At 58.0% G+C, this 115,343-nt stretch carries 105 protein-coding genes and 1 tRNA gene (1 of these 106 running past the window's edge); 46 read left to right on the top strand and 60 right to left on the bottom strand.

Features of this window, described 5'->3' with window-relative positions:
• On the bottom strand, positions 1-171 hold the start of the coding sequence (locus F1529_RS03650) for a hypothetical protein (RefSeq protein ID WP_035245087.1). The gene continues 807 nt to the left of window position 1, outside the view; the window shows 171 of its 978 coding nt (coding positions 1-171); the start codon lies at positions 169-171; its stop codon lies off the left edge, out of view.
• A gap of 95 nt (positions 172-266) precedes the next feature.
• Between F1529_RS03650 and F1529_RS03645 the strand changes: the two genes are divergently transcribed.
• The gene (locus F1529_RS03645; RefSeq protein ID WP_230457697.1) at positions 267-1,391 is read left to right on the top strand and encodes a DUF6765 family protein; all 1,125 of its coding nucleotides are present in this window, start codon (positions 267-269) and stop codon (positions 1,389-1,391) included.
• 26 nt (positions 1,392-1,417) lie between these two features.
• The gene (locus tag F1529_RS03640) at positions 1,418-2,377 is read left to right on the top strand and encodes a DNA/RNA non-specific endonuclease (protein WP_196220364.1); all 960 of its coding nucleotides are present in this window, start codon (positions 1,418-1,420) and stop codon (positions 2,375-2,377) included.
• A 227-nt stretch (positions 2,378-2,604) separates the two neighbouring features.
• On the opposite strand, the gene F1529_RS03635 is transcribed toward F1529_RS03640, so the two are convergent.
• From F1529_RS03635 to F1529_RS03625, 3 genes are read right to left on the bottom strand one after another with little or no spacing between them, the layout of a single operon-like run.
• Positions 2,605-3,213, bottom strand: coding sequence for a hypothetical protein (locus F1529_RS03635; RefSeq protein WP_035245083.1), 609 nt, complete (start codon positions 3,211-3,213; stop codon positions 2,605-2,607).
• Positions 3,213-5,450, bottom strand: coding sequence for a ThiF family adenylyltransferase (locus F1529_RS03630; protein ID WP_084573382.1), 2,238 nt, complete (start codon positions 5,448-5,450; stop codon positions 3,213-3,215). Before F1529_RS03630 ends, F1529_RS03635 begins: the two co-directional genes overlap by 1 nt.
• A gap of 8 nt (positions 5,451-5,458) precedes the next feature.
• On the bottom strand, positions 5,459-6,514 hold the full coding sequence (locus F1529_RS03625) for a hypothetical protein (protein WP_035245079.1): 1,056 nt from the start codon (positions 6,512-6,514) through the stop codon (positions 5,459-5,461).
• Positions 6,515-6,777: 263 nt separating this feature from the next.
• Between F1529_RS03625 and F1529_RS03620 the strand changes: the two genes are divergently transcribed.
• From F1529_RS03620 to F1529_RS03580, 9 genes are all read left to right on the top strand, one after another.
• Positions 6,778-7,416 carry a ComF family protein gene (locus F1529_RS03620; RefSeq protein WP_230457696.1) on the top strand — a complete coding sequence of 213 codons (639 nt, stop codon included), beginning with the start codon at positions 6,778-6,780 and terminating at the stop codon, positions 7,414-7,416.
• Positions 7,417-7,529: 113 nt separating this feature from the next.
• Positions 7,530-8,063 (top strand): hypothetical protein, encoded by a 534-nt coding sequence (locus F1529_RS03615; RefSeq protein WP_007150087.1) that lies wholly within the window; start codon positions 7,530-7,532, stop codon positions 8,061-8,063.
• Positions 8,064-8,112: 49 nt separating this feature from the next.
• Complete coding sequence (locus tag F1529_RS03610) at positions 8,113-8,796, top strand: 2-phosphosulfolactate phosphatase (protein WP_007151499.1); 684 nt, start codon at positions 8,113-8,115, stop codon at positions 8,794-8,796.
• Positions 8,797-8,891: 95 nt separating this feature from the next.
• Positions 8,892-10,136, top strand: a complete 1,245-nt coding sequence (locus F1529_RS03605) for an acyl-CoA dehydrogenase family protein (RefSeq protein WP_155132217.1) — start codon at positions 8,892-8,894, stop codon at positions 10,134-10,136.
• 244 nt (positions 10,137-10,380) lie between these two features.
• Positions 10,381-11,202 carry a fatty acid desaturase gene (locus F1529_RS03600; protein ID WP_155132215.1) on the top strand — a complete coding sequence of 274 codons (822 nt, stop codon included), beginning with the start codon at positions 10,381-10,383 and terminating at the stop codon, positions 11,200-11,202.
• Positions 11,199-11,603: a hypothetical protein gene (locus tag F1529_RS03595; RefSeq protein ID WP_155132213.1), complete on the top strand. Its 405-nt coding sequence runs from the start codon at positions 11,199-11,201 to the stop codon at positions 11,601-11,603. The genes F1529_RS03600 and F1529_RS03595 overlap by 4 nt, the downstream gene beginning before the upstream one ends.
• 72 nt (positions 11,604-11,675) lie before the next feature.
• On the top strand, positions 11,676-12,389 hold the full coding sequence (locus F1529_RS03590) for a hypothetical protein (RefSeq protein WP_196220363.1): 714 nt from the start codon (positions 11,676-11,678) through the stop codon (positions 12,387-12,389).
• Positions 12,390-12,466: 77 nt separating this feature from the next.
• Positions 12,467-12,802 carry a 4a-hydroxytetrahydrobiopterin dehydratase gene (locus tag F1529_RS03585; protein ID WP_155132209.1) on the top strand — a complete coding sequence of 112 codons (336 nt, stop codon included), beginning with the start codon at positions 12,467-12,469 and terminating at the stop codon, positions 12,800-12,802.
• A gap of 104 nt (positions 12,803-12,906) precedes the next feature.
• Entirely contained in the window at positions 12,907-13,365 is a 459-nt protein-coding gene (locus tag F1529_RS03580; protein ID WP_007149773.1) for a YiiD C-terminal domain-containing protein, read from the top strand.
• Positions 13,366-13,613: 248 nt separating this feature from the next.
• Here the strand turns inward: F1529_RS03580 and F1529_RS03575 are convergent, their stop codons facing one another.
• The 12 genes from F1529_RS03575 to F1529_RS03520 form a co-directional block, all read right to left on the bottom strand.
• Positions 13,614-14,393, bottom strand: a complete 780-nt coding sequence (locus F1529_RS03575; protein WP_155132207.1) for a pilin — start codon at positions 14,391-14,393, stop codon at positions 13,614-13,616.
• A gap of 158 nt (positions 14,394-14,551) precedes the next feature.
• Positions 14,552-15,613, bottom strand: a complete 1,062-nt coding sequence (hemE, locus tag F1529_RS03570) for a uroporphyrinogen decarboxylase (protein ID WP_155132205.1) — start codon at positions 15,611-15,613, stop codon at positions 14,552-14,554.
• A 144-nt stretch (positions 15,614-15,757) separates the two neighbouring features.
• On the bottom strand, positions 15,758-17,179 hold the full coding sequence (locus F1529_RS03565; RefSeq protein ID WP_155132203.1) for an FAD-dependent oxidoreductase: 1,422 nt from the start codon (positions 17,177-17,179) through the stop codon (positions 15,758-15,760).
• A gap of 11 nt (positions 17,180-17,190) precedes the next feature.
• Positions 17,191-21,654 carry a glutamate synthase large subunit gene (gltB, locus tag F1529_RS03560; RefSeq protein ID WP_155132201.1) on the bottom strand — a complete coding sequence of 1,488 codons (4,464 nt, stop codon included), beginning with the start codon at positions 21,652-21,654 and terminating at the stop codon, positions 17,191-17,193.
• Positions 21,655-21,797: 143 nt separating this feature from the next.
• Entirely contained in the window at positions 21,798-23,351 is a 1,554-nt protein-coding gene (locus F1529_RS03555; protein ID WP_370456942.1) for an SPOR domain-containing protein, read from the bottom strand.
• A complete protein-coding gene (aroB, locus tag F1529_RS03550; protein ID WP_155132197.1) occupies positions 23,341-24,420 on the bottom strand; it encodes a 3-dehydroquinate synthase in 1,080 nt (359 codons plus the stop codon). Before aroB ends, F1529_RS03555 begins: the two co-directional genes overlap by 11 nt.
• Positions 24,421-24,481: 61 nt before the next feature.
• Positions 24,482-25,018 carry a shikimate kinase AroK gene (gene aroK, locus F1529_RS03545; RefSeq protein ID WP_007150995.1) on the bottom strand — a complete coding sequence of 179 codons (537 nt, stop codon included), beginning with the start codon at positions 25,016-25,018 and terminating at the stop codon, positions 24,482-24,484.
• On the bottom strand, positions 25,015-27,099 hold the full coding sequence (gene pilQ / locus F1529_RS03540; protein WP_155132195.1) for a type IV pilus secretin PilQ: 2,085 nt from the start codon (positions 27,097-27,099) through the stop codon (positions 25,015-25,017). Before pilQ ends, aroK begins: the two co-directional genes overlap by 4 nt.
• Positions 27,100-27,206: 107 nt before the next feature.
• The gene (locus F1529_RS03535) at positions 27,207-27,734 is read right to left on the bottom strand and encodes a pilus assembly protein PilP (protein WP_155132193.1); all 528 of its coding nucleotides are present in this window, start codon (positions 27,732-27,734) and stop codon (positions 27,207-27,209) included.
• A 14-nt stretch (positions 27,735-27,748) separates the two neighbouring features.
• Positions 27,749-28,426: a type 4a pilus biogenesis protein PilO gene (locus F1529_RS03530; protein ID WP_155132191.1), complete on the bottom strand. Its 678-nt coding sequence runs from the start codon at positions 28,424-28,426 to the stop codon at positions 27,749-27,751.
• On the bottom strand, positions 28,423-28,992 hold the full coding sequence (locus F1529_RS03525; RefSeq protein ID WP_155132189.1) for a PilN domain-containing protein: 570 nt from the start codon (positions 28,990-28,992) through the stop codon (positions 28,423-28,425). The genes F1529_RS03530 and F1529_RS03525 overlap by 4 nt, the downstream gene beginning before the upstream one ends.
• Positions 28,989-30,056, bottom strand: a complete 1,068-nt coding sequence (locus tag F1529_RS03520) for a pilus assembly protein PilM (RefSeq protein WP_007148723.1) — start codon at positions 30,054-30,056, stop codon at positions 28,989-28,991. Before F1529_RS03520 ends, F1529_RS03525 begins: the two co-directional genes overlap by 4 nt.
• Positions 30,057-30,255: 199 nt before the next feature.
• Here F1529_RS03520 and F1529_RS03515 point away from each other — a divergent pair, with 199 nt between their 5' ends.
• Entirely contained in the window at positions 30,256-32,823 is a 2,568-nt protein-coding gene (locus F1529_RS03515) for a penicillin-binding protein 1A (protein ID WP_155132187.1), read from the top strand.
• A gap of 111 nt (positions 32,824-32,934) precedes the next feature.
• Here F1529_RS03515 and F1529_RS03510 read toward each other — a convergent pair whose 3' ends face one another.
• Complete coding sequence (locus F1529_RS03510; RefSeq protein WP_007149844.1) at positions 32,935-34,209, bottom strand: malic enzyme-like NAD(P)-binding protein; 1,275 nt, start codon at positions 34,207-34,209, stop codon at positions 32,935-32,937.
• 107 nt (positions 34,210-34,316) lie between these two features.
• Positions 34,317-34,535 carry a 50S ribosomal protein L31 gene (gene rpmE / locus F1529_RS03505; protein ID WP_007149307.1) on the bottom strand — a complete coding sequence of 73 codons (219 nt, stop codon included), beginning with the start codon at positions 34,533-34,535 and terminating at the stop codon, positions 34,317-34,319.
• 137 nt (positions 34,536-34,672) lie between these two features.
• On the opposite strand from rpmE, the gene F1529_RS03500 reads away from it, so the two are divergent.
• From F1529_RS03500 to tatC, 13 genes are all read left to right on the top strand, one after another.
• The gene (locus tag F1529_RS03500) at positions 34,673-36,847 is read left to right on the top strand and encodes a primosomal protein N' (protein WP_370456941.1); all 2,175 of its coding nucleotides are present in this window, start codon (positions 34,673-34,675) and stop codon (positions 36,845-36,847) included.
• Positions 36,848-36,989: 142 nt separating this feature from the next.
• Positions 36,990-38,744 (top strand): arginine--tRNA ligase, encoded by a 1,755-nt coding sequence (argS, locus tag F1529_RS03495; protein WP_155132185.1) that lies wholly within the window; start codon positions 36,990-36,992, stop codon positions 38,742-38,744.
• Positions 38,744-39,379, top strand: coding sequence for an SPOR domain-containing protein (locus tag F1529_RS03490; protein ID WP_155132183.1), 636 nt, complete (start codon positions 38,744-38,746; stop codon positions 39,377-39,379). Before argS ends, F1529_RS03490 begins: the two co-directional genes overlap by 1 nt.
• A 143-nt stretch (positions 39,380-39,522) precedes the next feature.
• On the top strand, positions 39,523-40,065 hold the full coding sequence (hslV, locus tag F1529_RS03485; RefSeq protein WP_370456940.1) for an ATP-dependent protease subunit HslV: 543 nt from the start codon (positions 39,523-39,525) through the stop codon (positions 40,063-40,065).
• 2 nt (positions 40,066-40,067) lie between these two features.
• On the top strand, positions 40,068-41,411 hold the full coding sequence (gene hslU / locus F1529_RS03480; RefSeq protein ID WP_155132181.1) for an ATP-dependent protease ATPase subunit HslU: 1,344 nt from the start codon (positions 40,068-40,070) through the stop codon (positions 41,409-41,411).
• A gap of 110 nt (positions 41,412-41,521) precedes the next feature.
• Complete coding sequence (locus F1529_RS03475; RefSeq protein ID WP_155132179.1) at positions 41,522-42,217, top strand: hypothetical protein; 696 nt, start codon at positions 41,522-41,524, stop codon at positions 42,215-42,217.
• Position 42,218: 1 nt separating this feature from the next.
• A complete protein-coding gene (gene ubiE, locus F1529_RS03470; protein ID WP_007150919.1) occupies positions 42,219-42,971 on the top strand; it encodes a bifunctional demethylmenaquinone methyltransferase/2-methoxy-6-polyprenyl-1,4-benzoquinol methylase UbiE in 753 nt (250 codons plus the stop codon).
• Positions 42,968-43,663 (top strand): SCP2 domain-containing protein, encoded by a 696-nt coding sequence (locus F1529_RS03465; protein ID WP_007150828.1) that lies wholly within the window; start codon positions 42,968-42,970, stop codon positions 43,661-43,663. The genes ubiE and F1529_RS03465 overlap by 4 nt, the downstream gene beginning before the upstream one ends.
• On the top strand, positions 43,663-45,267 hold the full coding sequence (locus tag F1529_RS03460; RefSeq protein ID WP_155132177.1) for an AarF/UbiB family protein: 1,605 nt from the start codon (positions 43,663-43,665) through the stop codon (positions 45,265-45,267). Before F1529_RS03465 ends, F1529_RS03460 begins: the two co-directional genes overlap by 1 nt.
• Positions 45,268-45,360: 93 nt before the next feature.
• Positions 45,361-45,696: a phosphoribosyl-ATP diphosphatase gene (locus F1529_RS03455; RefSeq protein ID WP_007151285.1), complete on the top strand. Its 336-nt coding sequence runs from the start codon at positions 45,361-45,363 to the stop codon at positions 45,694-45,696.
• 30 nt (positions 45,697-45,726) lie between these two features.
• Positions 45,727-45,972 (top strand): Sec-independent protein translocase subunit TatA, encoded by a 246-nt coding sequence (gene tatA, locus F1529_RS03450; RefSeq protein ID WP_155132175.1) that lies wholly within the window; start codon positions 45,727-45,729, stop codon positions 45,970-45,972.
• 58 nt (positions 45,973-46,030) lie between these two features.
• Entirely contained in the window at positions 46,031-46,417 is a 387-nt protein-coding gene (gene tatB, locus F1529_RS03445) for a Sec-independent protein translocase protein TatB (RefSeq protein WP_155132173.1), read from the top strand.
• Positions 46,410-47,156 carry a twin-arginine translocase subunit TatC gene (gene tatC / locus F1529_RS03440; RefSeq protein ID WP_155132171.1) on the top strand — a complete coding sequence of 249 codons (747 nt, stop codon included), beginning with the start codon at positions 46,410-46,412 and terminating at the stop codon, positions 47,154-47,156. Before tatB ends, tatC begins: the two co-directional genes overlap by 8 nt.
• Positions 47,157-47,308: 152 nt before the next feature.
• Here the strand turns inward: tatC and F1529_RS03435 are convergent, their stop codons facing one another.
• From F1529_RS03435 to pip, 5 genes are all read right to left on the bottom strand, one after another.
• Positions 47,309-48,265, bottom strand: a complete 957-nt coding sequence (locus F1529_RS03435) for an alpha/beta hydrolase (RefSeq protein ID WP_230457695.1) — start codon at positions 48,263-48,265, stop codon at positions 47,309-47,311.
• Positions 48,244-50,067, bottom strand: a complete 1,824-nt coding sequence (locus F1529_RS03430) for a DUF4105 domain-containing protein (RefSeq protein ID WP_155132169.1) — start codon at positions 50,065-50,067, stop codon at positions 48,244-48,246. Before F1529_RS03430 ends, F1529_RS03435 begins: the two co-directional genes overlap by 22 nt.
• 105 nt (positions 50,068-50,172) lie before the next feature.
• Positions 50,173-50,655 carry a DUF3015 domain-containing protein gene (locus F1529_RS03425; protein WP_007149498.1) on the bottom strand — a complete coding sequence of 161 codons (483 nt, stop codon included), beginning with the start codon at positions 50,653-50,655 and terminating at the stop codon, positions 50,173-50,175.
• 171 nt (positions 50,656-50,826) lie between these two features.
• A complete protein-coding gene (dtd, locus tag F1529_RS03420; RefSeq protein ID WP_155132167.1) occupies positions 50,827-51,264 on the bottom strand; it encodes a D-aminoacyl-tRNA deacylase in 438 nt (145 codons plus the stop codon).
• Positions 51,261-52,184 (bottom strand): prolyl aminopeptidase, encoded by a 924-nt coding sequence (pip, locus tag F1529_RS03415; RefSeq protein ID WP_155132165.1) that lies wholly within the window; start codon positions 52,182-52,184, stop codon positions 51,261-51,263. The genes dtd and pip overlap by 4 nt, the downstream gene beginning before the upstream one ends.
• Here pip and F1529_RS03410 point away from each other — a divergent pair.
• On the top strand, positions 52,183-52,635 hold the full coding sequence (locus F1529_RS03410) for a nuclear transport factor 2 family protein (protein WP_155132163.1): 453 nt from the start codon (positions 52,183-52,185) through the stop codon (positions 52,633-52,635). The two genes, pip and F1529_RS03410, sit on opposite strands and share 2 nt — an antisense overlap.
• A 141-nt stretch (positions 52,636-52,776) precedes the next feature.
• Here the strand turns inward: F1529_RS03410 and glnG are convergent, their stop codons facing one another.
• From glnG to F1529_RS03380, 6 genes are all read right to left on the bottom strand, one after another.
• On the bottom strand, positions 52,777-54,207 hold the full coding sequence (gene glnG, locus F1529_RS03405) for a nitrogen regulation protein NR(I) (RefSeq protein WP_007150801.1): 1,431 nt from the start codon (positions 54,205-54,207) through the stop codon (positions 52,777-52,779).
• Between the two features lie 87 nt (positions 54,208-54,294).
• On the bottom strand, positions 54,295-55,401 hold the full coding sequence (glnL, locus tag F1529_RS03400) for a nitrogen regulation protein NR(II) (RefSeq protein WP_007150164.1): 1,107 nt from the start codon (positions 55,399-55,401) through the stop codon (positions 54,295-54,297).
• Between the two features lie 141 nt (positions 55,402-55,542).
• Complete coding sequence (locus tag F1529_RS03395) at positions 55,543-56,304, bottom strand: DUF4124 domain-containing protein (protein WP_230457694.1); 762 nt, start codon at positions 56,302-56,304, stop codon at positions 55,543-55,545.
• A 143-nt stretch (positions 56,305-56,447) separates the two neighbouring features.
• A complete protein-coding gene (gene glnA, locus F1529_RS03390; protein ID WP_007148645.1) occupies positions 56,448-57,854 on the bottom strand; it encodes a glutamate--ammonia ligase in 1,407 nt (468 codons plus the stop codon).
• Positions 57,855-58,083: 229 nt separating this feature from the next.
• The gene (locus tag F1529_RS03385) at positions 58,084-58,335 is read right to left on the bottom strand and encodes a sulfurtransferase TusA family protein (RefSeq protein WP_155132159.1); all 252 of its coding nucleotides are present in this window, start codon (positions 58,333-58,335) and stop codon (positions 58,084-58,086) included.
• A 152-nt stretch (positions 58,336-58,487) separates the two neighbouring features.
• Complete coding sequence (locus F1529_RS03380) at positions 58,488-59,573, bottom strand: tRNA (5-methylaminomethyl-2-thiouridylate)-methyltransferase (RefSeq protein WP_155132157.1); 1,086 nt, start codon at positions 59,571-59,573, stop codon at positions 58,488-58,490.
• A gap of 170 nt (positions 59,574-59,743) precedes the next feature.
• Between F1529_RS03380 and F1529_RS03375 the strand changes: the two genes are divergently transcribed.
• Positions 59,744-60,691 (top strand): metallophosphoesterase, encoded by a 948-nt coding sequence (locus F1529_RS03375; RefSeq protein ID WP_155132155.1) that lies wholly within the window; start codon positions 59,744-59,746, stop codon positions 60,689-60,691.
• Positions 60,692-60,739: 48 nt separating this feature from the next.
• Here F1529_RS03375 and F1529_RS03370 read toward each other — a convergent pair whose 3' ends face one another.
• Genes F1529_RS03370 through F1529_RS03360 form a run of 3 tightly spaced genes read right to left on the bottom strand, consistent with a single transcriptional unit; the run spans position 60,740 to position 63,875 of the window.
• On the bottom strand, positions 60,740-61,726 hold the full coding sequence (locus F1529_RS03370; protein WP_007148605.1) for an alpha-L-glutamate ligase-like protein: 987 nt from the start codon (positions 61,724-61,726) through the stop codon (positions 60,740-60,742).
• A complete protein-coding gene (locus F1529_RS03365; protein ID WP_007149821.1) occupies positions 61,726-63,261 on the bottom strand; it encodes an inactive transglutaminase family protein in 1,536 nt (511 codons plus the stop codon). Before F1529_RS03365 ends, F1529_RS03370 begins: the two co-directional genes overlap by 1 nt.
• A complete protein-coding gene (locus F1529_RS03360) occupies positions 63,261-63,875 on the bottom strand; it encodes a RimK/LysX family protein (protein ID WP_155132153.1) in 615 nt (204 codons plus the stop codon). The genes F1529_RS03365 and F1529_RS03360 overlap by 1 nt, the downstream gene beginning before the upstream one ends.
• Positions 63,876-64,143: 268 nt before the next feature.
• On the opposite strand from F1529_RS03360, the gene typA reads away from it, so the two are divergent.
• Positions 64,144-65,952, top strand: coding sequence for a translational GTPase TypA (gene typA, locus F1529_RS03355; RefSeq protein WP_370456939.1), 1,809 nt, complete (start codon positions 64,144-64,146; stop codon positions 65,950-65,952).
• A gap of 89 nt (positions 65,953-66,041) precedes the next feature.
• Here typA and F1529_RS03350 read toward each other — a convergent pair whose 3' ends face one another.
• Together F1529_RS03350 and F1529_RS03345 are read right to left on the bottom strand one after the other, a co-directional pair.
• Entirely contained in the window at positions 66,042-66,368 is a 327-nt protein-coding gene (locus tag F1529_RS03350; RefSeq protein ID WP_290516770.1) for a DUF2007 domain-containing protein, read from the bottom strand.
• A 25-nt stretch (positions 66,369-66,393) separates the two neighbouring features.
• A complete protein-coding gene (locus F1529_RS03345) occupies positions 66,394-66,726 on the bottom strand; it encodes a DUF4377 domain-containing protein (protein WP_230457693.1) in 333 nt (110 codons plus the stop codon).
• Between the two features lie 83 nt (positions 66,727-66,809).
• Here F1529_RS03345 and trmL point away from each other — a divergent pair, with 83 nt between their 5' ends.
• Positions 66,810-67,283, top strand: a complete 474-nt coding sequence (gene trmL / locus F1529_RS03340) for a tRNA (uridine(34)/cytosine(34)/5-carboxymethylaminomethyluridine(34)-2'-O)-methyltransferase TrmL (protein ID WP_155132151.1) — start codon at positions 66,810-66,812, stop codon at positions 67,281-67,283.
• Between the two features lie 147 nt (positions 67,284-67,430).
• On the opposite strand, the gene secB is transcribed toward trmL, so the two are convergent.
• Genes secB through F1529_RS03325 form a run of 3 tightly spaced genes read right to left on the bottom strand, consistent with a single transcriptional unit; the run spans position 67,431 to position 68,607 of the window.
• The gene (gene secB, locus F1529_RS03335; protein ID WP_007150551.1) at positions 67,431-67,904 is read right to left on the bottom strand and encodes a protein-export chaperone SecB; all 474 of its coding nucleotides are present in this window, start codon (positions 67,902-67,904) and stop codon (positions 67,431-67,433) included.
• Positions 67,905-67,916: 12 nt separating this feature from the next.
• The gene (grxC, locus tag F1529_RS03330; RefSeq protein ID WP_007150626.1) at positions 67,917-68,177 is read right to left on the bottom strand and encodes a glutaredoxin 3; all 261 of its coding nucleotides are present in this window, start codon (positions 68,175-68,177) and stop codon (positions 67,917-67,919) included.
• A gap of 13 nt (positions 68,178-68,190) precedes the next feature.
• Complete coding sequence (locus F1529_RS03325; RefSeq protein ID WP_007150962.1) at positions 68,191-68,607, bottom strand: rhodanese-like domain-containing protein; 417 nt, start codon at positions 68,605-68,607, stop codon at positions 68,191-68,193.
• Positions 68,608-68,742: 135 nt separating this feature from the next.
• On the opposite strand from F1529_RS03325, the gene F1529_RS03320 reads away from it, so the two are divergent.
• The 3 genes from F1529_RS03320 to F1529_RS03310 are packed head-to-tail and all read left to right on the top strand — an operon-like array spanning position 68,743 to position 72,055.
• Complete coding sequence (locus F1529_RS03320; RefSeq protein WP_155132149.1) at positions 68,743-69,909, top strand: murein hydrolase activator EnvC; 1,167 nt, start codon at positions 68,743-68,745, stop codon at positions 69,907-69,909.
• 50 nt (positions 69,910-69,959) lie between these two features.
• Positions 69,960-71,279: a S41 family peptidase gene (locus F1529_RS03315; RefSeq protein ID WP_155132147.1), complete on the top strand. Its 1,320-nt coding sequence runs from the start codon at positions 69,960-69,962 to the stop codon at positions 71,277-71,279.
• On the top strand, positions 71,279-72,055 hold the full coding sequence (locus F1529_RS03310) for a divergent polysaccharide deacetylase family protein (protein ID WP_155132145.1): 777 nt from the start codon (positions 71,279-71,281) through the stop codon (positions 72,053-72,055). The genes F1529_RS03315 and F1529_RS03310 overlap by 1 nt, the downstream gene beginning before the upstream one ends.
• Here F1529_RS03310 and F1529_RS03305 read toward each other — a convergent pair.
• The 5 genes from F1529_RS03305 to hisB form a co-directional block, all read right to left on the bottom strand.
• Positions 72,040-72,927: a bile acid:sodium symporter family protein gene (locus tag F1529_RS03305; RefSeq protein ID WP_155132143.1), complete on the bottom strand. Its 888-nt coding sequence runs from the start codon at positions 72,925-72,927 to the stop codon at positions 72,040-72,042. The two genes, F1529_RS03310 and F1529_RS03305, sit on opposite strands and share 16 nt — an antisense overlap.
• 140 nt (positions 72,928-73,067) lie before the next feature.
• Entirely contained in the window at positions 73,068-73,844 is a 777-nt protein-coding gene (hisF, locus tag F1529_RS03300; protein WP_007150815.1) for an imidazole glycerol phosphate synthase subunit HisF, read from the bottom strand.
• Between the two features lie 16 nt (positions 73,845-73,860).
• Positions 73,861-74,601 carry a 1-(5-phosphoribosyl)-5-[(5-phosphoribosylamino)methylideneamino]imidazole-4-carboxamide isomerase gene (hisA, locus tag F1529_RS03295; RefSeq protein WP_007148976.1) on the bottom strand — a complete coding sequence of 247 codons (741 nt, stop codon included), beginning with the start codon at positions 74,599-74,601 and terminating at the stop codon, positions 73,861-73,863.
• Between the two features lie 94 nt (positions 74,602-74,695).
• Positions 74,696-75,337: an imidazole glycerol phosphate synthase subunit HisH gene (gene hisH / locus F1529_RS03290; protein ID WP_007150969.1), complete on the bottom strand. Its 642-nt coding sequence runs from the start codon at positions 75,335-75,337 to the stop codon at positions 74,696-74,698.
• A 23-nt stretch (positions 75,338-75,360) separates the two neighbouring features.
• Positions 75,361-75,966 (bottom strand): imidazoleglycerol-phosphate dehydratase HisB, encoded by a 606-nt coding sequence (gene hisB, locus F1529_RS03285; protein WP_007148968.1) that lies wholly within the window; start codon positions 75,964-75,966, stop codon positions 75,361-75,363.
• A 69-nt stretch (positions 75,967-76,035) separates the two neighbouring features.
• Here hisB and F1529_RS03280 point away from each other — a divergent pair, with 69 nt between their 5' ends.
• The gene (locus F1529_RS03280) at positions 76,036-76,359 is read left to right on the top strand and encodes a GNAT family N-acetyltransferase (RefSeq protein WP_155132141.1); all 324 of its coding nucleotides are present in this window, start codon (positions 76,036-76,038) and stop codon (positions 76,357-76,359) included.
• On the opposite strand, the gene F1529_RS03275 is transcribed toward F1529_RS03280, so the two are convergent.
• A complete protein-coding gene (locus tag F1529_RS03275; protein ID WP_230457692.1) occupies positions 76,354-78,282 on the bottom strand; it encodes a sensor histidine kinase in 1,929 nt (642 codons plus the stop codon). The two genes, F1529_RS03280 and F1529_RS03275, sit on opposite strands and share 6 nt — an antisense overlap.
• Positions 78,283-78,392: 110 nt before the next feature.
• On the opposite strand from F1529_RS03275, the gene F1529_RS03270 reads away from it, so the two are divergent.
• The 5 genes from F1529_RS03270 (at position 78,393) to F1529_RS03250 (ending at position 83,157) form a co-directional block, all read left to right on the top strand.
• Positions 78,393-80,603 carry an AsmA family protein gene (locus F1529_RS03270; RefSeq protein WP_155132139.1) on the top strand — a complete coding sequence of 737 codons (2,211 nt, stop codon included), beginning with the start codon at positions 78,393-78,395 and terminating at the stop codon, positions 80,601-80,603.
• Between the two features lie 85 nt (positions 80,604-80,688).
• Positions 80,689-81,765: an A/G-specific adenine glycosylase gene (gene mutY / locus F1529_RS03265; protein WP_155132137.1), complete on the top strand. Its 1,077-nt coding sequence runs from the start codon at positions 80,689-80,691 to the stop codon at positions 81,763-81,765.
• 33 nt (positions 81,766-81,798) lie between these two features.
• Entirely contained in the window at positions 81,799-82,083 is a 285-nt protein-coding gene (locus tag F1529_RS03260) for an oxidative damage protection protein (RefSeq protein ID WP_007149934.1), read from the top strand.
• Positions 82,084-82,136: 53 nt separating this feature from the next.
• Positions 82,137-82,212 (top strand) — tRNA-Phe (locus F1529_RS03255).
• Positions 82,213-82,362: 150 nt separating this feature from the next.
• Positions 82,363-83,157, top strand: a complete 795-nt coding sequence (locus tag F1529_RS03250) for a M48 family metallopeptidase (protein ID WP_370456938.1) — start codon at positions 82,363-82,365, stop codon at positions 83,155-83,157.
• A 101-nt stretch (positions 83,158-83,258) separates the two neighbouring features.
• Here the strand turns inward: F1529_RS03250 and F1529_RS03245 are convergent, their stop codons facing one another.
• On the bottom strand, positions 83,259-84,788 hold the full coding sequence (locus F1529_RS03245) for an NAD(P)/FAD-dependent oxidoreductase (protein WP_155132135.1): 1,530 nt from the start codon (positions 84,786-84,788) through the stop codon (positions 83,259-83,261).
• Positions 84,789-84,894: 106 nt separating this feature from the next.
• On the opposite strand from F1529_RS03245, the gene F1529_RS03240 reads away from it, so the two are divergent.
• Positions 84,895-85,917, top strand: coding sequence for an AraC family transcriptional regulator (locus tag F1529_RS03240; RefSeq protein ID WP_155132133.1), 1,023 nt, complete (start codon positions 84,895-84,897; stop codon positions 85,915-85,917).
• A 121-nt stretch (positions 85,918-86,038) separates the two neighbouring features.
• On the opposite strand, the gene hldE is transcribed toward F1529_RS03240, so the two are convergent.
• On the bottom strand, positions 86,039-87,472 hold the full coding sequence (hldE, locus tag F1529_RS03235; protein WP_155132131.1) for a bifunctional D-glycero-beta-D-manno-heptose-7-phosphate kinase/D-glycero-beta-D-manno-heptose 1-phosphate adenylyltransferase HldE: 1,434 nt from the start codon (positions 87,470-87,472) through the stop codon (positions 86,039-86,041).
• Between the two features lie 189 nt (positions 87,473-87,661).
• Between hldE and F1529_RS03230 the strand changes: the two genes are divergently transcribed.
• Both F1529_RS03230 and lpxL read left to right on the top strand, forming a co-directional pair.
• Complete coding sequence (locus F1529_RS03230) at positions 87,662-88,828, top strand: hypothetical protein (protein ID WP_007151619.1); 1,167 nt, start codon at positions 87,662-87,664, stop codon at positions 88,826-88,828.
• A gap of 7 nt (positions 88,829-88,835) precedes the next feature.
• Positions 88,836-89,750 (top strand): LpxL/LpxP family Kdo(2)-lipid IV(A) lauroyl/palmitoleoyl acyltransferase, encoded by a 915-nt coding sequence (gene lpxL / locus F1529_RS03225; RefSeq protein ID WP_155132129.1) that lies wholly within the window; start codon positions 88,836-88,838, stop codon positions 89,748-89,750.
• A 58-nt stretch (positions 89,751-89,808) separates the two neighbouring features.
• Here the strand turns inward: lpxL and F1529_RS03220 are convergent, their stop codons facing one another.
• Both F1529_RS03220 and F1529_RS03215 read right to left on the bottom strand, forming a co-directional pair.
• On the bottom strand, positions 89,809-91,026 hold the full coding sequence (locus tag F1529_RS03220; protein WP_155132127.1) for an O-antigen ligase family protein: 1,218 nt from the start codon (positions 91,024-91,026) through the stop codon (positions 89,809-89,811).
• Positions 91,027-91,073: 47 nt separating this feature from the next.
• Positions 91,074-91,979, bottom strand: a complete 906-nt coding sequence (locus F1529_RS03215) for a glycosyltransferase (RefSeq protein WP_196220360.1) — start codon at positions 91,977-91,979, stop codon at positions 91,074-91,076.
• A 115-nt stretch (positions 91,980-92,094) separates the two neighbouring features.
• Between F1529_RS03215 and F1529_RS03210 the strand changes: the two genes are divergently transcribed.
• Positions 92,095-92,943, top strand: coding sequence for a lipopolysaccharide kinase InaA family protein (locus F1529_RS03210; protein WP_155132123.1), 849 nt, complete (start codon positions 92,095-92,097; stop codon positions 92,941-92,943).
• Here the strand turns inward: F1529_RS03210 and F1529_RS03205 are convergent.
• The 11 genes from F1529_RS03205 to F1529_RS03155 all read right to left on the bottom strand — a co-directional run bounded on the left by F1529_RS03205 (position 92,928) and on the right by F1529_RS03155 (position 107,305).
• On the bottom strand, positions 92,928-93,647 hold the full coding sequence (locus F1529_RS03205; protein WP_155132121.1) for a hypothetical protein: 720 nt from the start codon (positions 93,645-93,647) through the stop codon (positions 92,928-92,930). The two genes, F1529_RS03210 and F1529_RS03205, sit on opposite strands and share 16 nt — an antisense overlap.
• Entirely contained in the window at positions 93,644-94,783 is a 1,140-nt protein-coding gene (locus F1529_RS03200; RefSeq protein ID WP_155132120.1) for a polysaccharide synthesis/modification protein, read from the bottom strand. Before F1529_RS03200 ends, F1529_RS03205 begins: the two co-directional genes overlap by 4 nt.
• A gap of 2 nt (positions 94,784-94,785) precedes the next feature.
• The gene (locus tag F1529_RS03195; protein WP_230457854.1) at positions 94,786-96,711 is read right to left on the bottom strand and encodes a sulfatase-like hydrolase/transferase; all 1,926 of its coding nucleotides are present in this window, start codon (positions 96,709-96,711) and stop codon (positions 94,786-94,788) included.
• The gene (locus F1529_RS03190) at positions 96,711-97,499 is read right to left on the bottom strand and encodes a lipopolysaccharide kinase InaA family protein (protein ID WP_155132116.1); all 789 of its coding nucleotides are present in this window, start codon (positions 97,497-97,499) and stop codon (positions 96,711-96,713) included. The genes F1529_RS03195 and F1529_RS03190 overlap by 1 nt, the downstream gene beginning before the upstream one ends.
• Positions 97,490-98,308 carry a lipopolysaccharide core heptose(I) kinase RfaP gene (gene rfaP, locus F1529_RS03185; protein ID WP_155132114.1) on the bottom strand — a complete coding sequence of 273 codons (819 nt, stop codon included), beginning with the start codon at positions 98,306-98,308 and terminating at the stop codon, positions 97,490-97,492. The genes F1529_RS03190 and rfaP overlap by 10 nt, the downstream gene beginning before the upstream one ends.
• On the bottom strand, positions 98,305-99,432 hold the full coding sequence (locus tag F1529_RS03180; protein WP_155132112.1) for a glycosyltransferase family 4 protein: 1,128 nt from the start codon (positions 99,430-99,432) through the stop codon (positions 98,305-98,307). The genes rfaP and F1529_RS03180 overlap by 4 nt, the downstream gene beginning before the upstream one ends.
• Positions 99,429-100,454, bottom strand: a complete 1,026-nt coding sequence (gene waaC, locus F1529_RS03175; protein ID WP_155132110.1) for a lipopolysaccharide heptosyltransferase I — start codon at positions 100,452-100,454, stop codon at positions 99,429-99,431. Before waaC ends, F1529_RS03180 begins: the two co-directional genes overlap by 4 nt.
• Positions 100,455-100,474: 20 nt before the next feature.
• Complete coding sequence (waaF, locus tag F1529_RS03170) at positions 100,475-101,533, bottom strand: lipopolysaccharide heptosyltransferase II (protein WP_155132108.1); 1,059 nt, start codon at positions 101,531-101,533, stop codon at positions 100,475-100,477.
• Positions 101,534-101,541: 8 nt separating this feature from the next.
• A complete protein-coding gene (locus tag F1529_RS03165) occupies positions 101,542-102,468 on the bottom strand; it encodes a branched-chain amino acid transaminase (protein WP_039926435.1) in 927 nt (308 codons plus the stop codon).
• A gap of 42 nt (positions 102,469-102,510) precedes the next feature.
• Positions 102,511-105,375 (bottom strand): bifunctional [glutamate--ammonia ligase]-adenylyl-L-tyrosine phosphorylase/[glutamate--ammonia-ligase] adenylyltransferase, encoded by a 2,865-nt coding sequence (glnE, locus tag F1529_RS03160; protein WP_155132106.1) that lies wholly within the window; start codon positions 105,373-105,375, stop codon positions 102,511-102,513.
• Between the two features lie 118 nt (positions 105,376-105,493).
• Complete coding sequence (locus F1529_RS03155; RefSeq protein WP_290516667.1) at positions 105,494-107,305, bottom strand: GspE/PulE family protein; 1,812 nt, start codon at positions 107,303-107,305, stop codon at positions 105,494-105,496.
• A 312-nt stretch (positions 107,306-107,617) separates the two neighbouring features.
• On the opposite strand from F1529_RS03155, the gene F1529_RS03150 reads away from it, so the two are divergent.
• The 3 genes from F1529_RS03150 (at position 107,618) to argA (ending at position 111,055) form a co-directional block, all read left to right on the top strand.
• Complete coding sequence (locus F1529_RS03150) at positions 107,618-108,298, top strand: TIGR00153 family protein (protein ID WP_155132104.1); 681 nt, start codon at positions 107,618-107,620, stop codon at positions 108,296-108,298.
• A 10-nt stretch (positions 108,299-108,308) separates the two neighbouring features.
• Positions 108,309-109,577 (top strand): inorganic phosphate transporter, encoded by a 1,269-nt coding sequence (locus F1529_RS03145; protein ID WP_155132102.1) that lies wholly within the window; start codon positions 108,309-108,311, stop codon positions 109,575-109,577.
• Positions 109,578-109,726: 149 nt separating this feature from the next.
• A complete protein-coding gene (gene argA, locus F1529_RS03140) occupies positions 109,727-111,055 on the top strand; it encodes an amino-acid N-acetyltransferase (RefSeq protein ID WP_007149885.1) in 1,329 nt (442 codons plus the stop codon).
• 100 nt (positions 111,056-111,155) lie between these two features.
• Here argA and F1529_RS03135 read toward each other — a convergent pair whose 3' ends face one another.
• On the bottom strand, positions 111,156-111,626 hold the full coding sequence (locus tag F1529_RS03135) for a hypothetical protein (protein ID WP_155132100.1): 471 nt from the start codon (positions 111,624-111,626) through the stop codon (positions 111,156-111,158).
• A gap of 111 nt (positions 111,627-111,737) precedes the next feature.
• The gene (locus F1529_RS03130) at positions 111,738-112,427 is read right to left on the bottom strand and encodes a hypothetical protein (protein WP_155132098.1); all 690 of its coding nucleotides are present in this window, start codon (positions 112,425-112,427) and stop codon (positions 111,738-111,740) included.
• A 785-nt stretch (positions 112,428-113,212) separates the two neighbouring features.
• Between F1529_RS03130 and ilvD the strand changes: the two genes are divergently transcribed.
• Positions 113,213-115,060, top strand: coding sequence for a dihydroxy-acid dehydratase (ilvD, locus tag F1529_RS03125; RefSeq protein WP_155132096.1), 1,848 nt, complete (start codon positions 113,213-113,215; stop codon positions 115,058-115,060).
• The last annotated feature ends 283 nt before the right edge of the window (positions 115,061-115,343 follow it).

Genomic DNA, 115,343 nt, shown 5'->3' with positions numbered 1-115,343 from the left:
GTAAGCGACTTGAAGATCAATGATCTCTCTACGTAATTGAGTTAGGCTTTCAGAAGAAAACTCTCCTGATTCTGTGGTTGCATTGGCTATTGCCGTTGAGTCAGCTTTCTGCTGGACCGTCAGTCCGCAGCCGGTGATTGCCACCATCGCGAACAAAATAAGCCATTTCATAGACCGGTTCCCTTGCTCTGTCGCTCCTTAATGGATCCAGAGTATCCAAGATTGAAAAAAACATTGCAATGCAGTCATTTGCTTATGAGCAAGAGATGGATATATTCTGCTTGATCGAAGCTAAATCAAGCGGGAAGGATTCCAGGATGCAAATCGACGGCCACCACGCAATGACCTATGTCGCTGCACGCTGTGCAGGGTATACGCACCAAGATTCAGAAATTATCGCTTATTGCGCCCAGTATGTAGACGATGCCACTAATGACGGGTGTATCGAGTTTGATGTGGGGGCGATGTACTCAAGAGCGGCTTCCGCGCACAAAATGCTGGATTATCGGAATCTTGAAGAGCTTGCTAACCATAAGGTTTGGGTCCCGTTTCATTTTCTTCCTGGTAATGCTGGTAAGCCCGCCGAGTCTGATCACGAAGGAGACTCCTTTGTTCGAAAGCTTGTTTGTTACCCCAATTCGTTTGTGGCCCGGGATATGCTGAAGGCTTGCTACGAATCAGCAGGGAAGCCTTACTTTCTGCATCGTATCGGGATTTGCATGCATGTATTTGCTGACACTTGGGCCCATCAGGGCTTTGCGGGTGTGAATCACGCGATCAATGAGGTCGAGGAGTTGGAGAGTAATGAGCCTGAGGAAGATCAGAGCTTATTTGGCAAATTGGCAAACTTCTTCTTGTCTGAAGCCTTTCCTTTGGGGCATGGAGCGGCATTGAGCCACCCAGACAAGCCCTACTTGAAGTGGCGTTATAAGAACGGTCTAGGTGAGATTATAGATCGAGACAATCCAGCAATATTCCTGGAAGCAATTGACTATATGTGTAGAGCTCTACGGGCATTCAAGAATAATGACCGGGACTTAGACTTGGTGAATGTGTCGGGGCTTAGCGATACGGATTCAGCGGAGGTAAGACGCTTGATTCTTTCTTGCAGGGGAGGCGGTGATGCCCGTCACGAGCAATGGTTAGAGGCTATTGCGGAGGGTCGATTTTCATTTGGTCCTGCAGATTTAGGATATATACCTAAAGGGGTTGGGTCTTGGAAGCATGTGGCGATAGGCCAAGAAAAAGAAAAAGATGAAAAGGACGAGGTATTTGAGTATCGGCCAGAGTTCCTGATCTCAAACTGGAAATGCTTTCATGACGCGCTGCAGGCGGTCAGGTTCTCTATCGTGAAAGATGTCTTGCCACGATACGGGATTTGTGCTGCTTAAATAAGAATCTATTTAAGATGTTAGGGATGTTGCGTAAAGCGTTGTGTCTGATTCTGTTGCTGGCTTTCTCATCTGTGAGTGCGACAAAGAAGGAGCCTTATTGTGAGTGGGATGAAGAAATAAGTTCTAGATTTATTAAGAAGGCTGATAAACGGTTGCTTACAGAAAACAGAAAAGGGGCAAGAGAGATTGTCCGAGAATCCCTTCCTTTTGAATTGTCGACTCTTAATTTTGAATCCGATAACGAGCAGCTATTGGTTCAGCCAAACTACATAATTTGGTACGACAGTGATCTCCGTTCACCTTTGTGGGTGGCATATCACCTAAAGGGGAGCGATCTTCGTGATGGGGTTCCCCGTGAGGAGTCTTTTAGGTCGGACCCTAGATTAAAGTATTGGGAAAAATCTGACTGTGCTGATTATAAAGAGCCGATATTTGATCAGGGGCACATGGTTCCTTCGGCCGATATGAAGCGAAGCCGAGAAGCAATGGCTAGCACCTATTTGATGAGCAATATGACAGCGCAGCATTGCCACTTCAATCGTGGTCAGTGGCAGGTGCTTGAGGCTGTAGTGCGTAATTGGGCGGAAAGATACGGGGAGATATGGGTGATAAGCGGTGCAATTTATGATCGCTACGGGGAGGGTGAAAGAGATCCCGATCAAATTGCCTGGAGAATGAGCGGAGAAAGAGGGGTGCGTGTAGCAATACCGAGCCACCAATACAAAATTGTGATGCGTAAAGATGAAACGGGACTGTTGGGCGTCGCGTTCCTTATGCCTAATGAGGATAGGGTGGTCAGAACTGAAGACATGAGAGAGTACTTAGGTAATGCATCTGTGGATATTGAAGCAGTTGTTTCTAGATCAGGTTTTGATTTTGGTAAAGGGATAAAAATTAGGGAGGATGGTGAGGAATGGTTGCTGCCAATAAATTTGCCTTCGTCATTGGCGGGGCTATGTAAAGAAGGTTATTCGAAGTACTAGGATCGGCTTCACTAAACTGCTGACGCATTCATTAGATGAATGCTTGCTTCTGTATTGAGGCGTGAGCGCGACTCATATGGGGCAATCCGGCTGACGATTTTCTCTCAATAAAATAATGGCTTACAGAAGATTCTTCGTTGATTGGATTGTGGGTTGCTGGATTATGTGATGGCCTGGCTGATCGTTCCAGCCAGGACAGATTATGATTGTGCGCGATGTCATATTTCTCAGTTCAATGAAGCTGATACGACGTTTGTAGCCAATTTGTTTCCATTCTGCCTAGCGGAAAACATTACTATTGCTGATGTGAATAAATAATATTTCCACCCTCCGGGGAGCGAGGGGATAGCGTCGTAGTAAGCCGATATTAGGCTATATATGGTCAGGATTACCAAGCTGCTAAATGTATCTCTTAGCGATAGGTACCAAAAGTGCGGGGTTGTGACCTCTGCGCTATCCTTGTGCGCTTTGTACATTTTCAACCAAGTATAATGCTCTTCGTCAGGGGTTTCAGCATTGGCTATCTCAGGAATATTCTGAGTGACGAAGTGTCTGCCAAATCTATGGTCGCTATATAGAAGCTTCTTTATTCTCCATGACGGAAGTGCTTTTTTAAATCGAGTAAAAATAATTGAGTCTCGGATGTTGGATGGTAACAATGTCGTGATTATCACTGTTGCAATGAGCAAGACCGTTAACTTTGAAGCGCTTTCAATTTCATTTGAGAACGACGTTATCTCATCTATACCGTTAATGTTAAAGGAAGGAAGGAAAACTATTGCAAGTAGTGTTACGCAAGATGTTGGAAAGCTGATGGACTTTAGTGGGATTTTCATTAATTCCACTCCTCGGGAGTGATCATGGATAATGTCTTCTGATGATTTCTTCCATTAATTAGCATTATGTACGGCTGAGGCCTTTCAGAAATAAAGCGGCTAATGTTCGATAATGTGGCTTTGTCTTTAGGAGAGGCCTCGGGAGATGTTTCCGGGTGAGAGTGCCATGTTCCGACTGGAAACACTTGGTTGCCTGTTAGTTTGACTGTGTTCATTGTTTCTTCGTGATCATGTGCCGCAGGCAGGGTGGCGCTGGTGCGGCTTGGTTTTTTTTGGGCGCAATATGTAGCATCGATTACCGTGAGACGATTAAGGGTTGTGCTAAAGGAGCCCATTAAATACCCGGCGGCCTCGTTTGGGGTGTCGTGCTCTGTCCAGCGCTCTATTTTTTTGTGAGCTTCAGTTGAGATGGTGATGGTCCAGCCGTTTGTGTTCTGCTCTGTAAAGCCTGGGACTGGAATTTCATAGTGCCCTGCAGGCAAATAGTCGTCGTCTAAAGTGTTAATAAAAACCCCACTTTCTTTATCGCCTTCAAGCTTTCGGTTAATCAGGGTTTGGAAAAATGAGTTGTGTGACTGTATCGTGGAATAAGGCATTTCTAATGTGTTGCTACCGCAGCCAACTCCTAGAGAGGTTGCCCTAGAATTAGGCTGGTCTCTGCTTGAAAGCCACTCCGACACTTTTTCATTGTGAAGAGCTGAAAAGTAACTTGTCAGGGTTAGATCAAAAAGTGACTGATATTTGTTTCTGTATAAGAATATTCCAATCTTCCCTGCATGTGTGATGTAGCATTTGCAAACTGGAAGTGAGTTTATTCCAATATCAATTTCATCGGAAACTTTTGGAGATGCTGTGCAGTCGATGAGTAGATTCGCTCTTTGAACTTCTGGAGATAATAATTTTTCTCGATCGATTTCTTGGTGAATGGCTGTAATGCTATTACAGTAATAGTTGTCTTCGAGATGGCTTTTAAGTGCATGCGCTTTTGATTGTGAAATATTTAACTTTCCTAACGCATGTCGTGCTGTGTTGTGAGGTGAGAAAATGTCGTTGTCTATCAGTGTTATGTATTTTTCTCCCTGTTTGCAGAGCATGTCGGATAGTGATGACCCAATTGCACCACAGCCAGCTATGACGACATGGCTATTGCTAGCGCCTGTTGTGCCGGATATTTTGTTTAAAAGGGATCTTGATCCTATTCCTGTTACTGTGCAGGGATGTATTTTGATGGAGGATTGATTCTTAACTTCAAGCTCTATAAGAAGAGCTATGACTTCAATCGCTCCAGCTGGGCCTTCAGCTAAATCTGGGATATCTTCAATTAATCGAATTGGCCTTTTATGGGCTATTAGCACATTTAAATAGATTGAGCTGTACTTGTTATTTTTCTTGGGGAGTAGAGTTTGAGCGTATTGTTTTAGCTTGTGAGTAGAGTATTCGATGCCGCAGTATTTCAGGTATTGCTCAAAGTCCTCCCCAGATTTTATGTCTATCGGGTTGTGTGTATTTGGTTCAGAGTCTGAGGGTGCGCAGAGAAGAACTGTTGCTGTTTGGGCGGAGATTGTATTGTTGGACAGCGTTTTTTTGTATTTTTGTTTTTTCTTGGCGGTGAGATCGTGGCCTGGAAATATGCAGCCTTGAAGTTGGGTGTTTTCATATTGGAATAATGTGATATTTGATTTCGAATATAAAACCTGAGTCTCTTGTTTCATGGATGAAAAGACAAGGTTTTGCAATTCCCCGATGCGGCAGTAGCAATCTATATTTGATCCGCGTGGTGTTGGCTCCCATCCATCATGTTGTAATTCGCCATCTTGCGCATCATTCAGCCATTCGACCAAAGTATCAATGAGTCCTCTGGCTCCTTGATGTTCGTATAATGAGTTGTTGCCCCCATCTCTCCATAAACATATCGATGCGTAGCTGTTTTCAGGGGCAGGATTTAAGTGAGGGAGGTCTTTAGGAAACTCATCCCTAGTCGCCCAAATGCTAGGGCAATGGTTCGGTCGGGAGAATTTGCTGTATTCAAATGCAATTTCTTCTGGGCATACGATTCTCGGGTCTAGAGGGGCGCAAGATTCATCAATGAGTATTTCAAATGCGATAAAGAACGAGCTTCCGGACTGATGTGTGCTGATGTTTTGGGTGTTGGCGTGTGCCTGAATAAGTGAATAATCAACCCTTACTTGTTGTGGTGCTTCACTAAGGCTTACTTGGTCTGCGTTGAACCTTTTCATCGGAAAGATTAGCCTCCGTACTGAGTCGGCTTAGAGGCTGCGCCAACTGATAGGCTCTCGCTGGAATACTCGGTGTTACGTTGTTTTATCTTGATTCCTTTGTCGCTGAGTTCGAAGGTTACAGGCTTCGGTGTGTTCTGGGGGCTGTGAGTTTCCGGGTTAAAGAATCGCTTTTCGCCGCCAGTTTTTTGCTTTTCCAAAAGCCCGATATAACGCTCCTTTGCATGATAATGGGGAGGGTTGTCATCGTTTTTTTTGATTTGCTTACATGAAGCAACAACAAAACCGTTTCCTGAACAGTTGGATAGAGCCTCCCAGGCTTTGTCAGAATTCACGTACTGTTTGTTTTCGTTTTTATAGCTATAAGGCGTTCTGCTGCAATGATGGGGGGCTAGCAAAAGATTCCAAGATAATTCTTCTTTGCTGTATTCGTCATTTAATCGCTCCCAAACCTGGTACTCTGCATCTCCGGCCAACATGATGTGGAACTGCCGTTCGTTTGAAGAGTATTCCCAGCGTATGACAATGGAAGAGTTATTCCGCTTGCGCTCATCTTTCTCGGCATCATTACACTCTTCGTCTGTCGGTGCTAAAACTCTGCCCGCAAGATTGCTTGAAAGTTTGAGCTTATCCCCCTTTCGGACAATTATCAGGCGATTTCCATCCTTTCTCCTGTCTTCAGCTTTTACCTTTTTTCTGCGCTTTATTTCATCAATTAACGGCTTGGACTGAGCGGTGGTGTCTGTGAGTTTGTCTGTGTATGACGTGATCCAAATTTCTTTCACAAGAATGAGGTCTGATTCCTTAGACCAACTGGTCGGGCAGCCTGTGTGAAATAAGTCCTTGAACCCTGACACGTGGTCCTTGTCTGGGTGAGTGTTAATAAATACATCAAGCTGGCCATCTTCAAGGGCATCTCTAATGTCTTGGCCGATGTTATGTGCTTCATCATCGTTCTCATCCTGCGCGGATCCGCGATAATGAATGTCGGTGAGTACTGAATACCCTGCTTTAAGCAAAACGGTATCCGCGTTATTTACTGGATAGAACGTAATTGAGTGCATCTTCCCTTCCAATAGAATCCATTTGTATATGGGAGGCTTTGGGGGGCTGAGGAAAGAATTTCAAGTAGACAAAGAAAAATATTTCATATTCTTGTGTTTGTAGCCATCTATTCCTGTTGAGGGGCCCCAATCCCAGCTCCCGCTTTATAGCCCTCTTAGCTGAATGCGTTTCCATCATAAGTTGCTGTTTCCGCCATAAAGTGGCGTTTTTCGCCAACTTATGCCGAACCGCACATCTCTGCGGCCAATCAGAAAGCGGGGCCTTGTGCGTTGATTGCCTGCACTTGCTGGCCCGGCTGACTGTACCGCTTTGCCGTTGCGGGCTCCCCCACGGCAACGAACAGCCCGTCGAGGCGGATTCTGTGCCGCCATTGTGTGGGCGCTGTATTCGCCAGCCACCGCCGTTTTCCGCCAGCCAGGCGCCCCTGCAATACACCTTCCCGATAGACGCCCTCATCACACGCTACAAACACCGGGCTGACCTGACGGTAGAGCGGGCCCTGGCCCCACTATTGGCAGAGACGCCCCTGCCATGGGCGGATACCGATGCCGTGTGTCCGCTGCCGGTCCATTGGCGACGGCGATGGCGCCGCGGCTTCGATCAGGGGGATCACCTTGCCAGACTGATGGGGCAATACTGGCAACGCCCCGTGCTGCCAGCACTGGTACGTCAACGGGCCACTGCCAGCCAGCAAGGGCTGAGCCGCCGACAGCGGCAACGCAATCTGCGCCAGGCATTTCACTGTCAGCACCCTGTCACCGGACTGCGACTGATCCTGGTGGATGATGTCATGACCACCGGCAGCTCTGCCCGCGCAGCGGCACAATGCCTGCTTGATCACGGCGCCGAGGACGTACGGGTATGGACCCTGGCGCGCACACTGCCCCCGCCGTTGGCCTGACAGGCACCGCCCAACCCCTCCTTGCCAGGGAACGCGCTGCGTTTTTCAGCGGGCTCTCTAGGCCCCATAGCCACCTTTAGGCATAATAACGGCTTGTTCACGGAGGGAATCACATGACAAGAATAATAATCACCCTGGCCCTGCTGGCTCTGGGCTGTTCCAGTGTTCAGGCCGAAGACCGTTATAGCGGCGTTACCCTGATGCGCGGCACCGTGGTGTCCGTGGGCCGGGTAGACCCGACGGAAAATATCGGCACCGGTTTTTTTGTCGATGCCAATTACACCAGCGTGGCGTTGAATGCCGGCGTAGGCACCAAGAAATTTGGCGATTCGCCCATTCGCCGCGACTCCGGCGACGATGACCTCTCCGCTGCGGACGGCGAACGTGTTAACAATGCCTATGCCGGGGTCGGCTTTGGCCGCATTATTCAGGTTCAGTATGGTTACGGCTCAGAAGGCGACCTGCTGCGCTACCGCTCCGACTTCAACTACCGTTCGGTGATTGATTTCTTCACCGGCAAGCGCACCCCCAAGGACCGCCTGACTCTGGGTGACCGGCTCACGTTCACCATCGCCGTGGAGCAGTACCTGGACGACGAAGACGAGATTTTCGATAACGCAACCTGGGGCATTGGCCTGTTATTCTGATCCGTTTATGGATTAACGACTGACCAGGCCGGCCCCGGCAAGGAACACCATGGACATACACATTGCCCAGGGGCACAACCCGCCACACAACATTCATGGCATTACCGTGGTGATCGACGTGATTCGCGCGTTCACCACCAGCCATCACGCCTTTCGCAAAGGCCTTCGCTGTATCTGGCCGGTGGCCAGCGCCGAGCAAGCCTTTGCGCTGCGCGACGAACACCTGCCTGACGCCTTGCTGGCCGGGGAAGTAGAGGCACTGCCAATTCCCGGCTTTGATTTTGGCAATTCTCCCTGGGAAATCGATCAGGCCGAGCTGCAGGACAAAGAACTGATTCTGCGCACCACCAACGGCGTGGCCGCCACCCTGCGTGCCCGTGACAGCCGTGAGGTGCTGGTGGCCGGGCTGGTCAATGCGGAGGCCACCGCCAACTATTTGCGCAAACAGAACCCGCCCACCGTGGTGCTGGTCGCCTCTCACCCCACCGGCGATGAAGACGTGGCCTGCGCCGAGTATATCCGTCATCTGCTGGGCGGAGACGGCATCACCTATGAGGCGGCCCGCGACCGCACCCTGAATGCCAGGGCAGCGCAGAAATTTTTCGCCGGCACTCACCCCCGGCTACGTCCGCAGGATATCGAAGCCGCCGCCAGCAGCGCAGGCCCGGATGCCCTGACCATGCACGTGCGCTTCGACCCGCAACCCTGTATCACGGCTCAATCAGCACCCTGACATCCAGCGTCAATGATTCCGTTCTTTTTGATCAATGCGCCGCCACCATCGAGCTTGTTACTGTTGATTGAATTTTTACCCAACAGGACAGCCCGATGATCCAGTGGTCCGAACAACAGCAAATGATCCAGAAAATGGTACGCGACTTTGTGGAAAAGGAAGTCGTGCCGCAGCTGGACGATATCGAATATAACGGCGTTCCCCCCTACGACATCCTGCGCAAGATGATCAAAACCTTCGGCATGGATGTGATGGCCAAGCAATCATTCGACAAGCAGATTGCCCGTGAGAAAGCCATCGCTGCCGGCGACACCGTCGAAGAGAAAAAGAAGAAGGAAGACCCCTCCGCCATGGCCGGGGAAGAAGCCGCCATGCGCATGATCCCCATTATTGAACTGTGCAAACATGCCCAGGGCCTGGTCACCGCCATGGGCGTTTCCATGGGCCTGGGCGGTGGCGCCATCATGAGCAAGGGCACCACCGAGCAGAAAGAACGCTGGGCTCTGCCCCTGCTGACCCTGGAAAAAGTGGGCGCCTGGGCCATTTCCGAACCCAATGCGGGTTCCGATGCCTTTGGGCAGATGAAAACCCTGGCAAAGCGCGACGGCAACGGCGGCTACATCATCAACGGTAGCAAGACCTGGATCACCAACGGTCCCTACGCCGACACCATCATCCTGATCTGTAAACTGGATGAAGAAGGCGTGCCGGCGGATCAGCGCAAAATTGTCTCCTTTATTCTCGATAGCGGCATGGAAGGCCTGGAGCAGTCCAAACCCTTCAAGAAAATGGGCATTGGCTCTTCCCCCACCGGCGAGCTGTTCCTGTCCGATGTGAAAGCGGGCCCGGAACGCCTGCTGGGCGGCAGCGAAGACAGCTACGGCCGCAGCGGCGCCAAAGGCACCTTCATGCAGGAACGGGCCGGGGTAGCGGCCATGGCTCTGGGCATGGTGGAGCGCGCCCTGCAGCTGAGCACACAGTACGCCAGCGACCGGGTTCAGTTCGGCCGTGCTATCGGCCAGAACCAGCTGATCCAGCTGAAACTGGCCAAGATGGAAGTGGCACGCACCAACCTGCAAAACATGGTATTCCGCTATATCGAGATGACCGCCGAAGGCGCCCAGATGACGCTGGCCGAGGCGTCCGCCATGAAGCTCTACGCCGCCCAGGTGGCCATGGAAGTGGCCACTGAAGCGGTGCAGATCCACGGCGGCTACGGCTACATGCGCGAGTCCCGCGTGGAACAGTTGATGCGCGATGCCAAAATTCTGCAGATTTATGCCGGCACCGATGAAATGCAGATTATCGCCATTGCAAGGGACCTGCTGGGCCGCGTGTAGCCCGCCACCGGGCCTGTGGCTGGTGCCCGGCCAGCCACAGCTCCCACCCTATGTAAGCAATTGACTACCGCCAGTGTAAGCATATTGACCATTGCGCCTTGCGTGATGGTTTTTGTGGTCTTCATCACACAATCTCCCCTGACTACACTCATTCATTATTCGTAGTAAGGCCCGCCAAACCGCCTTTTTAGAGTAGTACGTATGTACCGCTTTTGAGATGCGCCGCCGGGCCCAGGGTGACCTCATGAAAGTACGCTATAGGGCAGACCGGCTCGCCGTTGCTCTGGTGTTAGCGGTATTCGGTATCCAGCTTGGCCTGTTCTTCTTCAGCCATGGGCTGGCCACCTGGCTGGGCATGCTGGCCCTGCTGCCGGTGCAGGTGTCCTGCGGCGCCATCTGCCACAACCACCACCACGTGAACACCTTCGTCAAACGCCCGCTCAACCGGCTGTTTGAAATGGTCCTGTACCTGCAGACCGGCACCAGCCCCTTGAGCTGGACGCTGCATCACAACATTGGCCATCACCAGCTCTATCTGGATCCGGACAACGACCCGTCCCCCTGGCAACAGGCTGACGGCAGCCTGATGCCGCGCTGGCGCTATGTGCTGATCAACACCCTGCGCATCTACCCGGAAATCCACCGCATCGGCCGCCAGCACCCGGCACTGTACCGTCGCTTTCTGCGCCTGCTGTTGCTCGCCAATATCCCGCTGGTCGCCGCCTTCATGCTGGACCCGCGCAACGCCTTTATCGTCTTCCTAATTCCCATGATCAGCATGCTGTTCATGTTGCTGGACAATACCTACGGACAACACGCCGGCACCGGCTATGAAGACCACTTCCACGCGTCGCGCAATGTGGAACTGAAACGCTATAACCTGCCGTCCTGGAACCTGGGCTACCACACAGCCCATCACATGCTGCCCGGCCTGCACTGGAGCGAACTGCCGGCCCTGCACGCAAAAATCCGCGACCGGATTCCGGATCACCTGATTACCGAAAACGTGCTATTGCAGTGGGAACCCGCCCGCCAGCAGCGCCAAGGAGAAGGACTTCCTTCATGATACGTGGCCTGATTCTCTGTCTGATCATGCTGTCTGCGGCTGCCGCCCGTGCCCAGGACTGCTATTACTACTGGGTACACCAGTGCATCGAAGTGGTCGACGCCAGTCAGCGTCAACTCAAGCAATTTGTGCTGATTTCCCCGGCGGTCAATTACCTGAGTGTGGACGAAGGCAGCCAGTGCAGTGCTGCCGTGAGCCGTCAGCAAGCCCCGCTCAACCCCCAACTGCTGGCTGCCTTCAATGACGCCGCCAGCAGGATTGAGGCCTGTGCAGCCCCGCTCACCGAGCTTTCCGCCCGCGCCTTCGACAAACCCCACAAGGCCACCTGGCACTACAACCGAAGCCGTAAAGTCAGCCCCCAGAAAGTGGTCATCACGGTGGAAAACGCGCCAATCCTCTAACAAGCGGTTAATCGCTGCACTATGCAACGGGTATGCTATGATCAATGTGCTTTTTTATATCCGGGGCGAATAATGAAAATAATCAAAACTGCCGCGTTGTCCTTGAGTTTGTTCCTTGTTGCCTGCCAGGGCCTGCAAGGGGAACGCCAGGGCGATTACTACTTTTCACCGGCCGGCGCCTACATCCTTGATCTTGGTATCAACACTTTCCGTGGCGAAGTGGTGCTGGATGAGCGCTGTGACCGCAACGGGGGCTCCACCACCTTCTGGGACGGCAGTGGCCGCCTGTTCCGGGTGGATTACCTGAACGTGGAAAATCACCCGATGATCGAAGCCCCCCGCTTCGCCTCGGACCTGACACTGCTCAATCTCAGCCTCAACAGTTACCTGCGTGAAGTGGTTGCCAAGGCCCCCATGATCACCAGCGCTGAAGCCTCCTACCGGGAATTCCTGGACGATGCGGACCCGAAGGCGTTGTTCGCCATCATTGGTATCAATGTGGATGCGGCCAAGGTGAAAGATGACGAGGCGGAAAGCGGCACCTACTACTACGGCTTCATGCTGTTCAAGCGGGGCGACCTGATCTATGTACTGCAGCATCGCCAGCCCGTGCTGATGCCGGAAAAGATGAAGGCCGTGCTGCTGAACCTGGCGGCCGGGATGGAAATCCCCGGCCGGGTTCGCGATGACACCGACATGGAAAAGTTGCGCCGCGCCCTGAAAAAGATGGCTCCCGGCGGCACGAATGGCGACCCGGTGCGTTTGTGCGAACCCGCACAGGGCTGAATTGATAATGGCTAATGGATCACTGACAATCGGGGTAACCGATTCTGTCATCCATTAGCCAGATTGGATTGATCGCCATGAGCACCCTGAAAACACAACAATGTGAGGCCTGCCGCGCCGACTCTCCCCTGGTCAGTGACCAGGACCGTAAAGAGCTACACCCGCAAGTACCCGACTGGATGCTGGTGGAAGAAGACGGCATCGAGAAACTGCAACGGCACTTCACCTTCAAGAATTTCGTCCAGGCGCTGGATTTCACCCATCGGGTGGGCGATCTGGCGGAACAGGAAGGTCACCACCCCGCCATTCTCACCGAATATGGCAAGGTCACCGTCACCTGGTGGACCCATAAAATCCGCGGACTTCACCGCAACGATTTTATCTGCGCCGCCAAGACAGACGCTCTCCTGTAAAACCTGGCAGCACCTGACCATTTGCATCAGCACTATGAACAAAACGGTTTGGGGGCAGCCATGGAGCCTTTGCTAGCATCACCTGTAACCAAGGAGATAACAGCATGGCCCTGAGCGAAGAACAGAAAACCCTTATCAAAACCGCCAGCGACAAAACCTTTCCCTTTGTGGAACGCTGCGAAGTGCAGACACTGGAAGTGGAGCGCGGTTACTGCAAGATGTTGATGCCACTCAAACCCAACCTTAACCATGTTGGCATCATGTACGCAGGGGCGCTCTACACCATTGCCGAATTGCCCGGCGGCACCATTTACCTGACCTCCTTCGACACCAAGCGCTTCTATCCCATCGTCAAGGACATGTCGATTCGCTTCCGTCGCCCAGCCACCACCGACGTCACCGTGGAAGTCACCCTGAGCGAAGAAGAAATCGCACGCATCGAGAGCACCACTGAAGAAGTGGGGAAATGTGATTTTGAATGGGACGTTGAAATCAAGGATGCCAATGGCGAAGTGGTTGCCATCACCCACAACGTCTACCAGCTAAGAAAGATCGGCAGCTAAGAGGAACCACAAGCTTCAAGCTGCAACGCGGGTTGGGGGCGCCACACGGTGGCCGCCTTGCCCGCGGAATTTAGTTGAAAGTGCAAAGTGAAAAGCTGAAAAGAGTAAACCCCGGGAACTTTTCCGCCTTACCCTATCCATTCTCGTAGCTCGTAGCTCGTAGCTCGTAGCTCGTAGCTCGTAGCTCGTAGCTCGTAGCTCGTAGCTCGTAGCTCGTAGCTCGTAGCTCGTAGCTCGTAGCTCGTAGCTCACTCAGCGTAGGTACAGAATCCCTGCGGCCCCAGGTTCACCGTGGTAGAGCACTCCCACTCAATACGCTGCATGCCCCCTTCCACCGGCCAGGTGGTTAGCTGATGGCCATCCAGACGGCCCGCCAGCTCCAGTTTCAACATGCCACCATCCAGTAGATACGCCCGCTTTATGCGTTTGCCGGTCACCTGCTCCTGGGCCACCCCCATATCCGTCAGACTGTCAGGCCAGGTGCCACCGGACAGATAATATTCTGTCATATGCATGCGCAAGGCATTGACCGTGCTGAATGTCTGGGCCAGCTCGGAACGGTCTCGGCTGCTGCTGAATAATTCCCAGGTTTTCGGGTCAATTCCCGGCGGCGGCGCATCTTCGGATTCACTGGGTGAGGCCGGCGTTTCAGGAATGGCGACACGCCGGGCAAGGGCATCGATATCCCCCTCATAGCGGGCACGCAGGGAGCAGCGACTGCCCGTCCAGCGCTGCCCCTGCAGTGACGGTGTTTCGGTTTGCAGCTGGCTGAGGTAGGCGTCCTGGAGCAACGATTCCGGCCGGTCCTGTTTCTTGTATGCCTGCTGGCGCTGCCGATACTCATCGGTGGCCGCAATCACACTGAGTAAGCTGACGTGAAGCTCTTCAGTCATCAACTGCAAGGCACGGTCGCAGACCTGCTGCTCGGTTTCGCCCTGCCCGGCCCGTTCCACCTTGGCCAGCGCCAGTGACATGGCCATAGCCGGCGCCCCCAGCGCCAGCAACATAGCCGTAATAACAATACGCATCCCTTCCCCCCTCACTTTCACGCTTCAACGCGATTGAGTGTTTTATCTGTTTGAACGCAAGGGACCACACCCAAATCCCCCAGCGCGGCCCCTGCGGCGTCAGACAAGACAACCCCAGGATTCGCGTTGTAGCGTGAAGCTTGTCGCTTGCAGCTCAATTATTTCTGGCTCAACTCCACCACCGCCTCAATAAAGACCCTGGCGTGCTCCGGATCCACCTGCGGTGTAATGCCATGCCCCAGATTAAAAATATGCCCGGGGTGATCACCAAAATCATTGAGGATACGTTTTACTTCGGCGCGAATCGCCTCAGGAGATGCGTACAGCACCGCCGGGTCCATGTTGCCCTGCAAGGCCACCTTGTCACCCACACGGCGGCGAGCCTCACCAATATTGATGGTCCAGTCCAGGCCCAGCGCATCGCAACCCGACTCCGCCATGGATTCCAGCCATAGCCCACCGTTCTTGGTGAAGAGAATGACCGGCACCTTGCGGCCCTCATGATCGCGGATCAGGCCATCAACAATCTGCTTCATGTATTTCAGGGAGAACTGCTGGTACGCCTCGGCAGACAGGGCTCCGCCCCAGGTATCAAAAATCTGCACGACCTGGGCACCATGGCGTATCTGCGCATTCAAATAGGACGTCACCGACTGTGCCAGCTTGTCCAGCAGGGCATGGGCCACTTCAGGCTGGCTGTAGACCATGGCCTTGAGGTGGCGGAAATCCTTGCTGGAGCCGCCCTCCACCATGTAGGTGGCCAGCGTCCAGGGGCTACCGGAAAAGCCGATCAGGGGAACGCGGCCGTTCAGGGCACCACGAATGGTGCTCACCGCCTTCATCACGTACCCCAGATCGGTTTCCGCATCGGGTATCGGCAAGGCGGCCACGTCCGCCTCAGTACGCACCACTTTCCTGAATTTCGGGCCTTCTCCGGTTTCGAAGTACAAACCCAGCCCCATGGCATCGGGGATGGTCAGGATGTCGGAGAACAGGATTGCCGCATCCAGCGGGTAACGCTCCAGCGGCTGCAACGTGACTTCGCAGGCCAGATCCGCATTCCTGCACAGGTCCATGAAGGACCCGGCATGTTCACGGGCAGCCCGGTATTCCGGCAGATAGCGACCCGCCTGGCGCATCATCCAGATGGGCGTGCGGTCTACCGACTCACGGTTCAAGGCACGGAGGAAGCGATCGTTTTGCAGGGGAGCGAAAGTCATGTGGGTTCCTTTGGAAGCACTTCACGCACCACGCTGCACGCAACGCGCGAAAATCAAAATCCTCAACATCATATAGAAAAAGGGCCTGCAAAAGCAGGCCCTTTTAGCGTGATGCGTGCAAGCATGGTGCCTGCAGCGTCTCACTTAAACATCCAGGTAATCAAGAATCCCTTTGGCCGCTTCACGGCCTTCCCAGATGGCGGTCACCACCAGGTCGGAACCACGCACCATGTCACCACCGGCAAAGATCTTTTCATTGCTGGTCTGGAACGGGAAAGCTTGCTCCTCGATCGCCATAACACGGCCGGAATCATCGGTGTTGATGCTCTTCGCATCAAACCAGTCCGCCGGGCTGGGGCGAAAACCGAACGCCACGATCACCGCATCCGCCGGCAGAATTTCTTCACTGCCCGGGATCGGCTCAGGGCGGCGGCGGCCATTGTTATCCGCTTCGCCCAGCTTGGTTTCCACTACCTTGACGCCAACAACCTTGCCATCTTCCCCCACCACTTCAATGGGCTGACGGTTAAACAGGAACTGCACGCCCTCTTCTCTGGCGTTGGTCACTTCCTTGCGTGAACCCGGCATGTTTTCTTCATCGCGACGGTAAGCACAGCTGACGCTTTCTGCCTGCTGACGAATAGAGGTGCGGTTACAGTCCATGGCGGTATCACCACCACCCAGCACCACCACACGCTTGCCCTGCATGTTGATAAAGTCGGCTTCGTCTTTTTCAAAGCCCAGGTTGCGGTTGGCGTTGGAGATCAGGAACGGCAGCGCTTCAAACACGCCCTCCAGCTCTTCACCCGGGAAGCCGCCTTTCATATAGGTATAAGTGCCCATACCCATGAAGACCGCATCGTATTCGTCGAGCAGCTCATCGATGGTGATGTCCTTGCCGACTTCCACGCCCAGGCGGAATTCTATGCCCATGCCTTCAAACACTTCACGGCGCTTGGCCATGACCGGTTTTTCCAACTTGAACTCGGGGATACCGAAGGTCAGCAGACCACCGATTTCCTCGTAACGATCGAATACCACCGGCTTCACACCGCTGCGTACCAGTACATCAGCGCAGCCAATGCCCGCAGGCCCCGCACCGATCACTGCCACTTTCTTGTCAGTCCAAACCACCTTCGACATATCCGGACGCCAGCCCATGGCCAGCGCCGTATCGGTGATGTACTTCTCGGTGGCACCAATGGTCACCGCACCAAAACCGTCGTTCAGGGTACAGGCCCCTTCACACAGACGATCCTGCGGGCATACCCGGCCACAGACTTCCGGCAGGGAGTTGGTCTGGTGACTCAGCTCCACCGCTTCCAACAGGTTGCCTTCGCTGATCAGCTTCAACCAGTTGGGGATGTAGTTATGGACCGGACACTTCCATTCACAGTACGGGTTACCGCAATGCAGGCAGCGGTGTGCCTGATGCTCCACTTCCCGGGTTTCAAACGGGTAGTAGATTTCCTCGTACTTGTGCTTGCGGTCTTCAATGTCCTTTTTCTTCGGATCGTGCCGGGGCACGTCGAGAAACTGGAAATTATTGCTCAAACGTTCAGCCATGGTATCCCCCGTTATGCCGGATTGGCGCGCGTGCTCTGCAGCAGGTTTTCCAGGCTTGCGGCCTTGGGCTTAACCAGCCAGAACTTGCGGCTCATGGCATCAAAGTTGTCCAGAATGTACTGGCCCCATTCGCTGCCGGTCTCTTCCACGTAATCTGCGATTACGCCGCGCAGGTGACTGCGGTGAGACTCGGTGGCTTCGGAACTGATGCGATGCAACTCGATCAGCTCCGGGTTGATGCGGTCGAAGAAATCATTGTCTTCGTCCAGGACGAACGCGAAACCGCCGGTCATGCCCGCACCGAAGTTATGCCCGGTGCGGCCCAGCACGGTGATGGAACCACCGGTCATGTATTCACAGCAGTGATCGCCGGCGCCTTCCACGATGGCATGGGCTCCGGAGTTACGCACCCCGAAACGCTCACCAGCGGTACCGGCGGCGTACAGCTTGCCGCCGGTGGCGCCGTAGAGGCAGGTATTACCGATGATGGCGGTTTCCTGACTCTTGAACGGGCTGCCATTGGGCGGGCGAATCACCAGCTTGCCGCCGGCCATGCCTTTGCCCACGTAATCGTTGGCGTCGCCTTCAATATACATGTGCAGACCGCCAGCGTTGAACACACCGAAGCTCTGCCCGGCAGTACCGGTAAAGCGAACCTTGATCGGCGCTGTCTCCATGCCCAGATTGCCGTGCTGCTTGGCAATCTCACCGGACACGCGCGCGCCCACGGAGCGGTCACAGTTGGTGATCTCGTAATGGAACGAGCCACCGGATTTGCTCTCGATGGCGGTGCCCATGTCGTCCACCATCTTCTGGCTCAGCACGGCCTTGTCGAACGGCTCGTTGCGGGTCACCTGACAATGGGTCGGCTTGTCCGCCGGCACCAGGTCATTGCGCAGAATCGGGGTCAGGTCCAGCTTGCCCTGGCGCGCGGTTTCACCTTCCAGCACCTTCAGCAGGTCGGTACGGCCGATCAGCTCGGGGATGCTCTTCACACCCAGCAGCGCCAGCAATTCACGCACTTCCTGAGCCACAAAGGTGAAGTAGTTGATCAGCAGTTCCGGCGCACCAATGAAGTGCTCCTTACGCAGATCTTCACGCTGGGTCGCCACACCGGTGGCGCAGTTGTTCAAATGACAGATACGCAGGTACTTACAGCCCAGCACGATCATCGGCACAGTACCGAAACCGAAGGACTCGGCACCCAGAATCGCCGCCTTGATCACATCCAGGCCGGTCTTCAGGCCACCGTCTGTCTGCAGGCGAATCTTGTCGCGCAGGTCGTTACCCCGCAGCGCCTGATGCGCTTCCGCCAGACCCAGCTCCCAGGGGGAACCGGCGTAGCGGATGGAGGTCAGCGGGCTCGCCGCGGTGCCACCGTCGTAACCGGAAATGGTGATCAGATCCGCGTAGGCTTTGGCCACACCGGACGCCACCGTACCGACACCGGGTTCGGACACCAGCTTCACAGACACCTGGGCATCCGGGTTGACCTGCTTGAGGTCGAAGATCAGCTGGGACAGATCCTCAATGGAGTAGATGTCATGGTGCGGCGGCGGTGAAATCAGGGTCACACCGGGCACAGAATGACGCAGGCGCGCAATCAGCGCATTCACCTTGCCACCGGGCAGCTGGCCACCTTCACCGGGCTTGGCGCCCTGGGCCACCTTGATCTGCAGCACTTCGGCGTTGACCAGGTAATGCGGGGTCACACCGAAACGGCCAGAGGCAATCTGCTTGATCTTGGACACACGCTCGGTGCCAAAACGGGCCGGGTCTTCCCCGCCCTCACCGGAATTGGAACGACCACCCAGACGGTTCATTGCCGTGGCAATGGCTTCATGGGCTTCCGGGCTCAACGCGCCCAGAGACATGCCGGCGGAGTCAAAGCGCAGCAGGATATTTTCCAGCGGCTCCACCTGATCCACGTCGATGGCATCCACGTCATCACGCAGGGCAAACAGGTCGCGCAACGTGGCCACCGGACGCTTGTTGACCAGTTCGGCGTACTCTTTGTACGCGTCGTAGTCGCTGTCCTGGGTGGCACGGTGCAGGGCGTAGATCACGTCCGGGTTGAAGGCGTGATATTCCTTGCCGTGGATGTATTTGAGGATGCCGCCGGCATCAATGGGCTTGCGTTGCTTCCAGGCATCCTTGGCCAGGTTTTGCTGGTCTTCCTGGAAATCCTCGAAGCCCGCACCCTGAATCCGGCTGGGCACGCCACGGAAACACAGTTCTACGACTTCACTGTTGATACCGATGGCTTCAAACAGCTGGGCACCCCGGTAAGAGGTAATAGTGGAGATCCCCATCTTGGAGAGAATCTTCATCAGGCCCTTGTTGATGCCTTTACGGAAGTTCTTCTGCAGCTCCACCGCATCGCCCAACAGCTCACCGGAACGCACCATGTCGGCGATCACGTCGTAGGCCAGGTACGGGTACACCGCGGTAGCACCGAAACCGAACAGCACGGCGAAGTGATGGGAATCACGCACCGTGGCGGTTTCCACAATGATATTGGCGTCGGAGCGCAGACCTTTTTCGGTCAGGGAATGGTGTACCGCGCCGGTGGCCATAGCAGCATGGATAGTCAGTTTATCCTGGGCGATACCATGGTCCGTCAGCACCAGAATCGCGCTGCCATCACGAACGGCCTTTGCCGCCTGCTCGCACAGATCCAGCACCGCCTGCTTGAGGCCGGTTTCGGCGTCATAGTGCAGGCTAAGCTTGGCCGTCTGGTAACCCGGACGCTCGATGTTGATCAGGTTGGTGAACTTGGAGTGCGACAATACAGGGGTAGACAGAATGGCCCGGTCGGCATGGTCAGCGGTCTCTTCGAACACATTGCGCTCGGCGCCTACACAGGTTTCCAGGCTCATCACGATCGCTTCACGCAGCGGATCGATGGGCGGATTGGTCACCTGGGCAAACTGCTGGCGGAAATAATCGAACAGGGAACGCTCGCGACGGGACAACACCGCCATGGGGGTATCGTCACCCATGGAGCCGGTGGCTTCCTGGCCGGATTCTGCCAACGGGCGCAGCACCTGATCGCGCTCTTCAAAGCTGATCTGGAAGAATTTCTGGTAGCTGAGCAGATCCTGCGGATCCACTTCATCGGTGCGGCCCACTTCGTGGTCGTAGTCCGCCTCGATACGCAGGGCATTGCTCTTCAGCCAGTCACGGTAAGGGTGACGGACTTTCAGGCGGTTATCGATGTCCTTGGTGTGCAGGACTTCACCGGTTTCGGTGTCGATGGCCAGAATCTGGCCCGGCCCGACACGGCCCTTGGCCACTACGTCTTCCGGCTTGTAGCTGTACACACCGATTTCCGAGGCCAGGGTAATAAAGCCGTTCTTGGTCACCACCCAGCGAGCCGGGCGCAGACCGTTGCGGTCGAGCATACAGACAGCATAACGGCCGTCCGTCATTACCAGACCGGCCGGCCCATCCCACGGCTCCATGTGCATGGAGTTATATTCGTAGAAGGCACGCAGATCGGCATCCATGGTTTCCACGTTCTGCCAGGCAGGCGGAATCATCATGCGCACGGCGCGGAACAGGTCCATGCCGCCAGCCAATAGAATTTCCAACATGTTATCCATGCTGGAAGAATCCGAACCGGTACGGTTAACCAGTGGGCTCAACTCTTCCAGGCCCGGAAGCAGCTCATTCTGGAACTTGTTTTCCCGCGCCAGTGCCCAGTTCCGGTTGCCCTGCACGGTGTTGATCTCACCGTTATGGGCCAGGTAACGGAACGGCTGGGCCAGCGGCCACTGGGGCAGCGTGTTGGTAGAAAAGCGCTGGTGGAAAACGACAATCGCCGTTTCCATGGCACTGTCGCCCAGGTCCGGGAAGAACACCGGCAGATCCACCGGCATCATCAGGCCTTTGTAAGACATCACCGAGGCGGACAGGGAGCAAATGTAGAAGTAGCCGTCATTCTCGATGGCTTTTTCCGCATGGCGACGGGCAAAGAACAACCGACGGTTCAGCTCCTGCTCGGAGTTGCCGTCTGCCGCCACCATCACCTGCCAGAACCCCGGCAGGGACGCACGCGCCAGATCACCCAGGCAGGACGGGTCGGTGGGCACTTCGCGCCAGCCGAGCACCGCAACACCCTGGGCCTCCAGGGCCGCATTGATAGCGCTTTTTTGTTGCTCGGACTGATCCGCGTCCGGGTGGGTAAATACCATCCCCACGCCGTAGTTATCCGGCAACGTAATGGATTGCTCTTCCGCGACCTTGCGGAAGAAAGAATCGGGTTTCTTAAGCAACAGACCGCAGCCATCACCGGTTTTTCCGTCGGCATTAATGCCGCCCCGGTGTGTCATGCACGTAAGTGCTTCAATAGCAGTTTGCAGAAGCTCGTGGCTGGCCTGGCCCTCCATATGGGCAATCAGACCAAAACCACAGTTGTCCCGGAATTCTCCGGGCTCAGTGAGCCCCCGCACCAGCGTTGAGTTCTGCTGCATGAAAACCTTTCCTCTTGAAATTCAGAGACTTACAGAAGGCAAATGGCGTCAAGAAAATGGTGACGGCAAAAAAGGGATATGCATTCTACACATTGCGCGCTTGGGCGACAAATTGAACAGTCACCCAAGGCGCTTTTTCATGCTTAAAGCTCGCCGCGAACATCGCCCATCTTGCGAGGAAAAGGCCCCGCTGAGCGCAACTTTGCCGGCAACGTCGACTTTGCATCAAGCGCTGCCTGACGGCTGTAATAGTCCCCGGCGAGCACCAGAAACACGGTTTTTCCATTCCGCTTGGCCGGATAATAGGCGCCTTTACGATCCAGCTGGTCCAGCACCGCACGGGCATTGGCCTCTTGGCTGGTGGCGGTAATCTGCAGAAACCAGCGACTGTCATCCAGCGCCGCGAGCCAGGCCGTCTGATTATACCCCGAGGTTTCGGTCGTCGGCTTTTCCTGCGCGGATGGCGAAGCTGCCTTGCCCTCCTCCGACTCTGGCTCTGACGGCGCAGAGTCGGCCGGCTTGTCGGGGGCCGGCGCTACCGCAACCTCCTGTTGCGCCTGGGCCGGTGACGACTGCATCACCGGGTCGGTCACCGGCGCCAGCTGTACATTGCTGTTCGGCGCAGCCTCAACCTTGCTTTCTTCGTCTTCCGGCTCCGCCCCGATATCCTCGAGACGCGCCACCGGCTCCATGGTCGGCTTCAGCGGTGTCACCCCGGGCTCCCGGGGCGCAACCTCTTGCTGTTTCGACGGCACCGACTCCGGCACGGGCAAAGCCAACTCGCGGGAATCCTGCGCCGCATCCTCATCATCACCGCCAGAAAGCACTGACCACAAGAGGATTACCACCAACAACAGACCCACAACAGCCGCTCCGTGACGCCAGGGCGCAGTGGTACGGGACGCTGGCGCCGTATCAGCCGGCGACACAGGCGCCTCGGCATCAACATGATCATCGTCATCTTCATCATCGCTGGAGCGCGCGGAAAAACCCGGCATGTCACTCATTTCGTCATCGGTCTCGCCCGCTTCAGCGGCGCTGTCCTGGCTGTGCGTGGCAGCCCCCACCGGCACCGCTGCAGCGGAGTCCCGGGTACCCTGCAACAGCCCCAGCAGGGCAGCCGGCAACCCCTCACTACGGTGCGCCAGCTGCTCTGATTCATCCTCATCCAGCTCCTCACCGGCAACAAACCAGGCAAAGTCCTGCACGTCATCGGCATTCAGTGTCGGCAGATCCAGCACGTCATCCACGGTAAAGTCCACGGACTTGAGCGCCTCAACGGTGCCCGGCAGCCCCCCGAACAGGTAGCACAACCGCGCGCCCAGCTTCTGCTTGAGGGCAGCCATGGTGGTCAGCGCATCCGCACGCACGTCTTCGCTGTTATCCACCACCACCACCAGGCGACCGTTGCTCAAGGTGTCACGGAGCACCTGAGGCAACTCGGCGCGGTCGATATCAAAATGACGCAACAACGCATCAACCACCACATTGGCATCATGGGGCTCACTGCCATCGATGCGAACCACTTCCATGTCGGCCAGCAGCGCCATCACTGCCTGCCCGAGCAGAGTAGACACACCGCTGCCCGTATCGCCCTCTATAGCCACTACCGAGCCCAGCCCGGCATGGGCGGTCATGGCATCCAGGAAATCCCCTCGCGAGGCCCCGCTATAGAAACGTTCGTCATCATGCTCCACAAAAAGCCTCCAGCGTTTTTTGCAATGCCGCTTCATCATAGTCGGCTGTTACCACAGCCTTACCCAGCGCGCGCAACAGCACAAGGCGCAACTGGCCGTTATGAACCTTCTTGTCCATGGCCATCAGATCGACAAACTGTTCCGGCGTCATCTCTGCCGGGACTGCCACCGGCAACCCCCAGGCAGACAATAGCGCCACCACGTCCGGCTCCAGCGTATCCGGCACCCAACCCAGCTCGGCCGACATCCGGATCGCCATCAGCATACCCACGGCTACCGCTTCGCCATGCAGCCACTGACTGTAACCAGTCGCCGTCTCGATCGCGTGCCCGAAGGTATGCCCCAGATTCAACAGGGCACGATTGCCCTGCTCGGTTTCATCGTCCGCCACCACCTGCGCCTTGTTTTCGCAGCTACGGAAGATGGCCTCGGAGATTACCGACTCTTCTCTGGACAACAGCTTGCTGTTATTGGTTTCCAGCCACTGGTAGAAATCCGGATCACGGATCAGGCCATATTTGACGACTTCCGCGTAACCGGCGGCCAGCTCCCGCTCCGGCAGAGTACTGAGAACGTCGGTATCGATCAGCACAAGTCTCGGCTGATGAAAGGCGCCAATCATGTTCTTGCCACGGGGGTGATTTACCGCCGTCTTGCCCCCCACGGACGAGTCCACCTGTGCCAGCAACGTGGTCGGCACCTGAATAAAATCCACACCACGCTGATAACAGGCCGCCGCAAAGCCCACCATGTCGCCGACCACACCGCCACCCAGCGCGATCAACGTGGTCGTGCGCGAATGACGCTTGGCCATCAAGGCATCAAAAAGCGTTTCCAGCGTTTCCAGGGTTTTGTATTTCTCCCCGTCGGGGAGAATCAATGTATCGCACTGGATCGCGGAGAATTGCGCTTCCAGCGACGCCAGATACAGCGGGGCGATCGTTTCATTGGTGATGATCATCACCTGATTGCCGCGCACCTGCTCGGCCAGAGGGAAAGACGACAGCAAGCCGGCCCCGATATGAATAGGGTAACTCCGCTCGGCCAGGGCCACCTGAAGTGTGCGCATTACAGCTCCCACAAAAACAATTCAGCAAAACAGGCCGACAGCAGCCCGACAATTGCCTGCATTATCCTTGTGGGTGAGAGTCCAAACAAGCGAGCACGTCATCGGCGACCTTTTTCAGGTTGCCGGATGCGGTCGAGACGACATGGTGAGCCACCTGCCGGTAGAGCGGATCGCGCTCAGCGAACAGGGTCTCAAGCCGCGCCCTGGGGTCTGCCGTTTGCAGCAGCGGGCGGCCTTTGTCATTGCGGGTGCGCGCCAGCTGAATGTCTACCGGCGTCCACAGGTAGACCACACAACCGCGCTCATGGAGAAAGGTGCGATTTTCCGGGGTCACCACAACCCCACCCCCGGTCGCCAGCACGATGCCGGACTCCCGGGTCAATTCGTCGATAACATCCTGCTCTCGTCGCCGGAATCCCGCCTCACCTTCCATATCGAAGATCCAGGGAATGTCCGCCCCGGTCTTCTCCTCAATCACACGATCTGAGTCGAAAAACGGGCGATCCAGCAGCTGGGCAAGATGCCGGCCCAGGGTGCTTTTACCTGCACCCATGGGCCCGACAAGAATCAAAGGAACAATAGAATTAGTCTTGATCACCGATTAGCCAAAGCATCCTTCATCAACCGTGGCGTAATAAAGATCAGCAGTTCCTGCTTGTTATCACGATTCACGGTCTTCCTGAACAGGTTACCAATCCACGGCAAGTCACCCAGGAAAGGTGTCTTGGTCACGGAATTGATCTTCTCCTGCTGGAAGATACCACCAAGCACCACCGTCTCGCCATCATTGACCAGCACGGAGGTTTCCACCCGGTTGGTGTTGATCGCCGCGGAACCGTCTGAACTGAAGGAGTCATTGTTCACTTTCAGCGTCATGATGATATTGCCATCTGGCGTGATATGCGGTGTTACCTCAAGGCGCAGCTCCGCTTCCACAAAGTCGATGGACGTAGCGCCCGAGGACGTGGCCACCTCAAAAGGCACCTGCTGACCGGATGCGATCACCGCAGGCTGCTGATCCGCTGTTAACACCTTGGGAGTAGCCACCAGCTCACCATGACCTTCCGCTTCCAGAGCGGAAAGCTCAAGCTCGATCAGGCCAGAGGCGAGAGAGGTAAAGCCGACAGCAAACCGGGACGCACTGGCAGAATCGACCCCCAGATCGACGATCAGATCATCATCGTTCTCGGTTTCTTCAAACGTAAAGTCATCAGGTCCAAATTCCACATCATCAGGATGTCCCGTACCAGGGGTAGGGTAGGCAATGGTTGCATCAATATTGGTCTGGTGCAGATTACGCAGAGACTGCAAACGACCGGACACACCATAGGTACGACCATCCTCAAGCATGCTCTCGGTATCAAAACCCAACCCACCCCAGCGGACCCCAAACTCATCCGTTACGTCGTTGGTTGCTACAACAACGCGGGCCTCAATAAGCACCTGCTGAACAGGAACATCCAGCTGATCAATCAGTTCACGAATTTCCTCCAGCTTTGCCTGGGTATCCTGAACAATCAGCGTATTGGTCCGCTGATCGACGACCACAGAGCCACGACTGGAAACCAGCGCCTCGCCTTTACCGCCAGCGTTGGCAATCAGCCCCTTCAGCTCCGAGGCGTTGGCATAATTGATACTGATATATTGGGTACGCAAGGGCGCCAATGCTTCAATTTTCTTCTGACTCTCCAGCTCCAGCTGCTCACGGGCCGCAATTTCATCCGCAGGCGCGACCAGCAAGACGTTACCCACCTGACGCTTATCCAGCCCCTTGGTTTTCAGGATCAATTCCAGCGCCTGATCCCAAGGCACATTCTGCAAACGCAGAGTGATGCGGCCATCAACCGTATCAGAAGCCACCAGGTTCAAGCCGGTAAAGTCGGCGATCAGTTGAAGCACCGAACGCACCTCAATATCCTGGAAATTCAGGGACAATTTTTCGCCGGTGTACTCAAAAGCGTCTTTTTTCTTTCTCGCCGCTTCTGCCTTGCTGACCGGCTTAACATTGATACTGAATTCGTTATCCGCCTGGTAGGCCAGATACTCCCACACCCCGGTCGGCTCAATAACCACCATGGTGCTACCCTCAGCTGACTGGGTCTCCACCATCTTGACCGGCGTCGCAAAATCGGTCACATCCAGTTTCCGCACCAGCTCATTGGGCACACCAGCCCCGACAAACCGGGCCACAATCTTGCCACCCTCTTCCTTCACATCAACCGGAATTGATGGCTCTGACAGCTTGATAATCACACGACCTTCGCCGCTATCACCACGTCGAAAATCAACACCGGTTACAGCCGCTTCGCCACTGTAATCATCCCCTTGGGTCGCCTGGTTTTGCTTATCCACCTGCTCATTACCCAACAGAACTACCAGATCATTCCCTTCAGCACGGGTAGAATAACCGGTCAACGACTCCAGATTAAAAATCAGTCGTGTGCGGTCTTTTGCTTCAACGATAGTCACGCTGCGGGCATTACCCGAACCGAGATTTTGCCGCTTGCCAGCGATATCCGTATCGGCGCCAACAAGGTCCAGAGCAATTCGAGCAGGCTGCTCAATACTGTATCCCTTTACTTCCGGCACCCCCCCTTCAAATCTCAGGCGCACCTCCATGCCGTCACCGGACAGGGAGTTCGCTTCGATCGACTTCAGCGTATCTGCGCCCGCAACCATAGAGAGAACCGACAGCACCCCTACAGAAAACAGCCCCGCCAGACGCCGGGAAGCGCTCTTTTTTATTGTCAATTTTGCACATTTCATAACTGGGTCCCCAGCGACTATTATTCGGAAATCGAGACGTTACTGGCGCGTTCCACCCAGCCATCTCGACCATCCGGTACGATTTCAATCAAACTTACCTTGGCTTCGCTAACCTGCTTGACCAAGCCAAAATTCTTCCCCATATGGCTACCCGGCTTAACCCGGGTAACAGCCCCCGAAGGGTCAGCAACAAGCGCCTGCAGCGGCTCGCCAGGCTTGCTAATGGTCCCAACCATTTTCAGCGTATCCAGCGAGAATCGCTCCAGGTATTCTTTCGGGCGCCCCATATCCGGCTCTACCTTTCGACCATCTGGCACGACCAGCAGCTCCTGATCCTGCGGCGGACTGAATGGAGAGCGAAGCTTGTGGGCCGCATACGAATAAGAAGCAATAGGCTTGAATTCAGGTGGCGGCTCAATCCGTCCCCGGGGCCTTGCCTTGATTTCCTGGAGACGTGCATCCAGTTCTGACAGATTCGCGCTGGAACCGCACCCGGCAAGCCCGAACAAGGCGACGCAAGCAACAGAAAGAAAGACTAATTTTTTCATTATCCCACGCCCCCTTATTTATTCTTGCCAGAAGAATTCGCGCCACCCGCAGCGCCATCCTTGCTGGAATAACGATAGGTCTTGGCCGTAATGTCCATTCTCAGCAGCCCCAGGGCAGCCATTTCTTTATTACTCTCCGATGGCCGCTTCACGGTAAAATCATGCAGCGTCACAATACGAGGCAGCGACGCCACACCGGACACGAATGAACCAAAACCATGGTAGTCACCTGTCACCTGAATATTGATTGGAAGTTCTGCGTAGAACTCCTTTTCAATTTCATTCCTCAGCTCGATGTTTTCAAACTCCAACCCACTCCCCAGACCCGTATGAGTAATATCCTCAAGCAAGCCGGGCACTTCGGTATCCTTGGGCAGCTGCTTGAGCAGGGCCCCAAAGGTCTGCTCCATTTCTGCCAACTGCTTACGAAACTGATCAAGGTTGTGGGCCTCAAACGCTTTCTTTTCATACCCTTGCAGCAAGGTCGCCTCTTCTCTTCTTTGCTGCTCAAGCGTCTGATTGGCATCACTGATCGACAGGAAATAACCAAGAACGACAACAACAACCAGCACAAGAATGGCCGCCCCAATTTTTATTGGCGTAGGCCAGCCCCCCACATTCTCAAAATCCAGGCTGTTGAGTTCATCCATCAACTCGCCCAGATCCAAATTTTTCAGCTCAGAGGCTTTCATTGTTTTTCTCCCTCTTTATTGCTGTTCAGAGAGGCCTGCTTGACGGTTAATGTGAAGCTGTTGGCCTGAGAGCCATCTTCAAGCGCCGTCACATTTTGCAGATTCGCACTCCGGAACCAGGATGAGTCACCCAGGTTGCGCATCAGACGGGAAATCCGATTATTGCTTTCGGCCACGCCATCAATGGTATAGAGGTCCCCAACCCGCTTGATTTCGTTGTAGAAAACACCATCCGGCAGCGTCTTCACCAATTCATCAAACACATACACGATGGTCGGCCGGTTGCCCTGCAGGTTCTGAATAACCTCCATTCGCGCCACCAACTCATCACGGCGAGATCTCAGGTCCTTAATCTCTTTGATCTTTTCATCCAGCTCAGCCGAACGAGTCTGGATATGGCTATTGCGGGCGCGCTGATCGGTAATTTGCTGATCCACATACCCTTTCCACATCCAGAAAATGCCCCCCCCCACAATCGCCGCGAGAACCAACATCATGACGAATTCCTGTTGGCGCTGTTTGCGGCGCTCTTCGCGCCAGGGCAACAGGTTAATTGTTGTTGTCATTGGTCAAAGCTCCTCAATGCCAGGCCGCAGGCAATCATCAATGCCGGGGCATCATTGGCAATGGCAGAGGCACTCACCTTGTTTGCCAGCGCCATGTCACTGAACGGATTGGCCACAGAACAGCCCGCCCCCACTTTTTCCTGAATCAAATCGCCCAGATCGGCGATCGAGGCAGAGCCCCCTGCCAGCAGGATGTAATCCACTTCATTGAACTGGGTGGAGCCATAGAAAAACTGCAGGGAGCGGTTCACCTGCTGGACAATGGCGTCCTTGAAAGGCTGAAGCACTTCGCTTTCGTAATCATCGGGCAGTTCGCCGGTTTTCTTGGCAAGGCCGGCCTCTTCCATGGAGATACCGTAGCGACGCTGGATTTCCTCGGTAAGCTGCTTGCCGCCGAAGAGCTGTTCGCGGGTATAGACACTGCGCCCCTGATGGAACACGTTCAACGTGGTCATGGTGGCGCCGATATCAAAGACCGCCACGGTTTCCAGCTCATCCGAGTTCGGCAAACCGGCCTGGATCAACTGGAAAGCCCGCTCCATGGCGTACGCTTCCACATCCACGGCTTTCGGTTGCAGGCCACCAATTTCCAGTGCATCGGTGCGCATCTCCACGTTTTCTGTACGCGAAGCCGCAACCAGCACTTCCACCCGCTCATCGTTATTTTCCACCGGCCCCACGACCTGAAAGTCCATGCGGACTTCATCCATAGGGTAAGGAATATATTGATCGGCCTCGGACTTGAGCTGCATTTCCAATGCATCCTCGTCCAGATCCGCATCCATTTCGATAAGCTTGGTGATCACCGCGGAACCGGACACCGCCACCGCCGCGGTTTTCACCCCGGGGCGCGCACGGCTGACCAGGCGGGCAATGGCATCACCCACACCTTCCACGTCGCTGATGTTTTTCTCGACAACCGCATTGGCCGGCAGGGGCTCAACCCCATAGCTCTCGACCTTGTAGCGGCCCCCTGATTTGGACAGTTCCAGCAGCTTGACCGCCGTGGAGCTGATGTCGATCCCCAGTAGTGTCTGGGCCTTTTTTCTGAGGAAAGGCAGCACTGTCGTCGTCCCGTCTGGTTATTATTGAAGTGTTTTTTCTTGCTAAAGATACACTTACACGTTTTTTATGTCGAATCACTTTAGGAGTTAGTAATAGCAGAACAGATATTAGATCACAACAAGCATTCCGCCATATAATGACCCACTTCACGGGCCGGCTAGGCCTTTCTACCGATCCCAGCCAGTAGTTGCCGAAAACATGCGTTTACCCTCCTGGATCCGATACCTGCTGTTACTCCTTATTGCCGGCGCCGGTGGCGGCCTGACAGCCCTCGCCGCCTGCTACCTCTATCTGGCGCCCCAGCTGCCCCCGGCAAGCCAGATTCGCGAGGTGGAATACCAGATCCCCCTGCGCATCTATAGTCGCGATATGAAGCTGATCGCAGAATACGGGGAAAAACGCCGCCAGCCAGTGACTTACGACGAACTGCCGCAACCATTGATCCAGGCGGTACTGGCCGCGGAAGACGAGCGCTTCTTCCGCCACAACGGCGTGGACCTGAAAGGCCTGCTGCGCGCCTTTGTGGAATTGGCCCGTTATCGGGAAATCCGCTCCGGGGGCTCCACCATCACCATGCAGGTGGCCCGAAACTTCTTTCTCGACCGGGAACAGCGTTTTCTGCGCAAATTCAACGAAATCGTGCTCGCCATCCAGATTGAGCGGGTCCTCAGCAAGGAAGAAATCCTTGAGCTTTATCTAAACAAGATCTATCTGGGGCACCGGGCCTACGGCGCCGAAGCCGCCTCCCAGGTGTATTACGGCAAGTCCGTGGGCGAACTCAGCCTGCCCCAATGGGCCATGATTGCCGGGCTACCGAAAGCCCCTTCCGCCTATAACCCGATCACCAATCCCCAGCGTGCCCAAGTGCGACGCAACTGGATTCTGCATCGCATGGAAGAGACCGGCGCCCTCACCGCCGAACAGCGCGAGCTGGCCCAGGCCGCCCCGGTCAGCGCCCGCTTCCATGCCGCCTCGCCGGAAGTGGACGCCGCCTATCTGGGCGAGATGGCCCGCTTGCAGGCCATGGAATTGGTGGACGCCAACATCTACACCGACGGCATCCGCATCATCACCACGGTAGACAGCAAGCGCCAGCAGGCTGCGGTCAACGCCCTGCGCAACGGCCTGCACAGTTATGACGAGCGCCACGGCTACCGCGGCCCGCTGGCACAGCTGGACATCAGCGACGCCCCGGCCCTGCCCTCGCCCTCCGACGCGGACAGCGAAAAGCCCCCGGAAGACAGCACCGACAAACCCGTCGTTGCCGAAGAGGCTGAACTGGAAAAGACCATCACCGGCCTTGACCCGGATGTCGCCGCCTGGGCAGAACGCATCAAGGACCAGCGCCGCATCGGCCCCCTGCAGCCGGCCATCGTTACCGCCGTGGGCGACAAGGACGCGGAAATCCTGTTCCGGGACGGCAAGCGCAGCCCGCTTGCCTGGAATGATATTCGCTGGGCCCGCCCCCAACTCAACAACAAATATGTAGGCAAGGAGCCCACCCGGGCCGGCGATGTCCTCAGCAAAGGGGACGTCATCTACGTCCGCCCCGCCGGTAGTGGCGACGAGCGCCACTGGCGCCTGGCCCAACTGCCCAAGGCCCAGTCTGCACTGATCTCACTGGACCCCTCCAACGGCGCCATCGTCGCCCTGCAAGGGGGCTACAGCTTCTCTACCTCCAACTTCAACCGGGCCGTACAGAGCGAGCGCCAGGCCGGCTCCGTGTTCAAGCCGTTCATCTACACCTCCGCCATGGAAAACGGTTTCACCCCGGCCTCCATCATCAACGACGCTCCAGTGGTCTTTGATGACGACAAGCTGGAAACCGCCTGGCGCCCCACCGGGGCCAGCGGCAAGTTTTATGGCCCCACCCGCATGCGCGAAGCCCTGTACCGCTCGCTGAACCTGGTCTCCATCCGCATCCTGCGCCAGATCGGCATCAGCCAGGCCATGGGCACCCTGAAGCGCTTCGGCCTGCCGGCGGACAAATTCCAGCGCGACCTGTCCCTGGCACTGGGGAGCGCCAGCGTGACCCCCATGGACATCGCCTCGGCCTACAGCATCTTTGCCAACGGCGGCTACCGGGTAGCCCCCTGGAGCATCGTGCAGATCGAAAAGGACAACGGGGACGTGCTCTGGAAAGCGCCGGAGGTGATTTTCTGCGAAAGCCCCTGCCGGCCACCGCAAACCGATAACGACGCCCAAACCGACATGGCCGAAGTCGACCCTGTCGACACAGCCGATAGCGATGAAAGCACCACCCAACCTCACCAACCACCGCCGGTCATGGCCCCGCGCGCAATCGACGCCCGCATTGCCTGGCTGATGAACTCCATACTGCAAGACGTGGTGCGCCGCGGCACCGGCCACCAGGCTAACGGCCTGGGCCGCCGGGACCTGGCCGGCAAGACCGGGACCACCAACGATCAGGTAGACGCCTGGTTCTCCGGCTACTCACCAGACCTGGTCGCCACCGTCTGGGTCGGCTTCGACAATCCCGCTTCACTGGGCTGGGGTGAGTATGGCGGCAAGGCAGCCCTACCCATCTGGATGGATTACATGGGTCCGGCACTGGAAGGCGTTCCCAACCGCCAGCTGGAACAACCCTCCGGCATCGCCACCGTGCGTATCGACCCGGACAGCGGCCTGCAGGCCCGGCCGGAGAACCCGGACTCCATTCGCGAGTACTTTATCCGCAGCCAGGTCCCCGACATGGAACCGGCAAGAGGGCCAGGCGGGCACAGCGCACCGGAGCAGATATTTTAAAGAGACGCAACATGCAACATGCAACACGGAAAGGCGTGAAGCGTGTTGCATGATGCTTGCAGCCATAAAAAAACCGCCTCTCGGCGGTTTTTTTATGGCTGGCGTTTCTTGTTACAACTCCGGGAAGATCTCGTCCAGCGAGTTCAACGGGTAGTGTGACGGGTAACCCTTACGGGCCACACCGCAATCCACCGCCGCCCGGGCCACAGCCGCAGACACCTTGCCCAGCAAACGCGGATCGTTCGGCTTGGGAATAATGTAGTCCGCACCAAAGGTCAGCGGCTCACCACCGTAGGCATCCAGCACCTCCTGCGGGGGCGCGGTGCGCACCAGCTCGGCGATGGCATGCACTGCGGCGATCTTCATTTCCTCGGTGATGGAGGTAGAACGCACATCCAGGGCCCCGCGGAACATGTACGGGAAACACAGCACATTATTCACCTGATTGGGGAAATCCGAACGACCGGTGGCCACAATCGCATCCGAACGCGCCGCCTTGGCCACCTCCGGGCGAATTTCCGGGTCCGGGTTGGCCAGCGCGAAAATGATCGGCTTGGGCGCCATTTTCTTGACCATTTCCGGGGTAAGCATGTCCGGGCCGGAAACACCGATGAACACATCTGCGTCTTCAACCGCATCGTCCAGGGTGCGCTTGTCAGTATCGTTGGCCAGCGCCGCCTTGTACTGGTTCAGGTCATCGCGACGGCTATGGATCACACCCTTGCGATCCAGCACCAGGATATTTTCCTTGCGCGCGCCCATTTCGATCAGCAGGCGAACGGACGCCACACCGGCCGCGCCAGCACCCACACAAACGACCTTGATGTCTTCGATACGCTTGCTCTGGATTTCCAGCGCGTTGATCAGACCGGCACATACCACAATGGCGGTACCGTGCTGGTCATCATGGAACACCGGCACATCACACTGCTCTTTGAGGATCCGCTCGATCTCGAAACATTCCGGCGCGCGGATATCTTCCAGATTGATACCCCCAAAGGTGCGATGGATACGCATCACCGTATCGATAAAGGCCTGGGAATCTTCCGCATCCACCTCGATATCGAACACATCGATACCGGCAAACAGCTTGAACAGAATCCCCTTGCCCTCCATCACCGGCTTGGACGCCAGCGCACCCAGGTTACCCAAGCCAAGAATCGCGGTGCCATCGCTGATCACTGCCACCAGATTGCCCTTGGAGGTAAAACGGTAGGCCAGCTCCGGCTCCCGGGCGATTTCCCGCACCGGTTCCGCCACACCAGGGCTATACGCCAGGCTCAGGTCTCGACTGGTCGCCGCCGGCTTGGTCACCTCGACGCTGATTTTCCCCGGCCGCGGTTTGGCGTGGTATTCCAGGGCCGCCGCTTTTAAATCCTCGGACATGCTGGTCTCCGCTTCCCTAGTTGGGATATACAGTGTGTACGCAAGTACTTAACGTAAAAAGCACCCGGTAGGGTGCTTTTTACAATAGGCGCTGTGAAGACGCCGTATCAGTCCTTCTTGCTGCGCATCATGCCAAAGCGCTGCTTGAACTTGTCGATCTGACCACCGCTGTCGGCCTGCTTCTGCTTGCCAGTATAGAAAGGATGGCAGGCGGAACAAACGTCCAAATCCATGGCTCCACCTTTGGTGGAACGGGACTCGATAACGTTGCCACAGCTACAGGAATAGGTCGCTGTCTGGTAATCGGGATGAATCTCTGCTTTCATTGCTAAGCTCCATTTTGTGTCGCTACCGGCCTCTACGACAGGCACCACACGGCTTGCGCCTGGGAAAAAGAAGGCGAATCATAACAGCTTGTCCCCATTCCGCAAGCGCAAAGCCGCCGCTGGCTCCAGGAAATTCCGTGTCACCGAAAAACACCCTGCAAATTGCCCTGCCCGTGCCCCTGCCCGGGTGTTTTGACTATGCACTGCACGGCACCGTTGTGCCGCCCCGGGGCAGCCGGGTCAAAGTCCCCTTCGGGCGACGCACCCTGATCGGCCTCGTGCACGGCCATGCCCCCAGCGACTACCCGAAACTCAAGGCCGTGCAGGCGGTACTCGACAACGAGCCGGTAATGCCCGACGAGCTCTACCAGCTCTGCGAGCGGGCGGCCCGCTATTACCACCATCCGCTGGGCGAAGTGCTCAATTACGCCCTGCCCACCCTGTTGCGGCAGGGCAATGACGCCCAGGCCAGCCTGGAAAAACGCTGGCAGATCACCGACCGCGGGCAACACGTCAACGATGACCAGGTCAGCCGCGCGCCGCGCCAGCGGGACGCCCTGCGCATTTTGCGTGAGCACCCTCAGGGGCTGAGCAGTGCCATGCTGGCGGCACTGGAGGTAAGCCCGTCCGCCCTGAGCAGCCTGCGCGACAAGGGCTGGGCCGAGCAAATTCAAGTGGACACCCGCCCGGAGGTCGCACGAGAAACCCTGGCGCAGGCACCACTGGCAGCCAACGCCGAGCAACGCGCCGCCATTCAGGCGATTCAGGATGCCGACGGCTTCACCCCTTTCCTGCTCGACGGCATCACCGGCAGTGGCAAAACGGAAGTCTACCTGCAAGCCATGGCGCCGCTGCTGGCCGCCGGCAAGCAAGTCATGGTGCTGGTGCCAGAAATCGGCCTAACCCCGCAGACAGTACAACGCTTCAAACAGCGTTTCGCCGTCCCGGTGGTCACCCTGCACTCCGGGCTCACCGACCGGGAACGGCTGGATAACTGGCTGGCGGCCCGGGAAGGCCAGGCGCGCATCATCATCGGTACCCGCTCCGCCATCTTTACCCCCATGCTCAATCCCGCCCTGATCATCGTGGACGAAGCCCATGACAGCTCCCTGAAACAGCAGGACGGCTTTCGCTACCACGCCCGGGACCTGGCCACCTGGCGCGCCCAGCAGCTAAACATCCCGGTCATTCTGGGCAGCGCCACCCCGGCCCTGGAAACCCTGCACCTGGCCCGGGAAGGCCGTTTCCAGTGGCTCAAACTATCCCAGCGGGCCACCGACCAGAGCCGCCCACCCATTGAGGTCGTCGATGCCCGGCTGGCCGCCCCGGGCAACCCACTACTGCCCCTGTCGCTGCAGGCACTGAAACAATGCGTGGAGGCCGGCAATCAGGGACTGGTGTTCATCAACCGCCGCGGCTACGCACCGATGATTCTCTGCCACGACTGCGGCTGGCAGGCGGAATGCAAACGCTGCGACAGCTTTCTTACCTGGCATCGCAGCGACCGCGCCCTGCGCTGTCATCACTGCGGCTACCAACAGCGCGTCCCCAGCCGCTGCCCGGACTGCGGCTCCAGCGCCATCCAGGAAGCCGGCAGCGGCACCGAAAAGCTCACCGAACTGCTGGAACAATCCCTGCCGGTGCCGGTGATTCGGATCGACCGGGATGCCACCCGCCGCAAAGGCGCCCTGGATGCACATCTGGCGCAGATCCAGAAAGGCGAACCCGCCGTCATGGTCGGCACCCAGATGCTGGCCAAGGGACACCACTTCCCCAAGCTGACACTGGTAGTGATTCTGGACATGGACGCGGGCTTTCTCAGCGCCGACTTCCGCGGCCCGGAACAAGCCGCCCAGCTACTATTGCAGGTAGCCGGACGCAGCGGCCGCGAAGGCCAGGGCCGGGTCATCCTGCAAAGCCGCCACCCGGACCACCACCTGTTGCAGCTGGCCGCCAGTGGCGACTACCCACAACTGGCCACCACCTTGCTGGAAGAAAGGCAGATGGCCGGCCTGCCCCCCCATGGCCACCTGGCCCTGTTCCGCTGCGAAGCCATGGCCATGGGCACCGCCATGAACTTCCTGCAGCAACTCAGCACCATTGCCGTGCCGCCCGACGTCCACATTCTCGGCCCAATCCCGGCCCCCATGGAAAAACGCGCCGGCCGCTTCCGCACCCAGCTGCTGCTGCAATGCGCCCAGCGAGCGCCCCTGCACCAGGCGCTGAACCTGATACTGGAGCAAGCCCGCAAACTGCCCGAAGGGCGCCAATGCCGCTGGCATCTGGATGTGGACCCCATTGATATGCTGTGACGACGCCACACGCAGCACGCGGCATGCAACACGCCGGAGCCCCGCATGATGCGTGTTGCGTGAAGCCTGCTGCGTATCTTCGCCTTTTCCCGTACAATCGCCGGCCAGTCAAACGGCCCAGAGCCCTCCACAAAAGAATGTCATGAAAGAACGCCTGATACCCCTTATTGAAAGCGCCCTGGATACCCTGATCGACGACGGCACCCTGCCCGCTGACGCCAAGCGTCCGGTGCAGATCGACCGCACCAAGGACAAGAGCCACGGCGACTTTGCCACCAACATCGCGCTGATGCTGGCCAAACCCGCCGGCATGAAGCCCCGCGATCTGGCAGAAAAGCTGATCGCCGCCCTGCCCGGCGACAGCGCCGTGGCCAAAGTGGACATTGCCGGGCCCGGCTTTATCAATTTCTTCCAGGCAGACGACTGGCTCACCGGCTTGCTGGAATCCGCCCTGACCGGCGATTTCCTCGGCATTGACCGGCCAGAGCAGCCCCAGACTGTGGTGGTGGACTACTCCTCGCCCAACCTGGCCAAAGAAATGCACGTGGGCCACCTGCGCTCCACCATCATCGGCGACGCCGTGGTGCGCACCCTGGAATTTCTCGGCCACACCGTGATTCGCCAGAACCACGTGGGCGACTGGGGCACCCAGTTCGGCATGCTGCTGGCGTACCTGGAAGAACAGAAAGCCGAAGAAGGCGAGCGCGAGTTAAGCCGAGAGCTTGCCAACCTGGAAACCTTTTACCGGGCCGCCAAACAACGCTTCGACGAATCCGACACCTTCGCCGACCGCGCCCGCGCCCTGGTGGTAAAACTGCAGTCCGGCGACGATTACTGCCTGAACCTGTGGGCAGAGTTCAACCAGGTATCCCTGAGCCACTGCCAGGCCATTTACGACCGCCTCGGCGTCAGCCTGACCCCTTCGGACGTGCGCGGCGAAAGCGCCTACAACGATGACCTGGCCCAGGTCGTCGCCGACCTGGGCAGCAAAGGCCTGCTCAGTGAAAGCCAGGGCGCCCAATGCGTCTTTATGGATGCCTTCAAAAACAAGGAAGGCGAACCTCTGCCCGTTATTGTGCGCAAAGCCGACGGCGGTTATCTCTACGCCACCAGCGACCTGGCGGCCCTGCGCTACCGCGCCGGCACCCTGCAAGCCGATCGCATGCTGTACTTTGTCGATCAGCGCCAGGCGCTGCATTTTCAGCAAATGTTCACCTTGGCAAAGCTGGCCGCCTTTGTCCCCGAACAGACCGAGCTGGCGCACATGGGCTTTGGCACCATGAACGGCCCGGATGGGCGTCCGTTCAAGACCCGCGACGGCGGCACCGTCAAACTGGTGGATCTGTTGGACGAAGCCGAGCAACGGGCCTTTGCGCTGGTGCAGGAAAAGAACCCGCAGCTGGATGAGGACGAACTACGCACCATCGCCCGCTCGGTGGGCATCGGCGCAGTGAAATACGCCGACCTGTCGAAGAACCGCAGCAGCGACTACATCTTCAACTTCGAACAGATGCTCAGCTTTGAAGGCAACACCGCGCCTTACCTGTTGTACGCCTACACCCGAGTGGCCAGCGTATTCCGCAAGGCCGAACGCGACATGGCCAGCGTGAGCGGTGACTTCCTGCTCAACGAAGACGCGGAACAGGCCCTCGCCGCACGGCTAGTGCAATTTGCTGAAGTCCTCCAGAACGTGGCAGACAAGGGCCAGCCGCACTTGCTCAGCACTTACCTGTACGATGTGGCCGGGCTGTTTTCCAGCTTCTACGAGCACTGCCCGATCCTCAGCAGTGAAGACGAAGGCATCCGTAACAGCCGCCTGAAGCTGGCCGCCCTCACCGCACGCACCCTCAAACACGGCATGGAACTGCTGGGCCTGAGCCCACTGGAGCGCATGTAATGGCGAAGAACACCCGGCGCGGCGCCAGCCGCGGCCCCGCCCGCAAGAAAAAACCCCAGCGCCAGGTACCCGGCTGGGTGTGGCTGTTTACCGGCCTCATGGTTGGCCTGTTCGGGGCCTTCCTGTTCCACCTGGGCAAGACCCAGATGGAACAGGGTGGCAGCACACCGGTGGCCAGCAACAACGACAAACCGGCTCAAGCAAAGCCCGAGCCCAAAACAGAACCCAAGAACGAACCCGGGGAGGATTCACCCCAGTTCGACTTCTACGCGGTGCTGCCCAAGATGGAAGTGATTGTGCCGCAGAACGAAACCGACAGCGGCACAGGCACCACCCGCAAACCAGACACCAACAAACCGGCCAGTACCCGCAAGCCGGAAACCAGCACCCGCAACAACGAGAAATACCTGCTGCAGGCCGGCAGCTTCCGCCGCAACGAAGATGCGGACCGCCGCCGGGCCGAGCTGATTCTGAAAGGCTTCGAGGCCAGCATTCAGTCAGTCAATCTGGACAGCGGCGACAGCTGGCACCGGGTCATGATCGGCCCCTACAACAACCTCAACGCCATGCACCGCGCCCAGGACCAACTGGCCGGCAACGGCATCGAGACCCTGCCGATCAAGATGAAAAAGTAGACGCCCGCACGCTTTCACGCCCCACGCCGGCACGCCTTCTTTGCGTGTCGCGTGGTCGCCTGCAGCATGTATGCAGTCTTGATCCTTGAAATCCCCCACCTGCGCCCACACTTCCTTTTCTACGCGTAAAAAGGAGAATTCCCGTGGAGCAGTATCGCGGCACTACCATTGTTTCTGTTCGTCGAGGCAACAACGTGGCCATCGGTGGCGATGGCCAGGTCAGCCTGGGCAACACTGTCATGAAGGGCAACGCCCGCAAGGTTCGTCGGCTTTTTCACGGCAAGGTGATTGCCGGTTTCGCCGGCGGCACCGCCGACGCCTTTACCCTGTTTGAACGTTTCGAAGCCCAGCTGGAAAAGCACCAGGGCCATTTGGTGCGCGCCGCCGTGGAGCTGGCCAAGGACTGGCGCACCGACCGTGCCCTGCGCCGCCTTGAAGCCCTGCTGGCGGTAGCCGACAAGGAAAGCTCGCTGATCATCACCGGCAACGGTGACGTGATCGAGCCGGAAAAAGATGGCCTGATCGCCATCGGCTCCGGCGGCCCCTTTGCTCAATCCGCGGCCACCGCCCTGCTGGATAATACCGACCTGCCGGCCCGCGATATCGTCGCCAAGGCGCTCACCATTGCCGGCGACATCTGTATTTACACCAATCACAACCACACCTTCGAAGAGCTGGACGGTTAATCATGGCTTCCCTGACACCCAAAGACATTGTTTCCGAACTCAATCGCCACATCGTCGGTCAGGACGCGGCCAAGAAAGCCGTTGCTCTGGCGCTGCGTACCCGCTGGCGCCGCATGCAGCTGCCCGCCGAAATGCGCGCGGAAGTGGCCCCCAAGAACATTCTGATGATTGGCCCCACCGGGGTGGGTAAAACCGAAATCGCCCGCCGCCTGGCCAAACTGGCCGACGCCCCCTTTATCAAGGTGGAAGCCACCAAATTCACCGAAGTGGGCTATGTGGGCCGCGATGTGGAATCCATCATCCGCGACCTGATGGAAATGGCCATCAAACTGCTGCGCGACAAGGAAATCGCCCGTGTGGGCAGCCAGGCCGATGATGCCGCCGAGGAACGCATCCTCGACGCCCTGCTTCCCGCCGCACGCGCAGAAGACGGCAGCACCAACGACAACACCGATAGCAAAACCCGCCAGATCTTTCGCAAGAAACTGCGCGAAGGGGAGCTGGACGACAAGGAAATCGACGTGGACGTGGCCAGCCAGCCCGCCGGCGTCGACATCATGGCGCCCCCCGGCATGGAAGAGATGACCAGCCAGCTACAGCAAATGTTTTCCAAGATGGGCGGCAACCAGCAACGCAAGAGCCAGAAGCTCAAGGTGCGCGAAGCCTATCGCCTGATCCGCGACGAAGAAGCCGCCCGTTTCGTCAATGAAGACGAGCTGAAAGTGCAGGCCATCGACGTGGTGGAAAACAACGGCATCGTCTTCATCGATGAAATCGACAAGGTCGCCAAGCGCGGCGAAGGCGGCGGTACCGACGTGTCTCGCGAAGGGGTACAGCGCGATCTGCTGCCGCTGATCGAGGGCTCCACCGTCTCCACCAAGTACGGCATGGTGAAAACCGATCACATCCTGTTTATCGCCTCCGGTGCCTTCCACCTGTCTCGCCCCAGCGACCTGATCCCCGAACTGCAGGGCCGCCTGCCGATTCGCGTGGAGCTCAGCCCGCTGAGCCCGGACGATTTCCAGCGCATTCTCACCGAGCCCAAATGCTCGCTCACCGAGCAATACAAGGCGCTGCTGGAAACCGAAGGCCTGAACCTGGAAATCACCGACGACTGCATCCGCCGCATTGCGGAAGTGGCCTGGCAGGTCAACGAGCGCACCGAAAACATCGGCGCCCGTCGCCTGCACACGGTGCTGGAAAAACTGCTGGAAGAAATCAGCTTCGACGCCGACTCCCTGGCCACCCAGTACCACGACAAGCCACTGGTGCTGGACGCCGAAGCCGTGGATCGCTACCTGGGCGAACTGGCCGACGACGAAGACCTGAGCCGGTATATTCTGTAAATAACCGCAGGCATGCCTCACGCTGCACGCACCACGCTTTTGCGTGCCAGCGTGATGCGTGGTGCCTGCCTGCCCCTCACTTTGCTATTATCCCCGCCGGAGGGAACACCATGACCGCCGGCGAACAACTGCAACAGTATCTCGAACGTTTTTTTGCGCTGCGCCAGCACGGCGACGATGCGGTCTTTGTGGCACGGCTACGCCGGCTGCAGGACTGGCAAGGCGAACGCCTCAGGCACACCCATGCCCACCTTCTCGATGACCCCGTCACCGCCGAGGGTATCCGCTTCCTGTTGGATGAAGTCTACGGTGGCCGCGAGCTGCTGCCGGTGGCGCGGGAAATCCGCCGCGCTCTGCCCAAGGCCATGAAACTGCTGCCCGACAAGGTCATGGCCACCTCTGCCGCCGCACTGGAAGCCGCCATCCTTACCCAGGAACTGGACGAAGCGGTCACTGACATCCTCGGCGATCAGCTTGATCAGCCCATCGATGAAGCCACCTATCTAGCGGGATTCCGCCAGCCGAGCCATCACGACGACCGCCAACGGCAGCTGCAACTGGTGGCCGAACTGGGCCATCGACTGGATCGCTATATCCGCTCGCGGATGCTCCACGCCACCTTCCGAATGGTTCGCAAACCGGCCCATGCGGCGGGCTTTGCGAACCTGTATGATTTCATGGATCGCAGTTTCCGGGTGATGAAACCCGTCCCCAGCGTTGGTTTGCTGCTGGAGCAGCTGGCCGCCCGGGAAGACGCCATCATGGAAAAGGTTTTCGCCTGTCACCCATCGCCTTTCGAGAATTGATATGTCCGACGACAGCAAGGTCACACACTTCGGTTACCAACAGGTGCCGTGGCAGGAAAAACAGCAAAAAGTGGCCGGCGTATTCCGCTCCGTGGCGGGCAAATACGATGTGATGAATGACCTGATTTCCATGGGCAGCCATCGCATTCTCAAGCGCATGACCATCGAGCTGGCCGGCATTCGACCGGGCCACAAGGTGCTCGACCTGGCAGGCGGCACCGGCGACCTGGCCATCAAATTTTCCCGGCTGGTGGGCGAAACCGGCCAGGTAGTGCTGGCCGACATCAACGACGCCATGCTCGACGTGGGGCGCGACCGCCTGTTCGATGCCGGCTGCAGCCACAACACCCAGGTCACCCAGGTGAACGGCGAGTGCCTGCCCTTTGAAGACAACAGCTTCCACTGCATCACCATTGCCTTCGGCCTGCGCAATATCACCGACAAGGACGCGGCCCTGCGCTCCATGCTGCGAGTGCTGAAACCCGGTGGCCGCCTGCTGGTGCTGGAGTTCTCCACGCCCACCAACAAGCATCTGGCCAAGGCCTACGACACCTATTCCTTTGCCGTCTGGCCCAAACTGGGCAAGCTCATCGTCAACGACGCCGACAGCTACCAGTACCTGGCGGAATCCATTCGCATGCACCCGGATCAGGACACCCTGCAAGGCATGATGGACAACGCCGGCTTTGCCCGCACCGAGTACTTCAACATGATCGGCGGCATCGTGGCCCTGCACAGAGGATTCAAGTTTTGAGCTTGAAAGACCAGTCACGCTCTCCCGGCCTGCTGTCCACCACCGCCCTGGCCACCGTGGAACGAGCCATCAACACCGCCCTGCGTTCCGATCCGGCCAGCGCCGATCGTCTGGCCGTACACGCCGGGCGGCTCATCGCCATTGAGGTGACATTGCCGCCCATGGCCATCTACGGGCTGATCGTGGAAGACGGTGTGGAGCTCTACCACCGCAGCGACGCCACCCCGGACGTGGCAGTGACAGGCAGCCCCATGGACCTGGCCTCCCTGCTGCTGAACTGGAAAACCCGCCCCGGGGTGATCGGTGGCCCCGTGGACATCACCGGCAACCGCGATTTTCTGCAAGAGTTACAGCAGATCGCCAACGACCTGCAGATCGACTGGGGCGCCATTCTGGAGCCTGTCACCGGTTCCGAGCTGGCCCAGCAATTGGATTACAGCGCTCGCCGCCTGTTCGGCTGGGCGAAGCAAGCCGCCACCCGCCTCACCGAACAACTGGGCGATTATGTGGGCAACGAATCCGGGCTGATTCCCAGCCGCCGTGACGTTTATGAATTCGGTCAGGACGTGGATGAACTGCGCATGGACGTGGATCGTCTGGATGCCCGCATTCAGCGGCTTAAAACCCGCGCGCCGTCCGCATCATCCTCTTCGCCCTCATCGCCACAGGATTCCGGGAGCGCACCACACTGATGCCACCGATTACCCGCATACTGGTGGTGATCCATGTGATCTGCCGCTACCGGCTGATATCCCTGCTGCCCAGCCACCCGGCGCGTGGCCTTTTGCTGATTCTGCAGTACCTGATGCCCGCCAGCTGGCTCGGCACCGGCGAGCTGAGCGAAGGCGAACGCCTGCAGAAAGCACTGGAACGGCTGGGCCCGATCTTCATCAAATTCGGCCAGCTACTGGCCACCCGACAAGACATGCTGCCCCCGGAGTGGACCGCCGCCCTCGCCCGCCTGCAGGACCAGGTCGCTCCTTTCGATGGCGAGCAGGCAAAAGCACTAGTGAAAGCCAGCCTGCCGCAGCCCTTTGACCAGGTGTTCCGCGACTTCGACAGCACCCCCATGGCCGCCGCCTCCGTGGCACAGGTCCATGCCGGCACCCTGCACAATGGCCAGCAAGTCGTGGCCAAGGTGCTGCGCCCCACCATTCGCCCGGTGGTGGAACGGGACCTGAAGGTGATGGCTTTCGGTGCCCGCTGGCTGGAACGCCTGTGGCGTGATGCCCGTTATTTCCGCCCGGCCCGGGTGGTACAGGACTACCGGGACATCATCCTCGGCGAACTGGATCTGGCCGCCGAAGCGCGCAACAGCGAAACCATGCGCCGGCATTTTCTGTTCAGTCCGCTGCTGCACATTCCTGCCATTCATCTTGAGCTGTCCAGCCCCACCGTGATCATCATGGATCGCATCCATGGTATTCCGGTGAACGATATCGAGCGCATCAAGGCCGCCGGCATCGACCCGAAAGTGCTGGCCGAGCGTGGCGTGGAAATTTTCTTCGCCCAGGTCTTCCGCTTCAACTTCTTCCATGCGGATATGCACCCGGGCAATATTTTCGTTAATCCTGAACACCCGGAGTCACCCCAGTACATGGCCGTGGACGCCGCCATCGCCGGGCGCCTGTCCAAGGACGATCTGAACATCCTCGGGCGCATGGTGCTGGCGGTCATGCGCGAAGACTACAGCGCCCTGGTGGATGCGGTGATCCGTGCCGGCTGGAACACCGCCCCCATCGATCGCCCCCGCTTTGAGCGGGCAGTGATCGACATTGTCGAACCGGTTCGCTCCGCGCAACTGGACCAGCTGGAGTTCGCCCCGCTGGTGATGAAGCTGTTTGATATGGCGCGCACCTACCATATCGAAATGCCGGTGCAGTACATCCTGCTGATGAAAACCCTGGTTCACATCGAAGGGCTGGGGCGCAGCATTTACCCGCAGCTGGATATCTGGAACACCGGGCGCCCCTTGCTGGAAGCCTGGATGCTGGCCGAATACGGGCCCAGCGCCACCCTGAAGAAACTGCAGAATCGCCTGCCGGAATGGACCGCCCAGCTTCCGGACATGCCCGACCTGCTCCGCGACGGGCTGGAAAGCCTGCGCGACCTGCCCTACCAGCAGGACCGCCTGGAAGCCCGTTTCGAACAACAACTGGTCCGCCATCGCCACAAGCTGTTTGCCGGCCTCGCCGGGCTCGGTTGCGCTGGCGCCGCCCTGTGGCTGGCCAACCCCTACAGCTGGGCACTGGCCGGAGCCGCGGTACTCCTGGGAAGCTGGAGCTGGCGCCGCTGACAGCGGGCACGGCAAAGAAAAAAGTGCCTATGGCCCCTTTCAGCACCCTGATAAACTGGGCTCCCTGCGGGCCCGGGCAATAAGGAATACACTATGTCAGAGATACTCAGCGAGCTGCACCAGGTACTCGAATCGCGCAAGGGCGCGGACCCGGACAGCTCCTATGTGGCCAGCCTCTACGCCAAGGGCCTGAACAAGATCCTGGAAAAAGTCGGCGAAGAAGCGGTGGAAACCATTCTTGCGGCCCGGGATGCCGAAGTCAGTGGCGACAACCAGGCGCTGATCAGCGAAACCGCGGATCTATGGTTCCACTCTTTGGTGATGTTGGCCAAACTGGGCGAACACCCGGACAAGGTTCTGGCAGAATTACAACGACGTTTTGGCCTGTCCGGCCATGATGAAAAAGCCGCACGTAGCGGTAAACACTAACGCGGCCCTTAATTTTTCGGAGAGAAAGCCATGTTTTCCGGCATCAGCATTTGGCAGTTACTGATTCTTCTGGCCATCGTGGTCCTGTTGTTCGGCACCAAGAAACTGCGCAACATGGGCGGCGATCTGGGCGGCGCGGTGAAAGGCTTCAAGAGCGCCATGAAAGATGGCGAAGACGAGCAGGACCAGAAACGTCTGGCCGACGACGAACAGCCTGATAACGAGCAACAAGCCGAGCAAAAAAGCGAACAGAACAAGGAAAAGGACAAGGCCTGATTCCTGCCGCCTTTTCGGCGACACAGTCCGGACCAAATCCTGCTAAACCGAGGTTGCGATGTTCGATATCGGCTTTGCCGAACTCACCCTGATCTTCATTATCGGCCTGGTGGTACTGGGGCCGGAGCGACTGCCCACCGTCGCCCGCACCCTCGGCCACTGGATCGGTCGTGCCCGCTCTACCTTCAACCACCTGAAGAACGAGCTGGAACGTGAAGCCGTGACCCAGGACATGCAGGAGCGCATGGAAAAGCAGATGCGCCAGATGGGGCTGGATGAAGACAGCATCCGCGAAGCCAAAGACAGCCTGCTGAGCCCGGAACAAATTGCCCGTTCACGGGCACCGCGCAGCGAACAGCCCCATAGCGACGCTCCGAACGCGGATGACGCCGACACCGGCCAGCGCACCAACGACCAGCCCCAGGACTCCACCCGCAATGACTGATGCCAGCAACGACGCCGGCCAGCCGCTGATTGCCCACCTGCTGGAACTACGCAATCGCCTGCTCAAGGCCATGGTCGTCATTTTTATCGTTTTCCTGTGTCTGTTCGCGTTTTCCCGCGAGCTCTATACCCTGGTGGCCAAGCCGCTGATGGACGCCATGCCTGCCGGCACCAACATGATTGCCACCGGCGTGGCCTCGCCCTTCCTGGCGCCGTTCAAGCTGACCCTGTACCTGAGCGTCTTCGCCGCCATGCCGTTTATTCTCCACCAGGCCTGGGCCTTTGTGGCTCCCGGTTTGTACAAGCATGAAAAGAAATTGGCGATACCGCTGCTGGCCAGTAGCGTCCTGCTGTTCTATGGCGGCGCCGCCTTTGCCTATTTCGTGGTATTCCCGTTGATGTTCCAGTTCTTCACCGCCATCGCCCCGGAAGGCGTGGCCGTGACCACGGACATCAGCAGCTACCTGGATTTTGTACTGGCGCTGTTCCTGGCCTTCGGGCTGGCGTTCGAGTTGCCCATTGCCATCGTGCTACTGGTGAGCACCGGGGCCACCACGGTGGAAAAATTGAGCAAGGCCCGCGCCTATGTGGTGGTGGGTTGCTTCGTGCTTGGTATGTTGCTGACACCACCAGACATCATCAGCCAGACGTTGCTGGCGATTCCCATGTGGTTTTTGTTCGAGATGGGCCTGCTCGCCGCCCGGATGGTAAAGAAACAGGCAGAGAATCCGCCCGCCTAGGTGATTGAAGCCGTCCCCTGAACAAGGGGGCGTCAGCCCAATGTCGGATTACGCCTTTAGGCTCTCTGTGCCGCTACATTCGTAGATCCGTAGGTCGAATTAGCCTAAAGGCGTAATCCGACATCCAAAGCTAACTCAACCTACAAAGCCCACTAGAATCGATAGCCATTGTCAGGCGTGGAGATGGGCGCAGGCGCAGGTAACGCTGGCGGCTCCTCACCCTCACCGGACGACTCGGGCACCTCTTCCGCTTTCGTCACCTCGGCAGCACAATCATTGTCCTGCATGAAATCCACCAGGCGCTGCTGCACCGCCGGGTCACGAGGGCTCTCTGTATGGCCTCCACGCAGCTTCTGGAAGGTTTTGGGTTGCGCCGCCGCGGCATACAGCCGCTCGCCGTGAGCGTAGGGAATCACCGGGTCATCTTCACTGTGCATCACCAGCAAGGGCGTCGGCGCGATGTCAGCCACTCGTTCCTCCGGGTCCAGCGCACGATCCGGCATGGTGGGCACCACCATCCAGCGCAACGGCCACAGCAGCCAGCTACGCTTCATCACGTCGCTGGTGATATCCCGGTAGCTGGCAAACGCCGCTTCCAGAATCACGCAATCAGCCGCCCCGGCATTGCCCTCTTCGCCCAATACGCTGGCGGCCATGGAAGCCCCCAGGCTCTGCCCAAACACCACCAGCGGCGCACCGTCCGTGCGCTGGGCATGGCGTAGCCAGTCCAGCCCGAGTTGCACATCATCGAAAACGTCCGGCAGCCGCGGCTTGCCTTCCGACAAGCCGTAGCCTCGATAATCCAGCAGGAAAACGTTATAGCCCCGCGCCGGCAACCATTGCACATTGGCCAGGTGGGTACTGATGTTCTGGGCATTGCCGTGCAGGAAATAGACCGTGCCACGGGCCGGCGCATCATCGGCCGCCGGTAGCCACCAACCATGGATACGCATGCCGCGCGGATGTATCAGTACAATATCTTCGTACTGCAGCCCCTGGTTTTCCGGGTTCTGCACCCACGGAGACATGGGGTAGAAAAACAGTTTGCTGCACCCTGCCAGCAGCAGGCTCAGCAGCAACGCTGCGCTTAATCGTAATACCATCGCCATTGGAGTTTGAACTCGTCATCGTAACCACCCCGCCGGTTCTCGCGCTCCAGCGAAGCGCGCAAGCCGTGCTGCCGGGTCATTGCCCACTGCACCGCAAACTGGGAGGAGGATCGATATTCATCGTTGGTGAAATAATGCCCCACACTGCCTAACTGCCACTGCCAGTCGCCACGGTGATACAGAATACCCGCGTCCAGACCGGCCCCCGGGGTCAGGAAGGTGCCGAACTCGCTATTATTCTCCATTCGCACGCTGGTTAACAGATACGGCTGCCAGTTCCCCCACAGCCAACTGCCGCCAGCACCGCCCTGTATGTAGCGCACCAGCCGGCGCCGACCCGCCCAGGCACGCTCCAGCCCGCCTTCCACATACCAACTCAGCGGCTTCATAAAGCGGTTTCGCGGTGCCAGCGAACGGATGCTCACCACATCCAGCTCTTCCAGCTTGACCTGCCCGGATTCGGTGCTGCGCAAGGTCAGGTCCAGCCCTTCAATCTGCGCCCCGCGCAGGAAACCGTACTGATTATCGAGCAAATCATGGTAGGTCAACCGGTAGGTCAACTCGCCGAAATCCTGCTCGCCTTCGCGCTGACCGCCACTGACCCCCAACATCTGGGTGCCATGCCCTTTTTCCGGCGGTTCCGGGTTCCTGGTTTCCGGTACTGGTGCTGCGGGCAGGCTGTTCATCAGCGTCAGTAGCGCAAAAGAGCGTTTTGCCACTTCCGGGGTTCGCTCTTCCTTGCGATGAGTCAGCCTGATGTAGCGATAAGCCACCGCCGCCATAATCGCCCGGGTTGCTTCCGGTTCAGCCTTAAAGGCAGGCGATTCAGCCAGGCCTGGATCCTCAGCCAGCGCCCTTGCCAGTTTTTGCTGGGCGCCATCCAGCTGTTTACGCAGATTATCCAGCTCCACGGATTTGGATGGCCGGTAATGGCGGCTGCTAATGATGTCGCGCTCATCCAGTGCCCGCACCGTATTTACCGGCACTTCGGCAAACCGCAATTCGCTGAGCAATTCGGATCCCGGCCGCGCCACTTCTACCAGCTCGAGCAGACGAAACGAGCAGTTCTCATCAAAAAAGTAGTAATCAAAATTGATGTCTTTCAGTTCCCACAAATGATCAATCAGCCAATCAAGTTCCGATTGATCCAGATCCAGGGTGTACTCCCACATGTCCCGGTTTTCCATGTGCGAATATTCCTGGATTTTCTGCACATAGGGCACAAGGGCAAAGCGACCCGGATAGCCCCCCGCCAGACCGCGATACATATAGAAGAAAGAATTATCGGCTTCGGTTGAAACCGCGCCAAAGTTTACCGCCCACGACAACCAGACGGCGCTGTCTTCGCCCTGATCCAACCTTAGCAAGGTATGTCCGAACATGGACGAAGGGCTGTTCAAATAGGCTGCGGGAAAAACCAGCACCGCGCGTTTGGCATGAATCGCGCCGCGCCATTCGTTGTAGTCATCGCAGTGTGAAAAGGGCGCCTCGTGCTGCCACCCCAGGTGCTCGGACAGAAAACGATAGCGCGCAGGAAAACGGCAACGCGCCGGCGAGTCCGCAGCACGAAGAGCCCGCTCGGTCGCCTCAAGCTCGGCTAACGGATCGGCCTTCCCGGAATCGGCGAGAAAAAAAGTGTCGTCATCCACATAACTCTGATGCTTGTCACGCAGGGTCGCACCGGGATTGATATGCAATAACGCCTGCCAGCGGGACGTTTCCGCCAGTTCGGACAGGGAAGGGGTTGCAGCAAACGCCGGCATAAACCAGCACAGCAGCACACAGAAAAGACCAGTGCGCATCCGGATTCATCCGTCTCAATTACAAGCCGACAAAAGTGTCAGAAAAGAGGGCCCCAAAAACAAAACCCCGCCAAAAGCGGGGCTCTGATGGATCTTTTGTGCTGATTAGGCCAGGTACTTGGACAGCGCCTGATCCTGTTTCATCACGTCAGTGATGCTCGCCATCACTTCAGCAGCAGTCACGTCCTGGTTCGGGAAAATCGCCGCGAAGTTTTCATGCATCAGCGCGTTGAAACGTGCGCGGTCTTCAGTCTGAATACCCATGGAAACAGACAGAGCAGTCAGGGCTTCACCGTCACCGGTAGCCATGTCCTGCGCCACTTCTTCCATTACGCCAGTCATACCCAGCAGGCTTTGCCCGCTGTAGGTCAAGGCGCCGCTGGTATCACAACCGTTGGTCCCTGTGGTCATGCCGAAGGTAGCGTTACCGGTAGTACCGTTAACCAACGTTGCCAGAAGGTGCATCGGCATGCCGGATTGACCTTCAAACAGCATGTTACCCCAACCACAGCCTGGACCACCTGGTGCCACAGCCATGGCAGATGTTGAAGCGCCCAACAGAGCGGCAGCGATAAGTGTCTTTTTCATCCTGAATTCCTCCAAGTTTTTATGAATCTTCCTTGGGGATGCAGCGATCATATTGATCGGCCACAACGACTGTCAGCAAATGCCGGCAATGCTCTCCCCGTCACCTTTTCAGGCAACTGAACTCATCATAAACAAGGAGAACGGCTTTGCAATAAGCTTATTCAGAATAAGTCACATCTCAAGCATAAAGGTAACCGGGCCATCATTGACCAAAGAAACACTCATATCAGCGGCAAAAATTCCGGTCGCGACGGGCACATCGTGGGTCCTCAGCTGCGTCACGCAGTACTCGTACAACCGCCGGCCCAGCACAGGATCAGCCGCATCACTAAAGCTCGGTCGGCGCCCCTTGCGGGTATCAGCAGCGAGCGTAAACTGGGAAATTGCTAACAGCTCTCCGCCCACGTCTCTCACATCCCGATTCATTTTCCCTTGCTCATCCGCAAAAACCCTATAGCCGACGATACGCTCCGCCATCCGCTCTACCAAGGCGTCGTCATCGTGCTTTTCTATGCCGATAAGCAATAACAAGCCACTGTTAATCTCCCCCACGGTTCTACCGCCCACATCAACACGGGCTTCGCCAACCCGCTGCATCAACACTTTCAACGCCTATCTCTCCCCTCAAGTCGAATCACCGCTTTAACCAGCGCCTCTGCAACCGCCGGATCCATGGAAGAATGACCGCCTTGCTCGACCCAGTTGAGCACACTGTTTGGCAACACCTGATGCAACGCCAGCGCCTGCTCCGGCGGGCAGACAAAATCCCGGCTGCCATGCACAATTTCCACCGGCACGACACTGCCGGCGCAAGCTTCAAGCAACGGTTGCTCCACAAAGCCATCAGCAAGAAAATAATGGGTTTCCTGGCGAGCCATGCATAACTCGTCATCACTGCCCGGCCCCGGTGGCTGGGTCGGCATCAGTGCCAGGGTGGATTCCCAATTACACCAGGCCCGGGCATAACGGCGAGCGTGCTCGCCTTGCAGCCCCTGATAGTAACGCTCCAGCAAGCTGCCACTGCCCGGCGGCGCTTGCTGCTGGAAGGCTTGCCAGGCCTGCGGGAACATCCTGGCTGCCCCGGCTTCGGTATAAAGCCAGTCGCGATCCTGGCGACGACACAGAAAAATACCACGCAGCACCATGCCGATAATGTGCTGTGGAAACGCCGCCAGATAAGCCAGCGCCAGAGTGGCGCCCCAGGAACCGCCAAAGACCATCCAGCGTTCGACGTGTAACGCCTGTCGAATCTGTTCGAGATCTGCCAGCAAATGGCTCAAGGTATTATCATCAATGGACGCCAGCGGCCGGCTTTGACCGGCTCCACGCTGATCAAACAGAATAATTCGAAACCGTTGCGGGTCGAAAAAACGCCGCAATGCTGGAGAGCAACCGCCACCGGGGCCACCATGCAACACCACCACGGGAATGCCCTGCGGATTACCACTCTCTTCCACATATAACTGATGCCCCTGCCCAACCGGGAGGTAACATTGCCGATACGGCTCAAGAAAAGGAAATAACGCCATGAGTCAGGTTCTGACAGGAAGAAGAATTTCAGCATACCTGTTGTTGATTATGCTGCAAGGGCTGCTGGCAGCTTGTGACAACACGCCCCCGGAGCAGGCCATCAAGGATGCTCTTGCTGAAATCGAAACTGCCATCGAAGACGGCGACACGGGCACAGTCATGGACAGGCTGAGCGACAATGTGGCCATTGAACGGCGCGGCAGAACCCTGCAACGCAAGGACATTCACCGCACCCTGGTGGGCATTTTCTTTCGCTACCCGAACCGCAACCTCACCTTTACACGCATCCAGATTGATCTGGACCCGGTGACACAAAAGCAGGCCCGGGTGCAATTTACCGCTCTGGCTTGGGGAGGAAAAAATGTGCTGCCGGATGATGCCGACAGCTACCAGATGGACAGCCACTGGATCCAGGACGGCGGCTGGAAGATTGAGAGTCTGATTAATTAATAGCTACGCGTTTCTGGTTAGTCTTTTCAGAAAGCAAAGAGGCCGCGCCCAGTATTGGGCGCGGCCTCTTGCGTTTCAGATCGAAACAATGCGCTTTCGCGCAGTTATTAATTATTCATTATTAACTATTAATTACTTCCATCAGTCGTCATCACTTCCAAGCTGGCTTTCCATATCCAGTTCCTTGATCTTGCGTGTCAGGGTGTTGCGCCCCCAGCCCAGCAATGCCGCCGCGTCACGCTTGCGCCCGCCGGTGTGCTGCAGAGCGACTTCAATCATGGTGCGCTCAAAGCCCGGCACCGCTTGTTCAAGGATACTGCGCTCGCCCTGAGACAGCGCCCGGTCAGCCCAGTTGCGCAGGGATTTGAGCCAGTCACCGCTGACATCCGTGCCTTTCGCGGCACCGGTTTCTTTCAGCTCCGGAGGCAGATCATCCACCAGCACTTCCCGGCCGGATGCCATCACAGTCAGCCAGCGACAGGTATTTTCCAACTGCCGTACATTGCCCGGCCAGGTTTGCGCAGACAGGTATTTCTCCGTGTCCTTGTGCAGGATTTTCGGCTCCACCCCCAGCTCACTGCCGGCACGCTGCAGAAAGTAATTGGCCAGGCGGGGAATATCTTCACGGCGCTCCGCCATGCGCGGAATATGGATACGAATAACGTTAAGGCGATGAAACAAATCCTCGCGAAAATCGCCTTCTTTCACCAGCTTTTCCAGATCCTGGTGGGTGGCAGCAATAATCCGCACGTCCACGTGGATCGGCGTGGTCCCGCCCACGCGATAGAATTCACTTTCCTGAAGTACCCGCAACAAACGGGTCTGGGCTTCCAGCGGCATGTCACCGATTTCATCGAGAAACAAGGTGCCGCCATTGGCCTGCTCAAAACGCCCCACACGCTGATTATTGGCGCCGGTGAAGGCCCCCTTTTCATGGCCGAACAGCTCTGATTCAATCAGGTCTTTGGGAATCGCCGCCATGTTCAGGGCGACGAAATTTTTCTCGCGCCGCATGGAATGGCGGTGCAAGGCGCGAGCCACCAGCTCCTTACCGGTCCCGGACTGACCATTGATCAGCACTGTCACATTGGAATGACTCAACCGGCCAATGGCACGAAACACCTCCTGCATGGCAGGAGCTTCACCGATAATCTCGGTGGGCGCTTCTTCAACCGGTTCAGGAAAGTCGCCACGGGACTCTTCCCGATGCTTGATGGCCCGGCGCACCAGCGCCACCGCCTCATCCACATCAAACGGTTTGGGCAGGTATTCAAACGCGCCCCCCTGGTAGGAGGCCACGGCGGAATCCAGATCGGAATGCGCCGTCATGATGATCACCGGTAGATCCGGATTCTTGCGCTGCAAAATTTTCAGCATCCGCAACCCATCCGTGCCGGGCATGCGCACGTCGCTGATCAGCACTTCCGGCTCCTGCCCGCCCTGCTCCAGGGTATTGAGCGCTTCATCCGCATCTTCAAAGCAGGTCACCGCGTAGCCTTCCTGGCCCAGCGCCTTTTCCAACACCCAGCGAATGGAGCGGTCATCATCCACAACCCAAATACTGACACTCATGACCTGCTACTCCTGTTGTTTCCATCGCCACCGCAATCAGCGGCCGGCTTGTATGGCGTCGCTCTGTTCAAAGCAGCGCAATTAACGCTATGTCGGTTTCTCTGTTTCATCCAGCTGCTCCATGGGCAGCAGGATGCTAAACACGGTTTCGCCCGGCTGGCTCTCGCACTCAATCAACCCCTGATGCTGGCTGATGATGGACTGCGCAATGGAAAGCCCCAGCCCGGTGCCGCTGGCACGGCCACTGACCATGGGATAGAACAGGGTTTCCTGCACATCCTCGGCAATGCCCGGGCCGTTATCGATAATGTCCATGCGCAGCACCAAACGGTGACGCTGGGCGCCAATGGTGAACTGGCGCAACACCCGGGTACGCATGGTGATGCGCGGTGCCGGCGTCTTCGATTCCAGCAACGCCTGGGTGGCGTTGCGGATAAGGTTCAGTAATACCTGAATCAGCTGGTCCCGGTCGGCGATCACATCCGGCAAGCTGATGTCGTAATCGCGCCAGATCGCCACGCCTTTGGGGTATTCCGCCAGCAGCAACTGGCGCACATGCTCCAGGCACTCGTGCACATTCACGGCACGGAACTCGGGCGGCTTGCGCGGGCCGAGCATGCGGTCCGCCACCGACCGCAGCCGGTCGGCTTCATCGATAATGACCTTGGTGTACTCGGTAAGCTCCGGGTCAGGCAGCGCCCGCTCCAGCAACTGGGCCGCACCGCGGATGCCACCCAGCGGATTCTTGATTTCATGGGCCACACCTCGCACCAGTGCCCGGGTAGCCTGGTGCGCATGAATCAGCGCTTCTTCACGACTGATCCGCAGCAAGCGATCCAGCGACTGCATTTCCATCAGCAGACACAACGGCTGACCCGGCTCGTTAATCGGGCTGACCGAATAATCCACCATGATTTCATGGCCCGGCGCCACCGACAGCCGCGCCTCACGCTGGGTGAAGGGGTGCTCATCATCAATGCACTGCTGAATGGCGAGGCGGGCTTCTTCATCATCGAAAAAGTAATCGGGCAGAGGCTGACCGACGGCACGGCTGGTACTGGTCGCCAGCAACATTTCCGCCGCCGGGTTCAGGTAGCGCACGCACAAGGCATCGTCCAGCATGATCACTGCGGTACGCAGGTGATCCAGTAGTCGTTTGTGCAACGTAATGTCACCCATCAGAAATTGGCCCATAACAGGGCATAAGCAATTATCAGGCCACCTGTAGATCAGCCCGACAAAGCGGGTATCAGCGGCCTGCAGCACAGGCGTAAAAGCCTGCTATTGATGAGTTTAAAGGGAAGGAGGGGCGGAATGCACCATTAAGGTGCATTGTTAGTTGCTACGGATGCTCCGATTCGGTTTTGCCGGCTGGGCAGCGGTGCCCCGATCTGCACCACCGCCCACGCTGGCAGCGCCCCCGGTTGAAGCACTGCCTCCCACATTGGCCGAACCACCACGGTCCGCTGCACCACCGACTTGCGCAGCACCACCGTTACTCCCGCCACCGGGGAAATTGCGGAAATCACTGACCGTGCTGCGGTGAATGTACACTTCCACCGGCTCGGAGGTGATGCGGGTTTCGCCCTCCTCGCTCACCACTTTCACGATCAGGTTATGCACCCCGCGTTCCGGCGCATCCAGCTGCAGGGCGGGCTGCTCCGCGCCATTATCCAGCAACACCAGGCTATCGCCGGCTTGCAGCCCGGGCTGCAGATTCACGGATACATACACGGCATCGGTCGGGTTACGCAGCGTCGAGCCGCTTTCCGGGGACGTAATGGTCAGCGATGTGTACTCCTCCACCGCGGGGTCCGCCGCCTCTTCCTCTGGCGCCGACACCGCCTCCGGCATTTCCACCTTCTTGATTGGCACTGTATTGGTGGTTTTCAGTTTCACTTCCTCGGAGCGGCTGTTCTCTCCGGGTTGATCCGTGAATACCACATTGCCCTTTTCATCGGTGGTCCGGTAAATCTTCGACGCCGGCGCATCAGCGGCGTCTACCCGGCTGGCACCCTCTTCCTCTTCCGCTGTGGCCGCCAGGCTCAGTCCAGACACCAACCCCAGGGCAACAAACGCAATCAGCGACTTTTTCATTGTTATCTCCATATGACTGTCCTTGATTCTGGCCTGACTCGCCCCTTCAGAAAAGGGGTAAGTGCACAAAATGGCCGCCTTTTCACAGGCAAAAAAAAGCCCCCGACAAGCGGGGGCCCTTTTCTGCTAGGTGCCGAAAGGCATTAGCAAGAGTAGTACATGTCGAACTCAACCGGGTGCGGGGTCATGTTCAAACGCTCAACCTCGGCACGCTTGAGTGCGATGTAGCCATCCAGCATATCCTTGGTGAACACGTCGCCTTCGGTCAGGAAGTCCATGTCTTCTTCCAGACAATCCAGCGCCATGGTCAGGGTGTGAGCCACGGTGGGGATGTCTTTGGCTTCTTCAGCCGGCAGATCGTACAGATCCTTGTCCATGGCATCGCCAGGGTGCATCTTGTTCTTGATGCCGTCCAGACCAGCCATCAGCAGGGATGCGAAACACAGGTACGGGTTCGCAGACGGATCAGGGAAGCGCGCTTCCACACGACGGGCCTTGGCGCTGTTCACAAACGGAATGCGGATGGACGCAGAACGGTTGCGAGCAGAGTAGGCCAGCATTACCGGCGCTTCAAAGCCGGGCACCAGACGCTTGTAGGCGTTGGTGGAAGCATTGGTGAATGCGTTCAGGGCGCGGGCGTGCTTGATGATACCACCGATGAAATACAGCGCTTCGTCAGACAGGCCAGCATAGCCGTCACCGGCAAACAGGTTTTTGCCGTCTTTGCCCAGGGACACGTGCACGTGCATACCGGAGCCGTTATCACCGATCAGCGGCTTGGGCATGAAAGTAGCGGTTTTGCCATAGGCATGTGCCACGTTGTGTACGCAGTACTTGAGGATCTGTACTTCGTCCGCCTTGGCGGTCAGGGTGTTGGCGCCAACGCCGATTTCACACTGGCCCGCAGTGCCCACTTCGTGGTGATGCACTTCGATTTTCAGCCCCATGGACTCCATGGCAGAACACATGGCGCCACGCAGATCGTGCAGGCTGTCTACCGGCGGAACCGGGAAGTAACCACCTTTCACGCCCGGACGGTGACCGATGTTGCCGCCTTCGAAGTCTTCGTGGGACACCCACGCAGCTTCTTCAGAGTGGATGTTGTACATGGAACCCTGCATGTCGGATTTCCACTGCACGGAATCAAATACGAAAAATTCAGGCTCAGGACCGAACAGAGCGGTGTCTGCGATGCCGGTAGACTTCAGGTATTCCTCGGCGCGACGAGCAACGGAACGCGGGTCGCGCTCGTAACCTTGCATGGTGGTCGGCTCAAGAATGTCGCAGCGCAGGTTCAGGGTAGCCACGTCGGTGAACGGGTCCATTACGGCGGACTCATCATCCGGCATCATTACCATGTCGGATTCGTTGATGCCCTTCCAACCAGCGATGGAGGAGCCATCAAACATTTTGCCGTCCTGGAAGAAATCTTCATCGATTTCGCCAACCGGAAGGGTGACGTGCTGCTCCTTGCCAGAGCTATCGGTGAAGCGCAGGTCCACCCATTTCACATCGTTTTCTTTGATCAGTTTGAGGGTCTTAACAGACATTATCGTGCGTCCTCCTAAGGAACAGCGGGTTTGTCTCTGACTCGTCGTGCCACTCTGGGTAAGCGCAACACAAAGAGCCGGTATTCTCGGCCACTGGGCCAGCTTTGCCAATAGGGAGGCAAATACCGTGCCAGCCCTTTTTTAGCGCATTCCCCGCCTAAATCGCAAAAACCAGGGAAGATGATTCATTTTGGTGCACAGCAACAGTGCACTCAATAAGTGCAAAGCACTAAAACAGTGCACCGTTATCTTCACCCACTCGCAGCACCACAAAAACCTCGTTGCCCTGCTCGCCCATTTCCAGCACCTCGTGGCCATTAATCCGGCACCAGGCCGGGATATCGCTTAACGCGCCGGGGTCGGTGCAGACCACTTTTAGCGTATCGCCGGTGGCCAGGGTTCTTACCTTGTTCTGGGTCTTGATCACCGGCATGGGGCACAGCAACCGACGCACATCCAGTTCAATCGGGGTGTCGCTCATCAAGGTATCCTTAGCTTCTAGCTTCTAGCTTCTAGCTTCTAGCTTCTAGCTTCTAGCTTCTAGCTTCTAGCTTCTAAAAGATGGGCCGCGCCGCAAATAAAGCACAACCTCGGCAGCACTTTTTTGTTTTTCTCGCAGCTACGTCGCTGTCTTCAGCCCACATTCCAGCTGGCCAGTACCGCATCCGGCTGCGCCGGCGCCACGGTAATCTCCCGTGCGACCCCGTCAGGGCTGCGCACTTCCAGGGTCACAGCCTCTTCAACCCGGCCCTTGGAGTAACGGGCCACAATGGCGGCAGCCTGTTCCAGCTCCGCATCGCTGCCGAACTGGCCATCCACCAGTGCCAGCGGGCCAGGGCAGCTCACCGTGGTGATGCTGGTAAACTGGTAGCGATAGCCTTCCAGAAAGCGGTTCTCACCTTCCTCGCGGCTGATGATCAGCTTGTAATGGGGCTGCGGACGCAAGTGGCGGCCCACTTTCAGCAGCATGATGTCATCCAGCTCGTAGCGACGCTCGTTGCGGGCCTTCCACAGGTCGGCCAGCTTGTTGGAATAGGATTCATCGGTCAGGAAACAGCAACCGCCGGCGGGCTGGGCAAAGTCATCCAGCCCGAACTTGGCAGCCAGCGCCATCTGCGGCTTGCGATTGCGCCCGGAAAAATCGTGCAGCTCATCGCGATTCACCCAGCCTTCTCGCTCGGGCAGGGTAGGCGGCAGGTTCTGGGCACACAGGGGGCGCAGCAGGCGATCATCCGCACCGGACTCCTGGCTGATGATCGGCATGGTTTCCTTGCGCTGGCTCTTCGGGCGCTGGCCAATTACCTCACCGGTAACAATAAAATCGAAGCCCCGGTCACCCGCCAGCTCACGGGCCTTGTTAATCATCAGCGTGGCCTGGTTGACCATGAAGATCTTGCAGTCCAGGCAGGGATTCAGGTTGGCGCCGTAGCCGTGCTTGGGGTTAAGCACCACATCCTTGTACTCCTCGGAGATATCAATGATGTGCATCTTGATACCCAGCTGCTCGGCGACCCACAAGGCGTTGTTGCGCTTTTCCTTGTCCTTGTCCTTTTTGCGGATGGCATGGGTATGCCCTTCCACGCAGAAGCCGGTGTAGAAGTTGACGCCTTCCACCTCGATGCCCTGCTCCTGCATGACTTTCACCGCCAGCATGGAGTCCAGTCCACCGGACACCAGAGCAATGGCGCGGCGCTTGATTGGTTGGCTTGCCTCTGTCATCGAAAAACCTGCGTTGCTGTGGGGACAGCTCAAAAATTGGGCGGCGCAGTATAGCAATCGCGGGCCAAGGGCGCATCCTCCCGATGGCTGCCACACCGACCGGTTGTCACTTCACCGTCATGCCGGTCCGCCACACTCGGCCACCCATGTAATTGAAATTGCTTTGCTTTATGCGCTCAAGACTTCGCTGGCTGCTGATGGCGTCACTGTTTTCCCTGATCGCTGCCGCGCTGGGCTGGTGGTGGCATACGCCCCACGGCCCCTGGCTGGTTCATCAGGAGCCCCTAGCCGGGCAGCGCATCTGCGCGGTGGGCGATGGCGGCTGGGGCAATGCCCCGTCCATGGCCGTGGGTCAGGCGCTGGTGCACCTGGAATGTGACCAGGTGCGCTACCTGGGGGATCTTGTCTATCCGGACGGCATCACCAGTGCCGACGATCCCTTGCTGGAAAGCCGCTTCCTCACCCCCATGAAACCGGCCATGGACGCGGGCATTCCCTTCTATCTGGTGCTGGGCAATCATGACTGGAAAGGCAGCGGCGAGGCCTGGCTGGAAGTGGCGCGGCGCTACCCACAAGTCCACTTTCCCCACTTCTACTATTTTGAACAATGGCCGGACGCTTGCGCCTTCAGCCTGGAAACCACCTGGTTCGAAAAATGGTATTACTTCCGCCGCCAGGGCAGCTGGCTGGAACAGGCCAAGGAAACGGCCCGCCAGCATGGCTGCCGCTTTAGCCTGGGTTTTGCCCACCACCCCATGTTCAGCACCGGCTCCCACGGTGATGCCGGCGAGATGATCAACCTCTCACTCAAGCCAAAGCTGCTCGGCCACCTGGACCTGCTGGTGGGCGGTCATGACCACGTGCTGTCCGATGAGGGGGAATACCAGGGCACCCGTCAGCTGATTTCCGGGGCCGCCAGCATCAATAACGACCTGGGGCCTCCCAGTGAACAGCAACGCTTCACCCGCGCCACCCACGGCCTGGCCACCATTGATCTGCAGGATGATAACGGGACGATGCAAGCGGAGTACCGCTTTTACAGTGTGCTGGGGAACCCACAGGATCCATTGATCACACTACTCTGGCAGGGCACCCAACAGGGGAAAGGGATTCGCTGAAAGCGGCTGACGAAGGCAGCAAGCGACAGGCTTGCCGCTTGCCGGCCTTTACTCTTCTTCCGCCGGCACCGGGCCGGCCACCGCAAATTGCTGTTTTGCGAAGGCCACGCGTTCGGCCACCGGACGGGTTTCGTCTTTCAGGGCCTCGAGCTGTTTCTCGATAATCTGACAACGGCGCAGCAAGCCGTCATCCATGGCGATCTGGATATTCAGGCCCGGACGGGCATTCAGCTCCAGCATCATCGGACCATGCTCGTGGTCCATCACCAGATCCACCCCCAGATAGCCCAACCCGGTCAGGTCGTAGCAACGGGCTGCCAGCTCCAGGCATTCCTGCCAGTCCGGCACGGTCAGCCCGGCCACCGGATTGGCGGTATCCGGGTGACGTTCGATTTTCAGGTTGTGCCAGGTGCCATCCAGAGTGACCCCGGACGCTAGATCCAGGCCCACGCCGATGGCGCCCTGGTGCAGGTTCGCCTTGCCCTGGGATTGCCGGGTGGGCAAACGCAACATGGCCGCCACCGGGTAACCCTTGAGCACGATGATGCGGATATCCGGCACCCCTTCGAAGCTGATCCGGTTGAACAGTTCGGTGGAACGCACCCGGTATTCGATCAGTGCCTGGTCGCGATGACCGCCGAGGGAATAGATACCGGAAATGATCCCGGAGATATGGTGTTCCAGCTCTTCGGTGGTAATGATGCGTCCGGAAGCGGAGCGGAAATAATCCTCGAAGCGATCGGCAATCACCATGATGCCGTCACCGCCGGCCCCTTGCGCGGGCTTGATTACGAAATCCCGGTGCTGCTCCACTACCCGGTGCAAGGTGCTGATGCCCTGCTCGGTGGCGATGGTGCCGTACATGTGCGGCACACGGATTCCCGCATCCAGCGCCATTTGCTTGGTCTGAATCTTGTCGTCCACCAGCGGGTACAGGCTGCGCTTGTTATAACGCAGGATGTAATCGCCATTGCGCTGATTAATGCCCATGACGCCACGGGCGCGCAGGGCCTTGCGGGTTTTCGACCAGAACATCAGCGTTTATCCCCGTCCACCATGGCACGGAACCGCAACAGCTCGGTGAGGCGATAACCCCGGTAGTGGCCCATCAGCACCATGATTGCGGCCAGGCACAGCAATACGCCCGGGAAGGTGAACACGAAATACACCAGCGGCTGCCACACCATCAGCAGGTGACAGAAGATGGCCGCAACCAGCGTGCCCAGCGCCACTTTCAGCGACTGGGTGCCGCCACGCTCCTCCCAGACGATGGAGGTCCGCTCGATCACCATGGTCAGGATCACCATGGGGAACAACGCCACCGACAGGCCCGAGCCCATGCCCAGCTTGTAGCCCAGCAGGCTGATCAAGGCCATGGCGATCACCACAAAGGTCAGCACCACGGAAAGCCGGGGTAATAACTGTAATTTCAGATGTTCGAGATAGGAGCGCACCGACAACCCGATGGCGGTAATGGAGGTAAACAGCAATACCCCCCAGACCACCTGCGTCTCACGGAATGCCAGGGCGATCAACACCGGGGTAAAGGTCCCCAGGGTTTCCATGCCGATCAGCGAACGAATAAACAACACCAACATGACTCCCACCGGGATCATCACCAGGATGCGGTACAGCTGCTGGGCAGGTAAGGGCAATTCGTAAAGGGAGAAATCGATAAAACTGCTTACGTCTTTCAAACGCAGGGACTGGGCCAGCTGCAACGCGCTCATTTCGTTCTCATGCACGCTGAAGCTCACGTCCGCAGACTTGCCGCCCTCGATATTCAGTAACGGCCCGGGGCCACTCCACCAGACCAGGCGATCCTCCGGCAGGCCCTGCTGGCCATTGAGCGGATTGAAGTACAGCCATTTTTTGCCGTTAAAGCTGCGCAGCCACAGCTCCGGCTGCTGCTCCTGGGTTTCCGCCAGGCGCAACGTATGCACTGGCTCGGCCGGGATATGCGCCACCGCCAACAGCAAGTCGATCACGCTGGCCCGATTCTCCGGACTCACATCGCTGCCCAGCAGCAGCTGGACATTATCGTTTTCCAGCTCGTTGACCCGCTTGATGGTCTCGCTGATAAAGGTTTCCACATCCGCCGAGTGCTGGCGAATCGGCTCCAGCAACGCGTCGGCTGCCAGCTTGTCCGGGCCATCCAGTGTCGGGGCCGGGCGGAATTGGGGGCCGGGATCATTTTCCGGGGCATCCGCATAACGCGGCGTGAGCATGAGGCGGTAATAGAGGTACTGGTTGCCTTCGGCGCGACGGGACGACCAGGTCACCTGCCGGTTGCCTTTCTCCACATTCACGTTCACGCCGTAATTGTTGGAGATAAAGCTTTCATTGAGGGTGGTATAGCCCACTCCCAGCGGCGGCACAAACATGCGCACCTTGACGGGTTTGTTGGCCTTGGCCGAAAAAGAGACCTGGGCATCAACGACCCACACCGGGTCCTTCTCGTCCTGGCTGAGCGGCACATTTTGTACCAACAGCTGGTAAGCGATACTGCCGCCCCCCAACAAAAGCAGGAAAACGGCAAGCAGCCGCGCTTGCAACTTCACAGAACCCATTATAGCGCCTCGGCAGCCTCCATCGTCTCGTCGTCGCTCTCGACAACCTTGTCTTCACTATTGTCTTCACTGGCCTGACAACCGGGTTCGCCCACCGCCATTGATAGCGACGGATCCACCAATGCGCCCAGGCCTTGCAGCGCTTCGGAACCCATCAGCAACGGATAACGAAACTCGCTGCGGTCTGTCAGGTTAACTTCAATCTGCTCCTGGCGGTTGCCCATACAAACCGTCAGGGTTACCACCGGACGACGGCTGTAGTCCCGCTCACCCGGCGACACACTTTCTGCCCGTCGCTTGATGCGCACATGCCCTGACAGTGGCAGCTCCACATCATCCCATTGTTCCGCGGTAATACCCCAATCTTCCCGGTCATCGCGGTCGATGGACAGGTCGAACTCGACCATTTCCACGCCATCCTGCTCAAAAGTACGAATGTAACGGGCGCTCAGGGAGGCAGAATCCGCCCCCGTATCCAGCTTGGCAGGTACCGTAATGCCCAACTCCTTGATGTGCACTTTCTCGTGCAAGCCATAAATCATCTTGCCGGATGAGTCGTCAGCCACCACCACCAAGGGCGCCAGCACCAACAGCAAAGCAAGGAATGTGCGCATTATAACAACCTGATTGTAAAAGCATTACAGCCTGATCTCGGGATTTCCGACCCAGCCTCTGACCGGTCCCCCGGAAAATGGTTGCGCCATTCTAGGCGATCATCGGGCCTCTCGCAGGCTCAACCGTGAAATTTTGAACTTGTTCACAATTGCCAATCTTACGATAAAGGCTGACCGGCGGGCTATCACCCACACGCTACGCTGCTATAATGCGCGCCCCTGCGAAACCGCTGGCACGGTTTCGCCCACCATATTTGGAGCATCACTAGTGATTGAACGTCTGCGCAATATCGCCATCATCGCCCACGTTGACCACGGCAAGACCACCCTGGTGGACAAGCTGCTGCAACAGTCTGGCACCCTGGGAGATCGCGCCGGCGACATCGAACGGGTCATGGACTCCAACGATCTGGAGAAAGAGCGGGGCATTACCATTCTGTCCAAGAACACCGCCATCCAGTGGAATGACTATCGCATCAACATCGTGGACACCCCCGGCCACGCCGACTTCGGCGGTGAAGTAGAGCGGGTCATGTCCATGGTGGATTCCGTGCTGCTGCTGGTAGACGCAGTGGACGGCCCCATGCCACAAACCCGCTTCGTGACCCAGAAAGCGTTCGCCGCCGGCCTCAAGCCGATTGTCGTGATCAACAAAATCGACCGTCCTGGCGCTCGCCCGGACTGGGTGATGGATCAGGTCTTCGACCTGTTCGACAACCTGGGCGCCACCGACGAGCAACTGGACTTCCCGGTAATCTATGCCTCTGCCCTGAACGGCATTGCCGGCCTGGACGCGGATGATCTGGCCGACGACATGACCCCGCTGCTGCAGGCCATCGTCGACAAAGTGGATTACCCGAACGTGGATGCTGACGGCCCTTTCCAGATGCAGATTTCCTCTCTGGACTACAACAGCTACCTGGGCATCGTCGGTATTGGCCGGGTCAAGCGCGGCAACATCAAGGCCAACAGCCCGGTGAAAGTGATCGGCGCCGACGGCAATGTCCGTAACGGCAAGATCCTCACCATCATGGGCTACCACGGCCTGGAGCGTGTCGATGCCACCACCGCGTCCGCCGGCGAGATTGTCTGCATCACCGGCCTAGATCCGCTGAACATTTCCGACACCCTGTGTGATCCGCTGAATGTGGAAGCGCTCACCCCGCTGAGCGTGGACGAACCCACCGTCAGCATGTTCTTCCACGTGAACACCTCACCGTTTGCCGGCCAGGACGGCAAGTTCGTTACCAGCCGCCAGATCCGTGAGCGCCTGGAAGCCGAACTCAAGCACAACGTGGCCCTGCGCGTGGAAGAAACCGGCAGCGCCGACCAGTTCCGCGTCTCCGGCCGTGGCGAGCTGCACCTGTCGGTACTGATCGAGAACATGCGTCGTGAAGGCTTCGAGCTGGCCGTAGGCCGCCCGCAGGTAATCATCCGTGAAGAAGACGGCGTGAAGCAGGAACCCTACGAAACCGTTGTGGCCGACGTGGAAGAACAGCATCAGGGCGCCATCATGGAGCACCTGGGTCTGCGCAAGGCCGAGATGACCAACATGGAACCGGACGGTAAAGGCCGGGTTCGCCTGGAATTTCTGGTACCCAGCCGTGGCCTGATCGGCTTCCGCAGCCAGTTCCTGACCCTGACTTCCGGCACCGGCATCCTCAACAGCACCTTCAGCCACTACGGCGAGCACAAGGCCGGCGACATGGCCAAGCGCATCAACGGTGTGCTGGTATCCATGGTGAAAGGCAAGGTGCTGGGCTTCGCCCTGTTCAACCTGCAGGAACGTGGCCGCATGCTGATCGACCCGAACGTGGATGTGTACGAAGGCCAGATCATCGGCATCCACAGCCGTGGCAACGACCTGGTGGTCAACCCCACCAAGGGCAAGCAGCTGACCAACATGCGCGCCTCCGGCACCGATGAGAACATCGTTCTCACCCCGCCGATCCGTTTCAGCCTGGAACAGGCGCTGGACTTCATCGAAGACGACGAGCTGGTGGAAGTGACCCCCAACTCCCTGCGTATTCGCAAGAAGCTGCTCACCGAAACCGAGCGCAAGCGCGCCGGGCGGTAATTAAGAGACGCAACACGCTGTACGCATCAAGCGCCACGCCTAAAAACGTGGCGCTTTTTGTGTCCGGTGGGTGCACCGCCAACGCGACTTTAACGCAATAGCATCAACACCAGCACCGCACCGATCACCAGCCCCACTATCAAACCCGCCATAAATCCCTGCCCGGCCAGCGGTGCTGCACCGGTAGTGGGCGCCCCCTCTCCCCGATCTGCCGGCTGGCTGGCCTCGAACTCAGCAATCACTTCCCGGGCCCGTGTTTCATCGTTGGCGGCCACCCATACTGTCGCCAGGCCCGCCGCCGGCAGCTCACCCATGCCGCCCTGCAACATATCGCCATGCACCTGGGCCATGATGCCCACCTGGTCCAGCAGGTTGGCCAGCATATGAGCTTCAATCATGTGCCGTGCCTGAAACACACACTTCACCAGCCCTCTCCTCTCGTTACGGGTTCACCGGAGTTTTCTCCACCACTTCCAGCAGTGTATAGCGCAAGCTGCTGCCATCCGCCGGTGGCGATTCCACGTTTTCGACCTTCACTCGCAAGGTGTACTGAAACCCCTCTTCGTAAGTAAAGCCCTCTACGTGGTTATAGAATAGCTCCCAATTGGCATCGGCCTCATGCTTGACCCGCAAACACTCCATCACGCCGACACCAATACATGCCGAGCCATAGGGCGCCACATACAGGAGCTGCCCCGGCTTGTCCTGCGGCGAAGGCTCATTGCAACCGGCCAGTAAAAACAACAACACCAAGGTCCCGCGTTTCCACATCATCATCCATGTCCTGTTATTCTTGTCGTAGCGCTTATCGTAGTTCTGATCAGTACCACGCCCACCCCGCCAAGGCAAAACCCGACATGCTGCATATCGCCCTGTTCGAGCCGGAAATCCCCCCCAACACCGGCAACATTATCCGCCTGGCCGCCAACACCGGCGCCCAGTTGCATCTGATTGAGCCATTGGGGTTTTCCCTGGAAGAGAAGAAACTGCGCCGCGCCGGCCTCGACTACAGCGAGTTCGCCGCATTACAGGTGCATCGGGATTTTGCCGCGTTTCAGGAAAGTGTCGCTGGCCAGCGGCTGTTCGCCATGACCACCAAGGGTAGCCGCCCCCATAGCGAAGCCTGTTTTCAGGACGGAGATGTTCTGTTATTCGGGCCGGAAACCCGCGGCCTGCCGGACCCCATTCTGGAAAGTCTGCCGCCAACACAGAGATTGCGCCTGCCCATGGTGGCGGATAGCCGCAGCCTTAATCTCAGCAATGCCGTTGCCGTAACGCTCTATGAAGCATGGCGACAGCTGGGATACGAAGGTGCAATTAATAATGAATAATTAATAACATCACGGGATAGATTTTGTCCGTATTGAAACGCAAGAGGCCGCGCCCATACATACTCTGGGCGCGGCCTCTTGCATTCCGGCATAACAAACGCTGCTCTCGCAGCTTTTAATTATCCGTTATTAACCATTAATTGCAGTTTACTGAACGGTCTCGCCCGCCGCCGCAGCATTTTCCTGTTGCTGCTGACGCTGCTGCTGATACAGCGCATCGAAGTTGATCGGCTGCAGCACCATCTGCGGGAATGACCCCTTGGCCACCAGGTCCGACACCACTTCACGCACATACGGGAACAGCAGATTCGGGCAATACGCGCCGAGCAATTGCGCCCGCTCTTCGCCTTCGATGCCTTTCACGGTAAAGATACCGGCCTGCTTCACTTCCACCAAATAGAACGTCTTTTCTTCGGCTTCGTCCTTGGCGGTCACCGTCACGGTGATTTCCACTTCGAACTCATCGCCTTCACCAACACGGCGGGCGCTGTTGTTCAGCTGCACGTTCACCTTGGGTTTCCATTCCTGCAGGAACACTTCCGGTGCACCCGGGCACTCGAAGGACGTGTCTTTCAGGTAAATACGCTGCAGTTGGAAAACCTGTTGCTGTTCATCAGCCATGTTCTTCTCCTGTTACTGGCCTGCTCCGAGCAGAGCATCGAGCTCCCCCGCTCGCTCCAGAGCAAAAAGTTCATCACAGCCACCGATGGCGTGATCATTAATGAAAATCTGCGGCACCGTGCGGGCACCGCCGCGCTGCATCATGACTGCACGCTGCTGGGGCTCGCGATCCACATCGGTATCCTCGAACGCCACATTCTTGCTGTTCAGCAGCTGCTTGGCACGCACGCAAAACGGGCACCAGGCAGTGGTATACAGTTCGACTTTGGCCATCTCTGCCTCCTGCTTACTCTTTGACCACCGGCAGGCTGGCTGATCGCCAGGCGTTCAGGCCACCCTGAATGCGATACAGATCAGAAAAGCCCTTGGTGCGCAGTTGCCGTCCCAGATGTGAGGCCTTTGCCCCCATATCACAAGTCAGGATGAGGGGTTTGTCCTTGTATTTTTCCAGCTCTGCAATACGATCAAGCGCCTGCCCGGCGGGAATATTGATGCTACCGGCAATATGCCCGGTGCGGAACTCATCGCTGTCGCGCAGATCCACGATCACCGCGTCTTTCTGGTTCACCATGTTGGTGGCCAACTGCGGCGTTAGAGACTGGCCGCCGCGGCGGGACTCAAGCACAAAAAACAGTGCCCACAACAGGAAAAAGGCGGACACCAGAATATAATGGTTGCTGGCGAATTCAATCAGATTGCCCATGGAAACCCCGGATCATTAGCGTTGGCTCTAATCGGCGCCAATGGTGCGGCGCCACTGTTTCCCCCGGGAAAGAAAGCCGAAGGAAAATCGGCGCCAAGTATACACATCCCCGGGCCGTTAAGGTAAAACCTCGCCATGACCCGACGATTACTGCTGCTTCTACTGCTCCCGGCCCTGCTCCCTGTTAGCGGGGTGGCGGACACCGCGCCCAGCAAGGCCCAGCTGGAGAAGCTCAAATCCCGCATCAGCGAATTGAGCGAGGCCCAGAGCCGCGAATTGCGCGAACGTGATTCCGTGCAGGCCAGCCTGCGCGAGGCGGAACTGCGCATCAGCCGGCTGACCCGGGAACAACGGAATCTGGAAAAAAAGGCAAGCACCGCCCGGCAACGCCTCGACGGCCTGGAGGCAGAACAGGCAGTGCTGGCCGCAGAAAAACGCACCCAGCTGGACTGGCTGGGCAAAACCGTGCGCGCCAGTTATCAGGCCGGCCGCCAGGAACGCATCAAACTGCTGCTCAACCAGGAACAGCCCGACCAGATCGCCCGCCTGCTGCGCTACCAGGAATATTACCAACGCGCCCGCAGCAACCGCCTCAAGGCCGTCAACGGCGAGCTTGATGAACTCAAGGCGATTGCCCTGCGGGTAGAGAAGGCCCGCCAGGTGCTGCTGGAAAAACGCACCGACGTGCAACGCCATGCGGACAAACTGCAAGACGCCCAGAAAGAGCGCCAGGCCACACTGGCATCACTGAACCGCTCACTGGATGATCGTGGCAGCAATCTTAACCAGCTCAAGGCAGATCAGCAGCGCCTGCAAAAGCTGCTGGCAGACATGCAGCGCAGCCTCAATGACATTCCTGCCGACCTGGGCGGCAAGCCCTTCGGCAATCTGGCCGGTAAACTCCCCTGGCCCGTGGAGGCACGCATTTCCACCGGCTATAACAGCCGCAGGGAAGGCGCGCTGCGCTGGCAAGGCGTCATTTTCAATGCTGCCCCGGGCACCCCGGTCCGAGCGATCCATGCCGGCCGCGTGGTGTTTGCCGACTGGCTGCGCGGTTATGGCCTGCTGACCATTGTTGATCACGGCAACGGCTACCTGACTCTTTACGGCTACAACCAGAGCCTGTTACGCGAGGTCGGCGAATGGGTGTCCGCCGGCGACAGCCTGGCCCTGGCCGGCAATTCCGGCGGCAACCGGACCAACGGTCTCTACTTCGAGATACGCCACCGGGGCAAGGCTGTGAACCCCACACGCTGGTGCAATCAGCGTGTTACACTGCCGCCATTGGCGCAAAATCGATGATGAACTTTGAAACGCGCACACCTTTTTTCTGTGCCCGCCGGGGATCCTGAATGCCAACAACCATCCTGCCCACGCTCCGTTCTGTCGCGCTCACCGGCCTGCTTGCCCTGAGCCCGCTCACCGCACTTCACGCTCAGGACCCTGCCCTTGATGAGCAGGCCCGCCAGCAAGGCGTCCCGGTGGACGAGCTGCGCGCCTTTGCCGAGGTCATGGAACGCATCCGTGCGGCCTACATTGAAGACGTGGATGACCGTGAACTGCTGGAAGCCGCCATCCGCGGCATGCTCCACGATCTGGACCCGCACTCCAACTACCTGACCCCGGACCAGTTTGACGACCTGCAGGTGACCACCACCGGCGAATTCGGCGGCCTGGGCATCGAAGTCACCATGGAAGACGGCTTTGTCAAAGTGGTCACCCCGGTGGATGACTCGCCGGCCAGCAACGCCGGCATTCTCGCGGGCGACCTGATCCTCAAGATCGACGACACCTTTGTGAAAGGGCTGACCCTGGGCGAAGCCGTAGAGCTGATGCGCGGGGAAATCGGCACCAAAATCGACTTGATGGTCCTTAGCGAAGGCGACGAAAAACCCCGCCAGGTAAGCCTCGAACGCGACCGCATCCAGACCCACAGCGTGAAATCAAAAATGCTGGAACCGGGCCTGGGCTACCTGCGCATTTCCCAGTTCCAGAACAACACCGGTGACGACGCCCGCAAAGCGCTGGACAAGCTCAACAAGGACACCGCTCTTAACGGCCTGATTCTCGATCTGCGTAATAACCCCGGCGGCGTGCTCAACGGCGCCGTGGAAGTCACCGACCTGTTCCTGGATGCCGGCCTGGTGGTGTACACCCAGGGCCGCGACAAGGCGAGCCGAAACGACTTTGATGCCAGCGCCGGCGATGCCCTGAACGGCAAACCGCTGGTGGTGCTGGTCAACGGCGGCAGCGCCTCCGCCTCGGAAATCGTGGCCGGCGCCCTGCAGGACCAGGAACGCGCCATCGTGGTGGGCAACCGCACCTTCGGCAAAGGCTCCGTACAAACGGTATTGCCATTGAGCAAGGACCGCGCCCTGAAACTCACCACCGCCCGTTATTACACCCCAAAGGGGCGCTCCATTCAGGCAGAAGGGATTGAACCCGACATTGCCGTGGATGTGGTCACCAAGATCGAAGTACGCGAAGACATGCACCTGCGTGAAGCAGACTTGCCTCGCCACCTGGACAATGAAAACGGCGACAGCGAGAAAGAGAAGAAACGCAGCTCCCTGGCCGAGGACGATTACCCGCTGGCGCAGGCGCTCTCCATTCTCAAAGGCGTCGTCCTCACTCAGCGCCCCGCCCACGCCTCACAGCCCGACCAGCCTTGATGACAGGCCGGTTACTGGCCCTGGGGTGGCTGCTCCCGGGGCTGCTGTTGAGCGCCAGCGCGCTGGCCGCACCACGCATTGCCATCATCATTGATGACCTGGGCTACAGCCGGCAACACGGCCAGGCCATTGTGGACCTGCCCGCGCCGGTCACCTGCGCGGTGATCCCCTTTTCCCCCCATGCCCGCCGACTGGCGGAGCGGGCCAGCCTGGCCGGCAAGGAAGTGCTGGTGCACATGCCCATGGCCGCGCAACGCCATCAGGTCCTTGATCAGGGCGGCCTGCGGGGCGGGATGGATCAGCCTCAACTGCTGGATGCGGTGCGCCAGGCCCTGAGCCAGATTCCCCAGGCCCGCGGCCTGAACAACCATATGGGCAGCGCGCTTACCGAACAGCAACAGCCCATGGGCTGGCTGATGACAGAGTTGAAGGCGCACCAGCTATTCTTTGTGGACAGCCGTACCAGCAGTCATTCCGTGGCACAGCAGGTGGCCCGGCAGGTGGGGCTATCCCACGCCGGGCGCGATGTCTTTCTGGATAATGAACGCAATCTGGTCAGCATCAATGAGCAGTTCAACCGGCTGATCCGGCTGGCCCGGCAACGCGGCCAGGCGATTGCCATCGGCCACCCGTATCCGGAAACCGTGCACTACCTGCAGCAGGTACTGCCCTTGATGCAAGACGCCGGCATTGAGGTAGTGTCGGTGTCCACGCTATTGAGCACCCCGGCAGTGACCACAGCCACCACCGGGAGCGAAGCTCACGCCGGGTCCTGATCCCGGTTTTTGCCGATACCGGTAAGTTTGGCGTAACCGATCATCAGGAAACCGAAAGCAAACATCAGTACACCGTAAACCGCAGACGGCACAGACATGGCCTCGGAATGCAGCAGGGTCAAGGTCACCATCAACCCCAGCGTACCGTTCTTGATTCCCAGCTCGATGGCCACAGTGAATGCCTGATCACGGCTCAAGCCGATCACCCGGCCACCCACCATGCCCAGAACAATACCGGCCAGATTGAGAATAATGGCGGACACACCAGCCTGCTTGAACAGCACCAGAGCTTCATCGCCCAGCTCCACCAGCAATAGCGCAATCACCGCCACCATCACCGCCAGCCCCAGCAGCCCCACGGCCTTTTCGCCCTTTTCCGCCCAGTTCTGGCGGAAGTGACGAATAGCCATGCCGATGGCCACCGGCAACAGGATAATCACGAACAGGGTAATGATGGTGCGCATCACGGGCAGTTCCAGCGCTTTGGCGGTGTCCTGAAAACGCTCCAGGGCCCAACCGGTAAACGCAGGCAGCGTGACAATGGTGATCAGGCTGGCGAGCACGGTCAGCACAATGGACAGGGCCACATCACCGCGCCCCAGATAGACAAACAGATTGGAGGTGGTGCCGCCCGGGCAGGCGGCAATCACGATAAGGCCCACCGCCAGCGCTGGCGACAGGTCCAGCGCCAGTGCCACGCCCAGGGCGATGAGCGGGAGCAGGAGTATCTGGCAGACCAGGCCATAGAAGGTGCCACGCGGGGCAACAACAACTTCGCGGAAATCTTTGGGGGTCAGGGTCATGCCCATTCCCACCATGATCAAAAACAACGATAACGGCAGCCCGATATCAATCAACGCACCTGAACCCATTACAACTCTCCCGTGATTTTTTTATGGTCTTTCAACAGGGGCAGCGCCCCCAAAACCTCGAGAGTAAAACAGGGTTCCATTTATAGCCAGTACGTAACGGCTAAAGTTGTGACAGGAGGTTAAAACCGAGAGAAGGCCGATCAGCCCAGGCGCATTTCCACGCCGGCCGACTGCATAAATTCCTTGGCCTGCTGCACCGAATATTCGCCAAAGTGGAAAATCGACGCCGCCAGCACCGCATCAGCGCCGCCCTGCTGCACACCGTCCACCAGATGTTGCAGATTGCCGACCCCGCCCGAGGCGATCACCGGCACCGGCACCGCATCGGAGATGGCACGGGTCAGCGCGATGTCAAAACCGTTCTTGGTGCCATCACGATCCATGCTGGTCAGCAGGATTTCACCGGCACCGTAGTCGGTCATTTTGCGCGCCCACTCCACCGCATCCAGGCCCGTGGGTTTGCGGCCACCGTGGGTGAAGATTTCCCAACGATTGGTGTCGCTTTCCGCGCTGACTTTTTTCGCGTCGATGGCCACCACAATACACTGGGAACCAAACCGCTCCGCCGCTTCACGGACAAACTCCGGGTTATGTACCGCCGCCGAGTTGATCGCCACCTTGTCCGCACCGGCATTCAGCAGGTTACGAATATCTTCCAGCGCACGCACGCCGCCACCCACGGTAAGCGGAATAAACACCTGGCTGGCGATCTGCTCCACTGTGTGCAGCGTGGTATCGCGCTCCTGATGGCTGGCGGTGATATCCAGAAAGGTAATTTCATCTGCACCGGCATCGTTATAGCGCTTGGCAATTTCCACCGGGTCACCGGCATCGCGGATATCCACGAACTGCACGCCTTTGACCACGCGGCCGGCATCCACATCCAGACACGGAATAATGCGTTTGGCTAAACCCATAATACGTCCCCGGCGCTCAGGCGCCGCTCAACTCATCAGACAGCGCCTGGCCTTCGGCAAAGTCCAGGGTGTTTTCGTAGATGGCACGGCCGGTAATGGCACCACTGATGCCCTGGTCAGCCACCGCACACAGGTTGCGCACGTCATCCAGATTGGTAATGCCGCCGGAGGCGATCACCGGAATCGACATGGACTGGGCCAGTCTCACGGTGGCATCCACATTCACGCCCTGCAGCATGCCGTCGCGGCTGATGTCGGTGTAAACAATGGCGGACACGCCGTCGTTCTCAAACTGTTTCGCCAGATCGATCACATCCACATCGGTCACGTTCGCCCAGCCATCGGTGGCCACTTTGCCGTCTTTGGCGTCCAGGCCCACGATGATGTGGCCGGGGAACTGCTCACACATGGCTTTGACGAATGCCGGCTCATTCACCGCCTTGGTGCCAATGATCACCCACTGCACCCCCGCATCCAGGTAGGCCTGAATAATTTCCGGGCTACGAATACCGCCACCAATCTGGATCGGCAGGTCCGGGTGGGCCTTGGCAATCGCCTTGACGATCTCGCCATTCACCGGCTCACCGGCAAAGGCCCCGTTCAGGTCGACCAGGTGCAAGCGGCGAGCGCCACGTTCCACCCAATGGCTGGCAACGGCAACCGGGTCGTCGGAGAACACGGTGTCGTCTTCCATACGGCCCTGCTTGAGGCGTACACATTTACCGTCTTTCAGGTCGATGGCGGGAATCAGTAACATCAGAATCTCTTTATCAAATTCATGGAAGCCCGCCTTCCCCGGCCGGGAGAAGGCGGGCCGTGCAAGCCTGTTGCGTGCCGCGTGTAGCGTCTGCTTATGGCTGCCAGCGCAGGAAATTTTCCAGCAGCGTCAGACCGGCGTCAGCACTTTTCTCCGGGTGGAACTGCACGGCAAACACATTGCCCTGGACTGCGGCAGCGGCAAAGCTCAGGCCGTAGTCGCAACGCCCGGCTACCGCTTCGTCAGGCAAGCCGGTGACACAGTAACTGTGCACGAAGTAAAAGCGGGCATGGTTATCGATCCCCGCCCACATGGGGTGCGCCATGCCCTGCTGCACCTGGTTCCAGCCCATGTGCGGCACTTTCAGGCGGGCGCCCGTATCGCTGAACTGCTCACCGAAAAAGGTGACCTGCCCATCGAAAATGCCCAGGCAATCCACCCCGTTATTTTCTTCACTGCGGGCCATCATCGCCTGCATGCCGACGCAGATCCCCAGCAATGGCTTGCCGGCTTTCGCCACATCCCGGATCGCCTGATCCAGGCCGGTGTCTTTCAGAACGGCGATGCAGTCACGAATGGCGCCCACACCAGGAAAGACCACCCGGTCCGCCGCCCGGACCTGATCCGGGTCGCCGGTGATGATGATGGTCTGGCCATTGGCGACCTTTTCCAGCGCCTTGCCTGCGGAGTGCAGGTTACCCATGCCGTAATCAATAACGGCAACGACTTCACTCATATTCGGGAGCCTGTGCTGTACGGTTACTCGCTTTCGCTGAGGGTACCTTTGGTGGACGGGGTAATGCCGTCCATACGCGGGTCCGGCTCCACCGCCATACGCAGCGCGCGGCCAAAGGCCTTGAACACGGTCTCAGCCTGATGGTGGGCGTTCTTGCCGCGCAGGTTATCGATATGCAGGGTAATCATGGCGTGATTCACGAAGCCCTGGAAAAACTCGTAGAACAGGTCCACGTCGAAGCCACCGATGCTGCCCCGGGTGAAGTCCACAAACATTTCCAGGCCCGGACGGCCGGACAGGTCCAGCACCACCCGTGACAGGGCTTCGTCCAGAGGCACGTAGGCGTGACCGTAACGGCGCACCCCTTTCTTGTCACCGATGGCCTTGGCGAAGGCCTGGCCCAGCGTGATGCCGATATCTTCCACCGTGTGGTGGGCATCGATGTGCAGGTCACCCTTGGCCTTGATGTCCAGATCGACCAAACCATGACGTGCCACCTGATCCAGCATGTGCTCAAGGAACGGCAACCCGGTATCCAGTTTGCACTGACCGGTGCCATCCAGATTGATGGTGGCTTGAATCTGGGTTTCCAGGGTGTTGCGCTCTACGGTAGCGCTTCGCTTGCTCATCTATACCTCCCAGGCATTGGACCGGCTATTATACGCACCCCAACAGAAGCTAACCAGCGGAGAGCGTCGATGCCCATCAGCGTAGAAGCCCATGCCCTTACGGAAACCCAGTGCGAAGCCTTTGCCAAGGTGCTGCGTGATGCCCCGCAATACCGCCAGAAGCTGGCCGATGCGGTGGCTGGCGGGCAAGGGCGGCTGTTCGCTGCCCACTTCAATGGGCAGCGCGTGGCTATCGCCCTGATAGAAGAAAACCAGCCGCAGCTGGCCTGGATGGTCGTGCATCCCGCCACTCAGGGGCGCGGCGTGGGCAAGGATTTTCTGCGCCTGATCGGTCAGCAGCTGGGAGAAACGCTCACCCTGCCCGAACACTGCCAGCAGCAGCCCGGCCTATAACTGAGCCAGTGGCAACCGGATATGCAGCGCAAACCCCCGCCCGGGTCCGGCGCTTTCCGCCCACAGAGAACCGCCCACCTGCTCAACCATCACCCGCGCCATGGCCAGGGACAGGCCAAAACCTTCTTCATGGTGACGTGATCCCATCACGAAGAATGGTTCGAGGATGTGCTCCAGCTGCTCCGCGGTAGCCCCCCTGCCTTCATCACGGATACAGAGTTCGGCATGGCCCGCCGGCACATCCACGGTGCTGCTGACTTCCACGCTATCGCCTTCGGCACTGAAGCGCAGCGCATTATCCAGCGCCATGGTCAGCACTTCACGCAACTCCCCTTCACAGGCTCGCACCTGCAAATTCGGTGAAATCCGGTTACGCACCGCCACACCGCAAGTCTCTATCCGCGCCGCCTGGTCACGCAAAATGGCGTCGAACATCCACATGGGCTGACAGCTGGCCTGCAACGGCGGCTGGTGGCGGTCGGAGAGATCAAAATACCGCAGTGAGGTGCTGACGATCCCCGTGAGGCGCCGCTGCCCCTTGCGCACCATGGCCCACACATCCACCTCTTTCTCACCCGGCCACTGCCCGGATTGCCCCAGTGAATCGGCCGCGCCAATCCAGTTGATCGGCGTATTCAGCTCATGGCTGATGTACTGCAGGAACATGGATTTGTCCTGGTTCATCTGTTCGATATCCGCCAGGTGTCGCTCCAGGTTCTGCTGCGCCTCCACCGACAACTGCTTGCGCTCACTTTCCAGAAACCGGATCCGGTCGCCCAGTGCCAGTGACAACATCACCACCACCCACAGGGCGCCGAAATGCGGCAGGTAAGGAACAATCACGCTATAGGGAATCAAGCCCAGATTGCCGATGGCATACAGGAACACTGTCAGCAGAAATACGGACCAGGCCAACACATACAACCGCGCCACCCGGAAGCCCTGGCGCCACACCACCCAGCCCAGCCAGCTGAACAGCACCACCGTCATCATCACCACCACCGTGGACAGGTGATAGGAATACGGCGGCGGAATCACCCACTGCAACAGGAACGCCAGCCCGATCAGGATCAGGTAATGCTTCAGCAATCGGTCATAGCGTGGAAACCGCTGGGCCAACTGCAGAAACTGCCGTGAATACAGCGCCAGCGAGAGCCCGCAGGTATAGGTGGTCAGCCAGAAATATTCATTGATCTTGGGGGTCTCCGGCCACAGATACTGCAATCCAAAGCCGCTGACGCAGATATTGAAAAACAGCACCCCGGTCAGAAACACCACAAAATGCAGGTGCACATTGTCACGTAGGGACAGAAACAACAGCAGGTTGTAAATCAACATGATGGTCAACGAACCGTAGAACAGCCCCTGCAGCAACTGCTCCAGATAGGTGTACTCCACCAGCCCCTTGGCACTGTAGAGCATGGGCATCATGTTCAATGCGCCCTTGCCGCGCACCTTCAGATAGTACTCACTCACCCCGTCTGGCAGCGATTCCAGATTGAACACAAAAGAGCGGTGATCCATGGGCCGCCGCCCAAAGGGGCGTGTATCCCCCACCGCGTATTCCCGGAACTCGCCACCCGGCTGCGGCACGAACAGGGTCAGCTCATCGAGAATCGGATAGCGCTCCACCAGGAACCAGCTACGCCCATCCATCTGGCTGGCATCCAGCTGAAAACGCAGCCAGATCGTGCTTTTGGTAAAACCGAAATTCAGGGTGTTGCTGTCACTTTGGCGAAAACGACTGGCAAACTGGTCGCGAATCTGACTCAAGGTCCAGTTGCCTTCCGGGTCCTCCAGCACATCCACCCGGGCCCCCAACTGAACGCTATCCCCCGCCGAAACCAGTGCAATGGGCTCGGCACGCACCATGCCCCCCACCAACAGCAGCGCCATCAAGACAACAACATGGAACTTTCGCAAACGCTCTTCCCCTAACGTCACAATAACAATCACGAATAATGCTACGGTATGGTCAGTGAATCCCCACTGCTATAATCACGGTCCAACGACCAACGCGCAAGGAGTGCTACATGGGACGCCTGTTAAAAATTTTGCTGATCACTTTGTTTGCCATCATTGTGCTATTAGCCATTGCTGTTTTTGTGATCACGCAGGTGATTGATCCCAACGAGTTCAAGCCGGAAATCGAGAAACAGGCACAGGAACAGGCCAACCTGACACTGGACATTCAGGGTGACCTGGCCTGGCAATTCTGGCCCTCGCTGGGCGTGAGTCTTGGCCGCACCGAAGCCCGCATTGCCGATGACGAAGAGCTGTTCGCCGCCCTCGACGAAGCCAGCGTCAGCGTTGCCGTATTACCGTTGCTGTACGGCCAGGTGGAAATGGACGGCATCACCCTGGCTGGCCTGAATGTAAACCTGGTGGACGGCCCGGACGGCGCCAACTGGGAGAAGATTGGCCCGCAGACGCCGGCAGAAGACACCGCCGCTGAAGAAGAACCGGCGGCCGAAGACGAGGGCAGCAGCAGCCTGGACATTCCGCTGACCATTCCCAAAGTCGTGGTCAGCGACGGCAAGGTTCGCTACCGCAGCACCGCCGATGGCACCGACATCGTCGTCGAGCACTTTAATCTGAATGCCCAGGACGTGAACCTGGATGAACCCTTCCCGCTGCAGATGTCCCTGCGCTATCAGGACCAGAGCGACATGCGCGTGGACATGAATCTGGACACGGTACTGGCCGCCGATATCGACAATAACCATTTCGTCCTCAACCCGATGACACTGGATGCCAATATCGCCGGCGCCACCACCATGCCGGTGGATGTGCATCTGGAACAGAATCTGGATGTAAACCTGAACGAGGACACCGTCTCCATCAAGGACCTGCTGCTGCAAGCCGCCGGCACCGAGACCAAAGGCAACGTGGACATTAGCGCCCTCACCGGCGACATGCAGCTCAGCGGCAAGCTGGCCACCGCGCCCTTCGATGCCAACAAGGTGCTGGAAGCGATTGGCGAAGCGCCCATCGAAACCACCGACAGCCAGGCACTGAGCAAGATTGCCCTGGACGCCACCCTGGGCGGCGAGCCCGGCAGCGTCATGGCCAGCCCGCTGACCCTGACCCTGGATGACAGCACCCTCAGCGGCAGCGCCGGCCTGGCCAGCCTGGAAAGTGGCAAGATCATCTTTGACCTGGTGCTCGACAAGATCACCCTGGACGGCTACATGCCTCCTGCCAGTGGCGATACCGAAACCGCCGCAGCCGGCGGCGGCAAAACCGGCGGAACCGCCAGCCTGTCCAGTGACGAGCTGATCCCGGTGGACACCCTGCGCCCACTGCTGGTGGACGGCGAACTGGCCATTGGCACCGTGAAATACGACAGCATTACCGCCAGCGACATGAAATTTGCCGTCAGCGCCAAAAACGGTGTCTTGCAGCTGACCCGCGCCAGCGGCAGCACCCTGGGCGGCAGCTTCAGCGCCAAAGCCAAACTGGATGCCTCCGGCAGCACCCCGAAAATCACCGCCAGCAACACCGTCTCCAGCGTCCAGATCCAACCGCTGGTACAAATGGCGCTGGAGGATGATCTGGCCAAAGGGGTGTTCGACATGAACGGCAGCTACAGTGCCAGCGGCAACAGCGAAAAAGCGCTGATGAACTCCGCCAAAGGCACCATCGATCTGTCCCTGGCCGACACCACCGTGCGCGGCCTGAATCTGTACAGCACCCTGGTTGGCGGCGTGAATGACATGCTCGGCCAGTTCCAGGGCCTGGCCACCGCCCTGATTCCCAGCCAGGAATCCGGCAAACTGCCCAGCGCCCTGTCCGAGGACACCAAGATTCTCGACCTGAAATCCAAGGCGCGGCTGGACAAGAACGTGGCGTATCTGGACAGCCTGTCTGCGGTACTGCAAAAAGGGGAAATCACCGGTAATGGCTGGATGAACATCCTCAACCAGGACTTCGACCTGAAGATCGGCATGCAATCGCCGGAACTGGGCACCTCCAAGTACCTGACCGGCACCACCTGGCCGCTGCGTTGCGAAGGCAACCTGGGTGGCAGCCCCGCCAAATGGTGTGGCCCGGACAAGGATGGCTTCAAGGACATCGGCAAACAGGTCGCCGCCAACGCCACCAAAGACAAGCTGAAAGAGAAATTCGGCATTGAAGGCGAAGGCGACACCACCGAAGAAGTGCTCAAGGATGCCGCCCAGAAGAAAGCCAAGGAAGAAGTGAACAAGCAGCTGCAGGACGGTCTCAAGAAGCTGTTTAATTAAGAGACGCTGCACGCTTCATGCAGCAAGCGACACGCAGGCGGAAATGAGCGTTTGCTCATTTCCGCCGTTTTTTGTCCGGAGTGTCATGCCCAGCACATCCCTCACCCCGCAAGACTTCAGCCAGGCTCTACTCGACTGGTACGACCAGCATGGCCGCCAGGATCTGCCCTGGCAGCACCCGCGCACGCCCTATCAGGTGTGGGTGTCGGAAATCATGCTGCAACAGACCCAGGTCAGCACGGTCATTCCCTACTTCGAGCGGTTTATGGCGCGCTTCCCGGATGTCAAAACACTGGCACTGGCGGAGCAGGATGAGGTACTACACCTGTGGACCGGGCTCGGTTACTACGCCCGCGCCCGCAACCTCCATAAATGCGCCCAACAACTGCTGGAGAACTATCAGGGCGAATTCCCGGACACCGTTGAGGAAGTGGCCACGCTACCCGGCATTGGCCCCTCCACCGCCGGCGCCATTCTTGCCCAGAGCCGCGGCGTGCGCGCACCGATTCTCGATGGCAATGTGAAACGGGTGCTCGCCCGGCTGCATGCAGTGCCCGGCTGGCCGGGCAAAAAACCGGTCGAAAGCCGACTCTGGGAGCTGTCTGAACACTACACGCCTCACGCACGGCTGGCGGACTACACCCAGGCGATCATGGACCTGGGCGCCACCCTGTGTCGCCGGGGCAACCCCGACTGCGCTAGCTGCCCGGTAAACCGCGGGTGCGAAGCCCACGCCAACGGTAACCCACAGGATTACCCCGGCAAGAAACCGAAAAAGACCCTGCCAGTACGCACCACCGTCATGCTTATCCTGCGCGACCGTAACGGCCGGGTCTGGCTGGAACAGCGGCCCCAGCAAGGCATCTGGGGCGGCTTGTGGTGCTTTCCACAAACCGACGATGAGTCACAGATGGACGACGCCCTGAAAGTCCGTGCGTTCGATGCCCGTGCTGATAGCCAGCCACTGGATCCGTTCCGGCACACCTTCAGCCACTATCATCTGGACATCGTCCCGCTGGAAGTGGCCGTGGACCCAGCCGGCACCCGTGACAGTGACGGTCGCTGGGTGGACCCGCAGTCTCCCGGCACGCTGGGCCTGGCCGCACCGGTGAAGAAACTGCTGGCGGGTCTCGACGCCCCACGCCAGTCACGCATGTTATAGTCCACCTCACATGTACCCGCCTACGGAGTTGCCATGAGCCGCACGGTAATGTGCCGCAAATACCAGACTGAACTGGACGGCCTCGACCGCCCCCCGTTCCCCGGCCCCAAGGGGCAGGATATCTTCGAGACAGTCTCGAAAAAGGCCTGGCAGGAATGGCTGCACGAACAGACCATGCTGATCAACGAAAAGCACCTGAACGTGATGGACCCACAGGCACGCGCCTTCCTGGACGAACAACGTGATCGTTTTCTGAACAACGAAAACTACGAAAAAGCAGAGGGATACGTGCCACCTGCTCACGATGCGAACAAATAAACGCCCACGGCTTGACGCCTCCGGCCCAAGCCGCTTTAATACGCGCCCTGATTGCCCGGATAGCTCAGTCGGTAGAGCAGGGGATTGAAAATCCCCGTGTCGGTGGTTCGATTCCGCCTCCGGGCACCATACAAGAAAGCCCCGCTCACAAGAGCGGGGCTTTTTTTATGGCCACTGGTTGCGCATTTCCCCCATCAAGCCGCGAACCGGCCTCTACCCTCGCCTGACCTTCTGCGCTAACGTGCACACATCTCTCGCACTCCAGGCAGGCCCTGTCACGTGTACCGCTTTATTGTATTTATTCTGTCACTGATGCTGTTCGCCGGTTGCGACCAGACGCCCACCGGGCGGGACCAGCTGGCCCTGATGCCGGACACCATGATGGCGGATTTTGGCCGGCAGACGTTTCTGCAAATGCAGCAGCAGACTCCGGTGAGCGACGACGAGGCCGCCAACCAGGAAGTACAGTGCGTCGCCACACAGATACTCGCCCATCTAGCCAACCGGTTTCCCGGCAACGCGCTACCCCAGCGCTGGGAAATCGTGGTCTTTGCCGACCCGAGCCCCAACGCCTTTGCCTTGCCTGGTGGCAAGATAGGCGTCAACGAAGGCCTGCTGGCGGTGGCCGCCAGCGATGACCAACTGGCCGCTGTGATTGGCCACGAGGTGGGCCATGTGCTGGCACGACACAGTAACGAGCGGCTGACCCAGCAGCTGGGAATCCGCACGGTGCTGTTTCTGGTCGGCATGTTCAGCGAAGGGGATGCAGATTCAGAGCGCATTATTCAGGCGCTGGGCATGGGCGCACAGCTGGGCATTGCCCTGCCCTTCAGCCGGGCCCATGAAGAAGAAGCGGATTTGATGGGACTGGAGCTGATGGCCAGCGCCGGTTTTGACCCGCGCGAAAGCGTGCAGCTTTGGAAGAACATGGCCGCCACCGGGAGCGGACAGCTCCCGGAGTTCCTGTCCACCCACCCCAATCCCGGCAGCCGGATCGGCGCACTGGAAGAAAAAATGCAGGTGGCGCTACCGCTGTACCAGAAAGCCACACCGGCGGAATGCGAACCACAGTAATTCAGAAGTGAGCCACGCGTTTCGAGTAGCGAAAACCTGACCTCATTATTTTCTGGTTTTGCCTGTCGAAACTCGCTTCTCGCAACTCGAGACGTTCTTTGTCAGCCAACAGCCGCCTCTTTCACGGGCACGCTCTCAACCGCCGTCTGCCAGTGATAATCCTTCATGCTCACCGTCCAGGTGCGCGCCATAAACTGGAAAGTGGCATGGGGCCACAGGGCGGTATTGCGGCCATCGGCCTGCTGGTACCAGCTCATGCAACCACCGTTCTGCCATACCGTGCCTTTCAGCTCTTCCTGCAGTTTGTCGTTATAGCGATCCTGCACGTCCTGCTTCACATCCAGCCAGGCATCACCGCGCTTATCCAGCTTGGTAATGGCATCCATGATGTAGCGCACCTGACTCTCGATCATGAAGATAATGGAGTTGTGGCCCAGGCCAGTGTTTGGCCCTACCAGCTGGAACATGTTCGGGTAACCGCTGACCGTGGTGCCCAGATAGGCTTCCGATCCTGCTTTCCAGTCGTCCTGCAATCGGTGCCCCGGTAACCCGGTAATGTCAAAATCCTTCATGTAAATACGCGGATCCACGATAAAACCGGTACCCAGTACCAGGCAGTCGGCCTGCTGCTCACTGCCATCGCTGAACACGATGCTGTTTTCACGAATTTCCTTCACGCCTTCGGTGACCAGCGACACATTGTCGCGGTTGAAGGTGGGGTAATAGTTGTTGGAAATCAGGATGCGTTTACAGCCCAGTGTGTAGCTTGGCACCAACTTGCGAGCCGTGGCCTTGTCTTTCACCTGGTAATGAATAAACGCTTTCAGGGCCGGCTCAGCCAGCTTGGCCAGGCGTGGATTGAAGATCGGCACCACCCGCGCTTCATTGCTCAGATACAGACGCAGACGGTGCAGCTTGCGCAGGGCCGGGAAGCGGCGGAACATCCACTTGCTCAGGCTGGAATAGGCGCGCTCATCGCGGGGAATGATCCAAGGCGGCGTGCGCTGCACCACCGTCAGCTGGCCCGCTTCTTTGGCCACGTGGGGCACATACTGAATGGCGCTGGCGCCGGTACCGATGGACACCACCTTCTTGCCGGCCATGTCATAGTCATGATCCCACTGGGCGGAGTGGATGATCTTGCCTTTGAAGTTTTCCATTCCCTTAAAATCAGGAAAAGACGGCACGTGCAAGGGGCCGCTGGCCAGCACCCAGTGCTGACAGACCACCTGAGACCCATCGGCCATATCCAGCGTCCACAGGGCCGCCTTGTCATCAAAATGGGCCCCGGTCACTTCGCTGTTGAAACGGGTGTACTGACGCAGGCCGTGCTTGTCGGTCACGCCCTGAATGTAATTGTGGATTTCCTGCTGGCCACTGTAGCGATGGCTCCAGTCCGGATTCCCCTCGAAAGAGAAGGAGTACATGTGCGACTGCACATCACAAGCCGCCCCGGGGTAGCTGTTGTGATACCAGGTGCCACCCATGCCGCTGCCTTTTTCCAGCAGCACAAAGTCATCAATCCCGGCTTCGCGCAGCTTGATGGCCATACAGATGCCACCGAAACCACCACCAACGATGGCCACTTTGACGCGACGGGTTTTCACATTGATACGGGCCTGACTTGTCATAGGTATTCTCCTTGGGATGCCGATGCATCTATCAATGCATGCACTCTAGCCTTGTCAGCGCCCTGTGAATACGTGTTAACCTGACTAAAAATTGATAATTCCGGCCATGTCTGAACGCTCGATTCTTGCACTGATCTACACCATCGACCTGCTCGAGACCGAGAAGGGAATCGACTGTGGCCCAGTGCTCGCCCGCCACGGGCTGGACCGGGGCAAGCTGGATCCCAACAGCGAAATCGGCCGGGACCGGGAGCTACTCATCTTTACCGAGCTGCTACCCCGCGTAAACGACCCCATGCTGGGCTTCGATATGGGCAGCCGTTTCGGCTTTGCCGGCTACGGGCAGCTGGCCATGCTGCTGATGACCAGTGAAACGGCGTTCCAGGGATTCCAGTTCGGGGTCAAGTACCAGGCCCTGACCTATTTGTACGGCGAAATCGCACTGGTGCCCGGCGAACAGACGACCGCCCTGGAGCTGTACCCGATCCCTTTACCACCTGAAGTGAGCCGTATTCTGATCGACCGGGACATGGTGGGCACCTTCAAGCTGATCAACGACATCCAGACCCAGCTCAATCTTGACCTGAAACCGGTGGAGGTGTGGATGCCCTACCCGCGCCCGGCCCATGCTGAGGCTTTTGAGGACTATTTCGGCTGCCCGATCCGTTACGACCAACCCCATTGCAAGGCGGTGATTCGCAACCAGGACATGGGCATCCGCATGCCCGGCTATAACAAGATGGCCCAGGACATGTATCGCGAGCAATGTGATGCCATGCTGGCCCGCCGCGAAGCGCCCACCGCAGACCTCGGCGGTCGCGTCGCGGCGTATCTGAATCTGTTTGTACGAAGCTTCCCCACCGCCGAACAAGTCGCCCAGGCCTTCGGTATTCCCGAACGCACTTTCCGACGTCAACTCAGCAAGGAAAATCGCCCTTTTCAGGGCATCATGGACCAGGTCCGGCAAGACAAGGCCCGGCGCTATCTGGAGGATTCAGAGCGCAGCGTGGCGGAAATTGCCGAATTACTCGGCTACAGCGAGTCCGCCGCCTTCGTTCGAGCTTTTGAAAGATGGACGGGCGTAACGCCTGCCCGCCATCGTAGAGACAGGAACGGAATGAATAGTTAATAATGAATAGCTGCGCGAGCAGTTTTTATCACTCTTTCAAGCGTATGAGGCCGCGCCCAGACCATGGGCGCGGCCTCAAACGTTTCAACGCGGCACAGCACTGATTTCGCGACGTTATTAACTATTCATTGTCTTTTCGGATTCGCTCAACGATCTTGGTGGTAGAAATGTCATCGATAAAATCGAGCACCTTCACCTCGCCGCCGTAGCCTTTCACAAACTCGTGGCCCACCACCTGATCCACGCTGTAATCACCGCCTTTCACCAGCACATCCGGCTTGATGGATTCCAGCAGCGGCTCCGGTGTATCCGTATCGAACGCCACCACCCAGTCCACCGCTTCCAGCGCGGCCAGCACCGCCATGCGACGCTCAAGCGGATTAATCGGTCGGCCCGGCCCTTTCAAGCGGCGAATCGATTCATCACCGTTGACCGCCAGCACCAGGCGATCCCCTTGCCGACGAGCCGTATCCAGATAGCCCACGTGGCCAGCATGAATGATGTCGAAGCAGCCATTGGTGAAGACAATTTTCTCACCCTGGGCACGGGCATCCTCGATGGCGATCAGCAACTGTGCTTCGGTCATCACACCACGGCCCAAGCCTCCTTCCTGGTGCACCGCACGGCGCAGTTCCGGCGCAGACACCACAGCGGTGCCCAGTTTGCCGACCACGATACCGGCGGCAATATTGGCCAGCGCCACCGCATCTTCCATAGCAGCACCGGCCGCCAACGACACCGCCAGCACGGAAATCACCGTATCGCCGGCGCCGGTCACATCAAATACTTCCCGGGCCCGGGCCGGCAGGTGCAGCTCCGGCATCCCGTCGCGGAGCAGGGTCATGCCCTTCTCGCTGCGCGTGACCAGCATGGCTTGCAGATCCAGATCACGGATCAGCTGCTGCCCCTTTTCAATCAGGTCCTGCTCATCCTTTACTGCCCCTACCACCGCTTCAAACTCACTCAGGTTCGGTGTCAGCAGGGTCGCCCCGCGATAGGGCTCAAAGTCGGTACCCTTGGGATCCACCAACACCGGCACACCCGCTTCGCGGGCCAGCGCGATCAGACCGGGACAGTCACGCAGGGCGCCTTTGGCATAATCCGACAACACCAGCGCACCGCAATGGGCTAACTGCTGCTTAACCTGCTCGGCAAAAGGCGCCGGGTCCTGGTTGTGGAACGCTTCTTCAAAATCCAGCCGCAGCAGTTGTTGCTGACGACTAATCACCCGCAATTTGGTAATCGTGGGCAGCCCGTCCACTTTCTGGAAATGGCAGCCCACTTCCGCCGCCGCCAGCCGCTCTTCCAGAATCGAGGCAGCTTCATCGCGGCCCGTCACCCCAACCAGCTCTGCACGGGCACCGAGGGCGGCCATGTTCAATGCCACGTTGGCGGCACCACCGGGGCGGTCTTCCAGCTCGGTAACGCGCACCACCGGCACCGGCGCTTCCGGCGAAATACGGCCGGTTGGGCCGTGCCAGTAACGATCAAGCATGACATCGCCAGCCACCAGAACGCGGGCCTGGGCAAAAGAGGGAATTTGCGGGTTTTGCATCAATGTCTCCAAAAGACAACAGAGCCGAATTGCCCGCAATTGTAGCATAGCGGTGGAGGCAAACAGGTTCTGACAGTACACTTCGCGGCACGCCGCTACCTGCTGACCGGGCACAACAATTACGCATCGCCACGCTGTCAGGGTATCATTCAGCAACTCTTGGCCAATTTCGGAGCAACAGGACACCCTATGCCGCCACTGCCCCCCAACATCATGCAAGGTCGCTGGTTACGCTGGTGGCTGACATTGTCATTTGCGGTGATGTTCAGCGGCGTATTCCTGTTCAACTCCCGCATCGGCCTGCTCAACGTGCTTGATGTGCTGTTCTTTCTGCCCGGGCTGACCCTGCTTACCCGCGCGGTGGTCAGTGGCGACCACCGGCTGATGACCTCGCCCTTTCTGGTTCCGCTCTATCTATTACTCGCCTGGGCCCTGCTCAGCCTGGCCTGGGCGGAGGAACCCAACTCCTCGCGGACGGTGCGCGGCGTGGTGCAAATCGTGGTCATGGTGGGCCTGTTCCGCTGGTTGCACCTCTATTTCCGTAACACCTTCAAGCAAGCCATGGCCAACGGTGCCCTGTGCGCCATGGTGGTGGCCACGGTGGTAATGGTCAGCTACTACACCACCCAGCCGTTCAGCAGCCCTCTCTTCAGTGAGCCTGCCAACCTGATTTTCCGCATGCCCTCCCTGGATCCCTCCCTGGCGCTGATGGCCATGGTGGCGCCGACCTTCATCCTGCTGGCACAGGGCATGGAAGAAGGCGCATCCGGCAAAGGCGGTCGCCGCCTGGTCGGCGCGGGTGTCGGCTTCGGCTTTTTATGCCTGACGTCTTTGCCGCTGGGATTGATGAGCCTCCTGTTTGCTGTCGCCTGGCTGATCAGCCGGGGCTCTCGCCGTTGGCTCAGCCTGATCCCGCTGGCCGCCGCCTTCTACCTGATGCTGCAGGGCAGCCACAGCGTGACGGTGAGTAATTATTTTGCTCATCCACTGATCGGCAATGGGCTGAACCACGAAACGCTGAATGGCGTGCTGGGGCGGAACGACAGCCATTTGCTGACGCTTGCCCATCCGCGCAATATCTTTTTGCTGCTGATCCACGGCCTGGGGCTGATCGGCCTGGTGCTGTTTGTCGCCAGCTGGGTGAGTCCGTTTACTGCGCTGCTGCAGCGCCAGATCAACTGGCATGACAATGCGGCCTACACCATTGCTGTGGTGCCCGGCCTGTGCATGACTTACGCGGCCGGCGCCTATTTACTGGTGCCGTTCCAGGCCAGCTGGCTCAGCCTGTGGCTGCCGTTAGCGCTCTTGCTGGCCCGCCTCAGTGAGCGCCCCGCCATCCGTCCGAACAGCCGCTGAGAGCCTCATGGGAAAACGCACCAACCGGCCCTCACGGCTCTCCGACCCTCGTCTTTACCCTAGCTGGCTGGGGGCAGGCGTTTTCTGGCTGATCGGGCAGCTGCCCTGGAATCTGCTGCTCGCCGCAGGACGAGGCCTTGGCCATCTCGCCTGGCATCTGGCAAAAAAACGCCGTCATGTTGTGCAAACCAACATCCGGCTTTGTTTTCCTGAATTACCCCCCCAAGAGCAGGAAGCATTGGCCCGCCGCTGCATGATCAGCACCGGTGAAGCCATTCTGGAAATGGCCGGCAGCTTCAGCAACCACCGTATCAAGCTGGGCGAACGACTGACCATCACAGGCATCGAGCACATCAGGAGTGCTCAAGCGGCGGGGCAAGGGGTGTTATTGCTGGGCATGCACTTTAACAGTGTGGATGTGGGCTCGCGCCTACTGAGCTACGCCCTGGATATTAATGCAGTCTACCGCCCCAACGACAACCCGGTGATTGACCGCCTGATTAACAAAGGCCGCCAAAAATACGTGGAAGGGATCGTCGATCGCATGGATATCCGCCAAATCGTGCGCCTGCTGAGAAACGGAAGAGTTGTCTGGTACGCCCCGGATCAGGACTATGGCACTGCCCATGCGGTCTATGTGCCCTTCTTCGGCGTTCCCGCCGCCACCATTACGGCCACCAGCCGCATCGCCCGCATGGGCAAGGCAGCGGTCATCCCCTGCGCTCACTATCGCTTACCCGGCGGTCGCTACGAAATCGAATTCGGCCCGGCGCTGGAAAACTTCCCCTGCGGGGACGATGAACAGGACACCGCTCGCATCAATAGCACCATTGAAGGCTACGTGCGCAAGTGCCCGGAGCAGTATCTATGGGTGCACAAGCGGTTTAAGCATCAGCCTGATGGTTGCCCCAAACGCTATTGACCTTCACTGTATCGAGTTAAAGAACAAATCGGCATTATTGCTTCCTGAATAAGAAGCTTTAGATGGAACCAGAATTTCCACGGGCACCAATAACTGCCTGACTCTCTTTACTTTTCATACCTGCGACCAGCAGATACCCTGCAGGCAACCAAAGGAAAAGCCAGTTGGAGTTTGGGTCCGACACAGGGTAGTAATATGCATCAACCAACGCGTAAACTAGCCCGAAGAACAGAATATTTCTCCACAGCGTTGACGCTTTGGAAACATCAATATTTCTCAGGATGAGTAACACAAGGGCGACCAGCGCCGACAACGCAAAAAAACCACCATTTCTGAATGCTTGGAAATAGATATTATGTGCCGTCATGTATGGACGACTGAGTCCCGGCGTATAAAATTCAAGATCACGCTGCAGCCCCAGTCCGAACCACCAGTGCCCAGACACATCGCTTAGCAGCTGACTCCAGATCGACACCCTCCCGGTAAGCAACGTATCTGCATGACGTAACGCAACCTCCTGACCAACTGCAACCCAGAACATCACCGCCAAAAACACAGCGCCCACGGAAGCCAGAAGGTAATACAGCCAAAACGCCCTTAGAGGGAATTTACCAAGCACCAACACGGCCACAACAGCAACAAAAGCAGTGCGCGCAAGCGCCAAGCCCATAGACGACAAAAACAACAAACAAGCACAAAGCAGGAGCGCACGACACCATCCATTCTTCATCGTTGAAGAAACAGAGAGAGCAGCCAAAAATGCAACCCCCATTGCAGCCCCCGTCACATTGGGGTTAACCCCAATCCCACCCACACCACCAACACCATGGGAGGTAAGTCGAAAATCTAGCACAAAGACAAAATGCAGCCATTGCAAAATAGCCGCAATAATCGCCCCCCCAATAATCGCCCAAATCATTAACTCCGACAGCCTTTCAAGGCTAACCCTTAGCAGAAAAGGCGCCAAAAAAACGCACGAAGTGAGGAAAAAATAGCGCAGATAACGGCCAACGAGGTTGAAGTACTCAGCATCGCCACTCCAGAGAACAGGAACAGCAAGAAAAAAAAGTAACAGCAGCACACCACAGAGGACAAAGGGGAGTCGCCCTCCTCCGCCTGACACCATCACAAGCAGAACAGGCAACGCCACTGCATAATAAAATATTTTATCCTGCGCCCCAACGCTAGCACTTACAAAAAAGGAGAACACCCATAAAACCATTCCCCAGAAAAGCATGCCAAGCCAAAAACCACGAAAAGATTGCACAGAAACCATCAATCAGCCATTTATCAGCAACAATCATCTACATTGAGAGGGGAAGACTAGAAAAACCATAACTTGATTAGCGCTTTCAGGAATTTGAACTGATAACGAACATCCAGAAACACGCCGCCCCCTCTTCGCCTTATATATTCCCGGTACACCCTGACAAGATCATCAGCTGAACCATTTTTTACCGCATAGCGCACCAAACCACGAGCTTTCCTGCGATAAATCTCCCCTCTGAACTCTTGCAAAACGGGGCAGACATAAGGGCTCTCGAACAGGACATCCATATTCGCGAACCCCTCTCTGAGCGCCGCAGCCCTTTCCTTGCTCACGACCCCCCTATAGCGATGATACCGAACCATTTTCACATCAATGATCATAGCCGGGCAGTGTGCCAAAGCGGCCAGAAAGAAAGGAATGTCTTCCTGAGTACGCAGCGTGGTGGGGAAACATAACTCCAGAAAGCGGGCCCGTCGGATCAAATATCCGCCCTGTTGCATCGCGAGATCACTACGGATGTAGTCTGCCACATGCGGGACCGTACCCTTATACTTTGCGATAACCGGCATGCCCTGCGAAAGCCCACTTTCGTCCACAATTTGATAATGACCAATTAACATATCCTTCCCTGGATTCTCAGCGATGTAGGTTGCAGCCTCTTCAAGCGAACCCCGCTCCAATTCATCATCCGCATCAAGGAAAACAAGAAAGTCACCCTTGGCAGCGGCCGCCCCTTTGTTGCGGGCAACGGCAGGACCTGAATTACTCTGGCTAATCACTGTTAACCATGGATAACGCTCTGCACACTCATTCAACAGCGCCAGACTGCTGTCCGTAGAACCATCATCCACCACAATAGCCTCAACCTTCGCATCGCCGATGGCTTTCTCGACAGAAGACAGAGTTTGCTGCAAATAAGAAGCAGCATTAAACGATGGTATAACGACACTAATCTGCACAAACATCTCCTGAAAAATCAACGGATAACAGACTTGCTGTAGCAGCTCACTTCCGCCAAATTCGGTATTCCGATACAATCAAAAATCTGTCAAACAATGAGCTAACTACATAAATATGTCTCAACCACATTTCACACTGGAGCATATCCCGAACCAGGACAACAGCCTGAAAGAGGCTTACACCCAGGCTCTTCAACAGTTTTTTTCTGGTGACTCTGCGTGGAAACAGGTTAAACAAAACTCACGCAACACCATTGCCTTCCACCCGGACATGAGCGTTTACTTCAAGAGTTTTAACCGCACTTCGGTTACAGAAAGGTTAAAAAGCACCTTTACTGGCGGCAGGGCCAAGCGAACCCTCGCGGGCACTCAGCTTCTCCAGGAGGCCGGCTGCATGGCCCCGAAAATTCTGGCAACCGGATACTATCCAGACAACGACTTCATTATCATGGAAGCCCTTGAAGGCGCCCCTCTTCTCAATGCGATCGAAAGCTACCTACGCGACACCCCTGACAGTCAGTGGCGAAAAGGCCTGTTCTGTGAACTCGGACTGACGATCGGAAAAATGCATGCCAACGGCATCATCCATGGAGATCTGCGGGGCAACAACGTGGTAATTGTACCCGATCATCAGCGCTACCGCCTCGCAATGATTGATAACGAAAGGACCCGCAAGGCCCTTCGCTTCAATCGCGAGCAGCAACGAAACCTGAAGCAGATCATGCTGTTCGGCCCGTACTACATCACACCAGCCGAAAGAGAGCTGTTTTTCGATTACTATTTTCAAGCATTCCCTCACCCCAAGCGGCATGCATCTCTGCTCAAAGAGCAAACCTTTGCAGAGGTCGAGAAGCACTTCCAACGCAAGGGGATCGTCCAGGGAACACCGCTGGAATCCGTCAATTACTGGCCGACCCTAGAAAAGCTGTCGCCTTTTGAGCTCAGTTCTCAATCACCACAGTAACGGCGGACAACAACTTTAACCCTGTCAGCGACCTTGCCAGCCAAACCAGCTTCACTGCAATAACTCTCCAGCCAGGCGTCACATTGGCGCTGATCCAGCCGTAACCCGCTGCGACGATTTCTGAACCAGGCTCTTTCCAGAGAGGTCATCGCCCGCTTTTGTCTCCATCCCGGAGCGCCCAAGGGTTTTTCACGGTCCAGCAACATCAGCTGGCCGTTTTCGACCATGAAATCCTTGGCCCTGAGCGGCTCATAGCCGCCCATCAGGTGAAGCCTTGCTGCCACTCGACCATAGCCTTGTGCCAATTCCAGCCGCGCCGACCTGCCCTCCATCAGGGCATCTTCAAGGCTGACACCCGCCACCGCCGCCGACAACATCACTCCGGATACCGGCACACCAAGAACATACCGGCTACCGTGGCCAAGAATGGGAATCACAGGGATACCTGCATCCTGCAATCGCAAAAGATTGCGTGCTTCCAGATCCACGGACGAACACCAACACCGAGCCACCAGCAAGCGGGGCAGCAGCACTTTCCAGCGCTCCTTGCGACTGATCTTGAGGAACACACTACGCTGCTGATATTGACCTCGATACACTTGGGACGTGGTCCCCTCACCAGAAACCAGTTCTGGCTCCGCATCAAACAATGCCTGAAGCTCTTCCAGGTCCGCAGAAGCCCCGCCCCGTATCACCCAGCTCAAAACCTGCCCCCACCCAAAATTTCATCCAGACGCAGCCGCATCCTTGCCGGATATTCCGGCGAATAGTCGGGCCATCGCCCGGGCACCAGGTACGCCTCGCCAAGCCATGCAACGAAATGCTGAATAAGAGCTCCATCAAAGGGGAGCGCAGCCGGATCATTGAGAAGCGCTTTTAGCGCCTCTTCACTGTCAGCATGGGAAACTAGCCCGTCAATGTTGTAGCAGGCATTACCCAGGGTAATCACCGGCCTGCCCAGCAGCAGACTCTCGATACCCACCGTGGAGTTGATGGTGATGACGGCCAGGGACTGCTCAATCAACTGCTGGGTGTCATTGGCGTTGGCATACAGGATTCGCTCGTGGCGCCCATGAAGCTGCGGATAGCTACGCTTGGAGGTGGGGTGCTCCTTGACGACAAAAACGGTGTCCGAGGGCAGACTGTCTACCGTCGCTTCGAGCACTTCATGCAGCCGCTCCATGGACTTGATCCATGGCGAATGAATCAAGATCTGGGTGTCGTCATAGACCTGGAAAGGCACAAATATGTAGCGCTCCGGCAAGGTAATCGGTGCCCCTACCGGGGTACGGGGCGGGCGCCTAACCAGGTTACTGTCCACTTTCATACCTTGTGGTTTGTAGGCCCGGTAGAAATCAGGATCACGTGGCATGCCATTGGCATAGTTGATCCCCCTACCGTCAAGCACCATGGTATTCGGCAAATACCCAAGCTCCAGGTAAGCCTGCTTGATACCCTGATTTTCCGCCCAGGAGATAACCGCCTTCTGTTTATAATGTTCACCATTGAGAACAAAAATGATATCAGGGCGGCGCTGATCGGCCTCACGGAAGATCCCCGCCATCAGGTGCGCGATGCGCAGAGCCAGACCAAACTGGAACCAGCGGCCATGCGCGCCATTGTTAAGCCGCCCCTTGTCCACCCGAAAACTCAGCCAAACCGGCAGTGACGCCCGGTTTCTCCAGACCCAACAGAGCGCGCGCAGGGTCTTTCCCCAACCGGGATGCTTGGCGTTGATCACAGCCCCATCCACCGGCATTTCTGCTTTCAACGCACGAAAATGCTTTTCCTGATTACGACTCATCGCAAGAAACAACACATAGGGCAATGTCTTGCTCATTATCAGCCTCCGGTTTTCGGCCGAGGAGAAAACGCGCTGCCGCTAATCAGCCCGCGTTCTTCCAATGCCGTATAGAGTAACGCTTCCTGGTAGCCCGCCTCGGCAGGCGCCAGCTTCTCAATAATTTGATCTTCTGCGTCCAGGCGATAGCGATAACCGTAGATCAGATCAACCATGACCTTACCGTCATCGTCCAACAGGCTTGCATTGGAGGGCGCATTACCTTTTCGAGTCTGCGAGTAAAGAAGCAGAGGGCGTTGATTAGCTCCATGCATCAGCGACCGTCCAAAAATCCTGGCCTCACAGGGAACCCCCAGCAGATCCAGTACCGTCGGCATAACGTCAAAGTGCGTGGACCTTGCAACCTCCCCCGCCGGCAAGTCCGGATGGCTCATCACCAGCGGGGTACGTACCTGCCCGTTGACACTCGAACTAGAGTGGGACACATAGCCAAATTCGCCAAAACTCTGGCCATGATCCCCGGTATAGATAATCAGGGTATTACTTAAATCACGACGCTTTCCCAAGGCGACGAGAAAGTCAGACAACACACTATCCGCTTCTTCAGCAGCATTGCGAAAACTGATTTCCCGCCCTTCGCCCTGGTGGCGACAGAAGCGTTCCTTGTTGACTACCTGGTAGGGCGAATGAGTCTGCTCATTTTTTAGATGCAGGAAGAACGGCCCCTCCTGCCCCAGCGCTTCATTAACGGTATCAACACTATCAAGTAAGGCGTAATCACCCCGCTCAGGATCCAGACCAAGCGAATCGCGGTCAAGGACTGCATCAAACCCGGCCTCATCCAGAATATCGCAAAGATTAAAAAAGCGGGTGCGGGATATCATCATATAAGCCGTGCGGTATCCCTTCTCTTTCAGCAAAGGCAGAAAAGGATAGTCGCCATTCACCGGATAGTTACCCTGATAGATGTGCTGTATCGCTCGATTTGTATTCGGACAGCAGGCGTAATGCATCCTTGAAACCAGCGCTTTCTTTGCAAACTGGCTCATGAATTCAAGGTTAGCCCCGTCAGCATTGAACGGCTGAATATAATCCCGTGCTAAGGACTCCATGGTGACAAGAATCACATTCGCATTCCGACACAGCCCGAAGCTTTCACTGGGCTGTGGAGCCTCCTGGGGCAGCGTCACGTGACGCTGGACATCGCCCTCTTTCAGGTGGACCCCGGAATTCGGACTTAACCGTGCACCACGAATAAAATCTCTCGCGGGAGACCGAACGGTAAAAAACGGGGCATCTGAAAACTGCGCCAGCAACTTCAGTACCGCCACCCCAAGCAGCAACATCATTGCCATCACCAAATGCCACCAGGGCCAGTCCACGCCGACTGTCGCTAGATAATCGAACAAAACGGCAACCCCTGCCAGTAGCCCCAGCCAGACAGGCGCCCCAATCAGCCGAAAACGGCTCTTGGTAATTCCCATGAGGAACAGGACCAGAACTGCCGCAAGCGCCACATCCCTGACACGACCACTGCCAGCCATCTGGGCATACAGCACCACCATAAAGGCAACGATGGCCAGTGGTGTCGCCAAAAACCAGGAACGCTTGACTATGGCCTCGATAATCTCCCGGGAATCTCCGGAAAAGCTTTCGGCCCCCTGAAGGAAGATCTTCACGTTACTAAAATTCACCTCGAAACCGAACAGGTGGATCAGCACCACATCCAGCCACATGATGAACAAGGACACCCCTGCCAGCGCGATCAAAAAGCCATACAGGAACGGCCATGGCTGAGCCAATGCCACTACAACAGCAGAAAGGCACAACACCCAGACATCATCCAGCCGGGGGCGAGCATCTACATAGTTGCGCAACGCATAGATCTTGCGCTGCATATAAATTATTGCCAGCGCCCCCCAGAAAAGCAGCGTCAGCGATATGCCGAGGTGCGGCCATTGGTACATCACAATTGCGACCCATATTTGTTGCGATGACGTTTGGCCAGCTTGTCATAAGCGGGCCCAAGATCGCGGCACACCTGGGTGACCGTCCGACCGCGCTGGCGAGCATAACTTTTCAGCATGGCTTCAACCACATACTCGCTGATCTTCAGCTCACGAGCATTAATCAAGAAGCGAGCCAAGTCACGACCAAAGCGCTTATTGCGGAACCAGAACGGTTTTTTTACTCCGTCCAGATCAATCAGCACCAGTTGCGAGTCCGTACGCCGCACCATCCAGTTAGCCCACTTGGTGTCACCATGGGCATAACCAGCCTGATGCAAACGCACCAGAACATCCCCAACCTCTGTAAAGACTTTCTCTGCGCCACCAATCTCATCTAGGCCGCGACTGACCGCCACGGATTTGAGGTCTTCCGCATCAAGCGCTTCACAGACAAAGAAGGAAGAAGAACAATCCCGGCGCCGCTCAGCCAGATAGGCCAGCGGCCGTGGAACACGCACCCCTATCCGCGACAAGGTCAGGGAAAGATAAAAAATTCGTTTTGCCCTAAACACACCAAACAACGCAATCACACGCCTGAGCAAGCCGGTGGCCATGTAGTGTTTGACAAAAATCGCGCTCGCCGCTGACTGCAGCAGGCGGGCCTCAACTTTCCCACCTCGCTTCAGCACCCGGTGATCGCCATCAAACCATTGCTGCACAGGCATTCCGTTTAGCAAAGGCGCAACCGACTCGACATCCTGGTACAGTAGCTGAAAGCTATCGCCTTCATGGACATTCACATCCACCGCGGAGCCTCCCTGCTCTTGTCTTTCCGGTACAGTTTCTCGGCCCGCTCACGCACAGCAAGCCATAAATGTCGATCCTCACTCAGGGTCTCGCGCCAGTGTTTTCCGCTGTATATCGCCATGGCCCGCAACAGATCACGGCTGGTCAGACCGATATCCATGGCAGAGTAAAACAAACCACTGACATCTTTCACCAACCAGCGCCGGGGCACGGCACTGCGGATCTGGGCACGATGGAGATCGATAAGGTACAAGGGAGCGTCACCATCCCCGGCTTCCCATCGAGCGCGATCCATCAAAAAATGACACAGGTAAAAGTCACGATGATTGATGCCCGATCTATGCATATCCCGGGCAACCCTGACCACATTCGCAAGCAGACTTCGTTTGAAGACCGAGCCGGGTGGCTCTTTCTCCCACACCAATCCGACATCTTCCAAACTCAGGGTATTGGATAGATCATCGGTAATTAGAAAGGAGTGAATACTGGCCGGGTTGGTGCCTTGCTCACCATAAGCCGCGATAGTCATGGTGTGCAGGCCGGCCTTGGTAACCGCCTCAATGGCCCGGACTTCTGCCAGCGCGCTGACAATGGGGAAACGTAACTGACCAAGATTCTTCAGTACTTCCCCCCAGCCTACACCCCGGTGATGCTTGAGGAAGTAGCTTTTTTCACCCAGCACGAAACGTAAGGTGCGCCGGCCTTCCCGGGCCCGAAACACCTTCCCCTGCAGCGCCTCGACGCACGCAAAGGGGTCCTGACCATGCCAGGCGGCTGCAAATTCGTCTCTGAGAAAAAGTTCGCTCATGAGTTAACCAACGCCTCGACTTCAGACAGAACCTGCTGATGCATGCCAAACAGATCCACACGATTTGCGTATTCTAATGCAGAGCGCCGATAAACCGACCGGTCCCCCGCAAGCATCTCCGCCAAAGCCTGATCCAGCGTCGCCTGCTGAAAAGGGGATGCCACGACCACCCCGGCACCAGACTCACGCACGTAGCTTGCGTAACCGCATGCCGCAGTGGTCAGAATCGGCAAACCGGCCACCAGAGACTCCACCAACACCATACCCGCCGCTTCATGAAAAGCGGGATGAATCAGAAGATCGGCGCCCTGCAGCAGGGCCGGCACATCGTCCCGCGCCCCGGCAAAAACCACCTTCTCCGACAGTTCCAGACGACTGATTTCGGCTTGCAGGGGAGCTCTGTCATCTTCACCGACAACCAGAATCTTCACCGCGCTCAGCGAGGGAGGAAGATGTGACATGGCCAACAATGCCCGTTCTAATCCCTTGCGCCGGAAATCTGAGCCAAGAAACAACAGTAAAAACTCATTATCTTCAACAGAAAATTCCTTGCGCACCACCGCTCTTAACGCATCCGCATTATCACCGGGGCGACGATCATTGCGCACCCCCGGAGGCAGCACCCGATAACGCGCCTGATCCAGGCCATATTCGCCCAGATAATCATCCCGCTGGCTGTCATTGAGAAAGAGAATCCGGGTATGGCTAGCGCCCGAAAACAGCTGTTGTTCAAGTTTGAGGTACGTTCGGTAGCGGGGAAGCAAACGCACTAAGGCATTTTTCTCCTTTACTCGCATGGCGAAACAGTCATCTGCAGCAAAATACAGATCGCCCCCCGGCAAACGATTGAACACCACAAGTACTCTGGCAGAAACCTGCTGCTTGAATTGCAGTGCTCTTTTACCAAACTCCACCATGGCAGCGTGATTGGTGCGCGGAGCCACTTTCTCGATTGTCACATCAAGCCAATCCGGTCGGTCACCATCCCACTCCGTAGTCAGCACTTTCACCTGATGCCCGGCCTGCTGGCACAGCTCCGCCACACGCAGAAAATCCCGCTGCAGCCCGCCATAGGGAAAGTAGCGGAACAACGCAAAAGCCACTGTATTTCCTTGCTGCGTCATATGCTTAACTCCCGTAACCGCTGCCAGACGAAATGAGGCTTTAAAGTACTGAAACAGGGCGGTTCCACCCCTTTACCCAGCTCTCCCCGATAGGTGCACTTCTCCTGCACGCAAGGCGCGCAGGGAAAATCCGCCGCCAGCGACGAAGCACGCAGGCCTTGCACCCCGGTCAGCATCGGGTCCGTAGGACCATAAAGCGCCACACCCGGCAAGCCGGCAGCGGCGGCCAGGTGTGCCAGCCCGGTATCCACGGCGATAAAGGCATCCCAGCTCAACAGTTTGTCGGTCAGCGCATCCAGCCCCATTTTGGGCAACACACAAACGCGCTCCAGCCCCGCGGCCAACCGCTCGGCGCGAGCCTTTTCTTCGTCATTACCCCAGGGCAGATGGACACGGTGGCCGTCGCCGCTGGCCAGCTCGAGAAGCTGGCGCCAGAAGGCTTCCGGATAATGTTTGGTGGGCCAGGTAGTGCCATGACAGAACACCAGCTCTGCCGACTCACTCAAGGGCGTTGGCACATGCTCACGGGGTAGGCCATAGTCTGGCGCAGCATCGGGAAGGGTGTAACCCAGAGCCTGGGAAAACAATTGGCGAACCCGCTTGATGGCGTGCTGACCACGGGCCACGGGGAGCGGATGATCCAGCACTCTGGCCGACAACCCTTCCCGCGCAGAGTACTTATCCAGGCCGAATTTGGGACCACGGGAAAGGCGCGTAATAAACGCGCTTTTCAGCAAGCCCTGGGCATCAATCACCGCATCATAGGAGGTTGCCTGCACGGCGGACTTGAAAGCCGCCCACTCCCCGGAGCGGCGCGCCTTGATGGGATGCTTACGCCAGCGCCGCAGGGCACAGGGAAAGACAGTGTGAACGGCAGGGTGGCGGCGGGCCAGATCGGCAAAACTGTCTTCCACCACCCAGTCCACCTGCAGATCAGGAATGGCAGCCCGGGCATCGGTGAGCGCCGGCAGGGTGTGGATCACATCCCCCATTGAGGAGGTCTTGATCAGAAGCACGCGCATGTCAGGACCCGTCGATTCGTTCAGGCATCCGCTGTTTCCAGTTGCCCCAGAGCCTCAATAACCTGCGAGGGTGGCAGCTGGCGCAAGCAGTTCAGGTGGCCCAGCGGGCATTCACGCTCGAAACAGGGGCTGCACTCCAGCCCCAATCGTACCACTGCCACCCGGTCGCCCAGGGGCGGCGTAAAGCCGGGGGACGTTGAGCCGTAGACGGCCACCAGTGGCCGCTTCAGTGCAGCCGCAATATGCATCAGGCCAGAATCATTGCTGACCACCGCCATGGTGGCCGAGAGCAGGTCCACGGCCTGCTCCAGGGACGTATTCCCCGCCAGCACCACCGCATGTTCATCGGCGCCGTTCGCCAGCGACCCGACGATAACATCGGCCACGGGCTGGTCTTTCCCGGAACCAAAGATCCATACCTGCCCGCCACGCTCGATCCAGTGCTGGGCCACCGCGGCATAGTGATGCTCTGGCCAGCGTTTGGCCGGCCCGAATTCAGCCCCGGGACACAGTCCCAGCACCGGGCGGTCCAAGTTCAGATTATGCGCTGCCATGGCCCCATTGCGCGAATCGTCACTGACCTGCAAGTGCGGGGCGGTAATGTCTTCCAGCCCCGGAACCGATGCCCCTTCCGGCAACGCCAGCGCCACAAAACGCTGCACCATCAAGGGGTAGCGCCCCTTGTCCAGCTTGCGCACATCGTTGAGCAGCCCATAGCGCATTTCGCCGCGCCAGCCGGTGCGCACCGGGACCTTCGCCGAAAACGGCACCAGCGCAGACTTGAGCGAATTGGGCAGCACATAACTTTGCTGATAGTGGCCGCGCAGGGATTTTCCCAGTGCGTGCCGCTCACCAAGACGCAAATCGCCATGATCAAACGGCAGCGCCAGGGCCTCACGCACTTCAGGCATGCGTGACAGCAGCGGCCGGCACCAGGTGGGCGCCAGCACATCGATAGCACAATCGGGGTATTGATGACGCAGTTCGGAAAACAGCGTTTGCGCCATCACCATGTCGCCGACCCAGGACGGGCCGACGACAAGGATGGCGGAGGGCGAGTCGGTCAAGGTAGCCGGCATCCGCCTGTTTAGCTCACGTAAGTGAGCCAGTCTCCATAGTCGTCATCCAGCTTGCCGCGCACCAGATCGAAATACACCGCCTGCAATTGCTCGGTGACCGGGCCACGCTTGCCGGCACCGATAATGCGGCCATCCAGTTCGCGAATCGGCATCACTTCAGCGGCGGTGCCGGTGAAGAAAGCTTCGTCGGCAATGTAGAGCTCGTCACGGGTGATACGTTTCTCACGCACCGGATAACCACGCTCTTCTGCCAGTTGCATGATGGTTTTGCGGGTAATGCCATCCAGGCAAGAGGTCAGTTCCGGGGTGTAAATGATACCGTCGCGAACCAAGAACACATTCTCACCGGAGCCTTCCGCCACATAACCCTCGTTATCCAGCAGCAAGGCTTCATCGGCGCCACCGGATAGCGCTTCGTTCAGCGCCAACATGGAGTTCATGTAGTTGCCGTTGGCTTTTGCCTTGCACATGGTGATGTTCACGTGGTGACGCGTGTAGCTTGAGGTACGCACCTTGATGCCCAGCTCCAGCGCCTCCGGCGACATGTAGGATGGCCATTCCCAGGCAGCCACCATCACGTGCACTTTCAGGTTGTGGGCACGCAGGCCCATGCCTTCACTGCCGTAAAACGCCATCGGGCGCAGGTAGGCATGGGGCAGATTATTTTCGCGAATCGCCGACAGATGCGCCTCGTTGATCTGCTCCTTGGTATAGGGCAGCTTCATGTTGAGGATATGCGCACTGTTGAAAAACCGGTCGGTGTGATCCTGCAGGCGAAACACTGCCGGCCCGCGATCCGTTTCGTAGGCCCGCACGCCTTCGAACACGCCCATGCCATAATGCAGAGTGTGCGTCAGTACGTGGACCTTGGCCTCCTGCCAGGGAACCAGCTCGCCATCCAACCAGATAAAACCGTCTCTTACAGCCATCGACATGGCAGTGATACTCCCAGAACTAAGGACCTTTGAGCGAACGCCCTACAGGTCGAACCAATGCTTCCAGATCGTTCGCACGCCTTCACGCAAATCGCGGAATTGGGTGTCGTCGACAATGGATTTCTCTTTGCGCAACGAGGCGCGATGAGCCGCGGACCGGTAAGCCAGGTAGGCTTCCCGCAGCAGGCCGGCATCCTGAGCCGACATAATGTCCAATGCGGCCAGTGTTTCCAGCAAGCGCACATTATCGGTGAAGCGGGTGAGTTCACCGTGGGAGGAGGCCCATCTCAGAACCCCGTATTGCACCATAAATTCGATATCAACGATACCTCCCGGATCCTGCTTGAGGTGAAAAGTGTCCGGGCTTTTGTCGGCCAGGTGATCCACCATCTTGGTGCGCATGGCCAGCACATCCTCGCGGAGTTTCTCCTGCGGACGCGAATCGCACAGCACCTGATGGCGAATATCGTTAAAGCGATTACGGGCACGGCTACAGCCAGCCACGACCCGGGCGCGAACCAGCGCCTGATGCTCCCAGGTCCAGGCATCGTTGCGCTGGTATTTTTCGAACGCATCCATGGAGCTCACCAACAGGCCGGCGCTACCGGACGGACGCAAACGCGTATCCACCTCATAGAGCTGGCCGCTCATGGTACGCGTGCCGATGATATGCACGATGCGCTGCCCCAGGCGGGCATAAAACTGCTCATTGGAAACAGACTTGTCCCCGTCGGTCATGCCGCCACTGGCTGCATCGTGCAGGAACACCAGATCCAGGTCTGAGTTGTGACCCAGCTCGATGCCCCCCAGCTTGCCGTAGCCCACCACCACAAAATCCGGGCTGCAAGGCTGGCCGTCATCCCGCGATGGACGCCCGTGGCGTTCCACCATGGGCTCCCAGGCCAGCATCACCACCTGATTAAGAATGCTCTCGGCCAGCCAGGTCAGGTAATCGCTCACCTTCATCAAGGGCAGCACTTCAGTCACTTCCGACGCGGCCACCCGCAGCAGGTGAGCCTGCTTGAAGTTGCGCAGCACTTCCATCTGCTGTTCCAGATCGTCCTCCGCAACCCGCAACAGCTGCTGACGCAGCTCGTCATCCAGCTCTGCCCGCTCCGGCGGCGAGTAAAGGGTGCGCACGTCGAGAAGTTCGTCGAGCAATACCGGGTGGCGGGTGAGCCGCTCGGCGATCCAGGGGCTGGCGCCAGACAACTTCACCAGCTGGGTCAACGCACTGGGGTTTTCCACCAGCAGCGCAATGTAGGCACTCCGGCGCAGCACCGCTTCCACGAAGGCGATCAAACGCGTGGCGGTGGTTTCGCCATGCCCCTGGTACCCCAGGGCCTCGAGCATCAGCGGCATCAACCGGTCCAATCGCTCACGGCTGATGGTCTGCATATTTTCCACCGCCCGGCTGTTGCGGAACACATCCAGCCGGGCATACACGGCCTGCGCATCCTGCACCCCAATGGCACCGAGCTGAGCCACGGCAGCATCGTCTTCCAGCTCGCCCAGCCACAGATCCAGCAGCTCCTGATCCGCCCCCTGGGCGGCATCGGTTTCCTGCTCCGGGTCGGCGATCACCTGACTGAAATGATGGCGCACACTTTCCCGATAACGGCGCAGCTTGCGCTCAAAGGCAGCCCGGGCGGAAAAGCCCATGGCAAAGGTAAGCCGCTGCCAGCCCAGCTCGTCATCCGGCAGGCGCTGGGTCTGTTTATCTGCCACCGCCTGCAGGCGGTGCTCCACATCCCGCAGGAACAGGTAGGCTTCGGTGAGTTCGTCGGCCACATCCTCGGGCAGCAGTTCCAGCTCCACCAGTTGCGGCAACACCTTGATCAGGTTCGGCTCACGCAGGGCCGGCAGCTGGCCTCCACGGATCAGCTGAAACGCCTGCACAATAAATTCCACTTCACGAATGCCACCGGCGCCCAGCTTCACATCCGCCTGCATGCCCTTGCGGTTCACTTCCCGCTCGATCAGGGACTTCATTTCCCGCAGGGACTGGAAGGCGCCGTAGTCGATATAACGGCGATAAACGAAGGGGTTCAAGCGCTTGATCAGGCGATCACCGGCCTGCAGATCGCCGGCCATGGGGCGCATCTTGATCAGCGCATAACGCTCCCATTCACGGCCCTGGGTCTCGTAGTAACCCTCCATGGCATCAAAGCCGATGGCCAGCACACCACTCTTGCCCCAGGGGCGCAGGCGCATGTCCACGCGGAAGACAAAACCGTCAGCGGTGGTCTGGTCCAGCGCCTTGATCAGTTGCTGGCCCAGGCGCACAAAGAACTGATGGTGGGTCAACGCACGGCGCTCGCCTTCGATTTCACCCTCATGCTCGTAGGCAAAAATCAGGTCGATATCGGAAGACAGATTCAGCTCGTGGGCACCCAGCTTGCCCATGGCCAGCACCACCAGCCTGACCGGGTTACCGTCCGGGTCCAGCGGTGCACCACTGCGCTCACAGGCCCAGCCGTACAGCACCGACAGCGCCTCGTCGATGAGGGTGTCCGCCAGCAACGACAGGTCCGCCACGGCACTGTGGTAATCACCAATCCGGGCCAGATCCCGCCAGACAATGCGCACCATATGACGATGGCGCAGGCGGCGCAGGGCCCGCTTGAGGTCGTCCTCGCTGTCGCATTGCGCCAGCAGAGTGCGGATTTCCTCTTTCAGGGACGTCGCCGCCAGCGCCTGGCTCAGGTCACTGGCCAGCAGCCACTCCCCCAGCCCCGGATCGCGCTGAAACTGGGCCGCCACGTAGTCAGAGCCCGCCCATACACGGGGCAAGTCGGCCAACAGAGCGTCGGGGATACGGTGGCCGGATTCAACAAAGTGCATCCAGTGCTGGCTGACCAGCACCGACAGTTCATCCGGCAGGGAGTGATATTGGGGTTCATTCATGGGCGGCTATTGTCGTACGGCGAAGGGAAAGCTACAAGCACAACGCCTGACGCCTGACGCCTGACGCCTGACGCCTGACAAGGATTCCGGTTTCCGGATTTAAACGCCAGGCTTTTGCTCACCCCATCAGGATATCCTGGGATGGAGTCACCCGCATCACCTCTTCAATGGTGGTCAAGCCTTTCGCCACTTTCATGGCACCGCTGATACGCAAGGGTTTCATGCCCGATTTCAGCGACGCCCGGGTGAGGGTTTCCAGGTCTGCGCCACGGGTGATGTGATTCTTCAGAGTGGTGCGCAGCGGCATGGTTTCATACACCCCCATACGGCCCCGGTAGCCGGTACCCCGGCATTCCAGGCAGCCCACCGGCTGATAGAGGGTCTCCGGCATTTTCATCTTGAAGGGGCGCACCAGCTCGTCCCAGGCTTGTGGGTCCGTTTCACTGGGCGCCTTGCAGTTCGGGCACAGGGTCCGCACCAGCCGCTGCGCCATCACCCCCAGCACCGTGGCACTGATCATGTAGGGCGGCACGCCCAGGTCAATCAGACGGGTCACCGAGGACGGCGCATCATTGGTGTGCAAGGTCGACAGCACCAGGTGGCCGGTAAGCGCCGCCTGAATGGCCATATCGGCGGTTTGCAGGTCGCGAATCTCACCGATCATGATGATATCCGGATCCTGACGCAGCATGGCCTTTACCCCCTGGGCAAAATCCACATCGATATTGGCCTGAATCTGCATTTGATTGAAGCTGGGCTCCACCATTTCGATGGGGTCCTCAATAGTGCAGACATTCACCTCGCTGGTGGCCAGCTGCTTGAGGGTGGAATACAGCGTGGTGGTTTTCCCCGACCCGGTAGGGCCCGTCACGAAGATGATGCCATGGGGGTGGCTGGTCATCTTGTTCCAGGTATCGTGATCCTCTTTGGTAAAGCCCAGCTGCTCGAAGCTGCGCACCAGCACATCCGGATCGAACACCCGCATCACCATCTTTTCCCCAAACGCGGTGGGCAGCGTGGAGATACGCAGTTCAATCTCATCCCCTTCCGGCGACTTGGTCTTCAGTCGCCCATCCTGGGGCTTGCGCTTTTCCGCCACGTTCAGGCGGCTAAGGATTTTCAAACGGCTGGTCACCGCCGCCATGATGGCCGCCGGCAACTCGTACACATCGTGCAAGACACCATCGATGCGGAAGCGCATCTTGCCGGTTTCCCGGCGTGGCTCCAGGTGGATATCACTGGCTCGCTGGGAGAACGCGTACTGCAGAATCCAGTCCACAATATTGACGATATGCTGGTCGTCAGCGTCGTGATGCCCCTTGCCCACTTCCAGCAATTGTTCGAAGTTGGTAATCCCCGACATTTCCTGCCCGGTATTACCGGCCGCACCGGCGATGGAGCGGCTCAGGTTATAGAACTCGATCCGGTAACGGCGCATCTGCTCCGGATTGACCAACACCACTTCCAGCTCACGATCGCGCAACACCTGCTGCAAATGCGGCTGCCAGTCACGTACGAACGGCTGATCGCAGGCCACCACCACCTTGTCACGATGCACTTCCACCGCCACGATGCCGTGGCGCTCGGCGAAAGCGTAGCTCATCACATTGGTGACCTGATCCACATGCACCTTGAGCGGATCAATGTTGTACACCGGCAAACCGCTCTTGGCCGACAGCCACTGGGTCAGAAAATCCACATCCAGCAGCTGATGGGTATCGGTCCGGTCCGTGAGGCGGTATTTGGCCAGCACCTGAATGGCGTGCCAGTTCAGCTCTTTCTTCTCGCGCGGCGTGGTAGAGATGACGTTGAAATCTTCCTGGCTGACGCGCCCCTCATCCAGCAATTCGCGCATCAACCAGCGCACATCAATCAGCAGCCCGTCCAGCTTGGCGGGATCAGCGGGGGCGTTAACGCTTACTTTCGTCACTCTCTCTACTCTCCCAAATTCTTCACAGCACGCGGCCACTGCCCGCACCACAACGCAGGAACATGCATACAGCCCCGGTGAACCGGAGTCATCTCATTATTCTGGCGTAGACCAAGGCGGCCTATCAGCCTCTTTACTGTAACCCTAACACTGAACCCCTGACAGCCCCGTCCGCTTTCTCTATACTCGCGACCCAATTCATGACGGAACTGTGACATCGTTGTCACCGTCCCGCCGCCGCTACCCGCCAGCAGCGAATAGCGGCATGATGGGAAGCTGTTTCCAACCCTAAAACTTGGACCCGAGGCGCCTATGTCCTTTGGAAGCTCCATTGCCGGCCTGTTCGGCCGCTCGCCAATCAAACCCCTGCAACAACACTACGACACCGTTCACGACTGTGCCCGCACGCTGGCGGACTTCTTCGCCGCCGTGACCGATAACGACTGGGACAAGGCCCGCGCAGCACGCAAGCGCATCGCGGAGCTGGAAAACCAGGCCGACGAGCTGAAAAAAGAGTTCCGGCTGAATCTGCCCAAAAGCCTGTTCCTGCCCATGCCCCGCACCGACCTTCTCGACCTGATCAGCGTGCAGGACAAGGTGGCCAACAAGGCCAAGGACATCTCCGGGCTGATGCTGGGCCGGCAGATGACGATTCCAGCGGTACTGGCGGATGCCATGCTGAGCTACGTACAAGGTGCCATCGACACCTCCGCCCAGGCCCAGAAAGCCATCAACGAACTGGATGAGCTCATCGAAACCGGCTTCAGTGGCCGTGAAGTCCAGATCGTGGAAGAGCTCATCGAAGAGCTGGACCGGCTGGAGCGCAACAACGACGAGCAGCAAATCACCATCCGTTCCACCCTGTTCAAGCTGGAAAGCGAACTGCCCCCGGTGGATGTCATTTTTCTCTACAAGATCATCGAATGGGTAGGCGATCTGGCTGATCGCGCCCAGAAAGTGGGCGGCCGCCTGCAGATGTTGGTCGCACGCTAGGAGAGTTCTTATGGAGTGGATGTTAGAGCATAGCTACCTGATGCTGCTGCTGGCTGGGGCCTTCGGTTTCCTGATGGCCTGGGGCGTAGGTGCCAACGATGTGGCCAACGCCATGGGCACCTCGGTGGGTTCCGGCGCCCTGACCGTGAAACAGGCGGTAATGATCGCCATTGTCTTTGAATTCTTTGGTGCCTACCTGGCCGGTGGCGAAGTGACCGCCACGGTCCGCAAGGGGATCGTGGATGCCGGCGTCTTTTCAGAATTCCCCCACTATCTGGTCTACGGGATGATGTCCGCGCTACTGGCCGCCGGCATCTGGCTGATTGTGGCCTCCTGGTTCGGCTGGCCGGTTTCCACCACCCACTCCATCGTCGGCGCCATTGTCGGCTTTGCCGCCGTGGGCGTGGGCGTGGATGCGGTTAACTGGAGCAAGGTGGGCAACATCGTCGCCAGCTGGGTCACTTCGCCCCTACTGGCCGGCTTTATCTCCTTCGCCCTGATCAAGAGCGTACAGAAACTGGTTCTCAGCCAGGACGACCCCTTCCAGCGAGCCAAGCGGGTTGTGCCCTTCTATATGTTCCTGGTGGGCTTCGCGATTAGCGCCGTCACCTTGCTGAAAGGCCTCAAGCATATCGGCCTGGACATCAGCTATGCCGCCAGCCTGGGCTGGTCTGCCGTTGGCGGGCTGATCGTCGCCCTGATCGGCGCCGCCTTCCTCAGCCGCATTCAACCGGACCCGGAAGCCGACAAGAATTTCCGCTTTCACTCCGTGGAGCGTATCTTTGCGGTACTGATGATTTTTACCGCCTGTGCCATGGCGTTTGCCCACGGCTCCAATGATGTGGCCAACGCGGTAGGGCCGCTGGCTGCCATCAACAGCGCCATCGTCAACGAAGGCATGATCGGCGGGGAAGCCGCCATGCCAGGCTGGATCCTGCTGGTCGGCGCCATGGGCATCGTCTTCGGGCTGGCCATTCTCGGCGCCCGGGTCATGGCCACGGTGGGCAAGAACATCACCGAGCTTACCCCCAGCCGGGGCTTTGCCGCCGAGCTCGGCGCTGCCGGCACCGTGATCCTGGCTTCCGGCACCGGCCTGCCCATCTCCACCACCCACACCCTGGTCGGGGCGGTACTGGGCGTAGGCATGGCCCGGGGCATTGGCTCTCTCAATTTGCGGGTGGTGAGCACCATCTTCACCTCCTGGGTCGTTACCCTGCCCGCCGGCGCCTTGCTATCGATCCTGTTCTTCTACTTCTTCAAGGGACTGTTTGGGGCATAGAGAGCCGCCGCACGCTTCACGCAACTGGCAACACGCTAACGCCGCCCTTCGGGGCGGCGTTTTTGTTTCGCCTCATGCGTCCGGCATCTGGCATCCGGCGCGATCTGCTGGCTATACTGGCCTGTCAGTCACTTAGAGCCGAGACGCCCGTGTCCACTAGCACAACCCCGAACACCGACAGCCAGGTTCACTGGTTCCGCAATTCGTCCCCGTATATCAATGCGCACCGGGGCCGAACCTTTGTGGTCATGCTGTCCGGGGAGCTGCTGGACGGCCCGCGCCTGCCTACCCTGATTCACGATCTGGCACTGCTGAATAGCCTGGGAATCAAACTGGTGCTCGTGCATGGCGCCAGGCCACAAATATCGGCCCGGCTGGCAGAATCCGATATTGAGTCTACCTTTGAGCAGCACATGCGCATCACCGACAGCGCCGCGCTGGATAGCGTCATGGCGGCGGTCGGCGCATTGCGCCTGAAGCTGGAAGGCCTGTTCTCCATGGGGCTGGCCAACTCGCCCATGCATAACGCCAGCATCCGTCTGGTCAGCGGCAACTTCGTAGTGGCCAAACCGGTAGGCGTACGCGGTGGCTTCGATTACCAACACACTGGTGAAGTGCGGCGCATCGACGTGGATGCCATTCGCCAGCAACTGGGCAACGGCAACGTGGTGCTCCTCTCGCCGGTTGGCGGCTCGCCCACCGGCGAACTGTTCAACGTCAACGCGGAAGAAGTGGCCTCCACTGCCGCCATCGCCCTGGGCGCCGACAAGCTCATCATCATGGGCGAGCACCTGCGCCTGGCCGATACGCAAGGCAACCTGGTGCGCGAACTCAGCCCCCAGCAAGCCGGCAAACTGCTGGCCGGCGATCAGTACGAAGATAACGGCGTGGACCGGCAACTCACCGCCGCCTGCCACGCCGCCAGCAATGGCGTGGCCCGGGCCCACCTGCTCGACGCCCAGGTGGACGGCGCACTGATCAAGGAACTCTTCACCCGCGACGGCTGTGGCACCCTGGTGACGAGGGAAAACTACGAAACCATCCGTGGCGCGCGCATTGAAGATGTGGGCGGTATTCTCGAATTGATCGAACCATTGGAAGAAGATGGCACCCTGGTGCGCCGGTCAAGAGAGCTACTGGAAAACGAAATCCAGCGCTTCGCCATCATCGAACGCGACGGCATGGTCATCGCCTGCGCCGCCCTCTACCCCTTCCCCGAGGACAAGACCGGCGAACTGGCCTGCGTCGCCGTTCACTCCAGCTACCGCAAAGGCGAACGGGGCGCCCAGGTACTCGCCTACCTGGAACGGCGGGCACGGGAACAGGGCCTGCACAGCTTGTTCGTGCTCACCACGCTCACCGCGCACTGGTTTCAGCAACAGGGGTTTGAAGCGGCGGGAGTCGATGCACTGCCCGGCGCCCGGCAGTCGCTGTATAACTGGCAGCGGAATTCGAAGGTGTTTGTGAAGGGGCTTTGAAGGTTTTCGCCTGTTTTCTAGCGCCGAGCGCAGCTGCAGCCATAAGTGGCGGCCTGTTTTTTTAGGCCGTTCCTTATGGCTGTCAGACTGGCGCGATTTGTTAGGCGCTGCACATCAGGCAATAATCCCAGCTGTCGCCCCGCTTAAACCGCAAAGGATTTGCCTTGCATGAAGAGCCGTGCGAAAACTCCAAAATGACTTCATCTTTATCTTCTATCCTGCCCAGCTTGTATTGGCACGTGATGTCTTGTTCGTATTCGTGATTTTTATATGCCTCTAATTCTGAGCCCCCAAATGTAACAGTGGGACACGATTCAGACTCCGAAGCAGTGACTGTAAGGTAGCCAGGATATTCATGCGTAAACGGAACCAAAGGAACGACAGGTCCAGCCACGAAGAAGCGAGATTCCGCTACACTTCCAGCAGACAATACAGAAAGACCACAGTCGTAGCTCGCACGCCCGTCCTGGATCTCCCATCCCTCACCGTCTATCGCCACGTAGCTACGATCTCGAATCGCAGACGAGCAGCCTATACAAAAGATGACGATTATTATCAGAGCGTACTTCATGTTTTCGCCTAACGTTCGGCACACCGGACCAGCTGCGGCGTGCCAATATGTGGTAAAAGCACAGCGACCGCATATTGGTGCATCGCAGCTGGGGCCGTGTGCTGCCGCTTGTTAGCTTTCATCGGACGGTGGATGCAAAGAAGTCGGAAATTGCGCCTTCTCCTCTATAGTAAGCCGAATTATCTCATCAATTCTTCGGTGATGTGCCAGAAGTAACCTGAGAGCTATCTCTGGATTTCCAGTATGCTGTATGAGTGCTGCAACACTCTTGAAGCCAAGATGTTTGGCATGCTCGTTACTGAGCCTCATCATCTCTTTATGCTGTTCGGCAGTGAGCTTTAGATGCTCAAGCTCTTTCTTCTTCCTGTGCGCGTTAAGCTCTCGGAGGGCCTTCGCTGCTGCGGCATATGACTTCACTGCAACCGCCCCCGCTGCGGATAATGCAGAAATTGACTTTGCCAGCTGTATAGCGACATCAGCATTTATCGCCAGCTCTATCCAACCCGGCGAAGCGTATTGGATGGATCTCAATCTCGGGCGGTCTCGCCACCTAACTTGACCTTCAAGCACCGTATAGATGTTTAGATAGCTGTAACCGCCCCGCCAAGGATAGCCCCTAAGTGCAATTTCAATGCGCTCCTCACTCAGAGGGCTAACCTCCGCATCGAAGCAGTAAATGAACGCATAACACTGCTCAAACTCCCGGGATATTACCGAGAGATCCTTCAGCTCCCAACGCCCATCCATTAGGACCTTGTAGCTTCCCGGAGACTCAAACCACTCTTCTTCTTGTTTGTTCATCTCGATTTCTATCCATGAAAGTTAACAGGTATTAGGAAGCCGGCTCGAATATCCAATGAACGTGCCGGCTTGATATCACAGTTATAAATTCTGTATATCGAAAAAAAGACCTTGTTTCTGAGCATGTTACACAGCCCAGACTGGTCGCATTATTCAATATGTTGACTTCTTCCTTTGCCCGGACCAATACCACTATCCAAACGCCAGATATTTCCTCTCCGCTTTAACGCTTCCACTCTTCCTCACAAACACCTCATAAAGGCTCGGCGGATCCAAGGGAAAGCCAGAATGCTAATGTTGTGGCCGCAAGCCGGGAGCCTCTCCTATGCGGATTTCTCTCAGGCCTTCGCGTTTAACGGGAAAATTCACTTTATCTCAGCAACTTATAAAACGCTGTAAGCCATATCCTACATATTCAACTGGCGCGCGGGTGAACAACGGCTTTGCCGCCCTTTGCTGTCACAAACACTTTCGCCTGCCCTGGAGATCGCCCACGAAGAAACCGTGGAAGCGAGTAACGAGTTTCAAGTCACGAAAACCGGAAAGACGAGCCCACTGAGGGTTTTGCCTTTCGAAACTCGCTTCTCGCAACTCGAAACGCCATTTTCGCGCCCCACCGAGCGAAGCGAAGGAACGCCGGCAAGGCGGCCCCGAAGGGGTGAGCAGAGCGAATAACTGGCGCTCCTACAGCTTGGCTCGAAGGCCGACCGAATCCCTACAGCCCGGGCCCTCTCTGGGTTACAATGCCGGGCTTATGTCCCGCTATTGACCATTACGAGGTTCCCATGCCGCAGTATCGCTCCCGTACCACCACCCATGGCCGCAATATGGCTGGCGCCCGTGCCCTGTGGCGCGCCACGGGCATGAAGGACGGGGACTTCGGTAAACCGATTATTGCTATCGCCAACTCCTTTACCCAGTTCGTGCCCGGGCACGTGCACCTGAAGGACATGGGCCAGCTGGTGGCCGGTGAAGTGGAGAAGGCCGGGGGCATCGCCAAGGAATTCAACACCATTGCGGTGGATGACGGCATCGCCATGGGCCACGACGGGATGCTCTATTCCCTGCCCAGCCGCGACATCATTGCCGACTCCGTGGAATACATGGTCAACGCCCACTGCGCCGACGCCATTGTCTGCATCTCCAACTGCGACAAGATCACCCCCGGCATGCTGATGGCCTCCATGCGCCTGAATATTCCAGTGATCTTCGTGTCCGGCGGCCCCATGGAAGCGGGCAAGACCAAACTGGCCGAGGGCAAGCTGGATCTGGTGGACGCCATGGTGATGGCCGCCGATGACAGCGTGGACGAAGAAACCCTGAACGAAGTCGAGCGCTCCGCCTGCCCCACCTGCGGCTCCTGCTCCGGCATGTTCACCGCCAACTCCATGAACTGCCTGACCGAAGCGCTGGGCCTGTCCCTGCCCGGTAACGGTTCTCTGCTGGCCACCCATGCCGACCGTCGCGAGCTGTTCCTGGAAGCCGGTCGTCGCATCGTGGATATCACCCGGCGCTATTACGAGCAGGACGAAGACGCTTTGCTGCCACGCAATATCGCCTCGGTGAAAGCGTTCGAAAACGCCATGAGCCTGGACATCGCCATGGGCGGTTCCACCAACACCGTACTGCACTTGCTGGCAGCGGCGCTGGAGGGCGAAGTGGATTTCACCATGGAAGACATCGACCGACTCAGCCGCAAGGTGCCGTGCCTGTCGAAAGTGGCCCCGGCCACCCAGAAATACCACATGGAAGATGTGCACCGCGCCGGTGGCGTCATGGGCATTCTCGGCGAACTGGACCGGGCCGGCCTGCTCAACCGGGATATCCCCATGGTGCATTCAGCGTCCGTGGCCGAAGCCCTGGAGCATTACGACATCATTCGCACCCAGGATGAAGGCGTGAAAAAGATGTTCACCGCCGGCCCGGCAGGCATCCCCACCCAGACCGCCTTCAGCCAGGACACCCGTTGGGACAGCCTGGACGACGACCGCGAAAACGGCTGCATCCGCAACTACGAAAACGCCTACAGCAAGGACGGCGGCCTGGCCGTGCTGTACGGCAACATCGCCGAGCGCGGCTGCATCGTGAAAACCGCCGGGGTGGACGATTCCATCCTCAAGTTCACCGGCCGCGCCCGGGTCTTCGAATCCCAGGACTCTGCGGTACGCGCCATCCTTGGTGATCAGATCGTTGCCGGCGACGTGGTGGTGATTCGCTACGAAGGCCCCAAAGGCGGCCCGGGCATGCAGGAAATGCTCTACCCCACCAGCTACCTGAAATCCAAAGGGCTGGGCAAGGAATGCGCATTGCTGACTGATGGCCGTTTCTCCGGCGGCACCTCCGGCCTGTCCATCGGCCACGCCTCTCCGGAAGCGGCAGAAGGCGGCGCCATTGCCCTGGTGAATGAAGGCGACACCATCGATATCGATATCCCCAACCGCACCATCCGTCTGGATATCAGCGATGAAGAGCTGGCACATCGCCGCACCCACATGGAAAACCGTGGCAAGCTGGCCTTCAAGCCCAAGGAAATCCGTCCACGCCGGGTCTCCACCGCCCTGAAAGCCTACGCAGCCCTCACCACCAGCGCCGACCGTGGCGCGGTACGTGACCTGAGCCAGATCGGCGAGTAAGGCGCGAAGCAAATAAAGAGGCGGCCCCATTCAAATGAGGCCGCCTTTTTTGTGCCTCGCAATCGCAACCCGATGACTCAGAACTTACCGTAGGAGCGTCGCTGGCGGCGCGATCAACGTTGTGTCGAGTTGCGAGAAGCGGGTTTCGTAGAGCAAAAACGTATTCCGCGCGGAACGGTTTTCGTGACTCGAAACTCCTGACTCGCTTCTGAGGCAGGTCTATCGCGCCGCCAGCGACGCTCCTACGCGGCAGCCCTTGGCTTGCTGACACGCAAGGATTGCT

Source organism: Alcanivorax sp. VBW004, assembly GCF_009718865.1.
Classification (GTDB): Bacteria; Pseudomonadota; Gammaproteobacteria; order Pseudomonadales; family Alcanivoracaceae; genus Alcanivorax.
Note: the sequence above shows the minus strand (reverse complement) of the source record. Positions and strands in the feature narration are given on the sequence as shown.

What these genes read in the sequence shown, in the direction of transcription:
- F1529_RS03525 (WP_155132189.1), bottom strand. Translation starts at nt 28,992, where the DNA reads ATGACAACAACAATTAACCTGTTGCCCTGGCGCGAAGAGCGCCGCAAA.
- F1529_RS03510 (WP_007149844.1), bottom strand. Translation starts at nt 34,209, where the DNA reads ATGTCCGAGGATTTAAAAGCGGCGGCCCTGGAATACCACGCCAAACCG.
- F1529_RS03575 (WP_155132207.1), bottom strand. Translation starts at nt 14,393, where the DNA reads ATGCGTATTGTTATTACGGCTATGTTGCTGGCGCTGGGGGCGCCGGCT.
- F1529_RS03425 (WP_007149498.1), bottom strand. Translation starts at nt 50,655, where the DNA reads ATGAAAAAGACACTTATCGCTGCCGCTCTGTTGGGCGCTTCAACATCT.
- F1529_RS03515 (WP_155132187.1), top strand. Translation starts at nt 30,256, where the DNA reads ATGCGTTTACCCTCCTGGATCCGATACCTGCTGTTACTCCTTATTGCC.
- F1529_RS03385 (WP_155132159.1), bottom strand. Translation starts at nt 58,335, where the DNA reads ATGAGCGACACCCCGATTGAACTGGATGTGCGTCGGTTGCTGTGCCCC.
- F1529_RS03150 (WP_155132104.1), top strand. Translation starts at nt 107,618, where the DNA reads ATGTCCTTTGGAAGCTCCATTGCCGGCCTGTTCGGCCGCTCGCCAATC.
- F1529_RS03210 (WP_155132123.1), top strand. Translation starts at nt 92,095, where the DNA reads ATGTCTCAACCACATTTCACACTGGAGCATATCCCGAACCAGGACAAC.
- hldE (WP_155132131.1), bottom strand. Translation starts at nt 87,472, where the DNA reads ATGCAAAACCCGCAAATTCCCTCTTTTGCCCAGGCCCGCGTTCTGGTG.
- F1529_RS03580 (WP_007149773.1), top strand. Translation starts at nt 12,907, where the DNA reads ATGGCCCTGAGCGAAGAACAGAAAACCCTTATCAAAACCGCCAGCGAC.
- F1529_RS03595 (WP_155132213.1), top strand. Translation starts at nt 11,199, where the DNA reads ATGATACGTGGCCTGATTCTCTGTCTGATCATGCTGTCTGCGGCTGCC.
- F1529_RS03380 (WP_155132157.1), bottom strand. Translation starts at nt 59,573, where the DNA reads ATGACAGAGGCAAGCCAACCAATCAAGCGCCGCGCCATTGCTCTGGTG.
- F1529_RS03590 (WP_196220363.1), top strand. Translation starts at nt 11,676, where the DNA reads ATGAAAATAATCAAAACTGCCGCGTTGTCCTTGAGTTTGTTCCTTGTT.
- glnG (WP_007150801.1), bottom strand. Translation starts at nt 54,207, where the DNA reads ATGAGTGTCAGTATTTGGGTTGTGGATGATGACCGCTCCATTCGCTGG.
- waaC (WP_155132110.1), bottom strand. Translation starts at nt 100,454, where the DNA reads ATGCGCGTGCTTCTGATCAAGACCTCCTCAATGGGGGATGTGATCCAC.
- F1529_RS03530 (WP_155132191.1), bottom strand. Translation starts at nt 28,426, where the DNA reads ATGAAAGCCTCTGAGCTGAAAAATTTGGATCTGGGCGAGTTGATGGAT.
- F1529_RS03305 (WP_155132143.1), bottom strand. Translation starts at nt 72,927, where the DNA reads ATGGGTTCAGGTGCGTTGATTGATATCGGGCTGCCGTTATCGTTGTTT.
- F1529_RS03435 (WP_230457695.1), bottom strand. Translation starts at nt 48,265, where the DNA reads ATGGCGATGGTATTACGATTAAGCGCAGCGTTGCTGCTGAGCCTGCTG.
- F1529_RS03315 (WP_155132147.1), top strand. Translation starts at nt 69,960, where the DNA reads ATGCCAACAACCATCCTGCCCACGCTCCGTTCTGTCGCGCTCACCGGC.
- F1529_RS03615 (WP_007150087.1), top strand. Translation starts at nt 7,530, where the DNA reads ATGACAAGAATAATAATCACCCTGGCCCTGCTGGCTCTGGGCTGTTCC.
- hslU (WP_155132181.1), top strand. Translation starts at nt 40,068, where the DNA reads ATGGCTTCCCTGACACCCAAAGACATTGTTTCCGAACTCAATCGCCAC.
- F1529_RS03345 (WP_230457693.1), bottom strand. Translation starts at nt 66,726, where the DNA reads ATGATGTGGAAACGCGGGACCTTGGTGTTGTTGTTTTTACTGGCCGGT.
- F1529_RS03430 (WP_155132169.1), bottom strand. Translation starts at nt 50,067, where the DNA reads ATGCGCACTGGTCTTTTCTGTGTGCTGCTGTGCTGGTTTATGCCGGCG.
- F1529_RS03475 (WP_155132179.1), top strand. Translation starts at nt 41,522, where the DNA reads ATGACCGCCGGCGAACAACTGCAACAGTATCTCGAACGTTTTTTTGCG.
- hisA (WP_007148976.1), bottom strand. Translation starts at nt 74,601, where the DNA reads ATGTTACTGATTCCCGCCATCGACCTGAAAGACGGTAAATGTGTACGC.
- waaF (WP_155132108.1), bottom strand. Translation starts at nt 101,533, where the DNA reads ATGCCGGCTACCTTGACCGACTCGCCCTCCGCCATCCTTGTCGTCGGC.
- F1529_RS03360 (WP_155132153.1), bottom strand. Translation starts at nt 63,875, where the DNA reads ATGCGCACATTCCTTGCTTTGCTGTTGGTGCTGGCGCCCTTGGTGGTG.
- F1529_RS03230 (WP_007151619.1), top strand. Translation starts at nt 87,662, where the DNA reads ATGCCGCCACTGCCCCCCAACATCATGCAAGGTCGCTGGTTACGCTGG.
- ubiE (WP_007150919.1), top strand. Translation starts at nt 42,219, where the DNA reads ATGTCCGACGACAGCAAGGTCACACACTTCGGTTACCAACAGGTGCCG.
- hisF (WP_007150815.1), bottom strand. Translation starts at nt 73,844, where the DNA reads ATGGGTTTAGCCAAACGCATTATTCCGTGTCTGGATGTGGATGCCGGC.
- F1529_RS03640 (WP_196220364.1), top strand. Translation starts at nt 1,418, where the DNA reads ATGTTGCGTAAAGCGTTGTGTCTGATTCTGTTGCTGGCTTTCTCATCT.
- F1529_RS03195 (WP_230457854.1), bottom strand. Translation starts at nt 96,711, where the DNA reads ATGTACCAATGGCCGCACCTCGGCATATCGCTGACGCTGCTTTTCTGG.
- F1529_RS03630 (WP_084573382.1), bottom strand. Translation starts at nt 5,450, where the DNA reads ATGAAAAGGTTCAACGCAGACCAAGTAAGCCTTAGTGAAGCACCACAA.
- F1529_RS03220 (WP_155132127.1), bottom strand. Translation starts at nt 91,026, where the DNA reads ATGGTTTCTGTGCAATCTTTTCGTGGTTTTTGGCTTGGCATGCTTTTC.
- trmL (WP_155132151.1), top strand. Translation starts at nt 66,810, where the DNA reads ATGCTGCATATCGCCCTGTTCGAGCCGGAAATCCCCCCCAACACCGGC.
- F1529_RS03130 (WP_155132098.1), bottom strand. Translation starts at nt 112,427, where the DNA reads ATGAACAAACAAGAAGAAGAGTGGTTTGAGTCTCCGGGAAGCTACAAG.
- F1529_RS03375 (WP_155132155.1), top strand. Translation starts at nt 59,744, where the DNA reads ATGCGCTCAAGACTTCGCTGGCTGCTGATGGCGTCACTGTTTTCCCTG.
- aroB (WP_155132197.1), bottom strand. Translation starts at nt 24,420, where the DNA reads ATGCGCACACTTCAGGTGGCCCTGGCCGAGCGGAGTTACCCTATTCAT.
- argS (WP_155132185.1), top strand. Translation starts at nt 36,990, where the DNA reads ATGAAAGAACGCCTGATACCCCTTATTGAAAGCGCCCTGGATACCCTG.
- lpxL (WP_155132129.1), top strand. Translation starts at nt 88,836, where the DNA reads ATGGGAAAACGCACCAACCGGCCCTCACGGCTCTCCGACCCTCGTCTT.
- hisH (WP_007150969.1), bottom strand. Translation starts at nt 75,337, where the DNA reads ATGAGTGAAGTCGTTGCCGTTATTGATTACGGCATGGGTAACCTGCAC.
- tatC (WP_155132171.1), top strand. Translation starts at nt 46,410, where the DNA reads ATGACTGATGCCAGCAACGACGCCGGCCAGCCGCTGATTGCCCACCTG.
- secB (WP_007150551.1), bottom strand. Translation starts at nt 67,904, where the DNA reads ATGGCTGATGAACAGCAACAGGTTTTCCAACTGCAGCGTATTTACCTG.
- F1529_RS03180 (WP_155132112.1), bottom strand. Translation starts at nt 99,432, where the DNA reads ATGACGCAGCAAGGAAATACAGTGGCTTTTGCGTTGTTCCGCTACTTT.
- F1529_RS03145 (WP_155132102.1), top strand. Translation starts at nt 108,309, where the DNA reads ATGGAGTGGATGTTAGAGCATAGCTACCTGATGCTGCTGCTGGCTGGG.
- F1529_RS03200 (WP_155132120.1), bottom strand. Translation starts at nt 94,783, where the DNA reads ATGAGCAAGACATTGCCCTATGTGTTGTTTCTTGCGATGAGTCGTAAT.
- hemE (WP_155132205.1), bottom strand. Translation starts at nt 15,613, where the DNA reads ATGACTTTCGCTCCCCTGCAAAACGATCGCTTCCTCCGTGCCTTGAAC.
- F1529_RS03625 (WP_035245079.1), bottom strand. Translation starts at nt 6,514, where the DNA reads ATGCACTCAATTACGTTCTATCCAGTAAATAACGCGGATACCGTTTTG.
- F1529_RS03635 (WP_035245083.1), bottom strand. Translation starts at nt 3,213, where the DNA reads ATGAAAATCCCACTAAAGTCCATCAGCTTTCCAACATCTTGCGTAACA.
- F1529_RS03245 (WP_155132135.1), bottom strand. Translation starts at nt 84,788, where the DNA reads ATGACAAGTCAGGCCCGTATCAATGTGAAAACCCGTCGCGTCAAAGTG.
- glnE (WP_155132106.1), bottom strand. Translation starts at nt 105,375, where the DNA reads ATGAATGAACCCCAATATCACTCCCTGCCGGATGAACTGTCGGTGCTG.
- F1529_RS03270 (WP_155132139.1), top strand. Translation starts at nt 78,393, where the DNA reads ATGGGACGCCTGTTAAAAATTTTGCTGATCACTTTGTTTGCCATCATT.
- glnA (WP_007148645.1), bottom strand. Translation starts at nt 57,854, where the DNA reads ATGTCTGTTAAGACCCTCAAACTGATCAAAGAAAACGATGTGAAATGG.
- grxC (WP_007150626.1), bottom strand. Translation starts at nt 68,177, where the DNA reads ATGGCCAAAGTCGAACTGTATACCACTGCCTGGTGCCCGTTTTGCGTG.
- gltB (WP_155132201.1), bottom strand. Translation starts at nt 21,654, where the DNA reads ATGCAGCAGAACTCAACGCTGGTGCGGGGGCTCACTGAGCCCGGAGAA.
- F1529_RS03600 (WP_155132215.1), top strand. Translation starts at nt 10,381, where the DNA reads ATGAAAGTACGCTATAGGGCAGACCGGCTCGCCGTTGCTCTGGTGTTA.
- pilQ (WP_155132195.1), bottom strand. Translation starts at nt 27,099, where the DNA reads ATGGTTGCGGGCGCAGATACGCTGAAGTCGATCGAAGCGAACTCCCTG.
- rpmE (WP_007149307.1), bottom strand. Translation starts at nt 34,535, where the DNA reads ATGAAAGCAGAGATTCATCCCGATTACCAGACAGCGACCTATTCCTGT.
- F1529_RS03585 (WP_155132209.1), top strand. Translation starts at nt 12,467, where the DNA reads ATGAGCACCCTGAAAACACAACAATGTGAGGCCTGCCGCGCCGACTCT.
- ilvD (WP_155132096.1), top strand. Translation starts at nt 113,213, where the DNA reads ATGCCGCAGTATCGCTCCCGTACCACCACCCATGGCCGCAATATGGCT.
- mutY (WP_155132137.1), top strand. Translation starts at nt 80,689, where the DNA reads ATGCCCAGCACATCCCTCACCCCGCAAGACTTCAGCCAGGCTCTACTC.
- F1529_RS03395 (WP_230457694.1), bottom strand. Translation starts at nt 56,304, where the DNA reads ATGAAAAAGTCGCTGATTGCGTTTGTTGCCCTGGGGTTGGTGTCTGGA.
- F1529_RS03610 (WP_007151499.1), top strand. Translation starts at nt 8,113, where the DNA reads ATGGACATACACATTGCCCAGGGGCACAACCCGCCACACAACATTCAT.
- F1529_RS03325 (WP_007150962.1), bottom strand. Translation starts at nt 68,607, where the DNA reads ATGGGCAATCTGATTGAATTCGCCAGCAACCATTATATTCTGGTGTCC.
- tatA (WP_155132175.1), top strand. Translation starts at nt 45,727, where the DNA reads ATGTTTTCCGGCATCAGCATTTGGCAGTTACTGATTCTTCTGGCCATC.
- F1529_RS03460 (WP_155132177.1), top strand. Translation starts at nt 43,663, where the DNA reads ATGCCACCGATTACCCGCATACTGGTGGTGATCCATGTGATCTGCCGC.
- pip (WP_155132165.1), bottom strand. Translation starts at nt 52,184, where the DNA reads ATGGCGTTATTTCCTTTTCTTGAGCCGTATCGGCAATGTTACCTCCCG.
- F1529_RS03365 (WP_007149821.1), bottom strand. Translation starts at nt 63,261, where the DNA reads ATGGGTTCTGTGAAGTTGCAAGCGCGGCTGCTTGCCGTTTTCCTGCTT.
- F1529_RS03320 (WP_155132149.1), top strand. Translation starts at nt 68,743, where the DNA reads ATGACCCGACGATTACTGCTGCTTCTACTGCTCCCGGCCCTGCTCCCT.
- F1529_RS03410 (WP_155132163.1), top strand. Translation starts at nt 52,183, where the DNA reads ATGAGTCAGGTTCTGACAGGAAGAAGAATTTCAGCATACCTGTTGTTG.
- F1529_RS03455 (WP_007151285.1), top strand. Translation starts at nt 45,361, where the DNA reads ATGTCAGAGATACTCAGCGAGCTGCACCAGGTACTCGAATCGCGCAAG.
- F1529_RS03645 (WP_230457697.1), top strand. Translation starts at nt 267, where the DNA reads ATGGATATATTCTGCTTGATCGAAGCTAAATCAAGCGGGAAGGATTCC.
- F1529_RS03260 (WP_007149934.1), top strand. Translation starts at nt 81,799, where the DNA reads ATGAGCCGCACGGTAATGTGCCGCAAATACCAGACTGAACTGGACGGC.
- F1529_RS03280 (WP_155132141.1), top strand. Translation starts at nt 76,036, where the DNA reads ATGCCCATCAGCGTAGAAGCCCATGCCCTTACGGAAACCCAGTGCGAA.
- tatB (WP_155132173.1), top strand. Translation starts at nt 46,031, where the DNA reads ATGTTCGATATCGGCTTTGCCGAACTCACCCTGATCTTCATTATCGGC.
- F1529_RS03565 (WP_155132203.1), bottom strand. Translation starts at nt 17,179, where the DNA reads ATGGCTGAACGTTTGAGCAATAATTTCCAGTTTCTCGACGTGCCCCGG.
- F1529_RS03490 (WP_155132183.1), top strand. Translation starts at nt 38,744, where the DNA reads ATGGCGAAGAACACCCGGCGCGGCGCCAGCCGCGGCCCCGCCCGCAAG.
- F1529_RS03605 (WP_155132217.1), top strand. Translation starts at nt 8,892, where the DNA reads ATGATCCAGTGGTCCGAACAACAGCAAATGATCCAGAAAATGGTACGC.
- F1529_RS03240 (WP_155132133.1), top strand. Translation starts at nt 84,895, where the DNA reads ATGTCTGAACGCTCGATTCTTGCACTGATCTACACCATCGACCTGCTC.
- F1529_RS03535 (WP_155132193.1), bottom strand. Translation starts at nt 27,734, where the DNA reads ATGAAAAAATTAGTCTTTCTTTCTGTTGCTTGCGTCGCCTTGTTCGGG.
- F1529_RS03165 (WP_039926435.1), bottom strand. Translation starts at nt 102,468, where the DNA reads ATGTCGATGGCTGTAAGAGACGGTTTTATCTGGTTGGATGGCGAGCTG.
- F1529_RS03135 (WP_155132100.1), bottom strand. Translation starts at nt 111,626, where the DNA reads ATGAAGTACGCTCTGATAATAATCGTCATCTTTTGTATAGGCTGCTCG.
- hisB (WP_007148968.1), bottom strand. Translation starts at nt 75,966, where the DNA reads ATGAGCAAGCGAAGCGCTACCGTAGAGCGCAACACCCTGGAAACCCAG.
- rfaP (WP_155132114.1), bottom strand. Translation starts at nt 98,308, where the DNA reads ATGAGCGAACTTTTTCTCAGAGACGAATTTGCAGCCGCCTGGCATGGT.
- glnL (WP_007150164.1), bottom strand. Translation starts at nt 55,401, where the DNA reads ATGGGCCAATTTCTGATGGGTGACATTACGTTGCACAAACGACTACTG.
- F1529_RS03310 (WP_155132145.1), top strand. Translation starts at nt 71,279, where the DNA reads ATGACAGGCCGGTTACTGGCCCTGGGGTGGCTGCTCCCGGGGCTGCTG.
- F1529_RS03370 (WP_007148605.1), bottom strand. Translation starts at nt 61,726, where the DNA reads ATGTTCTGGTCGAAAACCCGCAAGGCCCTGCGCGCCCGTGGCGTCATG.